The 98,033-nt window shown below is 65.3% G+C and carries 80 protein-coding genes and 6 pseudogenes; 41 read left to right on the top strand and 45 right to left on the bottom strand.

The annotated features are described in order from the left end of the window. Both M7H19_RS03645 and M7H19_RS03640 read left to right on the top strand, forming a co-directional pair. Nucleotides 1–324 (top strand): ring-opening amidohydrolase (locus M7H19_RS03645; RefSeq protein WP_298177076.1); only part of this gene is annotated, 324 nt, incomplete at its 5' end. Between the two features lie 55 nt (nt 325–379). Further along, nucleotides 380–1,819: an amidase gene (locus M7H19_RS03640; protein ID WP_298177074.1), complete on the top strand. Its 1,440-nt coding sequence runs from the start codon at nt 380–382 to the stop codon at nt 1,817–1,819. A gap of 179 nt (nt 1,820–1,998) precedes the next feature. Here the strand turns inward: M7H19_RS03640 and M7H19_RS03635 are convergent, their stop codons facing one another. Continuing rightward, the gene (locus M7H19_RS03635; RefSeq protein ID WP_363321330.1) at nt 1,999–3,873 is read right to left on the bottom strand and encodes a calcineurin-like phosphoesterase family protein; all 1,875 of its coding nucleotides are present in this window, start codon (nt 3,871–3,873) and stop codon (nt 1,999–2,001) included. A 420-nt stretch (nt 3,874–4,293) separates the two neighbouring features. Here M7H19_RS03635 and M7H19_RS03630 point away from each other — a divergent pair, with 420 nt between their 5' ends. From M7H19_RS03630 to M7H19_RS03615, 4 genes are all read left to right on the top strand, one after another. Continuing rightward, complete coding sequence (locus M7H19_RS03630; RefSeq protein WP_298177070.1) at nt 4,294–4,566, top strand: hypothetical protein; 273 nt, start codon at nt 4,294–4,296, stop codon at nt 4,564–4,566. Beyond that, a complete protein-coding gene (locus M7H19_RS03625) occupies nt 4,563–4,841 on the top strand; it encodes a hypothetical protein (protein WP_298177068.1) in 279 nt (92 codons plus the stop codon). The genes M7H19_RS03630 and M7H19_RS03625 overlap by 4 nt, the downstream gene beginning before the upstream one ends. 143 nt (nt 4,842–4,984) lie before the next feature. After that, entirely contained in the window at nt 4,985–5,446 is a 462-nt protein-coding gene (locus tag M7H19_RS03620) for a hypothetical protein (protein ID WP_298177066.1), read from the top strand. 123 nt (nt 5,447–5,569) lie between these two features. After that, a complete protein-coding gene (locus tag M7H19_RS03615) occupies nt 5,570–7,042 on the top strand; it encodes an amidase (RefSeq protein ID WP_298177064.1) in 1,473 nt (490 codons plus the stop codon). 36 nt (nt 7,043–7,078) lie between these two features. Here M7H19_RS03615 and M7H19_RS03610 read toward each other — a convergent pair whose 3' ends face one another. Together M7H19_RS03610 and M7H19_RS03605 are read right to left on the bottom strand one after the other, a co-directional pair. Next, entirely contained in the window at nt 7,079–9,109 is a 2,031-nt protein-coding gene (locus tag M7H19_RS03610; protein ID WP_298177062.1) for an acyltransferase family protein, read from the bottom strand. 430 nt (nt 9,110–9,539) lie between these two features. Beyond that, nucleotides 9,540–10,781 (bottom strand): multidrug effflux MFS transporter, encoded by a 1,242-nt coding sequence (locus M7H19_RS03605; RefSeq protein WP_298177083.1) that lies wholly within the window; start codon nt 10,779–10,781, stop codon nt 9,540–9,542. A gap of 85 nt (nt 10,782–10,866) precedes the next feature. On the opposite strand from M7H19_RS03605, the gene M7H19_RS03600 reads away from it, so the two are divergent. After that, nucleotides 10,867–11,415, top strand: a complete 549-nt coding sequence (locus tag M7H19_RS03600; protein ID WP_298177059.1) for a MarR family transcriptional regulator — start codon at nt 10,867–10,869, stop codon at nt 11,413–11,415. A gap of 193 nt (nt 11,416–11,608) precedes the next feature. Here M7H19_RS03600 and M7H19_RS03595 read toward each other — a convergent pair whose 3' ends face one another. The 7 genes from M7H19_RS03595 to M7H19_RS03565 form a co-directional block, all read right to left on the bottom strand. Next, a complete protein-coding gene (locus M7H19_RS03595) occupies nt 11,609–12,313 on the bottom strand; it encodes a hypothetical protein (protein ID WP_298177057.1) in 705 nt (234 codons plus the stop codon). Between the two features lie 39 nt (nt 12,314–12,352). Beyond that, nucleotides 12,353–12,865 (bottom strand): YbaB/EbfC family nucleoid-associated protein, encoded by a 513-nt coding sequence (locus M7H19_RS03590; RefSeq protein WP_298177055.1) that lies wholly within the window; start codon nt 12,863–12,865, stop codon nt 12,353–12,355. Nucleotides 12,866–12,891: 26 nt separating this feature from the next. Beyond that, nucleotides 12,892–13,377 (bottom strand): hypothetical protein, encoded by a 486-nt coding sequence (locus M7H19_RS03585; RefSeq protein ID WP_298177054.1) that lies wholly within the window; start codon nt 13,375–13,377, stop codon nt 12,892–12,894. Nucleotides 13,378–13,416: 39 nt separating this feature from the next. Then, nucleotides 13,417–14,499 carry a hypothetical protein gene (locus M7H19_RS03580; protein WP_298177052.1) on the bottom strand — a complete coding sequence of 361 codons (1,083 nt, stop codon included), beginning with the start codon at nt 14,497–14,499 and terminating at the stop codon, nt 13,417–13,419. A gap of 270 nt (nt 14,500–14,769) precedes the next feature. After that, nucleotides 14,770–14,919 (bottom strand): hypothetical protein, encoded by a 150-nt coding sequence (locus M7H19_RS03575; protein WP_298177051.1) that lies wholly within the window; start codon nt 14,917–14,919, stop codon nt 14,770–14,772. Between the two features lie 76 nt (nt 14,920–14,995). Continuing rightward, nucleotides 14,996–15,475, bottom strand: coding sequence for a hypothetical protein (locus tag M7H19_RS03570; RefSeq protein ID WP_298177049.1), 480 nt, complete (start codon nt 15,473–15,475; stop codon nt 14,996–14,998). Between the two features lie 518 nt (nt 15,476–15,993). Next, complete coding sequence (locus M7H19_RS03565) at nt 15,994–16,152, bottom strand: hypothetical protein (RefSeq protein ID WP_298177047.1); 159 nt, start codon at nt 16,150–16,152, stop codon at nt 15,994–15,996. 449 nt (nt 16,153–16,601) lie between these two features. On the opposite strand from M7H19_RS03565, the gene M7H19_RS03560 reads away from it, so the two are divergent. Further along, nucleotides 16,602–17,723 carry a tetratricopeptide repeat protein gene (locus tag M7H19_RS03560; RefSeq protein ID WP_298177044.1) on the top strand — a complete coding sequence of 374 codons (1,122 nt, stop codon included), beginning with the start codon at nt 16,602–16,604 and terminating at the stop codon, nt 17,721–17,723. 51 nt (nt 17,724–17,774) lie between these two features. Here M7H19_RS03560 and M7H19_RS03555 read toward each other — a convergent pair whose 3' ends face one another. From M7H19_RS03555 to M7H19_RS03510, 10 genes are all read right to left on the bottom strand, one after another. Further along, nucleotides 17,775–18,938 carry a cysteine desulfurase family protein gene (locus tag M7H19_RS03555; RefSeq protein ID WP_298177042.1) on the bottom strand — a complete coding sequence of 388 codons (1,164 nt, stop codon included), beginning with the start codon at nt 18,936–18,938 and terminating at the stop codon, nt 17,775–17,777. A 142-nt stretch (nt 18,939–19,080) separates the two neighbouring features. Then, nucleotides 19,081–19,467, bottom strand: a complete 387-nt coding sequence (locus M7H19_RS03550) for an ankyrin repeat domain-containing protein (RefSeq protein ID WP_298177040.1) — start codon at nt 19,465–19,467, stop codon at nt 19,081–19,083. Between the two features lie 85 nt (nt 19,468–19,552). Continuing rightward, entirely contained in the window at nt 19,553–21,016 is a 1,464-nt protein-coding gene (locus M7H19_RS03545; RefSeq protein ID WP_298177038.1) for a catalase, read from the bottom strand. A 30-nt stretch (nt 21,017–21,046) separates the two neighbouring features. After that, entirely contained in the window at nt 21,047–21,472 is a 426-nt protein-coding gene (locus M7H19_RS03540; protein WP_298177081.1) for a Fur family transcriptional regulator, read from the bottom strand. Nucleotides 21,473–21,567: 95 nt separating this feature from the next. Then, on the bottom strand, nt 21,568–22,167 hold the full coding sequence (locus tag M7H19_RS03535; protein ID WP_298177036.1) for a tetratricopeptide repeat protein: 600 nt from the start codon (nt 22,165–22,167) through the stop codon (nt 21,568–21,570). A 27-nt stretch (nt 22,168–22,194) separates the two neighbouring features. Further along, nucleotides 22,195–23,025, bottom strand: coding sequence for a hypothetical protein (locus M7H19_RS03530; RefSeq protein WP_298177034.1), 831 nt, complete (start codon nt 23,023–23,025; stop codon nt 22,195–22,197). Nucleotides 23,026–23,566: 541 nt separating this feature from the next. Further along, nucleotides 23,567–23,803 (bottom strand): hypothetical protein, encoded by a 237-nt coding sequence (locus tag M7H19_RS03525; protein ID WP_298177032.1) that lies wholly within the window; start codon nt 23,801–23,803, stop codon nt 23,567–23,569. Nucleotides 23,804–23,818: 15 nt separating this feature from the next. After that, a complete protein-coding gene (locus tag M7H19_RS03520) occupies nt 23,819–24,238 on the bottom strand; it encodes a hypothetical protein (RefSeq protein WP_298177029.1) in 420 nt (139 codons plus the stop codon). 579 nt (nt 24,239–24,817) lie between these two features. Continuing rightward, nucleotides 24,818–25,105: a hypothetical protein gene (locus M7H19_RS03515; RefSeq protein WP_298177027.1), complete on the bottom strand. Its 288-nt coding sequence runs from the start codon at nt 25,103–25,105 to the stop codon at nt 24,818–24,820. Between the two features lie 3 nt (nt 25,106–25,108). Beyond that, complete coding sequence (locus M7H19_RS03510) at nt 25,109–25,360, bottom strand: hypothetical protein (protein ID WP_298177025.1); 252 nt, start codon at nt 25,358–25,360, stop codon at nt 25,109–25,111. Between the two features lie 130 nt (nt 25,361–25,490). On the opposite strand from M7H19_RS03510, the gene M7H19_RS03505 reads away from it, so the two are divergent. The 5 genes from M7H19_RS03505 (at nt 25,491) to M7H19_RS03485 (ending at nt 35,711) form a co-directional block, all read left to right on the top strand. Continuing rightward, complete coding sequence (locus tag M7H19_RS03505; protein ID WP_298177023.1) at nt 25,491–27,014, top strand: CHAT domain-containing protein; 1,524 nt, start codon at nt 25,491–25,493, stop codon at nt 27,012–27,014. 753 nt (nt 27,015–27,767) lie between these two features. After that, nucleotides 27,768–28,775, top strand: a complete 1,008-nt coding sequence (locus M7H19_RS03500; protein WP_298177021.1) for a multicopper oxidase domain-containing protein — start codon at nt 27,768–27,770, stop codon at nt 28,773–28,775. Between the two features lie 959 nt (nt 28,776–29,734). Continuing rightward, complete coding sequence (locus M7H19_RS03495; RefSeq protein ID WP_298177019.1) at nt 29,735–30,742, top strand: multicopper oxidase domain-containing protein; 1,008 nt, start codon at nt 29,735–29,737, stop codon at nt 30,740–30,742. Between the two features lie 27 nt (nt 30,743–30,769). Continuing rightward, a complete protein-coding gene (locus M7H19_RS03490) occupies nt 30,770–34,354 on the top strand; it encodes a ThuA domain-containing protein (RefSeq protein WP_298177017.1) in 3,585 nt (1,194 codons plus the stop codon). Between the two features lie 37 nt (nt 34,355–34,391). Next, nucleotides 34,392–35,711 carry a plastocyanin/azurin family copper-binding protein gene (locus M7H19_RS03485; RefSeq protein WP_298177015.1) on the top strand — a complete coding sequence of 440 codons (1,320 nt, stop codon included), beginning with the start codon at nt 34,392–34,394 and terminating at the stop codon, nt 35,709–35,711. 84 nt (nt 35,712–35,795) lie between these two features. Here M7H19_RS03485 and ahpF read toward each other — a convergent pair whose 3' ends face one another. The 3 genes from ahpF to M7H19_RS03470 form a co-directional block, all read right to left on the bottom strand. Further along, a complete protein-coding gene (gene ahpF, locus M7H19_RS03480; RefSeq protein WP_298177013.1) occupies nt 35,796–37,367 on the bottom strand; it encodes an alkyl hydroperoxide reductase subunit F in 1,572 nt (523 codons plus the stop codon). A 123-nt stretch (nt 37,368–37,490) separates the two neighbouring features. Next, on the bottom strand, nt 37,491–38,054 hold the full coding sequence (gene ahpC / locus M7H19_RS03475) for an alkyl hydroperoxide reductase subunit C (protein ID WP_298177011.1): 564 nt from the start codon (nt 38,052–38,054) through the stop codon (nt 37,491–37,493). 414 nt (nt 38,055–38,468) lie between these two features. Continuing rightward, complete coding sequence (locus M7H19_RS03470) at nt 38,469–39,689, bottom strand: helix-turn-helix domain-containing protein (RefSeq protein ID WP_298177009.1); 1,221 nt, start codon at nt 39,687–39,689, stop codon at nt 38,469–38,471. 150 nt (nt 39,690–39,839) lie between these two features. Here M7H19_RS03470 and M7H19_RS03465 point away from each other — a divergent pair, with 150 nt between their 5' ends. From M7H19_RS03465 to M7H19_RS03445, 4 genes and pseudogenes are all read left to right on the top strand, one after another. Continuing rightward, complete coding sequence (locus M7H19_RS03465) at nt 39,840–41,657, top strand: NAD(P)/FAD-dependent oxidoreductase (RefSeq protein ID WP_298177007.1); 1,818 nt, start codon at nt 39,840–39,842, stop codon at nt 41,655–41,657. Nucleotides 41,658–41,975: 318 nt separating this feature from the next. Then, nucleotides 41,976–43,223, top strand: a pseudogene (locus M7H19_RS03460) (M14 family metallopeptidase). 101 nt (nt 43,224–43,324) lie between these two features. Further along, nucleotides 43,325–44,511 (top strand): annotated as a pseudogene (locus M7H19_RS03455) (iron chelate uptake ABC transporter family permease subunit). A 32-nt stretch (nt 44,512–44,543) separates the two neighbouring features. Next, nucleotides 44,544–46,328, top strand: a complete 1,785-nt coding sequence (locus M7H19_RS03445; RefSeq protein WP_298177000.1) for an ATP-binding cassette domain-containing protein — start codon at nt 44,544–44,546, stop codon at nt 46,326–46,328. A 116-nt stretch (nt 46,329–46,444) separates the two neighbouring features. On the opposite strand, the gene M7H19_RS03440 is transcribed toward M7H19_RS03445, so the two are convergent. Beyond that, complete coding sequence (locus M7H19_RS03440) at nt 46,445–47,038, bottom strand: biotin transporter BioY (protein WP_298176998.1); 594 nt, start codon at nt 47,036–47,038, stop codon at nt 46,445–46,447. A 923-nt stretch (nt 47,039–47,961) separates the two neighbouring features. Here M7H19_RS03440 and M7H19_RS03435 point away from each other — a divergent pair. Further along, nucleotides 47,962–49,107, top strand: coding sequence for an acetamidase/formamidase family protein (locus tag M7H19_RS03435; RefSeq protein ID WP_298177078.1), 1,146 nt, complete (start codon nt 47,962–47,964; stop codon nt 49,105–49,107). A gap of 107 nt (nt 49,108–49,214) precedes the next feature. Here the strand turns inward: M7H19_RS03435 and M7H19_RS03430 are convergent, their stop codons facing one another. Further along, the gene (locus tag M7H19_RS03430; protein ID WP_298176996.1) at nt 49,215–49,958 is read right to left on the bottom strand and encodes a DUF1990 domain-containing protein; all 744 of its coding nucleotides are present in this window, start codon (nt 49,956–49,958) and stop codon (nt 49,215–49,217) included. 102 nt (nt 49,959–50,060) lie between these two features. Here M7H19_RS03430 and M7H19_RS03425 point away from each other — a divergent pair, with 102 nt between their 5' ends. After that, nucleotides 50,061–50,273, top strand: a complete 213-nt coding sequence (locus M7H19_RS03425; RefSeq protein WP_298176994.1) for a hypothetical protein — start codon at nt 50,061–50,063, stop codon at nt 50,271–50,273. A gap of 6 nt (nt 50,274–50,279) precedes the next feature. Further along, a complete protein-coding gene (locus tag M7H19_RS03420; protein ID WP_298176992.1) occupies nt 50,280–51,002 on the top strand; it encodes a DUF1990 family protein in 723 nt (240 codons plus the stop codon). 92 nt (nt 51,003–51,094) lie between these two features. On the opposite strand, the gene M7H19_RS03415 is transcribed toward M7H19_RS03420, so the two are convergent. The 3 genes and pseudogenes from M7H19_RS03415 to M7H19_RS03405 all read right to left on the bottom strand — a co-directional run bounded on the left by M7H19_RS03415 (nt 51,095) and on the right by M7H19_RS03405 (nt 54,408). Beyond that, nucleotides 51,095–52,633 (bottom strand): amino acid permease, encoded by a 1,539-nt coding sequence (locus M7H19_RS03415; RefSeq protein WP_298176990.1) that lies wholly within the window; start codon nt 52,631–52,633, stop codon nt 51,095–51,097. A 376-nt stretch (nt 52,634–53,009) separates the two neighbouring features. Continuing rightward, a complete protein-coding gene (locus tag M7H19_RS03410) occupies nt 53,010–53,645 on the bottom strand; it encodes a CoA transferase subunit B (RefSeq protein ID WP_298176988.1) in 636 nt (211 codons plus the stop codon). Further along, nucleotides 53,642–54,408: pseudogene (locus M7H19_RS03405) on the bottom strand (CoA transferase subunit A). Before M7H19_RS03405 ends, M7H19_RS03410 begins: the two are co-directional and overlap by 4 nt. 152 nt (nt 54,409–54,560) lie before the next feature. Between M7H19_RS03405 and M7H19_RS03400 the strand changes: the two are divergent. From M7H19_RS03400 to M7H19_RS03375, 6 genes and pseudogenes are all read left to right on the top strand, one after another. Continuing rightward, nucleotides 54,561–54,671 (top strand): annotated as a pseudogene (locus M7H19_RS03400) (hypothetical protein); the annotation flags it as partial. A 221-nt stretch (nt 54,672–54,892) separates the two neighbouring features. Further along, on the top strand, nt 54,893–55,330 hold the full coding sequence (locus tag M7H19_RS03395) for an IclR family transcriptional regulator C-terminal domain-containing protein (protein WP_298176986.1): 438 nt from the start codon (nt 54,893–54,895) through the stop codon (nt 55,328–55,330). 123 nt (nt 55,331–55,453) lie between these two features. Next, the gene (locus tag M7H19_RS03390) at nt 55,454–56,995 is read left to right on the top strand and encodes a DUF3375 family protein (protein WP_298176984.1); all 1,542 of its coding nucleotides are present in this window, start codon (nt 55,454–55,456) and stop codon (nt 56,993–56,995) included. After that, nucleotides 56,988–57,746, top strand: a complete 759-nt coding sequence (locus M7H19_RS03385) for a DUF4194 domain-containing protein (RefSeq protein ID WP_298176982.1) — start codon at nt 56,988–56,990, stop codon at nt 57,744–57,746. Before M7H19_RS03390 ends, M7H19_RS03385 begins: the two co-directional genes overlap by 8 nt. Continuing rightward, on the top strand, nt 57,739–61,113 hold the full coding sequence (locus tag M7H19_RS03380; RefSeq protein WP_298176979.1) for an SbcC/MukB-like Walker B domain-containing protein: 3,375 nt from the start codon (nt 57,739–57,741) through the stop codon (nt 61,111–61,113). Before M7H19_RS03385 ends, M7H19_RS03380 begins: the two co-directional genes overlap by 8 nt. Further along, nucleotides 61,100–62,281 carry a DUF3322 domain-containing protein gene (locus M7H19_RS03375; protein ID WP_298176977.1) on the top strand — a complete coding sequence of 394 codons (1,182 nt, stop codon included), beginning with the start codon at nt 61,100–61,102 and terminating at the stop codon, nt 62,279–62,281. The genes M7H19_RS03380 and M7H19_RS03375 overlap by 14 nt, the downstream gene beginning before the upstream one ends. A gap of 147 nt (nt 62,282–62,428) precedes the next feature. Here the strand turns inward: M7H19_RS03375 and M7H19_RS03370 are convergent, their stop codons facing one another. The 5 genes from M7H19_RS03370 to M7H19_RS03350 all read right to left on the bottom strand — a co-directional run bounded on the left by M7H19_RS03370 (nt 62,429) and on the right by M7H19_RS03350 (nt 69,265). Beyond that, entirely contained in the window at nt 62,429–63,190 is a 762-nt protein-coding gene (locus M7H19_RS03370; protein WP_298176975.1) for an EI24 domain-containing protein, read from the bottom strand. Nucleotides 63,191–63,378: 188 nt separating this feature from the next. Further along, nucleotides 63,379–64,263, bottom strand: coding sequence for a 3-keto-5-aminohexanoate cleavage protein (locus M7H19_RS03365; protein WP_298176973.1), 885 nt, complete (start codon nt 64,261–64,263; stop codon nt 63,379–63,381). Nucleotides 64,264–64,296: 33 nt separating this feature from the next. Then, a complete protein-coding gene (locus M7H19_RS03360) occupies nt 64,297–64,794 on the bottom strand; it encodes an acetone carboxylase subunit gamma (protein ID WP_298176971.1) in 498 nt (165 codons plus the stop codon). 88 nt (nt 64,795–64,882) lie between these two features. After that, nucleotides 64,883–67,078, bottom strand: coding sequence for a hydantoinase B/oxoprolinase family protein (locus M7H19_RS03355; RefSeq protein WP_298176969.1), 2,196 nt, complete (start codon nt 67,076–67,078; stop codon nt 64,883–64,885). A gap of 48 nt (nt 67,079–67,126) precedes the next feature. Further along, the gene (locus tag M7H19_RS03350; protein ID WP_298176967.1) at nt 67,127–69,265 is read right to left on the bottom strand and encodes a hydantoinase/oxoprolinase family protein; all 2,139 of its coding nucleotides are present in this window, start codon (nt 69,263–69,265) and stop codon (nt 67,127–67,129) included. A 266-nt stretch (nt 69,266–69,531) separates the two neighbouring features. Here M7H19_RS03350 and M7H19_RS03345 point away from each other — a divergent pair, with 266 nt between their 5' ends. Both M7H19_RS03345 and M7H19_RS03340 read left to right on the top strand, forming a co-directional pair. Further along, nucleotides 69,532–69,741, top strand: coding sequence for a hypothetical protein (locus tag M7H19_RS03345; protein WP_298176964.1), 210 nt, complete (start codon nt 69,532–69,534; stop codon nt 69,739–69,741). A 50-nt stretch (nt 69,742–69,791) separates the two neighbouring features. Beyond that, nucleotides 69,792–71,180 (top strand): cytosine permease, encoded by a 1,389-nt coding sequence (locus M7H19_RS03340; RefSeq protein ID WP_298176960.1) that lies wholly within the window; start codon nt 69,792–69,794, stop codon nt 71,178–71,180. A 38-nt stretch (nt 71,181–71,218) separates the two neighbouring features. On the opposite strand, the gene M7H19_RS03335 is transcribed toward M7H19_RS03340, so the two are convergent. Then, nucleotides 71,219–71,683, bottom strand: a complete 465-nt coding sequence (locus M7H19_RS03335) for an Lrp/AsnC family transcriptional regulator (protein WP_298176958.1) — start codon at nt 71,681–71,683, stop codon at nt 71,219–71,221. Nucleotides 71,684–71,817: 134 nt separating this feature from the next. Between M7H19_RS03335 and M7H19_RS03330 the strand changes: the two genes are divergently transcribed. Both M7H19_RS03330 and M7H19_RS03325 read left to right on the top strand, forming a co-directional pair. Further along, nucleotides 71,818–72,255 carry a thioesterase family protein gene (locus M7H19_RS03330; protein ID WP_298176957.1) on the top strand — a complete coding sequence of 146 codons (438 nt, stop codon included), beginning with the start codon at nt 71,818–71,820 and terminating at the stop codon, nt 72,253–72,255. A 106-nt stretch (nt 72,256–72,361) separates the two neighbouring features. Next, complete coding sequence (locus M7H19_RS03325) at nt 72,362–72,769, top strand: hypothetical protein (RefSeq protein WP_298176955.1); 408 nt, start codon at nt 72,362–72,364, stop codon at nt 72,767–72,769. 197 nt (nt 72,770–72,966) lie between these two features. On the opposite strand, the gene M7H19_RS03320 is transcribed toward M7H19_RS03325, so the two are convergent. After that, nucleotides 72,967–73,347, bottom strand: coding sequence for a DUF4286 family protein (locus M7H19_RS03320; protein ID WP_298176953.1), 381 nt, complete (start codon nt 73,345–73,347; stop codon nt 72,967–72,969). A gap of 1,100 nt (nt 73,348–74,447) precedes the next feature. Between M7H19_RS03320 and M7H19_RS03315 the strand changes: the two genes are divergently transcribed. The 3 genes and pseudogenes from M7H19_RS03315 to eutC all read left to right on the top strand — a co-directional run bounded on the left by M7H19_RS03315 (nt 74,448) and on the right by eutC (nt 78,518). Next, on the top strand, nt 74,448–76,892 hold the full coding sequence (locus M7H19_RS03315) for a penicillin acylase family protein (RefSeq protein ID WP_298176950.1): 2,445 nt from the start codon (nt 74,448–74,450) through the stop codon (nt 76,890–76,892). 202 nt (nt 76,893–77,094) lie between these two features. Continuing rightward, nucleotides 77,095–77,730 (top strand): annotated as a pseudogene (gene eutB / locus M7H19_RS03310) (ethanolamine ammonia-lyase subunit EutB); the annotation flags it as partial. Between the two features lie 71 nt (nt 77,731–77,801). Beyond that, on the top strand, nt 77,802–78,518 hold the full coding sequence (eutC, locus tag M7H19_RS03305) for an ethanolamine ammonia-lyase subunit EutC (RefSeq protein WP_298176948.1): 717 nt from the start codon (nt 77,802–77,804) through the stop codon (nt 78,516–78,518). Nucleotides 78,519–78,528: 10 nt separating this feature from the next. Here eutC and M7H19_RS03300 read toward each other — a convergent pair whose 3' ends face one another. Next, nucleotides 78,529–78,696: a hypothetical protein gene (locus M7H19_RS03300; protein WP_298176946.1), complete on the bottom strand. Its 168-nt coding sequence runs from the start codon at nt 78,694–78,696 to the stop codon at nt 78,529–78,531. A gap of 124 nt (nt 78,697–78,820) precedes the next feature. Further along, nucleotides 78,821–79,492, bottom strand: a complete 672-nt coding sequence (locus M7H19_RS03295; RefSeq protein WP_298176944.1) for a DUF6226 family protein — start codon at nt 79,490–79,492, stop codon at nt 78,821–78,823. A gap of 243 nt (nt 79,493–79,735) precedes the next feature. Here M7H19_RS03295 and M7H19_RS03290 point away from each other — a divergent pair, with 243 nt between their 5' ends. From M7H19_RS03290 to M7H19_RS03280, 3 genes are all read left to right on the top strand, one after another. Beyond that, nucleotides 79,736–81,073, top strand: coding sequence for an amidohydrolase family protein (locus M7H19_RS03290; protein WP_298176942.1), 1,338 nt, complete (start codon nt 79,736–79,738; stop codon nt 81,071–81,073). Between the two features lie 81 nt (nt 81,074–81,154). Then, nucleotides 81,155–82,216, top strand: coding sequence for a hypothetical protein (locus tag M7H19_RS03285; RefSeq protein ID WP_298176940.1), 1,062 nt, complete (start codon nt 81,155–81,157; stop codon nt 82,214–82,216). A 135-nt stretch (nt 82,217–82,351) separates the two neighbouring features. Then, complete coding sequence (locus tag M7H19_RS03280; protein WP_298176938.1) at nt 82,352–83,227, top strand: oxidoreductase; 876 nt, start codon at nt 82,352–82,354, stop codon at nt 83,225–83,227. A gap of 138 nt (nt 83,228–83,365) precedes the next feature. Here the strand turns inward: M7H19_RS03280 and M7H19_RS03275 are convergent. From M7H19_RS03275 to M7H19_RS03260, 4 genes and pseudogenes are all read right to left on the bottom strand, one after another. After that, nucleotides 83,366–84,570: pseudogene (locus M7H19_RS03275) on the bottom strand (aminotransferase class I/II-fold pyridoxal phosphate-dependent enzyme). A 189-nt stretch (nt 84,571–84,759) separates the two neighbouring features. Next, a complete protein-coding gene (locus M7H19_RS03270) occupies nt 84,760–85,218 on the bottom strand; it encodes a hypothetical protein (RefSeq protein ID WP_298176936.1) in 459 nt (152 codons plus the stop codon). Nucleotides 85,219–85,223: 5 nt separating this feature from the next. Continuing rightward, nucleotides 85,224–87,734 carry a nitrate reductase gene (locus tag M7H19_RS03265; protein ID WP_298176934.1) on the bottom strand — a complete coding sequence of 837 codons (2,511 nt, stop codon included), beginning with the start codon at nt 87,732–87,734 and terminating at the stop codon, nt 85,224–85,226. 123 nt (nt 87,735–87,857) lie between these two features. Beyond that, the gene (locus tag M7H19_RS03260; protein WP_298176932.1) at nt 87,858–88,826 is read right to left on the bottom strand and encodes an L-dopachrome tautomerase-related protein; all 969 of its coding nucleotides are present in this window, start codon (nt 88,824–88,826) and stop codon (nt 87,858–87,860) included. 393 nt (nt 88,827–89,219) lie between these two features. On the opposite strand from M7H19_RS03260, the gene M7H19_RS03255 reads away from it, so the two are divergent. Beyond that, nucleotides 89,220–89,642, top strand: a complete 423-nt coding sequence (locus M7H19_RS03255) for a heme-binding protein (RefSeq protein ID WP_298176931.1) — start codon at nt 89,220–89,222, stop codon at nt 89,640–89,642. A 160-nt stretch (nt 89,643–89,802) separates the two neighbouring features. Beyond that, on the top strand, nt 89,803–90,543 hold the full coding sequence (locus M7H19_RS03250; RefSeq protein ID WP_298176929.1) for an MBL fold metallo-hydrolase: 741 nt from the start codon (nt 89,803–89,805) through the stop codon (nt 90,541–90,543). Between the two features lie 109 nt (nt 90,544–90,652). Here M7H19_RS03250 and M7H19_RS03245 read toward each other — a convergent pair whose 3' ends face one another. Together M7H19_RS03245 and M7H19_RS03240 are read right to left on the bottom strand one after the other, a co-directional pair. Further along, entirely contained in the window at nt 90,653–91,216 is a 564-nt protein-coding gene (locus tag M7H19_RS03245) for a TetR family transcriptional regulator (protein WP_298176927.1), read from the bottom strand. A gap of 246 nt (nt 91,217–91,462) precedes the next feature. Further along, nucleotides 91,463–92,659, bottom strand: a complete 1,197-nt coding sequence (locus M7H19_RS03240; protein ID WP_298176925.1) for an MFS transporter — start codon at nt 92,657–92,659, stop codon at nt 91,463–91,465. Nucleotides 92,660–92,804: 145 nt separating this feature from the next. Between M7H19_RS03240 and M7H19_RS03235 the strand changes: the two genes are divergently transcribed. The 3 genes from M7H19_RS03235 to M7H19_RS03225 all read left to right on the top strand — a co-directional run bounded on the left by M7H19_RS03235 (nt 92,805) and on the right by M7H19_RS03225 (nt 95,213). Next, nucleotides 92,805–93,800, top strand: coding sequence for a TIGR03557 family F420-dependent LLM class oxidoreductase (locus tag M7H19_RS03235; RefSeq protein ID WP_298176923.1), 996 nt, complete (start codon nt 92,805–92,807; stop codon nt 93,798–93,800). 460 nt (nt 93,801–94,260) lie between these two features. Continuing rightward, entirely contained in the window at nt 94,261–94,698 is a 438-nt protein-coding gene (locus M7H19_RS03230) for a hypothetical protein (RefSeq protein ID WP_298176921.1), read from the top strand. An 89-nt stretch (nt 94,699–94,787) separates the two neighbouring features. After that, entirely contained in the window at nt 94,788–95,213 is a 426-nt protein-coding gene (locus M7H19_RS03225) for an excalibur calcium-binding domain-containing protein (protein WP_298176919.1), read from the top strand. Nucleotides 95,214–95,574: 361 nt separating this feature from the next. Here the strand turns inward: M7H19_RS03225 and M7H19_RS03220 are convergent, their stop codons facing one another. After that, on the bottom strand, nt 95,575–96,180 hold the full coding sequence (locus M7H19_RS03220; protein WP_298176917.1) for a hypothetical protein: 606 nt from the start codon (nt 96,178–96,180) through the stop codon (nt 95,575–95,577). 235 nt (nt 96,181–96,415) lie between these two features. Next, nucleotides 96,416–97,837: a sodium:alanine symporter family protein gene (locus M7H19_RS03215; protein ID WP_298176915.1), complete on the bottom strand. Its 1,422-nt coding sequence runs from the start codon at nt 97,835–97,837 to the stop codon at nt 96,416–96,418. Between the last annotated feature and the right edge of the window lie 196 nt (nt 97,838–98,033).

Genomic DNA, 98,033 nt, shown 5'->3' with positions numbered 1-98,033 from the left:
ATCTGGCAGGCCATCCGGGACGCCGGACTGAAGCTTCCGGAGAACCCGCACCCGAAGGACATCGACGGACGCCTGGTCAACGTGTTCCTCAAGTGCGAGGCGTCGCCGGACGGCACCGTGCGGGGCCGCCGCAACGCGATGTTGGACGACTCCGACGTGCACTGGCACCGGCAGATCAAGGCCTGTGTGGGTGGGGTCGCGGCCTCCGTCACCGGAGACCCGGCCGTGTTCGTATCGGTCTCGGCCGTGCACCAGGGCCCGGCCGGTGGTGGTCCCGTGGCGGCGATCGTCGACCTGGGTGACAAACCGACCGATTACCACTGAGCTACCGACCCGGTGCCCCTCCCCTGCCAGATCATCGAACAGAGGCGAGAAAGCGATGTCCGACGAGGAACTGTGCTTCCGGTCCGCGACCGAGCTGGTCCGGTTGCTCCACCGCCGTGAGCTGTCAGCCCGTGAACTGCTGGCGGCGCATCTGAAGCGGATCGAATCGATCAATCCGCAGATCAACGCGATCGTGACGTTGGTGCCCGAACACGCGGAACGCGCTGCCGCGGCCGCCGATGAGGCGATCGCGAGCGGCGATCCCTTGGGACCGTTGCACGGCCTTCCGGTCGCCCACAAGGACCTGACCGAGACCAAAGGCATCCGCACCACCTACGGCTCACCGGTTCGGGCGGACCACGTCCCCGAGGTCGACAGCGTCGTGGTGGAGAGCCTGACCAAGGCCGGTGCGGTGACGGTGGGCAAGACCAACACTCCTGAGTGGGGCACCGGCTCACAGACGTTCAACCCCGTCTTCGGCGTCACCCGTAATCCCTACGATCTGTCCAAGACCGTGGGTGGCAGCAGCGGTGGGGCGGCAGCGGCCCTGGCGGCCCGGCTGGTGCCGATCGCCGATGGCACCGACATGGGCGGGTCGCTCCGCAACCCGGCGAGTTTCTGCAATGTGGTGGGCCTGCGGCCCTCGGTGGGGCGGGTACCGGTGTGGCCGAGCGCCGACCCGATGTTCACCTTCTCCGTGGCCGGGCCGATGGCTCGCACCGCCGCCGACGTGGCGTTGCAGATGCGGGTTCTGGGCCGACCGGACCCGCGGTCACCGCTCTCGCACCACGTTCCCGCGGAACGCTTCGCCGACTCGCTGGAACGGGACTTCAGCGGCACCTCGATCGCGTGGAGCGCCGACCTGGGTGGTCTTCCGGTGGATGAGCGGGTGGTCCAGGCGATGGCACCCGGGCGGGAGGTGTTGACCGGTCTGGGCTGCCGGGTCTCCGACCGCGACCCGGACTTGACCGGTGCCGATGAAGCCTTCCGGACCTGGAGGTCCTGGTACTACGTGTTGACGTTGGACGAGCTGTACCGGCAGCAGCCGGACGCGTTCGGCACCAGCGCCGCATGGAACATCGAGGTCGGCCGAAAGGTCACGGGCGAAGACCTCGTCCGCGCGCAGCGTCTCCGCACGGCTCTCTACCACCGGATGCGCGAGTTCCTCGACACCTACGAGTTCCTGGTGACCTTGGTGTCGCCCGTACCGCCTTTCGACGTCGAGATGAAGTATCCCGAAAGCGTGGCCGGGGTCGCCAGCGAAAGCTATCTGGATTGGATGCGCGCCTGCTATTGGATCTCCGCGACCGGGCTGCCCGCGGCCTCCGTGCCGTTCGGATTCACCCCCGAGGGGCTTCCCGTCGGATTGCAGATCGTGGGTCGTCCCGGTGATGACTTCGGAGTGCTGCAACTCGCGCATGCCATCGAAAGCGCCACCGAGACGGGCAAACGTCTGCCGGAGTTCGTCGACTCGAAAGCGGGAAGCAGGCCCTGACGAAAAAGGACGCCCATCGGGCGGGAAGACGAGGGGTACGTGAGGCCGTGGGTGGATTCCCCTCCCCTGACCGATGACCTCACCACGACCCACCGACCGCACCGGTCGTGGACTCGTATCGAGTCCGTGAACAAGGCGGGGGCCGCCACCCACAGGTGACGGCCCCCGATGTCACACCGCTACCGTTGCTCGACGACCTCGAAGGTCAGGACGTCGGTGAACTTGCGCCCGTAGGAGTCGATCGCGGTGACCTCGGCGCGATGCTCGCCCACGGCGAGGTCGGTCGGCAGTTCGAACCGCCACAGGTGCATCGACCGGTCCGCGAGACTGCCGCCGTGGACCAGCTGCTGCGCGACGGCATGTGGGTCCGACCACTCCGCACCGACGTTCTGGTCCTCACCGCGCATCTGCTGCGTGCGAGTGGCCCATCGGGCCGGACCGCCGTCGATGCTCACCTTGACTTGCGAACCGGTGGAGCCCATCCAGAAGTTCGTGGTCAGCCACGTGGTGCCGGCCAGGTCGTCACGACTCACGACGTGCGGGTCGCTGAGCTCGGGAGCAGGGCCTTCGGGGTTCTCGTTCCACTCCTGCCGCGTCACGTACCAATCACGGTAGGTCGGCGTGTTCAGTCCCAGCTGCGTCTGCACCCGGTCGCTCTGCCCGGTTACCGTGTAACGCTCCTTGAACCTGTTGCCCTTGATGTCAAGGGTCACCACGCCCGGTCGGCCTCCGTCGCGCCCGACCGCGATGGGATAGCCGTCCTCGGTCAGCTCACCGGAGTACCAATCGCCGGAGATCGCTCCCGCCGTGATGTGCGGGAACGGCAGTCCTTTCAGCCCGAAGAGGTCACGCCACCCCTTGGCGAGGTCACCGGCCTTCAGGTTCTCGATCGAATGGCTGTGACCGGAGACGGAGACCGCCTTGCGACCCTTCAACAGGTCGTACACCTCCCGAACCTGGTCGACCTGGTGGATGGGGCTCCCCTCGTCGGCGTAGTTCACCAGCCCGATGTGGCCGGCGATCACGACGAGCTTGTTCCGGGGTACCTCGGCGAGGTCCTTTTTCAGCCACTCGAGCTGCTGCTCGTCGAGCCGACCGTTGTAGGTCGGGTTGTTCTCCGGGTCGTCACAGCCCGGCCGTTGCCCGTCCGCGTTGTCGACGTCCGGCGTGCACGGGTACCGCACCGTGTTCAACGCGACGACGTGGACCTTGCCGACGTCGTAGGAGTAGTAGGCCGGGGCGAGCTGCGCCCGGAAGGTATCGAACGAATGTTCTGCGGTCTCGGCATCGAAATCGAGGTCGTGGTTACCGGGCAGGAAACGGACCGGCCCGTTCAGCGAGCTGGTCAGTTCCTTCACGTCGGGGTAGAGCGAAAGGTCGTCGCCCACGACGTCGCCGACGAAGAGGGTGCCGCAGCCCGTGTAGTCGTGGCGTTGCGCGAGGTCGTTGATGGCACCCTTACGCGCGTACTCCACCTCGGTCTTGTCGTAGGTCTGCAGATCGCCCGCGATCACGCAATTCTGGTCCCACGTCTGCGTGGCACGGCTCCGCACCACCGGGAAGTTCACCGCGGCCGGGACCGGGCCGGTCGGCGCGATCCCGCCGTAACGCAGGTCGGGAGACCCCTCCGGCAGGTGGTTGTAGTGGAACTGGGCGACGTTGTGTTCGTCGACCGGCACCTGATATCCGGACGGCTGGGTGATGAACACCGTCATGTTGTCGTACACGGGCAGCTCGTAACGTCCACGAGCGTCGGTGGTGACCACGTCCCGGCCGTTCGACACCGTGACACCGCGAAGGCCCCGTTCCCCCGGGTCGCTCACGCTGTCCCGGTCCCGGTCGACGAACACCCGGCCTTTCAGCACACGGTGGTCCGGCTGACCGTCCTTGGCGGGAACCACCTCGACCTGACCGCGATAGGCGGTCTCGTTCCACTCTCCCGGTTCGAAAGACGCCGCCGCCTCCGGCGTGGTGACGATCGCGGTGCCGGACCCGACGACCGCGAGCGTGGCGAGTGCTGTCACACCGATACGCACTCTGTTCCGTTGTCTCACTGAACACCCCATTTCACTGACCTCCGGTGAGTCAGGGAGGTACCGGCCGAGGTGGCCGGCGGAAAATACCTTTCCGTAACAGATTGAACGCAAGATGTGCCCGATGGGAAACAACGCGTATCCGCGGTGTAGCCGGCGAGTGACCGCACTCGGGCGGTGTCCACGACGCCCTACGACGTCCCACGGCTTCCTACGACGTCCTACGGCCTCTCACGCCGCCTCACGGCACACCGCTTCCCTCCACCGACCTGGGCGCCCTCCGTGACGCCGTCTTCGACCAGCATCCGTGGTCCGTACCACTTCGCAAACATTCTCGATACGCCACGGATTCAGGGCCCGGGAAGACTCGACGGCTTGCCGGGCGGCCGAATGGCTCGCCTTTCCGCGAGTCATCTCCGAGGGCCCGCCGTGAGGCACCACGTGGCCCGTCACGACCTGGCGTTGCAACACGACCGTCGGTATCGCTTTCAAGCCGACCACGCGCAACAGGTCCTGGAAACCCTGTCGTGGTTGTACGATGCGTTTCCCGCCGACCATCCCTTCGCCGAGCACCGCTTGTCGGACACCGTTTCCGAGATCCCCCGGACCTGGTTGCTCGGCTCCAGCCCGAACGGCTCCGACCTGGCCGCCGGACTCGGCATCGGCTACACCTTCACCGGATTCATCGATGCCGCGGTCGCGCCGGGAGTGTGACGGTACCGTCAGCAGCCGACGCCGCTCGGGAACCGACCGACGACCGGAGGAACGAACCCACCGACATCGTGGACGGCCGGTGGCCCAGGTTCGTCGCGGGCGGTCCCGACGACGTTCGTGCCACGTTGGAACGCATGATCGACGAAAGCGGCGCCGACGAGGTGATGGTGCAAGACCTCATCGCCGACCCCGGGCCCCGACGACACTCACACCGCCTTCTCGCGGAAGTATTCGGCCTGTCACCGAGGAATTCCAGCACGAGCGAGCACGTCTGACGGACCGATAACAGCGGAATTTCGGCTTCTTCCGTTTCGTGGAGGCCGCTGTTAGCTTCTCTGCCACGTGAAGGCGAGGCGCCACAGGACTCAACGGTATCCGGTCGGGTGCGCCCGCGCCTGCGTACCGTCCGTCCACTGTGGTGAGGAGAACCTTAAACGAGCCCCGCGAGTTCGAAGACCACGCCGACCGCTCCACACCGGCACCGACTCGCCGTCGGTTGCTGGCCGGCGCTGTCGGTGACGGTGACGCGGACGACACCGCTGCGCTCCAAGCCGCGATGGACAGTGCTTCAAACGGCAGAATCGTCGCTTTGGAGAACGGCAAGTCCGATCGCATCACGAACACCGTCGTCGTCGATGTCGCCAAGGTACGCGGCATCGAAGGCAACAACGCCCGCGTCGTCACCGATCAGGACATCGTCTGTCTCCGGATCCAAGGCACGCACACCGGGTCGGCCAGTCCGAAGCACGACCCCTCCGAACGGGTCAAACTGCCGGAGATGAATCCCTACGTGCGAGGTCTTCGTATCCATACGGTCCCCGCACTACAGGGAACCGGTATCCAGGTGGAGGGCACGTTCGGGCTCACTCTGGCCCAATGACACCTCTTCGATCTCCGGACCGGGATCGAGTTCACCGGCACGAACCGCAACACCGTGTTGAACCGACCTGTACCGGAGACCCAGTTGATGTTCTTTTCGCCTCACCTGATCCACAATCACCGCGTGAGCAATGCAACGAACCCAGCCGATCTCGGTGTGCGTGAAGCGGCCACGTTACTGCGCTCCGGCGCTCTGTCGGCCGTCGAACTGCTCGATGCCTGCGAACAACGGATCGCCGAACGCAACGGCGGGCCGCCGAGCTTCGACGGTGCTCCCGACTCGGTCAACGCCTGGACACAGCTGTATCCGGAGCTGTCCCGGGAACAGGCGCGCGCCGCGGACGAGCGACTCCGTCGCGACGGCGACGAGGCACCGCTGTTGTGCGGTATCCCGCTCGCGCTCAAGGACCTCTACGCCGTCGCCGGGCTACCGCTGACGGCCTCCAGCCGTGTCCTCGACGGTCATGTCCCCGACGAGGACTCGACGGCGTGGGCTCGGTTGCGGGAAGCCGGGATGGTGCTCCTCGGACATACGCACACGCATGAGTTCGCCGCGGGCGGCACCACCGACCAGGTGGGCAACCCACACGCTCTCGAACGATCCGCCGGTGGCTCCAGCGGGGGCTCAGCCGCGGCACTCGCCGCTGGAATGGTCCCAGCGGCGTTGGGGACGGACACCGCGGGATCGTTACGCGTCCCGGCGGCGTTGTCCGGGGTGTCATCGATCAAACCGACCCACGGCCGTATCCCCCGCGACGGAATCATTCCGCTGTCCCCGTCACTCGACCACCCCGGTCCCATGGCTCGCAGTCTCGCCGACTGCGCCGTCCTGTTGGAGGCACTGGCCGCGGGTGGGGCGGAGGTAAGTCCTCTGTTCCCTCCTCCCGCGCCGTTGACCGGGCTGACGGCATCGATCCCGGTGACGGATCGTCCCCTTGCCGGTGTCCGTGTCGCTTTGACCGACCGACCGCACGTGGTCGGCGTCGAACCGGATATCGCCGACGGCCTCGAACGTGCCGCGCAGGCCTGTGTCGAGCTCGGCGCCGAGGTCGTCGAGCTGCCCGCCGCTGCCGAGATGGTGGGCGAGGACTACAGCATTGTGCTGTTCTCCGAGGTCGCGGACTACCACCGACGCTTCGCGGGCCGGGAGGCCGACTATCGGACGAGTATCCGGGAGTTCGTCGAGACCAGCCGACTGTTCACGTCGCTGGAGGCCTATCTTGAGTCGCGGCGAACGTTCGCTCAACTCACCGCCACCTGGGAGGCCTGGTTCGCCGTCAACGGGGTCGACGTCATCCTCGAACCGTCCTCGCCGAGCATCGCGCCCGTCCGGGGCGGCGGCTACGAGTCGGGCCGACTCGGTGGCGACGGCGACCCGTTGATTCGGTTGACCGCGATCTGGAACGCCACCGGCTTCCCCGTCGCGGCGATACCCGCGGAAACCGGGAAACGCAGCGGCCTTCCGGTCGGCCTCTCCCTCATCGCACCGCGCGGCGAGGAGGCACGGGTGGTTCGCATCGGCACCGTTCTCCAGGAGTACGCACTGCACCCACCGGAGCCGGTCTCCCCATACGCCGACCCCACGAACAGGCGGTAGACGGCTTCACAGGACGGACCGAGGACGCGGCATGCCCTACCAGTCGAGGGCCTCGATCAACTCCCGCTCCATCTGCGGCGCGAGGGTCTCCAGGTAGGTCGCGGTGACGTGGTTGTCGTCGAGGTAGACGAGCACGTTGCCGATCACCGGTGGACACACCTCGTCGTCGCAGAAGTAGTCACTGAAGTCCAGGAACGACACGGTCGAAGGGATGTCGGGTATCGAGGCATAGGGCGGTTCAGGGGGATAGTAGTCCTCCTTGCGCCCCATGCACTCGGGCGCGTCGATGCCCTTCTGGTGCGCACATTCCGAGGGGTCGTAGTCGTAGCGGGGGTGGTCCCGCAGCGCCACCACCGGGATGCCCAGCTCGGCAAGCCTGCGCCACTGCTCCACGTAGCCTTCCGGTGTGCGCTCGTGCAGCCCGAACCGCACGTCGCGGCTGGCCATCGTCACCACCGCATCGGGCCGCATCTCAGCCAGTTCGGCGATGACGGCTTCGTTCCACTCCGGGCAGTTGTCCTCCGGCCAGTCCGGGTCCGCGGTCAACGGGCACCCGCCCTTGCCGATCGAGATGATCTGCCAGCCCTGCTTCTCCACGCTGGGGGCCAACGCGGCGATGTGCTGCTGGGAATGCGAGTCACCCACCACCGCGATCCGCTTCACGGGAGTGCCGGGTGGGTCGATGGTGCAGATACGCAGGTCCTCGTTGCGTGGTGAGATCCGGCACTCGTCGTCGGAGAAGGCCACCCATTCGTCCGGCAGAGCCGCGAACGGCGGAACCACCGAGGCCCCCGTTTCCGGCGAGGGGACACCCGCCGCGATCGCCTGGGCACCGGGATAACGCGGATCGTCGAGCACGGGCGCGAAGGACGCGCGGTCGGTGCTCACCACCTGCCACACGACTGCCGCGGCCAGCACGGGGACCAACGCCACGACCCCGAACCGGTACGCGCCCCAGCGGGTCGTCTCGCCCACCCGGGATTTCCGCACCGGCTGTTCGACGAGGTGATAGGTCACCGCCGACAACACCAACGACACCGCGATGACGGCCAGGCCACCCGCGATACCCGGTTCCGTCTGGTCGGTGGCGACCAGGAAGAGCACCAGCAAAGGCCAGTGCCACAGGTACAACGCGTAGCTGATGTTGCCCAGGTACTCCAGCGGCCGGGACGACAACCACCGGTCCGCGCCGATCCTGCTCTCCGTCGCCCCGGCCAGCAGGACACACACCGCGGACATCGTGGGCCACAGCGCCGCGTATCCCGGGAAAACCTCACCGACGGTCAGGACCAGGCCGCACAGCACCAGACCCGCCACGCCGATCCAACCGAGAGCGATGCGGACCAGCCTCGGCAACACCACCCGATCGATGGCCAGCGCCAGCATCCCGCCCAGCGCGAATTCCCACAGCCGTGTCGGCGTCATGAAATACGCCAGCGGCTGGTTCACCGCCGTCAGCCACACCGACAACGCCAGGGATGCCGCGAACACCACGGCCAGCACGACGAAGACCGTCCGGCGTAGGCTCCAACCGGCCCGTCTCACGAGCAGCGCCACCGCCGCGATCAGCAGCGGCCACAGCAGGTAGAACTGGCCCTGGATGGACAGCGACCAGAAATGCTGTACCACGCTCGCCGTGTCGTGATCCGCGAAGTAGTTGGTCGAGGACGCGACCAGGACCCAGTTCTCGAAGAACAGCGCCGAGGCCACCACCTCGCGGATGGTGTCGAACCAGCGCTGTTCGGGCAGGAACACGACCGACAGCGCCATCGTCACCAGCAGCACGACCACGGACGCCGGTAACAGCCGCTTGATCATGCGGCCCCACATCGGTCGGAACTCGATGCCACCACGCAGACTCGCCCGGAACAGCTGGCCCGTGATCAAGAAGCCGGAGACGAGGAAGAACACGTCCACGCCACCGGAGACCCGCCCCAACCACACGTGGTACACGACGACCAGCAACACGGCCAGCGCCCGCATTCCCTGCAGTTCCGGGCGGTACCGACGCCCCGAACTCGGTGGAGAGGGATTCTGCTCGGCGGGGCGAGTTTGCGTGATCGTCATGCGGATGTTCCTTCACGAGTGTCAGCTGGGCGGCTCAGACGTCCCACACCGGTGAACCGGCGTGTTCCACGCGGGGCCGGTTCCGGCAGCCCCTCCGTTAGCCCGGCATCACCGACGGTACGGGGCAGGAGTCACCCTGGCGTGGTCCGCCCCGTGCGCTGTCTTTGATTCGGTCCGGCGCCCACCGGTGAGAAACAGCTGCGACCGCGTGCGTGACCGGCCCGCGTCGCCGGACGTGAACGGACCGGGACTCGTCGTGTGCCGGGCATGCTCGCGCCGGCAACGCGGTACAGCGCTGCGCTGGGCGAATCGACCACACCTTCCTGAAGCTCATCGGCCGTGAGCGTAGACGAGGCGGTAATCACCGCGATCACGACCCGTTTACCTTCGAGCGGCCAGGCAGGGGTGGACACGATTCGGAAGGCGTCCTCTATGCCGGCATTCCACCTATATCGAGGCGAAGAGCCCGTTTTCCGACATCTTGTGACGGCCCGACGCGACCTGTCGAGAAATTCGCCACCGAGCCGCGTGAGCAGCGCCACGCCTCCGCCCGGGCACCGCCTACCCATCCCCGGGCGATCCGGAGTTCGCCATCGGTAACACGAGGCGCTCGGGACACCACTGTTTCAGGCAAGCGTCGCCGAGCGCCCCGCGTCTCATCGAACAGTCGGTCTCGATCTCCTCTGTCGATAGGCCGTTTCCGTGACCGTACGGAGACGGCCGAGCTCAGGCCGTGGTGACCGTCGCGTCCTCGGCGTCGACGCCACTGTCCGACGAAATCGGCTTCTTCCGAGTCAGGACGACGAAGGAGAGCACCGCGAGAACGATCACGACGGCCATGGCCACCCCCATTGGCACGGCGGTTTCCTCCCCCTGCAGGCCCACGAGCGGCGACACCACAGCGGCGAGGGTGAACTGCAGAAAGCCCCATCACGTTCTGCATCACGAACGGCGACGCGGCGATGTAGGCGAACAACGCGGCGAACGTGAAGCAGAAGGTAAGCAAGTAACCGACGTAGTTCCGGTTGCCCAGCGTCTTCCGGACACCGACGAGCGTGGCCTTGAAGCCGCCTCGGATCCGCTTCGACGGCGGCAACGACTCCTTGGCCCACAACATCGTGCCGAGGAGCATGAGCAGCGTCAGCCCGGCCAGGACCCAGAACACCGCACGCCACCCCAGGGTCGCGATGATCGCACCACCGGACAGCGGAGCCACCACCGGCGCGATGACGTTGATGATCATCAGAACGCCCAACAGCTTCGCGGCGACCGCACCACGGGCCGTGTCGGAGATGATGGCCCTGGCCAGCACGACTCCGGCCGCGCCACTCAGGCCCTGCACGAACCGGCCCACCGCGAGGACTTCGACGTTGGGTGCCAGGGCGCACACGACGCTGGCGACCAAGCACACCGCGGAACCGATCAGCAGGGGCCGCCGCCGTCCGACGGCGTCGGAGAGCGGCCCGATGAACAACTGTCCGAACCCGAGTCCGACCAGACACGCGGTCAGCGTCAGCTGGATACCGGAAGCACTGGCGCCCAGGTCGCCGGCCATCTCCGGGAAAGCCGGAAGGTACATGTCGATCGCCAGTGGGGCGACCGCGGTGAGCAGACACAGCAGCGCGACGACCGTCGCGGCGAGGCGCGGCGCGGGCTGGGACGCACCAGGGATTCAGGCATCGAATTCTTTCCTAGGAACCATCGGCGAAAAGATATCTTTCAATATATATTGAATGATATGGGGTAAACTCGCAGGTATGGCAACAGCCCATGGTGAGGCGATGGCAGACCGGCGGGAACTGGCGACCGTGCTACGCAATCTCGCGTGGACGATCCATCGGATGGTCCCCGAGGTGGCCGGTCTCGATCCCCTGCCCACGACGGAGCTTGCCGTGATCAAACAGGTCCTGGAAGCACCCGGGATCACGGTCACCGAACTGGCCAGACAGCTGGGAATGCAGCAGAGCAACGTCAGCACAGCCGTCCGCGCACTGGTCGGACGCGGCCTCGTCGCGCGACAACGCTGCCCGGAGGATCGACGGGTGACCCGACTGTCCCCCACAGAGAAGTCACTGGCCGCGCGCGAATCGATCGACACGGTGTGGTCGGGCACGATCTGGACGGCGATGACGCGACTCAGCGACGAACACGTCGTGGCCCTCGAGTCCGCCTCCGAAGCCCTGCAAGCCCTCGATCAGGCTCTACACTCCGAACAGTCTCCCCCCGCACACGCTCATGACACGGATACCACTTCCGTGCGTGTGGGTCCCCGCCATACGCGGACCCGTCGCATCGGACGACGGTGAAGGAACGGACGCTGCCGACTCGGGCGGCACAGGAACGGTACAGGCGGGGTACAGGCGGATACGCCGAACAGCGTCGGCAACGCGAATCCCCGCACTTCGCCAAGGCGTCCCCGCGCGAGGGCTCGCGGCGAGTCTCACACGGCGCGCCGGTTCCTCACGGACGTGGACATGTCCGTGAGGAACCGGACTGCGATCAGGACCACGCGGGTATGCGATCCAAGATGTCGCAGCGCAGGTCCAACGCGGCCACGAGTTCGTTCGGATTGCGGTGATCCTGCACAGGGTCGAGCACGTCCAGGTACTCGCCCCGCAGATACACGCCCCGAAACGAACGTGGATCAGTGAGCAGGAACTCCAGCAGCTGAGAACTCAGCACGGCGTGAGCGAACCGCTCGTCCTCGCTGAGCACCTCGAACTGCCGGTCGAACTCCACGTTCCCGGTCTGCACACCTCCCAGACCGATCCTGCGATTGATCGCGTTCTGCACCGCCACCATCCGCTGAATGCTCAGCATCGGATGCGGCGCGGGAGCGGCCACCCAGATCGCACGTTCGGGTTGGTGCCGACCTTGGTAGACGGTGTCGAAGGTAGCCGCGATAAAAGGACGGCCGCGATGCGTCCCGGTGATCACGTCTCGGGCGGCTTTCGCGCGCGGCGGATGAGTCAACGGTTCCCACCGGCTACGCCGGTTGTACTGCCGGTCGTAGAGCGCGACCTGGGTATCGTCGCGCTCGGCGTACGTCCAGCCGCGCCGAGCGGCTTCCTCGCGGAGCGCGTCCAGCGACACCTCCGCTCTACCCACGAACGATCGTTTGATCCAGAACACGAATGCCGCGACCGCCCCCAACAGGAGCACGGTGCCGCCGATCACGATCGTGAGAACGACCCCGGTACTCATGAACCCCTCTCTTCGCCACGCCGTCGATTCCGGAAGATGTCACGGCCGACGGAGGATCTGGAAATCCTCGAAACTATCGCCGTCACCCGACACCCGGCGGGCAGCGGACTGTGAACGGGACCAATCGACCGGGGCACCGATCGTGGTCGCCACCGGTGGCGGGCCGGGATCGACCGGCCGCTGATCCCCGAACATCCGGGCGTCCTCGGCCAACACCTGGTCCAGCAGATGGGTGTCGTCGAGGTTGCGGCGCATCACCTCCGCTTGTCCCCGAGTCGCTTCCACCCGGGCTTGCGCGATGGTGTGCACCACGATGGCGGACAACGCCGCGGGATCCACCTTGCGCACCTGCTCGGAGAAAGTGATTTCCTTGACCGGGCCGTCCGGACCGGCGACCACGGTCACCACCCCGTCCGGCGAGCTGGCGGTGCCCGTGACGTCGGCCAGCTCCTCGGTCATGCGCCGATAGTTCTCCGCACGCGCGCGGTTCTCCGCCGCGGCCGTGTCGATCGCCTCCACACGTCGCAGAAGCCGCTTGATCGTCTCACTCATGCCAGATCTCCGAGAACTTTCCTTGCCTATTCCGGACGAATGGAGTCGATGAATGCCTGAAAATCATCGATGACCTGCGGGAACTGATCCAATTTGGAGGTCAGCACGACCTGCAGCACCGCCCTCCTGTCGGGTTCGGCGGTATCGACGAACACCATGAACACCTGGTACTGCACCAGGTACTGTGGTTGGCCGCCCAGGTCCACCTGCACCCGGACCGCCTGGGTGTAGACCGGGTTCTCCGCCGTGCCGCCCTCGGTGGTGCGACCGAGCTTCACCTCGTGCGCGCCCCGGCGAAGCCGGTCGACCGACTCCGCCGCGATCTGGTTCAGGGGAACCTCGGCGTCCCTCAGTTCGCCGGTGATCGTGATATTGGGTGTGAACCCACCGCCTCTGGAACCCGGGTGCAACGCGACGAACGCGGCTTCCGGGGTGTTGATCTCGTCCGGGTTGACCGATACCCACCCTTCCGGCAGGGAGAATTGGATCGGCACCGGGATTGTCGTGGCCATCTCTTCGCCTCTCTCGTCAATCTCGGGCAGCCGTGTCGACTAGAAGCCGAAGAAGTCGCCCACGGCTTCGGCCGCGTTGCGGGTGGTGTTCCCCATCGCGTTGCCGACCTCTCCAACCGCATTGGCCGCATCGCCGACGGCGTCCACGACCCCGCCCGGATCGACGGACACGTCGAAGCCGACCTTGCCGCCGACACCGAGGCCGACACCGACCGACGCGCCCACGTGGAACTTGCCATCGTCGCCCATGCCGAACTGAGCGTTGCCCTCTACCCCGGCACCGGTCCAGACCTCACCGTTCACACCGGCGCCGACACCGGCCACCTCGGCACCGACATCGCCACCGGCTCGCGCCCCGGCGAAGGCCTCACCGCCGACATTCACGCCGGTCAAGCCGACACTGCCTTCTGCCGACACCGTGGCTCCCGCCATCGCGTCACCATTGGCCGACACGCTGGCGTGGTCGCCGAAGTTCATCTCGCCGGAAGCGTCGGCACGAGCGCCGATGAAAGCCTCCGCATTGCCCTTGGTATCGAAAGCGTCCACGCTGCCCGTGGCCTCCGCGGAGGCACCGACCATTCCCTCGGCCTTGCCACTCGCGTTGACTCCGTGGCCCAGGCCCACCTCGCCCTGCACACCGCCCTTGGCCAGATACGCCTCGGCATCGGCCCCGGCGGTGATCCCGTCGGCGGTGACCTCCCGGTAAGCACCGGCACCAGCCCCGAGCAGCGAACCTTCCGCGCTGCCCTTGCCGGACATCGGTCCGAACTCGAAATCACCGGAGGCGTCGCCGCCCATCCAGTCGATGGAATTGCGGGACTCGGTCCGCCCTTCCTCCAGGCCGAACGTCTCGGCGAACGGGATCTCGATGCCGAAGCCACCGAGTAGGTCGCGAAGCTTGTCGTGCATCAGGCCGTCGGCCTGGCTGCCCCACTCGTTCTTGTAGCTGCTGCCATGCCGATTGTGTTGCCAACCACCGGGGTCCTCGTCGACCCACTTGCCTGTCTCCGGGTCCCAGCGGCGCTGTGTCGTCCGCTGCTCGGCGCCCCACTCGCTCTCGCCGAACGAATGTTTGTATCCGCCCTCACCGTCCGGGGAGAAGCCGAGCGCCATGGCGACCATGCCGCCGGCCTCCTCGACCCGTTGCCGCGCGGCGTCCAGGATGGCCTGTGCCGCGGCCGCGCGGCTGGCGGCCTGCGCCTGGTGGTACAGCTCGATCGCGCGCTGCGCCTCGCACTGCCCCTAGTGCTGCGCCTCGCACTGCCCCTAGTTCAGCACGTCGGCGAAGTCACAGAGCAACTCCCCACCGTCGCCGGCTCGCTCCACCGCCTGAGCCCATCTCGGCACCTCGTCGCCGAAGGCGGAGCGGAAAGCGTTGCTCGCCTCTCCGACTCACTGCACCGGGTCGATTCGGCCGAGACTGCCACCGATCTCGTCCAGCGAGGTGAGCGTGCCGATCAATTCCCGCAGGTCATCGGAGATCGCCTCCGGCTCCCCCGGGACGAGGTCTCTGGGATTATCGGTCTGTCCCAGCTCAGCCATCACCACACCGATCCTTTGCTGCCGTACCCCGGCTCTCGCCTGTGACTGTTGTTCTGAAAATTCCAGAAGCGAACCCTCAGGAGCGCGCCCTCACCGTCCTCCCGCGGCACCGGCCCTTCACCCTCCAGAACGCTTCCGATGCTCTCCCCCGCGGCGCTGCCCGCGGCCGCTCCCGACGCGGCACCGAGGGCACCACCGGCGATTCCCCTGCGACTCCTCCGGCGGCTCCTCCTGCGATCCCCCCCCCGATCGCACCGCCATGGCTTTCCACCAGGTCGCCGAAGGCTTTCAGGGTGCCACCGCTCTCGGCCTCGGTCTCCCGGTACTTGCCGGCCGCCTCGTTGAGCTTCCCGCCGAACTCCTCCACGGTGTCTCGTAGCGCTTCGACGTGAGCTTTCAACTGCTCGACGAACTGGTCCCAACCTGCCTGCACACCGGGATGCCCGTAGTCGCCGCTCGGTCTGCGCCAGACCATGTTCGCGACACCACTCACGACCTCACCGATTCGGCCCGCCGTCTCCTGCAGCTCTTCGGGAACCGCATCGAAACCGGCCATCTGTTCAACCCCCTTGCTCGACGGCTGTGGACACTGTGGACACCGCCCACGTTCAACTCGTGTGCTTGATCACTGATGCCACGACAGACGTACGAAGTGTGCCATCAGTTCCCTCCGGTCCGAACCGATTTCGTGACGACCGGTCCCCGCCGAGTGGTCGACACCACTGTGGAGGCACACCGGTCTCGGTCCGTCACGGGCTCCTCACCCGGGACATATGTCGACGATGTCGGAAAACACCGGGGACACACTGCCGCTTCGAGCGGAGCTCGGGGATACTAAGGACGACCGGTCAGGCAGGCTCTCGCCATGGTGCGATGCCGCGAATCCCGGTGATCACGAAATTCGACCGAGCGGAGCGTTCTTCGAGGCGGCCGCAGCCGAGGAAGCCCGAGAAAGCCGACGTGGCCTGAGCCGTCGAAGACCACATCAGCCCTTCAGCATGCTACGGACCCGAAAGGAACGACCTTTCGGCCTCGGCCGAGTCCTCGAACCAGGCAACCGGGTCTCGTCCGCCCTCATCGGTCGCGGTGCACTCCCGCGCGGTGGAGGTCGAGCAGGTCCACATAGTGCTGCGCGCCGTCGATGATCTGATCCCGCTCCCTCGGGCCCACCCAGCGCACCACCCGCGCCGGCAAGCCGAGAACCAGCGACCCCGGCTCGACGTTGCCGACCACTGTGGCACCGGGCGCGTTCCAGGCGGTGGGGTGGACGCGAGGCTCATCCGACTGTTTGCTTGGAGAACGACGTTTCGAACCGCTTCCCCACCCTGACCGACACGACACAGCACCGGCACAACACCTCGCGGGAATGGAGGACGAACGGCTGACCCACTGCGGAACCCTGCCGAGTACTCGAATATCTCTACGGACAGCGAAGCCGATGTGCACCACCGGTTGAGGAAAGAAAGGCTTTCCCGGAAAGCCGAAGCGTGCTTTCACCGACCCGGTGACCGGCTGATCGGAAATAGTGCCTCTCCTGAAAGACACGACGACGGCATCGAGCCACTCACGACACCTGTGCCCTGAGTGGCCGAATCGAGACGGTCGAGGCAATGGCACCTTTCGCCAGGTACCGTGATCGGCCACAATCTAATGACCGACTACACGGCCAAGGGGGTCATCTGGTGGGAATCCGCGAATGGTTTCGCCGTGGCCGTGGACTGGGACAGCAGTGGCGTCGCTCGACCGAGGAGCCGTTCACGGTCAGCACCTCTACCAAAGCGGACGGTACGCTCGTCGTCGACGTACTACTCGGCTCGGTGATGTCTCTCGGTTTGCAGTACCAACACTGCGTCCAGAAATACGGGGTCTCCGACCCGCTCACACTCGCTGCGGGCAAGGAATACGCCGAATCACTCATGGACGAGCACGAACTGGAACTCGCCGTCACCGCTTATCGCGAGCTCGCCGCAGCCACCCGAGCGTCGCTCGGCCCCACTGCTCCCGAAACGCTCGCCAACCAACACAGCCTCGCCTTCGCACTGTATTCACGGGGTTCGTTCACCGAGGCCGAGCGGATACAACGGGTCGTGTACAAGGCACGCCGCCGGGCGCTGGGCCTTACGCACCCGGACACGCTCAGCAGCGGCAACAATCTCGGTGAGCTACTGATCCAGTTGGGTAGGTACGAGGAAGCGAGAAGCCTGCTGCGGACTGTGTCCGCCGGCCTGATGCGCGCGTTCGGAGCCGACGCCGCCGACACACTGGTGTGCCGGATGAAACTGGCGAACGTCGAGCACCTGATGGGGAATTCGGCCGAGGCCGAGCGGCGATACCGCACGCTCATCGAAGGACTCACGCACACTCGGGGCCGCACCTCTCCGGCAACGCTGCAGGCCCGAAGCAATCACCTGGCACTCCTCCTCGACATGGAGCGGACGCAGGAGGTGCTGGGTGAGTCCGAGCGGCTGGTAACGGAGGCCACGCGGGCGCTCGGTGCGACCGACCCGGTGACTTTGCATGCACGGCACGGGCTGGCACGTGCTCTGGTCCAAACGCAAAACCACAAGAAGGCCATCCGATCCTTGAGAAAGATCGTCGCGGACAACGAACGCGTCCACGGCGCGGAACACCCGTCGACCCTCGACGCTCGCACCTTCCTGGCAGAAGTGCTCGCCGAACACGGGGACCCTCGTGCCGAGCAGGAGGCTCTGGCCTGCCTGTCGAAGTGGAAGCAACTGTACGGGTCCGAACATCCGCAGACCGAACGCGCACGAACCGTGTTCTGGCGCATGCGCGGTTCCTGATCCCGGGTGCGCCTATGCGGAACCGGAGGTCTTTCGGCCCGGGAACGGGCTTCATCGAATCGGCGTGGGTCCTGCCGCGCCGATTCGGCTTACACGGAGCGCCGACGCGCTGATCGCCTCGACGGCGCGGTCGATGTCCTCTCGGGTCGTCCACCGTCCCAGTGACAGCCGCAACGCAGACAAACCCCGATCGATAGAAAGCCCCATCGCCACCAGCACCGGAGACGGGCGGCGCTGTCCGCTGTGGCAAGCCGAACCTGTCGATGCCGCCAGGCCGGGTGTGTCGGTCAGCAGGTCTTTTCCACGTACACCGTCGATGCTGATGTTCAGCGTGTTCGGTAGCCTCGACCAGCTCGGTCCGTTGAGCATCACCCGGTCACCGAGGACCTCACGAAGCCGGTTATGGAGCCGGTCACGCAGTCCGCGGATACGTTCCGGTTCCCCCGCAGCGAGGTCGTCGGCGACGATCCGCGCGGCGGTACCGAGCGCCACGGCGAAAGCCACGTTCTCGGTCCCCGCCCTCAGTCCGTACTCCTGCCCACCACCGCGCACCAGCGGTTCCAACGACACATCGGGATGCACATACAGCGCTCCGATACCTTTCGGCGCATACACCTTGTGTCCCGTCACCGACAGCAGGTCCACGCCGAGCGCGGGCACGTCGATCGGCAGCTTCCCCACCGCCTGCGCGGCGTCGGAGTGGAACAACGCGCCGTGCTCGTGAGTGACCCGTGCCAGTTCCGAGATCGGCTGCAGCGCGCCGGTCTCGTTGTTCGCCATCATGATCGAAACCAATACGGTGCGCGGGGTGAACGCGGCGGCCAGCTCGGCCGGGTCGACCATGCCACTACCGTCCACGGGCAGGTAGGTCACGTCCACCCCGTGCCGAAGCCGCAATGCCCGGCAGGTCTCCAGCACAGCGGGATGCTCGGTGCACTGAGTGATGATGTGGGGACGTTCCACCGCAGTGGCCCGGACGACACCGCATATCGCGAGGGCGTTCGCCTCGGAACCCGAGCCGGTGAACACCACCCGGGCATCCGAGCGCCCGAGCAGATTCGCCACCTGGTCCCGAGCATGATTCAGTGCCATGCGTGGCTTGCTGCCGTAGTGGTGCTCGCTGGAGGGATTACCGAACTCCTCGGACACATAGTTCAGCAAAGCCTCGGTGACAGCAGGGGCGACCGGGGTCGTGGCATTGTAATCCAGGTACACCGGACCCTTACTAAGTCCTTTAGGGACAGACACGTCATACCTTTCCTCCGTGCTGTCACCTTGTTATACCGCGACCGGGGCGGATACGCGCGTTGACGAATCACCTCTTCCGTGGAAAGCGGACCCTCGATCGAGGATGCCATCAGTCGGACAACAGGTGCTGCCGACCGAACATGACGGCAGCGGCTCGCGCCGACGGCGTTCCCGCGTCCAGGTCCGCGCCCGCGTGCCGAAGTACGGCCACGACCTCGTCCGCGCCTTTGAACAACGCGCCGGCGATCGGCGCCTGATCACGTGCGTTGCGTGCATCCGGGTCCGCCCCACGAGCGAGCAGATCGCGCACGGTCCCGGCATGTCCGTGATAGGCAGCGAGCATGAGCAACGTGTTACCGGCCGGGTCGGCCACATCGACGGGAAGTCCGTGGTCGATGAACTCCCCGAGTCGCTCCGTGTCGCCCTCGCGAGCCAAGTCCATGGCTATCGCCACGACACGCCTCACCTGCTCCGGTGTCAGCGCACCAGCACTCATGGGACCACTCCCGGTGGTGTCGACATCAGGTGAGGCCGCCCCGTGGGGCGGCCTCGATGCCCGAACCCGAAAGGTCAGCGGCGTTTCAGAGTCGGCCGGCGGCCAACGCCTCGATCGCCTTACGGACCCCCTCGCCGTAGGCGGGGTCGGCCTCGGTGCAGTTGGCGATGTGGCGTTCGATGGTGGCCTCCGAAGCACCGTTGATCGCCCGTGCGGTGTTGTCGAACAGCGCCTGCTGCTGCTCCGGCGTCATGTTGCGGAACAGGATGCCCGGCTGCTCGAAGTAGTTGTCGTCGTCCTCGCGGTAGTCGAACCGGTCGGCGACGGCACCCACCGCCTGGCTCGGCTCCCGGTAGGCGGGTTGCTCCTGCCAGCGGCCGTAGGAGTTCGGCTCGATGCCAGGAGTGGCACCCTGGTTGCCGTCGACCCGCATCGCGCCGTCCCGGTGGTAGGAGTTGACCGGGCACCGCGGCTGGTTGACCGGGATTTGATGATGGTTCACACCCAGGCGGTACCGCTGGGCATCACCGTAGGAGAACAGCCGGCCCTGCAGCATCTTGTCGGGCGAGAAGCCGATACCCGGCACGACGTTGGCCGGGGTGAAGGCCGCCTGCTCCACCTCGGCGAAGTAGTTGTCCGGGTTGCGATTCAATTCCCACTCGCCGACCTCGATCAATGGGTAGTCCTTCTTGGACCACACCTTGGTGAGGTCGAACGGGTGGTAACGGTAGGTCTCGGCCTCATGCTCGGGCATCACCTGGATGTAGAGCTTCCACTTAGGGAAGTCGCCGCGCTCGATGGCCTCAAAGAGGTCCCGCTGATGCGACTCGCGATCCTTGCCGATCAGCGCCTCCGCCTCGGCATCGGTGAAGTTTTTGATGCCCTGTTGAGTTCGGTGGTGGAACTTCACCCAGAATCGCTCCCCCTGCGCATTGATCATGCTGTAAGTGTGGGAGCCGAACCCGTGCATGTGCCGGTACGACGCCGGAATACCGCGGTCCGACATGATGATCGTCACCTGATGCAGTGACTCGGGCAGGTTGGTCCAGAAGTCCCAGTTGTTCTCGGGGTCGCGCATGTTGGTGCGCGGGTCGCGCTTCACCGCGTGGTTGAGGTCCGGGAACTTCAGCGGGTCTCGAAAGAAGAACACCGGCGTGTTGTTACCGACGAGGTCCCAGTTGCCCTCCTCGGTGTAGAACTTGACGGCGAAGCCACGGATGTCACGTTCCGCATCGGCGGCCCCTCGTTCACCGGCCACAGTGGAGAAACGGACGAACATGTCCGTCTTCTTCCCGATCTCGGAGAACAGCTTCGCACAGGTGTACCGGGTGATGTCGTTGGTCACCGTGAAGGTGCCGTAGGCGCCGGAGCCTTTCGCGTGCATCCGGCGCTCCGGGATGACCTCTCGGTCGAAATGGGCGAGCTTCTCCAAGAACCAGACGTCCTGCAGCAGCATCGGACCACGAGGGCCTGCCGTGAGGGAGTTCTGGTTGTCGGGAACCGGCGCACCGGCGACAGTGGTCAACGGTTTCTGGTTTTTCTCGGGCAAAGCTCACTCCTTTACGAACTCTTAGGACGGTCATTCTTCGGGTACAAGGCAACCAGGACAGAGCCCCCAGAAAGTCACCTCGGCCTCATCGACCATGAACCCTTCCGGATCCGAGCCATGGAGACACGGAGCCTCGCCCACCACGCAGTTGACATCGGTGATGACACCGCATCCGCGGCACACCAGATGGTGATGGTTGTCGCCCACACGGGTCTCGAACCGAGCCGGCGAACCAGCCGGTTCGATACGACGAACCAGACCCGCATCGGTGAGTGCGCGAAGGACGTCGTAGACAGTCTGGGTGGACACCGAACCCAACTCACGACGGACTGCCGTGGCGATGGTGTCGGTGTCCGAGTGTGGGTTGTCCGCGACCATCGACAGCACAGCGACCCGCGGTCGGGTCACCCGCAGTGCCGCCTCCCGCAGCATCGCGGGAGCATCGATGATCGCCACGGCGACAGCCAAGCAGCCATTCTGGAATAAGTCAACTTTACGCTGAGAATCCGTGGCCCCTCCCCTGGTGGATTCGACTGAACCGAGCGTTTCGATCAGATTCGGCGTGAATTGCGCAGAACGATGCCGAGGTTGTTACCGATGTCCTGGACCAACGGCGTATCGAGACCGAATGTCCGAGTCGCCGTCCGGTAGGCCGTTTGCAGGATCTCTGTCGCCGCTTCGGTGTCTCCGGACAGAAACAGCGACACCCCGAGTGTCTTGGCGGTGTCGAGAGTATCGGCGTGCGTGGCACCGAGCACCCGCCGTCGGCGCTTCACGATTTCCCGCAGTATCGGAAGCCCTTCGTCCCAATGGCCAGCCATGGCCAGTGCGCAACCGAGATTGTGCGCGTACTGCAGCGTGTCCGGGTGCTTCGGGCCCAACACGGCCACCGCTCGACGATGCGCCTCGCGGTGCCGGTCCGCCGATTCGTCGAGCCTGCGTTGCCGGAACAGCGCCGACCCGAGACGGTCCAGAATGGCGATCGTCTCTGGATGTTCGGCACCGAGTGTGCGTTCGCACTCCAGGAGAAGGGATGTCCACGTCCGCTCCGCGGCGAAGTACTGCCCTGCGTCGAACAGCGACATCGCGCTGCGGGCACGGCGATCGAGCTCGGGTGGCAACGGCGCGGGCTTGGGCGACAGAAAACGCATCGGGGACCTCCTTCGCACGACCGGCTGCTACGACGGTTCAGCCTTGCCCAATCGGTCGTCGAATGCACGTCCCTCGACCGGGCTGATCTCGGTTCCCCCGAATGGAGTGCCGAGTGCTTCACCCAGGTCACGCAGGCGAAGGTCGATGACCGACTCGACCAGCTCCGCCAGTTCCGCCACGGTCGCACGCAGGCGGTTCCATGCGGTGATCAGCACCATGCCCCCGATGAGCGCCGACGGCCACCACACCATGCCCGGCACCAGGTACAAAAGTCCCCATCCCGCGAGCGAGACGGCGTCGGCATAGCGGGCGTGCGCATCGCTGATAGGGCGCCGGGTGTCCTCGTCGAGCAACAACCACAGCCTCGGCCACAGTAATCGAGCCCTGACGTGGTACTGCGCTCTCACTCGGGTTTCGACCAGCCGAATCCGGTCACCCAGCCACGTCGGCCGCTGCGGCAGATAGGCAGCGACCGGGGCGATTCCGGCATGCCGCGCGGAAGCCAACGCCCGTGACCGTCGCGACCACCGTGACTTCGTGATCAGTTTTCCCGTCAGGAACCGTTGCCTCAAGAACCAGCGTTGCGCCAGCCGTCCCGGCCCCGTCGCCAGCGTTCCGGCCAGTCCGGCACCGGCGACGACCATACCGGCGGCGACGATCGCGCGTCCCGGGTTCTGTGTGAACTGCCCGGCGAGCCTGTCCACCTCGACAGCGAGGAGATCGACGGCGAACGGGCTTCCGTGACCGAGTACGACAGCGACGCCACCGACGGCCACCACCAGTGACCCCGGCAGCAAGACCGCCGTCACCCAACGAGTGCTGACCCGCTTACCGAATTCGGTGAGGATCCCGATCATGCCGGTCGCATCGGCTCATCGAAGGCCGCGCACCAGGGCAGGTGCCCATGCTCGTCACGGGGCGCAGCACGGCCACACCGGTCACGGGGACACCCGTACGCACCGGCCCAGGGCCGGTTGGCGGTTCATGCCGGGAAGTCCGATAGTCCCGAAGAAAGGACGGTCGGACCAACTTCGATAAGTGCCGTCGGAATCGGGTGGCATCCATTTACGCAACACCTGCCGCACGGCCGTACCCGCCCGAACACGTGCGATGTCACGGTCGAGTCGGTCGAGAACACCGTTGTCACGGGCCTGGACACGCAATTCGGGCAGCATCGCGCACCACAAGGCCAGCAAGTCGACTTCGGACTCTACCAAATCGACCTCCCGATCTTCGTTGAATCGACGTCTCAGACTAGCGATTCACACCTACGATGAGGAGTGATTCGACGACTTGGGGGCCACCATGTTCAGGCGACGCAAACAACGCGCGGGTTCCGGTGATCGGATAGGTGAAGCACTGCGGGAAGCCAGGAACCGGTTGGCGGATCACCGACAGTCAGGCCGAAGCACCGACCTCGACCGAGCGGTCGTCGCGGGAACACGAGCGCTGGAACTGTGCCCGGCCGGAAAACCGGAACGACTCGCGGCCCTTCTCGTGCTCGGCGAGGCCCTGACGTTGCGACACGAGACCACGGATTCGCCCGAAGACCTCAGAGCCGCCGTCAAGATCCATCGGGAGCTCGTGGAGCTGACTTCGACAGAGCAACCCGACCTTCTCGGGGTCGTCCTGCACGACTTCGCGCTCCTGTCACTCCGGCTCGGTCTTCTCACGGGTGTACAACGGCACGTCGAAGATTCCGTTCTCGCGGCCAAGGAGCTCAACGAGCTGGCCACGGAGACGAATACCGCCCAATTTCACTCCTTCGCCGCCGACCTGTTGGAAAAGGCGGTCCTGTTGTTGCCGCCGGATCACTCCGATCGTGCCGCTCTGGCCGCGCTGCGCGCCTCCGCGCTCCTCGGCTGGATGCAACGAACGGCGGATCTGTACCGCCTGGAGGAGGCGCATGAGGAAGCCGAACGAGCATTGCGCTTGTGCCCACCCGACGACTCCAACCTCGCCCCTTTCTTGGTGGTCCACGCCGAAACGAGAGGGCTCCGGTATCAAAGGGACGAAACTCTCGAATCGCTCGATGCGTATGCCGAAGCCCAACGGCTTGTGCTCGACCACTATCCGACCGGCCATGAAGTGTCCACACGCATACTGCACAACCTCGGCCGACTCTGCTGTGATCGCTACGGGTTGACCGACGACCCGGCCGACCTGGACAACGCCACACACTTCCTCCGACTGGCCCTCGACCACGCCACCGACCCCACGTTGTGGGCCATGATCAGTGAGGCCCTGGACGAAGTGTCCGAGCTCCGAGGCACACAAGCCCCGCTCACCCTTCCTTCCGACGCCGAGCTGATCGGCGGCCCCGGGATGAGCCCACGAAGGCCGCCGGCTGAGATCGGTGACGACATCGAGGAAGCCGCACGCCACATCACCGAGCTGGATGTCCTTCTCGAACGGTACGAACGTTTCGGAGAACCGGAACTGTTGGAACGAATCTGCGCCGATGGCAGAGCACTGCTGAAAGCGCCCGTCTTCCGCTCCCAGCGCTGGCTGGTGGGTCACACGCTCGGTCCCGCGCTGATGCGCCGATTCGAGATCCGTGGCGAGGGCGAGGACTTGGACGAGGCCGTCGAACTTCTTCGGGAAGTGATCGAACGTCCCGTGCTGCATCTCTCGCACGTCGCCGGCGACCTAACGAACCTGGCCGCAGCGTTGATCAACCGGTTTCTCCGCGACCGGGACGGAGACGACCTGGACCGGGCGATCGCTCATTGCCGTCGCAGTATCGAGCTGGCAGCGGACCAAGGTGGTGAGGACGTCACCCGCCGATTGCATACCCTCGGTACCGCGCTGATCTACCGGTTCCAGCACCACGGACGGCGGTTCGACCTCGACGAAGCGATCGAGACCGGCAAAGCTGCCCTGGCCCGGTCCCACCCAGCCGCCGAGGACACTCTTGCCCGCGGCAACCTGGGCCACCGGCTACTCGAACGCTACCGCCTGGAGCGTGATCCAGCCGATATCGACGCAGCCGTGGATCATCTCCGAGCGGCGTTGGACAGCCACGACGACCCCCACTACCGGCTGAACCTGGCGCTCGCTCTCCAAGAACGCGGTGCCGACAGCGATGATCGAAAGGATCTGAAAGAGGCACTCGATCACTTTCACGCGCTGCTTGCCTCGGCGTCCGACCGGCCACTTTTCCATCGGACGGCACGGCTGGGCGCGGCTCACGTGCTCTCAGCCCTCGGTGACACCGAGGAGGCCCTGGCCGTGTTGGAGGAGTTCGAACGACAGGAGCAGCACGGCCAGGGCCTCTCCTTCGAACGGATGGACGCACTGATGCTAACGGATGGACGCACTGATGCTTCTAGCCACGCTGCGGGCACGACGCGCGGCCGAAGGTCTCACCGACTGGAACTCAGCCGCTCAAGCCTTCGCGGAGGCACAACGACAACTGCACCTGACTGTGTGGCGAGGTCTTCGTGCACCCGACCGGCGCGGATTGCTCGTCCGCTGGCCCGATATCGCCAACGACGGTGCCGCGGCGGCGCTGGCGGCGGGCGAGCCGGAGTGGGCCGTCGAAATGCTCGACCATGGCCGATTCCTTTGGTGGGGACAGGTTCTGGATATCCGTACCGACCTCAGCGCGCTGCGGTCGGTGCATCCCGATCTCGCCGAACGACTCTCCGCGTTGCGCCTCCAGACCGACGGCGACGTGTCCGCCGACCAACGGCGCCGACTGGCCACGGCCTGGGACGACACCGTCGCGGCCGTGCGCACTCGCCCCGGCTTCGAACGCTTCCTGCTACCGACGTCGTTCGACGAGTTGGCGGAGGCCGCCGCGGACGGCCCGGTGGTGCTCGTGAACGTCAGCCGACACCGATGCGACTCCCTCGTCGTGACCACCGACGGCGTTCGTGTCGTGCCGCTGCCCGAGCTCACCGCCGACGAGGCCGCCCGACGCACCCGGGAATACCTCGCAGCCGTCGCCGGGACGGGAATCGGCGGCACTTCCGCCGGGGCACGGGAACAGGTTCTGCTGTCCTACCTGGAGTGGTTGTGGGATGTGGTGGCCGAGCCTGTGCTGACGGCATTTCCCGTGCCCCTGGGAGGACGGCTGTGGTGGTGTGCCAGCGGACCGCTGGCCCTCGCTCCTCTGCACGCGGCCGGTTATCACGATCCGGACGACGCCCCTTCGGGCCGTACCGTGCTCGACCGGGTGGTGTCTTCGATGACCCCGACGCTGCGGGCGCTGCGGCACGCCCGTCGCCCCGCACAGGCGAAGCCCAGCGGCATGCTCGTGGTGGCGTGCCAGCGTCGACCGGACTATGTCACCGGGCTTCCCGATCTCCCGTCCGCGACGCGGGAGGCGGCACTGTTGCGTTCACGGTTCTCCGACACCACTGTACTGACCGAGTCCGAGGCGACCACCTCGCGGGCGACGGAGCTGTTGGCGGAACACGCGTTCGCGCACTTCGCGTGCCACGGAGGTACCACGTCGACGGGCGAGGCGGCGTTGTTCCTCGCCGACGCACCACTGACTCTTGTGGATCTCGCTCGACTCGACCTCGACGACGCGTACCTCGCGGTGCTTTCCGCCTGTCACACCGCGATAGGTGACACCGACCTTCCGGATGAGGCACACCATGTCGCCGCCGCGCTCCAGGTCGCCGGATTTCGGCACGTCGTCTCCGCACTGTGGGCCATCGGTGACGACACCGCGACAGCCGTCACCGACGACTTGTACCGGGAAATCATCACGGACGAGGGCACGCTCGACCCTTCACGTACCGCACACGCTCTGCACACCGTTACCCACGAACTGCGACGGCAAAACCCCTACCAGCCGAGTAGGTGGGCTCCTTTCATCCATTTCGGGATATGAAGCACCTCGGCAGAATGGGGAGCACATCGCAGCACACAGCGGCCCGTTCGACCTCTTGCGGACCATACGCCCTTGTCACTTCCTTCCGTGTCTTTCGCTCATTTGAACGGTACTTGCCGAACATGGTGCACATTCAGGCGACACTGTAGCGTCCGCGATATTGGCGCGTTGCCTATCGAGCGCACGAGGCAACATTTCAGCGACCGACCAGGACGAACCCAACGATCCGCCAGTTAGTCCACTTCAGACTCCATCCGACCGGGTGATCGGTCCACCAGAACTGAGACCCCTCTCACACGGACTCGAGCCATGTGCCCGGCACCGAAAGAACGGACACGGTTCCACTCCTTTTCGCGTTTTCTTCCGGTGCCATCCTTCCCTGGCTTGCGACACCCCGATTCCTTCTGTACTGCTCTGAAGGGAATTACGCGCATGCGGACAGCGGGAGAACACCCGAGCCCTCGGCGTGGAATTCGACTGAAGGGTACCGACCGTTCCCCCGTTCAGTTCATGCGCTTTTGGCTCAACGACACAGAAGTTAGGCTTATTCGACCATAGACGTTATGACAGGACCAAAATCAATCACCTTCCGTGCGGAACAGCCTCAGCGCTGGAGGCGGGCAGAGTGAGTCGGACGTCGTCGCGAACAGAGCGCGTATATGCGCTGGTTACCGCGCGTCCACGCCATTCGTCGATCCTGCGTTGCGCCATCGCGCCCTCCGTGGTTGTCCTGATCACAGCAAATGGAGAGTCATGATCAAGAAATACGCTCGAACCAGTACGTTCGGGCGGCAGGTTTCCCGCCGCTCAATGTTGACCGGCGCCGCGGCGGGCGTGGCCGTTCCGATCGTCGCCTCGACCGTCGGAGGAATACCGGCGCTGTCGGCCTCACCCGGCGCCGGCAGCGGCCGCGGCGAGACGCGGCGCATCACCATGTACGCCGAGGAACTGCCCGACGGCATGGTCGGCTACGGCGCGGGGCCCGGCGAAGCCACCGTCCCCGGCCCCGTTCTGGAAATGTGGGAGGGCGAGACTCTCGAGATCGAGCTGGTGAACCGTACCGATCAGCGGTTGTCCATCCACCCGCACGGAGTGGCGTACGGCTCGGACTCCGACGGCAGCCCGCTCAACGACTCCTTCAACGAGCCCGGTGAGTGTCGAACCTATGTCTGGCACAGCCGAACTCCGCACCAGAGCGAGGACGGAACGTGGCTACCGGGAAGTGCGGGCTATTGGCACTACCACGACCACGCCATGGGCACCCCGCATGGCACGGAAGGACTGGCCAGCGGACTGTACGGCGCGCTGGTCATCCGCCGCCAAGGAGACGCCCTGCCGGACCGGCAGTACACGATCGTGTTCAACGGCACCACCATCAACAACAGGACGGCTCCGGACGCGCCGATCTTCGAGGCGCGACTCGGCGAACGAGTCGAGTTCATCGCCATCGGACACGGCAACAACTCTCATACGTTCCACTTGCACGGGCACCGTTGGGCGGACAACCGAACCGGGTTACTCTCCGGCCCGGACGACCCGACTCCCGTCGTCGACAACAAAGACCTCAACCCAGGCTCCTCGTTCGGATTCCAAACCATCGCCGGTGCGGGCGCCGGGCCGGGCGCGTGGATGTACCACTGCCACATGCAGACCCACTCCGACGACGGCATGACCGGACTCTTCCTCGTCCTCGATGAGGACGGAAACCTGCCGCCGCGCGCAGCGGAGGCATTGGAGCGCTACCGCAACCACCTCGGCTAGGCGGTCGACGACCGACCGGCGACGACGGCGATGCGGGAGCTCACTTCGTCACGGACGACGGCGTCCGGCGGCGAAGGCCGATTCGAGCGTGGGCACAGCCGACAGTGACTTTCAGCCGTGCCCACCATTCATCGGCCGACACACCGCCTCGCCCCCTTTGGAATGGTCGCTTGATTCACGACCGTGACGCACCTGTGCTGCCTGATTTCGTGACATTCCCGGTCCTGAACCGATGAACATCGGAGTGGGTCGGGACGGGCTTTGAACAGGTGGAGCTCAGTGCCTTCGGATCGGCCAGGGCGTGTCACGGCTTTTCGGTCCTGCCCGTCCGACACCGACCGGGCGGAACTCTCGGGGTCTAACGAGAACCGAGCACGAGCTCACGGCATGCCTTTCGAAGTGACCCCATCCCTTCTTAGGCTGGGAGCACAGGCCGACTACGCCATCGGCGCCTCGACCACCCTTCGGGTCTCTACCGACCGGACCAAAAGGCATCTTTCCTCTATTTCAGATAATAGTTCCGAACCGCCCGAAACACGGGCGCCCTCACCTCGGCACCCCCTTCCGCCTGCACCGCGATCGCCTCCACGCGCGCGACCGCGTAGGGGAAATCCGCCCAGCGGAACGAGGGAACACTCACGCGGCCACCGCGGGGCATTCGACTGAACGGCCCCCCATGCTGCCCCTCTCAGCTCATCCACTTTTGTCTTAATGACGCAGAAGTTCGACTTACCCGATCGTAAATATTTACGCCACGCCCGAAAGTAATTACCTTCCGTACAGAACACCCTCGGCGCTGGAGGCGAGGAGAGTGAGTCGAACGTCGTCGCGAGCAAAGCACGCGCGGGCGCGGTGGTTGCCACGTGCCCTCGCCCCTTGCCGATCCTGCGCTCCACCATCGCGTCCTCCGTGGCTGCCCTGGCAACCGTGGCTGCCCTGGCTACAGCGAATGGAGACCCATGACTGAGAAACACGCTCGAACCAGTGCGTTCGGGCGGCAGGTTTCCCGCCGCTCGATGTTGGCGGGCGCCGCGGCGGGCGTGGCCGCTCCGGTCGTCGCCTCGACCGTCGGCGGGATACCGGCACTTGCCGCTCCGACCGGAACCGCCGGCCCTCAAGGTGAGACCCGACGCATCACCATGTACGCCGAGGAACTGCCCGACGGCATGGTCGGCTATGGGCTCGAACCCGGCAAAGCCACCGTCCCCGGCCCCATCCTGGAAATCTGGGAGGGCGACACTCTCGAGATCGAGCTGGTGAACAACACCGACCACCGACTGTCCATCCACCCGCACGGCGTGGAATACGACACCGAGTCCGACGGCAGTCCGCTCAACGACTCCTTCAACAATCCCGGCGAGCGGCGAACCTACATCTGGCGCAGCCGAACCCCGTATCAGGCCAAAGACGGCACATGGATGCCCGGCAGCGCGGGTTATTGGCACTACCACGACCACGCCATGGGTACGGACCACGGAACGGGAGGGTTGGTCAGAGGGCTCTACGGCGCACTGATCGTCCGCCGCCAAGGGGACGTCCTGCCGGACCGGCAGTACACGATCGTGTTCAACGGTATGACGATCAACAACAAGGTGGCGCCGGAGGCACCGATCTTCGAGGCGCGACTCGGCGAACGAGTCGAGTTCATCGCCATCGGACACGGCGACTACTTCCACACGTTCCATCTCCACGCACACCGTTGGGCGGACAACCGAACCGGGTTGCTCTCCGGCCCGGACGACCCGACTCCCGTCGTCGACAACAAAGACCTCAACCCAGGCTCCTCGTTCGGATTCCAGGTCATCGCCGGCGAGGGTGTCGGGCCGGGCGCGTGGATGTACCACTGCCACGTGCAGTTCCACTCCGACGACGGCATGGGCGGGATCTTCCTCGTCCTCAACGAGGACGGAAGCCTACCGCCGGGCGCGGAGGAAGCGCTGGATCGCTACCGCAACCACCACGGCTAGTTCGTGAATCAGGAATAAGGAGCAGTCATGGGACGACGAAGTCTGGGGCGCTCACCGAACGGACGTGCACGGCCGAGCCTGTTGCGGCGCACCACGGTGCTGGCGACGAGTGCGGTCCTGGCCACCAGCCTGTCCACAATACCGGCGTCAGGGCAAACCGAAGCCACCCAGCGGTCCGCTTCCGAAGCCGGACCGACGGCGCTGGATTCGGTGAAAGTACTGGTCTACCACGGCGAAGCCGCTGAACAGGACGATCCGGTCCAGGCAGCGGCCGACACCATTCAACAGCTGGGCACACAAGCGGGCTACACCGTCGACACCTCGAGCGACCCCACGGTGTTCACCACCGAGAATCTCGACCAGTACCGCGGAGTCGTCTTCCTCTCCGCAGAGGGCGGTGAGCTCACCGCGGCACAGGAAGGGGCTCTTCGAAACCATCTGCGAAGCGGCGGAGGTTTCCTCGGGATCAGGGACGCGGCGAAGGCCCAGCCCGAGTCGGACTGGTACACCGAACTCATCGGCGCTCGCCCGGCCGACGGTTCGCAGAACGCCGAAGCCCAGGAAGCCACGGTCAGTGTCGTCGACAGACAGCATCCCGCGAACAAAGGCTTGCCCCTGGCCTGGACCCGAACCGATCGCTGGCTCAATTGGGAGACCAACCCGATCGGCGAGGTCCACACCGTCGCGCAGGTACAGGAACACACCTACGATCCCGGCGAGAACGCCAACGGGCCGTTCCACCCCATCTCCTGGTGCCATGACTTCGACGGCGGCCGGTCGTTCTACACCGCCATGGGCGGAACCACGGACAGCTACGGTGAAAAGAATTTCCGTGGCCACTTGCTCGGCGCGTTGGAATGGACCACGGGCGTCGTCCGTGGTGACTGCCAGGCGACGATCGCGGCCAACTACGAGATCGAGCGACTGACCGGGGAGAACCTGCCCGGCAGACTCGACCAGATCGGTGAACCGCACGGCCTTTCCATCGCCGACGACGGCACCGTCTTCTATATCGGCCGAGCAGCCTGTGCCAGCGGACCGATTCCCGACTGGGACGACGAGAACGTGGGTCTTGGCTGCGGCACCATCCACACGTGGAACCCGGAAACCGAGCAGGTCAAGCTGGCGACCACGCTGGAGGTGTTCGGTAACCGGGGCAGCGGCGACGAGCTGATCAAAAGTGAGGAAGGCCTGCTCGGACTCACGCTCGACCCGGACTTCGCCGACAACGGATGGGTCTACGTCTACTGGATGCCGTACGAGTCCATCGACACGGACAACCGGGTCGGGAAACGAACGGTATCGCGGTTCACCTACGACCACGACACGGCCTCGATCGACCAGAGCACCCGCAAAGACCTGTTGTCCTGGGACACCCAGATCCACAGCTGCTGCCACGCCGGCGGTGGAATGGACTTCGACGACGACGGCAATCTCTACATCGCCACGGGCGACAGCAACTCGTCCCAGGGCTCGGACGGCTACTCCGGTAACAACTGGACTGAGGAGTACAAGGGGATCTCGTTCCAGGACGCCCGCCGCACGTCGGGCAACACCAACGACCTCAACGGCAAGATCCTGCGGATCCACCCCGAGGACGACGGTACCTACACGATTCCCGAGGGGAACCTGTTCCCCGAGGCCGACGACCCCGGTGACAAGACCCGGCCGGAGATCTACGTGATGGGTGTTCGCAACCCGTCGCGTTTGCACTACGACCCGGTCAACGACTGGGTGACCACGGCCTGGGTCGGGCCGGACGCCGGGGAACCCAGCCCCGAGCTCGGTCCGGCGAAGTACGAGACGGCCACCATCATCACCTCCGCCGGCAACCAGGGTTGGCCCTACTGCATGGGCAACCGGCAGCCCTATCGGGATCGCAGTAACGAGGACGCCAGTGTGCTCACCGGCTGGTACGACTGCGACAACCCGAAGAACACTTCACCACGCAACACCGGATTGGAAGACCTACCGCCGGTACGGGACAACATGATCTGGTACTCCCCGCAAGGCGGTGGTCCCGTTTTCCCGGAACGCGACGACGGCAGCGGCCTGCCGACCTACCAGCAGGGTGACCAGAGTTTCACCCAGCCCTACCTCAAGGGTGGCGGCCAGGCGGTGATGGACGGGCCGACCTACCACCGCTCTGAAGTGGACACCTCCAGTGGAGTAGCCTGGCCTGAATACTGGGAGAACAAGTGGTTCATCGGCGACCAGTCCAATGCGAACAACCGTGTCGCGGTGACCGTCGACCCGAACACGGTGAAGGACGCGGCACCACCCGTCTTCGCCGAGGACCTGCGCCACATCATCCCGGGTGGCGGTGAAGACAACCAGCTGCAGAGCTGGATGGATGCCGAGTTCGGCCCGGACGGGGCACTGTACCTGCTCGACTACGCCAACGGATTCTTCACCCTGGAAGACAATCAGAAACTGATCCGCGTGACTTACCAGGGTGGTCCGGCCACACCGGCGCCGACCGCGCAGGCCCATTCGGTACAGAACAAGCCGCTGACGATCAGCTTCACCGGTGAACGATCGGGCGGCGTATCCTATCGGTGGGACTTCGGTGACGGCACCACATCGACGGAGCCCAACCCGAGGCACACCTACGCCGAGGTCGGTGACTACACCGCGACACTGACCGTGGACTACGCCGATGGCGAAACCGCCACCGTCGAAACCGAAGTCACGGTGGAGTGCGCGGTACCGGACTCCAACCGCACGGTCCACTTCCGCGATGACGACACGGAAGTGACCAACCGGGAAGCCGCGGGTGGCTGCACGATCGACGATCTGATCGACGACGAGAGCGGCTGGCCCAGCAACGGTGACTTCGTCGCCCACGTCGAAGACGTCACGCAGAAGCTGCTGGACGACGGCGTCGTCGACGGCGACGAGCGTGCCACGCTGATCGACGCGGCCGAGCGGTCCGGGATCGGCGGGGAACGCGACAACGGCTACGAGGCGATCTTCGACGGGACCCCGCAGTCTCTCCAAGGCTGGCAGCAGGCGCCGGACGGGAAATTCGAGCTACAACCGGACGGCTCGCTCCGCTCGGACGGTGGTCTTGGAATGCTGTGGTACTCGGCCAAGGCCTACGGCGATTTCTCGCTCAAGCTGCAGTTCCGGGACATCGCGCCCGACGGGCACCGAGCGAACAGCGGTGTCCTCGTGCGATTCCCCGACCCGCGAGTCCCGGTCGACGACCGCCCGGCGAGCAGCTGCGGGACGAAGGGATCGGCCCAGGACTCCCAGGCCTGGGTGGCTATCTACTGTGGACAAGAGATTCAGATCTACGACGGCGAGTCCGGGGAACCGCAGAAGACCGGATCGGTCTACAACTTCGATCAGGTGTACTACGGCCAGGCGGGCGTGACACCCAAACACCAGTGGAACGACTACGAGATCCGGGTGGAAGGACAGCACTACACCATCATCCGTAATGGGCGTGTGATCAACGAGTTCGACAACACGCCCGGCAAGCAGTCGTCTCGGGACGGCGATCCGCCGACCGATCTGCGCCAATTCGTCGACGGGTACATCGGTCTGCAGAACCACGGCGACGACGACCTGATCGAATTCCGCAACATCCGAGTGCGGGAGCTGTGACAACGATGCGCCCGACACCCGAGAAGTGGAGTTTCCGATGATCCGACGATTACTGTCGAACGTGCGGATTCGACCTCCGAAAGGGGCGCGAGGCGTTGCGGTGGCCGGCCTCTGTGCCGCTCTTGTCTCCCTGTGGCTGGTTCCGGCAGGAGCCAGCCCGGGCACAGGTGGTTCCACGTCCGCCCAAGGACAACAGCCGGCACAACAGCAGGTGCTGACCTGGACCGCCGATGACCGCATGGACGAATACGCCTCCGCTCCCACGACCGCGAAGCCGGGCCCGGCGACGATCGTCTTCGAGAACAGCGAGGACACCGGCAACACCACCGGTATGTCGCACACGCTGACGTTCGACACCTCCTCGCCGGAGTACAACAACGATGTCGATCTGAACATCGTCGCCAGCCCGTTCGACTCGAACGGGGGCAGGTACGAGGCCGAGGTGACCTTGTCACCCGGGGAGTATCGGTACTACTGCACCATTCCCGGCCATGGAGAGATGCAGGGAGTTCTCGTGGTCACCGAAGACGGTGGAGACGAGGACACGACCCCACCCGAGGTGAACGCGGAGGTGGCAGGCGACCAAGACGAAGACGGCAACTACATCGGCTCCGCCACCGTGACCATCACGGCACAAGACTCCGGATCCGGCGTCGACACCATCGAATACGACCTCGACGACACCGGCTTCCAGCCCTACACCGAACCACTCACCATCAACACACCCGGCGACCACACCATCCAATACCAAGCAACCGACAACGCAGGAAACACCTCCGAAACCGGCTCCACCACCCTCACCGTGCTCGAAGGCGACCCCGAAGACACCACCCCACCCGAGGTGAACGCACAACTCACGGGTTCGCAGGATGCACAGTGGAACTACGTGGACTCCGCCACCGTGGCCTTGTCCGCCAACGATCCGGATTCAGGGGTGCGCTTCCTGCGTTACTCGCTCGACGGCGGATCGTACACCGCCTACAGCGAACCGATCATGGTGAACGAGCCGGGTAAGCACACGGTGCGCTACCACGCCACCGACCATGCCGGGAACAGGTCCGACGACGGCGAATTGACGTTCACCGTCGTCGCGGCCGAGGGTGACGCCTGCCCCGGCTCGGACATCCGGGATACGATGGTCGTCAACGGGCACGACAGTACCGTTGCCAATGTCGACACCGGCAACGGCTGCACCATCAACGACCTGATCGCCGCACACGCCGAGTACCGGGATCACGGAGCTTTCCTGAACCACGTCACCAAGGTGGCCGATGACCTGCTGGCCGACAACGTCATCTCCGCTTCGGAGAAGAGGCGAATGGTGCGTGCGGCCGAGAACTCCGGGATCGGCGAGTAGCCGCCCGCTCCCTTAGGGAGTGCCGGATAGGAAAGGAGAAGGCTTGTCCCTTCCGGGACAGGCCTTCTCCTTTCGCTGTGCCGTTCAGTCGGCGTCCGGGGCCGAGGTACGGACCAGGTGGTCGAACGCGCTCAGGGCCGCGGTCGAACCGGACCCCATCGCCGTCACGATCTGCTTGTAGGGCTCGGTCGTGCAGTCGCCCGCGGCGAACACTCCCGGCACGGAGGTCGCGCCTCGCTCGTCGACCACGATCTCCTTGTGCTTGGTCAGCTCGACGGCACCTTCGAGCCATTCGGTGTTCGGCAAAAGACCGATCTGCACGAACACGCCCTCGACGTCGAGCTTCCGGTCCTCGCCTGTTTCGACAGCGGTGTAGGAAAGTCCCGTCACCGTGTTGCCGTCACCGAGGACCTCGGTGGTACGCGCGTTGAGGACGATGTCCACATTGCTCAGGCTGCGCAGCTTGCGCTGCAACACCTCGTCGGCGCGCAACTCGCCGCCGAGCTCCAGCAGCGTCACGTGCGAGACGATACCCGCCAGGTCGATCGCGGCCTCGACTCCGGAGTTACCGCCACCGATCACCGCCACCCGCTTGCCTCGGAACAACGGTCCGTCGCAGTGCGGGCAGTAGGTCACGCCCTTGTTGCGGTACTCCTGCTCGCCCGGCACGCCCATGGGACGCCAGCGGGCGCCGGTGGCGAGGACCACGGTCCGGCCCTTCAGGGTGGCGTCGTTGTCCAGCACGACCGTGTGGAGGTCGCCGGGACGCTCCGCCGGCTCCAGTCGCACGGCCTGCTGCGAGTCCATGATGTCGATGTCGTAGTCCGAGGCGTGCTGCTCGAGTGCCGCGGCGAACTTCGGCCCTTCGGTGTAGGACACGGAGATGAAGTTCTCGATCGCCATGGTGTCCAGCACCTGACCACCGATCCGGCCGGCGGCGACTCCGGTGCGGACGCTCTTGCGGGCGGCGTAGATCGCGGAGGAGATACCGGCGGGGCCGGCGCCGACGACGAGCACGTCGAAGGGCTCCTTCTCCCCGATCTCCTTGGCGGCCCGCTGGGCGGCTCCACTGTCGAGTTTGCTCAGAATTTGCTCAAGCGTCATCCGGCCCTGCTCGAAGGGTTCCCCGTTGAGGAACACGGCGGGCACCGCGAGCACGCCACGGTCCTCGACCTCGTCCTTGAACAGGGCGCCGTCGACGGCCACGTGCTTGATCCGCGGGTTGACCACGCTCATGAGGTTGAGCGCCTGGACGACCTCGGGGCAGTTCTGGCAGGACAGAGACAGGTAGGTGACGAACTCGTAGTCGCCGTCCAGCTGCCGGATCTGCTCGATGACCTCTTCGGACACAGCAGGGGGGTGCCCACCGACCTGGAGCAGGGCGAGCACGAAGGAGGTCAACTCATGCCCGAGAGGAATGCAGGCGAACCGCACCGATATGTCGGTCCCCGGCCGGACGATGGCGAACGACGGGCGTCGCTCATCGTCGTCACGGCGCACCACCGTGATTTTCTCCGAGAGTGCGGCAACCTCGGTCAGTAGCTCCATCAACTGGGCGGACTTGGCGCTGTCGTCCAGCGACGCGACTAGTTCGACCGGCTGCCGAAGAAGCTCGAGATGTGTGGCGAGCTGCTTGGATAGTGCCGGGTCAAGCACGAACGACCTCCGGGAATCGGTCGGTGGAATGGGTGGAATGGGGCGGGGAGAGAGGTCCGCGCTACCCGGACCGGGCCGAAGCACTCATATCCGGATAGCGCGGACGCGAAATGAGGTGGTCGGTCAGATCTTGCCGACGAGGTCCAGCGACGGGGCGAGGGTCTCCTCGCCCTCTTCCCACTTGGCCGGGCAGACCTCGTTGGGGTGCTCACGGACGTACTGCGCGGCCTTCACCTTGCGCAGCAACTCGGCGGCGTTGCGGCCCACGCCCTCAGGAGTGATCTCCATGATCTGGATCACGCCGTCCGGGTCGATGACGAACGTGGCACGGTCGGCGAGCCCCTGGCCCTCACGCATCACGTCGAAGTTCCGCGTGATCACACCGGCGGGGTCACCGAGCATCGGGAACTGGATCTTGCGGATGGTGTCCGAAGTCTCGTGCCACGCCTTGTGGGTGAAGTGCGTGTCGGTCGACACCGAGTAGATCTCCACGCCGAGCTTGGTGAACTCCTCGTAAAGGTCCGCGAGGTCGCCCAGCTCGGTGGGGCATACGAAGGTGAAGTCAGCCGGGTAGAAGAACACGATCGACCACTTGCCGCGCAGGTCGCTGTCGCTGACCTCCACGAACGAACCATTGTGGAACGCAGTGGTCGTGAACGGCTTCACTTCCGTATTGATCAGTGCCATGTATTCAAGGCCTCCCATGCAGGTTTTCTGGAATCATACCAATCTAGCCGCCGAGACTATCGTGGAGTTGACCAAGCTCACGTCACCCCTCCCTGCCGCGACCTGAACCTGTCCACAGCCAACCTGAAAGAGGTCGACAACCAGCGGGAACAGGCCCCGGCAAGATCGGCTCGAGTATCCATAGTGGACCGTCGGCGGCCGGTTGCCCCGCCCGGGGCGGAGCACATGAGCCATACTGGCCTGTCGCGAACCGGCGGCGTCAACCGGGTCCATCACACCAACGAGCTACACCGTCGGGTGGCCCACTCACGAGGAAGCGCACCGTAGACCACGGAGCCGGCAGACCACACCACGCCGCACATCACGCTGTCGGGTGGCGCGGACGCGAGGCGGAGCGCGATCACCGGCAACCGCTCAACGAGCAGGGTTTCGGAACGCGTTTCGGCGGTCTGCCCCGGAGGGATGGACCGACATCAGTACCTGATCGGCCAAGCGGTACGGCCGAGTACTCACCAGCGCACCGAGCAACCGGCGCAGGCGGGACACCTCCGCCCGAACCGTGACCACGTGCTCAGCGTCCCCGTACAACGCTCGACTCAACGCCTCGGCCGACAACCCCGCCCGCCCGGCACGGTGCAGGAGAACCAGGATCTCGGCGTGTCGCTTCGTCAGCGGCCGTTGCCAGCCGAGGTCACCGCCCCGCAGACTGAGCACCGGCGCACAGGCGAGGTCCAGGTCGAGCCGCACGGTTCGATCAGGCCCGGACGGCCGGACGAGCCAGCCCTCCCCCAGCCGTTCGGGACGACACACACCCAACCCGGGCACCACCATCGGCTCACCGTCCGTCGGCACCGCGATCCGACTCCCCACCCATACCCCCGCGCTCGCGGCGACCCAGCCTTCGTCATCGACCACCAGCGAGGGCCCGGCGGCCAACAGCGGCTCCCCCACCCGGCGAAGGCGGTCCAAGTGTTCGCGATGTCGGTGCCGGAGGCGCGATTCGACCAGTCGCCGCCCTGTCTCAACCAGCGCGCCGATCGCCGGGTGCAGAGTCAGCGCAGGCCCGCTGACGTCGATCACGCCGAGCAGCTCGCCCGTCCTCGGGTCGTGGACGGGAGCAGCGGTGCAGTACCAGGAATGCTGCCCCTGCTCGAAGTGTTCCCCGGCGAGCAGTTCGACCGGAGCCGCCTCGACGAGCGCGGTCCCGATGGCGTTCGTGCCGACCCGCTTCTCACTCCATTCCGACCCCTCGCGGAATCCGAGGTCGTCGGCTCGGTGCCGAACGGCGGACGTCCCCTCTCTCCAGAGAATGACACCGTCGCGGTCGGCGATGACCAACAGGATGTGGGAGGAGTCGGACATGACACCGGCCACCTGCGTCAGGTCGGCCACGACGTCACGCAGCGGTGAGGTCTCCCGGCGGTGGGCCAGCTCTTCCCCACCCAGCCGACCTCGGGCGTTGAGCGTGTCGGCCCTCAGTCCGAGACGGAGCACGCGGGACCACGACCGGGAGACGACCCCACGAGGACGCACCGGTGGACGACTTCCCGAGATGACGGCGTCGTGCATGCGGATGAGATCACGGGCATGGGCGGGAAGACTTCGCCCCGGAGGGACAGCACTGGGAACGCTCACGGTCCACCTCCCGCACCGCCGCGCCGAGGATCGAGGATAGGTTCCCTCCCGGCGCCGGCCAAGGCATGCAATTCACTGCAACGGTTGCCCTCCCCCTCACCGGTGGATGTGATCTACATTACACCGATGTCGACGAGGGCAGGAGTGGCAATGGCACAGATGATCGGCCGAGAGGCAGGAGAGGCTTCCCCACAGACACGTGTCGACGCCTGGCTGGAACGATTCGAGGCCGCACTCGTGGCACGTGACGTCGAGGCCGCCTCCGGGATGTTCGCGGCGGACAGCTACTGGCGCGACCTCGTGGCGTTCACCTGGAACCTCAAGACAGTGGAAGGCAGGGAGGGCATCGCGGATCTGCTCCGTGCCTGCCTGGAGCACACCGCCCCCTCGGGCTTTCGCACCACCGAGCCCCCGACCGAGACCGACGGCGTCATCGAGGCATGGCTGGCGTTCGACACCGCCACCGGCCGCGGCCAGGGACATCTCCGGCTGACCGACGAAGGCGCCTGGACGTTGCTCACCACGCTGCGGGAACTCAAGGGGTTCGAGGAACCGCAACGCACACGCCGGCCGAAAGGCGTCGAGCACGGTGTGGTCAGAGGACGCCGCTCCTGGGCCGAGAAACGTGAACAGCAGCAGCGGGAACTCGGCTATCGCCGTCAGCCCTATGTCGTCGTGATCGGCGGTGGACAGGGCGGCATCGCCCTCGGCGCGCGACTACGCCAACTGGACGTTCCCGCATTGGTGGTGGAACGTCATGACCGTCCGGGCGATTCCTGGCGTACGCGATACAAGAGCCTGTGCCTGCACGACCCGGTCTGGTACGACCACCTGCCCTATCTTCCGTTCCCGGACAACTGGCCGGTGTTCACGCCCAAGGACAAGATCGCCGATTGGCTGGAGATGTACGTCCGGGTGATGGAAGTGCCGTACTGGACGCGGTCGGAAGTCACGTCGGCTTCTTGGGACGAGGACGCGAAACAGTGGACGGTGACGGTCGACCGCGGAGAGGAGACGGCGGTCCTGACCCCACGGCACCTGGCCTTCGCCACCGGAATGTCAGGCAAACCGAACATTCCCTCGTTTCCGGGCATGTCCGTCTTCGAGGGAGATCAGCACCATTCGTCCCAACATCCGGGCCCCGACGCCTACGCCGGCAAGAAAGCGGTCGTCATCGGTTCCAACAATTCGGCCCACGATATCTGTGCGGCCCTGTGGGAACACGGCGCCGACGTGACCATGGTGCAGCGGTCGTCCACACATGTCGTCAAGTCGGAATCACTCATGGAATTCGGTCTCGGCGACCTCTACTCCGAACGCGCGGTGGACGCCGGAATCACGACGGAGAAGGCCGACCTGTCCTTCGCATCACTGCCCTACCGAATCATGCACCGGTTCCAGATCCCGATCTACGAGAAGATCAGGGAACATGACGCGGAATTCTACGCGCGACTGGAAAGAGCCGGATTCCAGCACGACTGGGGAGACGACGGGTCCGGCCTGTTCATGAAGTACCTCCGCCGCGGCTCGGGCTACTACATCGACGTCGGAGCGTCGGAACTCGTCGCCGACGGGGAGATCAAACTGGCGCACGGCCAGGTCGACCACCTGACACGCAGCAGCGTGGTGTTGACCGACGGCACCGAACTGGAGGCCGACCTCGTCGTCTACGCCACGGGATACGGATCGATGAACGGATGGGTGGCCGACATCGCGGGCCGGGAAATGGCTGATCGGGTCGGGAAATGCTGGGGCCTCGGTTCGGGGACGACCAAGGACCCGGGCCCCTGGGAGGGCGAGCAACGCAACATGTGGAAGCCCACGCAACAACCGGGTCTGTGGTTCCACGGCGGGAACCTGCATCAGTCACGCCACTATTCGCTGTATCTGGCGCTGCAGCTCAAGGCACGCTACGAGGACATCCCCACACCGGTGTACGGACTTCAAAAAGTGCATCACCGGTCGTGACCCGTAGGTAAGCCGGGGTGCCGCGCCCTCACACCGCAGCACCCCGGCATCACCCGGTCGGCAGTCCACTACGGATGAATCGAGAAAGCGTGTCGCCCATTCGGTGACGCGGATCGGACCGCGGATTCATGCGCGCCCTTGTCGGGCTTTCAGGTGAGTCCTGAAACCGGAAGGCTGAACAGTGGACCGGTGGATTCGTCCCGCCATACGCATTTGTCTGTCTCGGCGGAGCTCGAAACCAGCCCCTACAGGTCACTACCATCCGTCACAGACTTTTGACGGGTTGTTGTCTTCGTGGTCCTCGGTCAGCCTGAGCTCATGGGCATAAGACGTCGGGGAATCGCCACCGTCACAGGGCTGTTCATGATCGCCGGCCTCGCCGCACCGGCCGGCGCGCAACAACTCGATGACCGTGGCTTATTCGAAGTACACGACACGGATACCGCGCAACGCACCGCCATCGCCCACTCGGGCGCCGATGTATGGGGCGTACGTGACGGCACAGTGACGTTCGCCGCGCAAGCCTCGCAGGCGGAGGAACTGCGCGCCGAAGGCCTGGACCTCGTAAGACTCGACGATCTCGATCGGATGCTCGCCGAACGCAGCCCAGGCGTACGTGCGGCGGCGGACGAGTTTCCCCCGGGCGACGAGGCGTACCACACCTACACCGAACTCACCGAGGAACTTCAGCAAACCGTGTCCGACCACGGTGATATCGCAAAGTTGTCGAGTGTCGGACAATCCCACGAAGGCCGTGACCTGCACCTGATCACGATCAGCGGCAACGTCGAGGTCGACGAGGACGAACCCGAGGTGTTGTTCACGTGCAACCAGCACGCCCGGGAGCACCTGACCACCGAGATGTGCCTCCGCATCATCCAGCGTTTCACCGATGAGTACGGCCAAGACCCGACGGTCACGGAGCTCGTGGACACACGCGAGATCCATGTGATCCCGACCGTGAACCCGGACGGCGCCGAATACGACATCGAGGGTGGCCAGTACCGGGGATGGCGGAAGAACCGCCAGGGCAGCGGTACCGACCTCAACCGCAACTGGGGTTACCAGTGAGGTTGCTGCGGCGGTTCGAGTGGTTCGCCCTCCAGCGAGACCTACCGGGGTCCCTCAGCGTTCTCCGCTCCCGAAACCGCGGCCGTGGCCGAGTTCGTCGGCTCCCGCGTGGTCTCCGGGACCCAGCAGATCACGGCACACATCGACTTCCACAGCTACTCGGAGCTGGTGCTGTGGCCCTACGGCTACACCTACGACGACACCGCCGAGAACATGACCCCTGAGCAGGCCAAGCGGTTCCAGGAGGTCGGGGCTCGACTCGCCGACAGCAACGGCTACACCCCGCAACAGTCGAGCGACCTCTACATCACCGACGGCGGGATCAACGATTGGTTGTGGGGCGAGCACGGCATCCTGAGTTTCACCTTCGAGATGTATCCGGCGACAGGAGGCGGGCTGGACGGCTTCTACCCGCCCGGTGACCGCATCGAACCGGAGACCCAGCGCAACGACGAAGCGGTGGAGATCCTGCTCACCGAGGCCGGCGCGGCGTAATAACTCCAATAGTGAAGAAGTACCGAACGCCTGTTCCCCGCTGTCGGGGAACAGGCGTTCGACTCTGGTCGAAAACCACGGACAAAGGCGAGACTGGGCGGATGACTGCCGACGCTCACACATCCGGGATGCGGCCGGAGGAAGCCGTCGAGATTGCGCTCGAGTCGTTGCGTGCCAGCGGCCAGCGGATCACCGGTGCGCGCAGTGCCGTCATCGAGGCACTCTCCCAACTCGACGACCACCCGAGCGCGGAGCGAGTGTACGACCGGGTGCGCACGCTGCACCCCACGATTCACCGGGCCACCGTCTATCGCACATTGGACACTCTGACGGCATTCGGCGTGGTGACGCACGTGCACACCGGCGGTGGGGCGACCGCCTACCATCTCGCGCCGAGCGTGGCGTCTCCCGGACACCTCCACGCGAAGTGCCATCCCGGGCGGACGGCTCGGCGTCGCCACAGCTCTCTCTGGATCAGCGGCCTCGGTCTCGGTTTGGCCGCCACGATCGTGCTCGCGGTCGGCATCGGCGCGATAGGGGTGCCACCGGCGACCGTGTCGAAGATCATCGGTCACCATCTCTTCGGCACACCCGCCGAGATGAGCTGGACACTCGCCCAGGACTCCATCAGCTGGCAGGTACGCCTACCCCAGGTACTCCTCGGCGCCTCCGTCGCGGTCTTCGTCATCGCCAGGGCGGGAGGACGGATCACCTCGCTGCGGCTGCTGATAGCCGGAGTCGCCGTCGGCTACGCACTCTATGCGGCCACCAGCTTCCTGATCTTCGCTTCCGACTCGGCCCAGGGCTTGCGTTCCGTGCTGTTCTGGCTGCTCGGTTCCCTCGGCCTCGCTCGCTGGGGCCTGCCGCTGACCTCCGTGCTGGTGATCGTCTGCCTCACCGTGGCGGTACTCGCCGTGTGGAGCCGCCGTCTCGACGCTCTCGCCGTCGGTGACGAGACCGCGCACGCACTCGGAATCTCACCGACCGGCTTTCGGGTGCGACTGCTCGTGGTGGTCTCACTCTGTGTCGGGCCGTGGTGGCCGCCTCCGGCGGCATCGGTTTCGTGGGTTTGGTGATCCCGCACGTCGCGCGGCGCTTCGTGGGAGCGGCTCACGGCCGGTCGATTCCGGTGGCCGCGCTGCTCGGCGCCATCTTCCTCGTCTGGGCCGATGTCGTGGCGCGCGTGCTGTTGGAACCTCGCGAGCTGCCCATCGGCATCATCACCGCCCTCGTGGGCGCTCCGTTCCTGCTCCTGCTCGTTCGACGTTTCCATCCGGCGAGCACCTGATGCGACCGCGACGACAGCGAAGGAAACACCCCATGCGCCTCGGCCACCACCGCCTCACCGTCCTCCCGGCCACACTGGCCCTCCTGCTGATCGGCATCGCGTGCGGAGCACCCACGGCGGCTGGGGGAAGCTCGGCGTCGACATCCGGCGACTACCCCCTGACCATCACCAACTGCGGAGTCGATGTCACCTTCGAAGAACCTCCCGAACGGGTCATCCTGCTGGAGAGTGCGCCGGTGGCGTCGCTGAAGGCGCTGGGGGCTTTGGATTCCGTCGTGCTCCGAGCGGGCGCGTTCCCGCCCGACTACTACGACGCCGAGACCAACGCGGCCATCCAAGCCATCCCGTCTCTCGGCGAAGAGCTGGACTCAAGAGGTCATCTACAGATCTCCGAGGAAGTGATCATCTCCCGGCAACCGGACCTGGTGCTGGGCCTGCCCGACGGGATCACCCGCGAAGGACTCGATTCGGTGGGGATCAAGGCATTGGTGCAACCCACGATGTGTCCGGCGGGCGTGGAGGCCACCACGTTCGACGATGTCTACGAGCAGATCAACACCTACGGTCGGCTCTTCGACCGCCGAGCCCGAGCAGCGGATTTGGTGGCCTCGCTGAAGGAACGGGTCGCCGCCATCGAGAAGGCAGCGGACGACCAGCCGGAGCGGACAGCCGCCGTGCTGTACCCCACGGTCGGCGGAGGCGTCGGCTACGCCTATGGCAACGAGAGCATGGCGCACCCACAGCTGGAGGCCGCTGGGTTCACCAACGTCTACGCCGACGGCGACGAGCGCGTGTTCGAGGTGACGTGGGAAGACGTCCTCGACAAAGACCCGGACGTACTGGTGCTGCTCCACGTCGACGGTGACCCGGAGACGGTCAAGAAAGCTGTGGTGGGACTGCCCGGGGCCGGGGCGCTCCAGGCCGTGCGAAACGACGACATCCTGGTTCAGCTGTTCAACTTCACCGAGCCGCCGACACCGCTGTCGGTGGACGGGTTGGAAACGGCTCCACGAGACATTCGGTCCCACCTCGTGATCACCGCGGAGAACATCTCGTTCGCTTACGGTGACACCGTCGTGCTCGACGGCGTACGCTTGTCGGCCGCTCCCGGCCGAGTGGTGGGGCTGATCAGTCCCAACGGCAGCGGCAAGACCACGCTGCTCCGCACGCTCTACCCCGCGCTTGCCCCACGCGCGGGACTCGTCAGTCTCGACGACACTCCTTTGGAAGCGCTGCCCCGACGAGAGGTCGCCAGACGACTCGCCGTCGTGGTGCAGGAAGGAACCACCGAGCTCCCCCTGACGGTGGCCGAGACCGTCCTTCTGGGACGGTCGCCGCATCTGACGACGTTCCAACGGTACTCCGCGCAGGACTACCGGATCGCCGCGGCGGCACTCGCCGAAGTCGGCGCCCGCCACCTGGCCGACCGCGTCTTCGCCGGCCTGTCGGGCGGTGAGAAACAACGGGTGCTCATCGGCCGCGCGCTGGCGCAACAAGCCGATCACCTGTTACTGGACGAACCGACCAACCATCTCGATATCCGGTACCAGCACGAGGTGTTGCAACTGGTGCGCGCGCTTGAGGTGACCACGATCGTCGTGTTGCACGACCTCAATCTCGCCGCCCGCTACTGCGACCAAGTGGTGTTGTTGGAGCGCGGAAGGGTCAAAGCGGCCGGGACCCCTGACGAGGTACTCCGGCCGGAGATCCTCGAACCGGTCTACCACATCGGTGTGCAACGCGTGCTCTCCGACGGCGAACTGCAGCTGCTGTTCCGACCGCTGGCTCCGCCTTCGCCCACTTGCGACGGGAAGTGACATGCTCCGCCCGGCGAGTCACCGATCCCCTCGTTCGCCGCGGACAACGCGAAAGCCGGTGACGAGCGACGACGAGTCGCCTGTCACCGGCTTTCCTGAACAGCTGCCGGAGTCGGTCACTTCCGACCGGGCAGCCCCTTGATCTTCCTCACTGCCCACCATGCGCTGGGCAGCGTTCCGGTCGCCAGAGCGATCTTGATGGCGTCACCGATGAGGAACGGCACCACGCCCATCACCAGCGTTTCGGCCAGTCCCGCACCGAGCGAGAGCCCGAGCCAGGTCAGACCGAAGGCGTAGATCACCAGGTTGCCGGCGACCATCGTCAGAGCCGTGCGGGGCACGGTGCGATCCCAGCCACGCTCGGACGCCACACCCACGAGAGCGGCCGCCGCCACCATGCCGACGAGGTATCCCGCGCTCGGTGCCGTGAGTATCCCGAACCCGGAGTTCCCCTCGGCGAAAACCGGGAGCCCGGCGAACCCGACAGCCAGGTACGCCAGAAGGGTCATGGTGCCGCGCAGCGCCCCGAAGGAGGCACCCACCAGCAGCACGGCGAAGGTCTGCCCTGTGAGAGGGACCGGGGTGATCGGAAGAGGAATCACGATCTGCGCGGCCACGGCGATCATGGCAACGCCGCTGGCGACGATCGCGAGTTCAGCGAGCTTCCCACGGGCTGGGACCAGTGTGGGAACGAGAGGGATCGAGGTCATGAATCACTGCTCCATCGAGCTTCGGAGGTGTGGAGACGGAACGGGGCCACGAAGAGCATCCGGTACTTCACGGACCTCACCACCGTTCCTTCTGCGATGCCCGGTGCCGCAGACACCGGCTACACCGTGTTCGGAGTTGAGAGCGTACCGACCTCTCCCGGAATCCTCACCTGCCGAGCAGGTGTCCCCGCTGTGATCTACCTCTTAGAACGCGCTCCGCCAGCCCCTGGGAAGAAGCACTTCGGTACTCGCGGTGACGAGTCAACGCTCCCGCAGTATGAGAACAGGCAGCCTTACCGAAATCTACCGGCCGGTACTTTCCGGGTCGTCACCCGGCCATCGCCAGAGCCCCTCCGCTCAGCAAGGAGACTCCCGCGAAATCGGGACAGGGCACCGTTCGAGAACGAGACCCTCGCCCCGTCGCCCATTTTCGGTCAGGTCGCCACAAACGATTGAGGAGCATACATATTTCCAGCCGGACCCACGACCTTCATCGCGAAATCGCGACACTGAAATCGGATCGACCCACGAGGAAGGCACCGAAAGGAACCCACTCGCCGACAGAACAACAGGAAATTAGCACTTTTCACCCGAAAAGCAAGGGTTTCACGATATCCCCTTTCTTCACCTTCGGAGAATACCCACCGTTACCGGCATTCGAGCCCAAAAGAAGTCATGGATCCAGCCCGTTCACCCACTCGGCTCACCGGAACAGGCTCTTCCTTGACTTACCCCCGAACGAAAGTGAATATCGATCGGCATGCGGTCTCCGCTGTGTGACCCCGATACAGAAGTCGTCCGATTTTTCGCCCTGAATCGGGTCAGCTAGCTCCCCCGGGAGCCCGGTACGCTCAGGAGGCACATTGACCGGCCGAAACAACGATTTCACGAAGTCCGGGGTATCACGATTTCCGGACCGAGATCTGGGGGTACCTCGGTTCAAGTGCGAGGTAGGAGTACCACTCGCCGAGCAAAAGGAGTTGGGGCACAACCGGTTTCACCCGGATATCCCGCCGCTGTTCGAGTGCGACCCCGGCGACGAGGTGATATTGGAAACCCCCGGCTACGACGACTACCAGCTCCGTGATCGGGACGACGACAGCGACATACATTTCGATCTCACCCGCACTCACCCGCTCGCCGGTCCGATCCGTATACGGGGCGCCGAACCCGGTGACCTGCTCGTCGTCGAATTGCTGGACATCCAGCCGCTGAGCGGTATCGGATACTCCAACATCCTTCCGGGGATGGGAGGGCCGCTCAAAGAACGGTTCCCAGACGGGTTCAAGACGGTGTGGGATCTGCACGGCCTCTACGCGACGTCACGGCAGGTCCCCGGGGTACGCATCCCCGCTATCAGCCATCCGGGCATCATCGCCGTCGCACCGTCGCACGAGTTGCTGGCGCAGTGGAACCGTCGTGAAGACCCTTTGATCGCAAGCGGCCAGGCAGGCCCACGGGCCGAAGCCACCGACACCGCGGTGCTGCGAACACTCGAAGGGAAGGAATGGGAGCGTGTGGCGGCGGAGGCGGCTCGCACCATTCCCCCGAGGGAGAACGGCGGGAACATGGACATCAAGAACATGTCCCGCGGCTCCAAGGTCTATTTCCCCGTGTTCGTCGAGGGCGCCCTCTTCTCCTGTGGCGATCTGCACTTCGCCGAGGGCGACGGGGAGATCACGTGGAACGCGATTGAGATGGACGGCTCAGCGTGGCTGAAGTTCGATCTGATCAAGGGCGGCATGGCCAAGTACGGCATCCGCAACCCCGCGTTCCGCCCATCCCCGGTCGACCCGAACTTCGGCAATCGGTATATCAGCTTCGTCGGCTACAGCGCCCGCGGCGAGGAGCAGCGATACCTCGACACGACGATGGCGGCGGTCGACGCCGTCGAGCAGGGGATCGACTACCTCACCAAGTTCGGTTACACCCCGGAACAGGCCTACACCATCATCAGTGTGGCGCCCTGTGAGATGCACGTCGGTGGAGTCGTGGACATTCCCAACGCCGCGGTCACGTTGAGCATCCCGGTGGACATCTTCGACCAAGACATCCTGCCGACCGCTTAAGTTCCCCTTCAAGGCCGCAGAAGCCCCGGCCCGTCACTTCCGGGGCTTCTTGCGTCCTCAGCCCGCGTGAACACATCGGCGAACGCCCATCGGCCGGTTCGACGGCGTCAGGCCTTCCCGGTCGCGGACATGACGGGTACGGCGACATCGCCGCTCGTGTCGATTCGGCGGGTGGAGACATGGACACCGTCCACCAGCCGACCACCTGATGTCGCGACAGCGGCCAGGCAGAAGCGAACCCACATGTTGAGCTGTACCTCCTTGGCGAATCGCAGACGTGTGTACAGCAGGTGCACCAGACGGCTGCTGCATCTGGCCCAGAGCTCGATCTCGAACACCAGCACCGCTCCGTCCTGGCGCGCACGGAACTGCACCTGGCCGGCTTCCAGATGTCCCCGCAGGGTCACCAGGCGTAGCAACGTGTTCTCGCGGTGTACCACTCTGACGGGACCGTTCCACGGTCCCGGCATCTCCACCAGCATCTCGTCGCCCACCTCCAGTCCCTGGGCACCGGCCTCATCGGAGCGGACATCGACCACCTCCGAGGGGACGAAATGTTTGAAGTCATGGATGACGCGGTCGATGAGCTGGTCGGCGCCGAGTTCGGCCGCTGCTATGCACACGTGGAAACGCCGGTGGAACACAGGACCGCAGCCGTCCGAGATCAGCTGCACTCGGTCGTCGATCGCTTCGGGGGGTACCTGCGGGGGGCGGTCCCATTCGTCGCCCGGACATTCGGTTCGATGCAGGGGTGTCGTCTCCCACAGGTAGCGCCAGGTGACCAGCGCGGTACCCAGGAGCCATCGCGTGACTACGGTGAGCGCCCTGGGAGGTCGCGACAGTCGCAACATCGGCGCCCCTCCAAATCGATGAACCGGGGGTAATTCGGGTACAGACTCTGCTGTACCCCGTACAGCGGGTGTGACACGAAGTCGACGAATGCGGAGGCGCACATGGTGGTCGGGTTACTGCATCGGGTCGGGGTGCGCAGCACCCATCTGTACCTCACCTCATTGGCCACGATCGGTCTCTGCCTGGGCTTGTGGATACGTGCCAAGACGGTGGATCAGGCTCAGCGGGGAAACGCCGAGCGGCGCGCACTCTTCGTGGGGCTGTGGCCGCCGACGATGTGGCTGATCGGCGACTCGCTGCAGGAACACGAGTGACCCCGGATGCGAGACTGGATCTTCGGGCGGCTCGACTCCGCTCGAGTCTGGAGCGACCTCGCCGACGCCCGCATCAACTATTCGATCGATGAGGTACGTCGACCCGCTTGGAACATCGACACGCACCGTAGGATTCTCGCCACAGAACGCCCCGGGCCGCCGGAGCCGGAGGGCCCTTGGGAGCACGCCTGCCGGTTGGTGCGTGACTACGAGTTCTCTCCCCCGGAGATCGTTCGCGCGCTCTACGATCCGACCACACCGCTACTCGGACGCGACATGCTGCTCGAGGCTCGGTTCCCGGGGATTCACTTCTATTGCGGAGTCCGTATCACCGAGGTGGTGGACAAGACGCTGGAGAACGGTGACAGGACCTGGGGATGGGCATACGAAACCCTCGAAGGCCACCTCGAGCGCGGCAAGGTGACCTATGAGGTGGTGAAACACCGGGGCACCGGCCAGGTGGAGTTCGTGGCCTCGAGTCATTCGCAGGGCGCTCCCACCCTGGGCCCTGTGACGTTTCTGGGCTGGCGGGTCTTCGGCCGACACATCCAGCTGAGCTTCTACCGCCGATGCGGTGAGCGGCTGCAAGCCTTCGTCGAGGCGGGTCTGCGCGGTGAGGACGCGCTGCCCGACGTCCGGGCTCATGTCGATCACCTGGTGCTCGCCCCCTCCGACACCAAGATCCATCGCCTGGACGCGTTGGCGATCCACCGGATCTTCCCCGGCTGAGCGAACAGAAGACGGCTCGGTCGGAGCGAGCCGACGAACCCCTCGACGTGCCGGTGGGCCGGTCCGCACCGGACCGGCCCACCGAGTTCACTTCACTCCTGGCCGGAGTTGGCCACCGGCTTCTCGTCCACCTTCTGTTGTCCCCGTTCGCATTTTCCGAGCAGCGAATGCCGCTTGCCGTAGAGGAAGTACACGACCACGCCGATCGCCATCCACACGAGGAAACGCAACCAGGTCAGCACGGTCAGGTTCAACATCAACCACACGCAGGCGGCGATCGCCAGGATCGGCACCAGGGGGACCAGCGGCACGCGGAAACCACGGGGCAGGTCGGGGCGCTTCTTGCGCAACACCAACACACCAGCCGACACCAGGATGAACGCGAACAGCGTTCCGACGTTGACCATTTCCTCGAGCTTGCCCGCATCGAAGAAGGTGGCGGCCACGGCGACCGCGATGCCGACAAGGAGGTTCACCCGCACCGGGGTGCCTCGCGAGCCGGTCTTCGCGAGTTTGCGCGGCAACAGCCCGTCGCGCGACATCGCGAACAGCACACGCTGTTGGCCGAGCAACAGAACCATGACCACCGTGGTCAGGCCGGCGAGGGCGCCGATGGAGATGATGTTCGCCGCCCAGTCGACGCCGTGCAGCGAGAACGCCGTCGCCAGCGTCTTACGGCCTTCCGGTTCGGCGTCGGTGGCCAGCTCGGTGTAGGGCGCCATGCCGACAACCACGAGCGAGGTCGCCACGTAGAGCACGGTGACGATCGCCAGCGAGCCGAGGATGCCACGCGGCACGTTGCGTTGCGGGTTACGGGTCTCCTCGGCGGTGGTGGCCACAACGTCGAAACCGAGGAAGGCGAAGAACACCAGCGAAGCACCGGCCAGAAGTCCGAACGCGCCGTAGACGCTGCCGGATCCGCCGACGAGTACGGAGAACAGGGACTGTTCGAGACCGGCCCCCGATTCGCCACCCTCGGCAGCGGGCGGGATGAACGGCGTGTAGTTGTCCGGGCTGATGTAGGCCAGCCCCATGATGATCACGAAGAGGATGATCGCGACCTTGAGCGCCGTGACCACGATGCTGAACCGCGACGACAGCTTGGTACCGAGTGTCAACAATGTGGCCAGGATGGTGACCAGCAGCAGCGAGCCCCAGTCGACGCTGACGGCGCCGAGCTGCACGGTGGTGGCGACGCCCTCACCGAAGGCCATCACCAACACTTCCTGCAGATAGACCGACCAACCCTTGGCCACCGCGGCGGCGGCCACCGAGAACTCCAGGATGAGATCCCAGCCGATGATCCACGCGAGGAACTCACCGAACGTGGCGTAGGAGTACGTATAGGCGCTACCGGCGACGGGGACCGCGGAGGCGAACTCGGCGTAGCACAATCCCGCGAGCGCGCACGCGATTCCCGCGAACACGAACGCGAGCGCCACCGACGGGCCCGAGATGTCACCGGCGGTGCGCGCGGTGAGCGTGAAGATGCCGGCACCGATCATCACCGCGACACCGAAGACCATCAGATCCCATGCGCCGAGGTTCCTGCGCAGTCGGGTGTCTGGCTCGTCAGTATCCGCGATCGACTGCTCGACCGACTTCGTTCGCCAAATACCGCTGGCCGGCACGGTGTCCTCCTTGGCTGCCAAGATCGCGAAACAGGCAGCAAACCTTAACCGGTCCCGTGGGCTCGCGCTAGGATCCAATTCCAGCCGGTCCCCGGGACCAACTCCGCAGTAACCATTCGAGGCTACGAGCACCGGCCACAGGGATTTCAAAAGGCCGTACCGTTCATCGGTTTCGTCACAGTCACCACGCCGGGCGGATGTCCAGCTTTTCCGATTGCTTGCCCGTGGAGCCGTCGATGACCGCGGCCTACGCGTTGGGAACGTCGACTCTTCGGGCTGAGGAGATGCGCGGCAGCCGAGGTAAGAGCCGATCCTCTCAGGGCGCGAGGTGCAACGCCCGCACGCTCGCTGCTGAAAGGATCGGCTCGTCTCCCGCTCAGACGCGAACCAAAAGATCGGGTTCGGTCTTGGCCCGGACCTCGTCTTCGGTGACGCCCGGTGCAAGTTCGACCAGCACGAGCCTGTCCGGAGTGACGTCGATGACCGCGAGGTCGGTGATGATGCGTTCGATGACGCGCTTGCCCGTGTAGGGCAGAGAGCACTCGTTGACGATCTTGTAGGAGCCGTCCTTGGCGACGTGCTCCATCACGACGATGACCCGCTTGGCGCCGTGGACGAGGTCCATCGCCCCGCCCATGCCCTTGACCATCTTGCCGGGGATCATCCAGTTCGCGATGTCGCCGTGCCGGGAGACCTGCATCGCGCCCAGGATGGCCGTGTCGATCTTGCCGGCGCGGATCATGCCGAAGCTCGTGGCGGAGTCGAAGAAGCTCGTCCCTCGACGGAGCGTGACGGTCTCCTTACCCGCGTTGATCAGGTCGGGGTCCACGTCCTCCTCCGCCGGATACGCGCCCACGCCGAGGACGCCGTTCTCGCTCTGCAAGACGATCTCCACGTCGTCGGGCACGTAGTTGGGCACGAGCGTCGGCAACCCGATGCCCAGGTTGACGTAGTCACCGTCGTGGAGCTCAGCCGCGGCACGAGCCGCCATCTGCTCACGGGTCCAGCTCATGCCCGCACCGTCCTTTTCTCGATCCTCTTGTCCACGGCCTGCTCGGGGGTCAATGCGACGACCCGCTGCACGAACACCCCGGGGTATGGATCTCGTCGGGGTGCAGTTCCCCGGGTTCGACGAGCTGTTCCACCTCGGCGATGGTGACCCTCCCGCACATCGCGGCGAGTGGGTTGAAATTGCGCGCTGAGTGGCGGAAGACAAGGTTGCCGTGCCGATCACCCTTCCACGCGCGGACCAACGCGTAGTCGGCGGCGATCGCGTGCTCCAGCACGAACTCCTTGTCGCCTTCGGGGGTGGGGAACGTGCGCACTTCCTTGGTGGGCGAGGCGATCGCCACCGAACCGTCGGCCGCGTACTTCCACGGCAGTCCGCCGTCCGCTACCTGCGTGCCCACGCCTGTCTGCGTGAAGAACGCCGCGACTCCCGAGCCGCCCGCACGCATCCGCTCGGCGAGCGTGCCCTGCGAAGTCAACTCCACTTCGAGCTCACCGGCGAGGTACTGCCGGGCGAACTCCTTGTTCTCACCTACGTACGAGGCGACGATCCGCCGCAACCGGCCGGCCGCGAGCAACAGCCCGATACCGGCGTCGTCCACACCCGCGTTGTTCGAGAAGACCTCGAGGTCGTCAACATCGGTGCCGGACAAGGCTTCGATGAGCACCGACGGGATCCCGCACAGACCGAAACCACCCACGGCGAGGCTCGATCCCGACGTGATGTCGGCAATCGCCTCGTCCGCTGATGTCCAAGTTTTGTCCATGAGCCCCTCCACGATGAGCAGGTCGAGCCCCATGACAACCGGACGTCCATTCCACGATCAATGATCTTTCGCTCAAACCTGCTGGAATGGTCGCTCAGTGAAACCGCCCTGCGAGGTTGCGTTCACTCAGTGAACACACCACACTCCTCCTCGTGGAGACACGGGGGCTGGTGGAGCGGACGACAAAGATACTGCGGACGCTCTCGCGGTTTCGTACCGGCGGTGCCTCGACGAGCCAGGTGGCGACCGCGTCCGGGCTGCCTCGCCCGACGGTGCACCGGTTGCTGACCGCGCTGCACCGGGAAGGCTTCGTCGACCGGGACAACACCACGGGGGCGTGGTATCTCGGACCGGAGCTGTTCCTGCTCGGCTCCACCGCGGCGGCGCGCTACGACCTCACCGACGTGGCTCGCCCCCACCTCAAGGCACTCGCCTCCACGACGGGGGAAAGCGCTTCTTCTCCGCCCGCCGAGGCGATGAAACCGTGTGCCTGCTCCGGAAGGACGGTGACTTCCCCATCCGGTCGTTCGTCCTGTTCGAAGGCGCTCGGTTCCCCCTGGGTGTGGTCTCCGCGGGACTCGTCGTCCTGGCGCACCTTCCCGATCGGGAGATCGACGAGTACCTGAGCCGAGCCGACCTCACCACCGACTTCGGAGACTCACACAGCGCCACCGCGGTGCGCGAACGCATCCGACAGACACGCGCCGACGGGTACTCCACCAATCCCGGCCTGGTGGTCGAAGGGAGCTGGGGTATGGCCGCCGCGGTGTTCGACGAGCTGCACCGTCCCGAATGGGCGCTCACCCTGACCGGGATCGAACCTCGCTTCCACCCCGAGCGACGCCGTGAGCTCGGCGCATTACTCCTCAGGCACGCCCACGCGCTGGGCAAAGCCATTCGAGCCCGATACGCCACCAGATGAAGTCGGTAGGACGAGCTCACCGATCCGCCAGGATGGCACGACCCGCACTCCGATTCTTGTCGGTGGCTACCTCTATCCTCCGTAGCGGGGATGCACCACCGCGCACTGGGGAGGCCGTCACACATGGGAGGCAAGACCGCTGAGCAACTGTTCCACGAGTTCACCACCAACGCCGCCGCTGACGTCACGCTCTCCCTGTTGCGTTCCAAGGACGCACTGCTGAACCTCGCGCTCATGGCAGCGCATCTCGGTGACGGGCAGATCGTCGACGGGCAGACGTTGACGGCGGTCATCGACGCGGACCTCCCTCGGTTACTGCGCTCCGCACCGTCTACTGAAGACGAACTCACGCCCCTCGCGACCGACGCTGACACGTTGCTCACCCGGTGGACCAAACGCGGGTGGGTGCATCGCAGCGTCGATCCGGCCACCCGGGTCGAGCGCTATCAGCTCACCTCCGGCGCCGCGCAAGCGGTGCGTCAGATGCGTAACCTGCGTCGGCACACCTCGGTCGCCACCGAGTCCGCGCTGTCGATGGTGATGGCTGAGATGCATCAGATCGCCGCCGAGGCCAACCCCGATCCAACGGCACGACGGGCCGCTCTCGACGAGCAGATCGCCATACTCACCGAACAGCGGCGCGCGATCGAAGGGGGCCAAGAGCACGCTGTGGATCACCGGGAACTGGTCGACCGGGTTTCCGCGCTCGCCCACCTCATCGAACGGATTCCGTCGGACATCGCCCGCTATGGAGAGCGGATGCAGGCCAACACAACCGCTCTCGTGCGGCAAAGCCTCGCCGACGATCCCGAGGAGTTCGCCGAGTCACTGCAACGGATGTTCGACGGACACGACGTCATCGCCGAATCTCCCGAAGGACTCGCGTTCCGGGCATTCGCCACTCTCATCGCGACACCGTCCCAGCGGTCACAACTCGAGTCCGACATCGCCGAGGTACTCGCCCACCTCGATGACCTTCCCGACGAAGTGACCGAAGCTCTCTCCGGATTCATCGGAACCACGTGGGAGCGTGTGCAGGAGGTCGAGGAGACGCGAGCCGTGGCGTTTCGCCGGGTGAGCAGCTTCGTGCGGGGTGGTGACGCTTCCTACTACCGCAGCATGCGTACTCGTGTCGCCGAGGCGCAGGCCGCGGCGACCGAGGCGTTCCGGCACAGTCACGGAGGCCGCGATATCGGGTTCACCATCCCGATCAGTGGTGTCTCCACCACCTCGGTCGGGCGGCTGCGGCTGCACGACGGCACCAGCGACACGCCCGACCCGCTCGACGACACGGCGGACTTCCCGATCGATCCCGCCGCGGTCGTCGGACAGGAGTCCCTAGACTGGGTCGCGCTGCACTCGACGGTGAACACTGCCGTGGACGCCCACGGTGGTACCGCCACACTCCCGGACGTGCTCGCCCGACTCCCCGAGCCGCGCACCGGCGACATCATCGCGTTGTGGTCGCTTGCCACCCGCTTCGGCGAGACCGACACGGCACAACCGGTCACCGTCTCAGCCAACACCTCGGCGGGCATCCGCGAGATCACGCTTCCTCAGCTGTTGTTCACCAGACGATTACCCGACCTCGCCGCACCCACCGCCGGTGCTGTCACGTTCCTCCAATCCCAAACCGCTCTGCTGGAAGACACACTCGATGCCTGACACCCCCGTGTTCGCCGACATCTTCGGTGACGCACTGTTCGACGACACACCGTCCACGCACCGGGAACTCGATCCCGCGGAAGTCTTCGACCACACCGACCATGCGACCGTGGGCTCGCAGGTCCCCGCCGACCGGAAACCCCGGTTCCCCGGTGACACGAGCCAACTGCCTCCGGAAGCCTGTTGGGCGCTCCAGGAGCTGGTCGCCGCACCGCACATCACCGATAAGTCCAAAAAGCATTGGCCGGTCGTCGTACAGTACGAAACCGAACTTCGCAGCAGGCTTTCCGAGCTCGGGCTCGTGCTCGAACTCAACCACGAGCATCGTTTCGCGTTCACCCGGCAAGCCGAGGACCCCAGTCCCCACAGCCGGAACATCCTCCGGACGAAGACGCTCAGCCTGGGGGCGAGCGCATTGGCGCTCTACCTCTACCAGCGCTACCTCGCCGCTCCGGACAACCCGGTGGTCGAGACCGACGACATGATCGACCACATGCTCGCCTACAAGCGGCCGGACGACACCGACGAAGCGACCTTCCACAAAAGGATCCTCTCCGCCATCAAATCGCTCGACGACGCCGCGATCATCAAACCGATCAAGGGCACCGACCGGTATCTGATCCACAGCGTCATCACCTCGATCCTCACCGCCGACCGAGTCGAGGCTCTCCACGACCGCTACCGGGCTCTCGCGCGCGGTGAGAACAGTCGTGACGCACTCGCCGACACCGAGGAGCCCGCCGATGAGTGACTCGCGGGACCGGAGGCGATACCTCGGCCAGTTCCGGCTCGTCCGGCTCCAAGTGGTCAACTGGGGCACGTTCACCGGCTACAAGGACCTCCCGATCGACGAACGCGGCGTGCTGTTCACCGGGCCGTCCGGCTCGGGCAAGTCATCGCTGATGGATGCCCACTCGGTGGTGTTGCTGCCCACATCCGACCAGCGCTTCAACGCCTCCGCCGATCTGAGCGCACGCGGCGCGAAACAAGCCACCCGAAGCATCGCCGACTACGTGAGGGGCGCGTGGTCCGAGACCAACGACGAGCACGAACAGTCCCGGGTGCGGTACCTACGTGGTGGCAAGCCCACATGGTCGGCGATCGGTGCGGCCTACTCCGACGGACTCGGTTCCACCACCACGGCAGTGGTCGTGAAGTGGTTCACCGGGACGGAGAACGACACGTCCTCGCTGAAGACGCTGTACCGTCTACACGAGGGCCACTTCGACCTCACCGCGTTGGAAGAGTGGGCCAGGCGTGGATTCGACACCCGCTGGCTCAACGCGACACACCCGGCCGACACCCCTGACACCCAGAAGTCCTACCTCGATGCCCTCGCCAAACGCATCGGCCTCGGCATCTCGAAAACAGCGCGTTCGCTGCTGGGCAAGGCGAAGGCGATGAAGAACGTGGGCGATCTCAACTACTTCATCCGGCATGACATGCTGGATGAGCCCGATACGTTCGCGGCGGCACAGAAAATGCTCGACGCGTTCACCCCGCTCAACGAGGCCTACGAGATCGCGCGCCGTGCGAACGCCCAGGCGAAAGTATTGGCAAACGTTCCCGAGAACTGGGCGATCTATCAGGAATCGCAGCGCACTCGCGTACTCGCCGAAGCCCTCACGGGAGAACCGATGGAGCGATACCTGCGCGAACGTCACCTGAGGGTCGTCGAAGCGGAGATCGACCGGCTTGACCGCGCGATCACTGCAGGCGCCCGGGACCTCGAACAACACGAACATCAGGCGGAGCAAGCCGAAGCCGAATACCTTTCACTGGCCAGGCAGTTCGAAGACAGCAACCGGCTGATACGCGAACTCGACGCCGACTTAAGACAACGCCGCTCCGAACTCGCCTTCCGCGAACGCGCACACCAGGACTACAGCGCCTTGGTCGGCGCGCTCGGCAGGCAATGCCCGGAAGACGAGGCCGGGTTCACCTCTCTCCGCGACAAGCTGGCCGACATCGAAAGGGAAGCGCGGGCGCAGCAGAAGGAGATCGACGCGCGGAGACGTCCGGCGGCAGCGGCAGCGGAGCAAACACAGCGGCTCCACGACGACAGAGCAGCCGAACTGCAGGCCCTGCGGTCCTCACGGACCCTGATTCCCACCACGCAACTGCGCTCCAGGCAGCGCATCGCGGACGGCGCCGGGGTCCCGGTCACCGATCTACCGTATGCGGCGGAGCTGATCGACGTGATCGACGGTGAACAGCGATGGCGGCCTGCGGCGGAGAAGGTCCTCCGCAACTTCGGTCTGCGGCTGCTGGTTCCCGAACGTCACCACCGTGCCGTGCAGTCCTTCATCGACACCAACGACATGCGCGGCGTCGTCGAATACAGCATCGTTCCCGCACGATCGCATCGCCCCGCCCCGGCGGATCCGACCACGTTGGCGGGAAAACTCGACGTCGACACCGATCACCCCTGTGGGGCGTGGCTTCTGAGGCAGCTCACCTCACGGTTCGCCCACGTGTGCGTCGAAAGCGCCGACGAGCTCGGCAACCACTCCCTCGCGGTCACCGTGCGGGGCACGGTGAAGCGCCCCGGCAACCACTACCGCAAGGATGATCGGCCCGAACTCACCAATCCCGCCTCCTACATCCTCGGTGCGAACACGGAGGCCAAACTGGCCGCGCTGGAGGCCGAGGTCGCCGAACTCGCCGCCGCAGCACGTCGTGCCGCCGAGTTGGCCGACGAGCTGGACGCCCGCTATCTCGCGGTGTCGAAGACGATAGAGGCCGTCACGAAGCTCACCGGGTACCACAGCTGGGCGGAACTCGACCGCTCAAGCGCCTCGGAAGCCATCCGCCGGCTGGAACAGCGCATCACCGACCTCAAGAACGCCGACACCGACCTCCGCAGCCTGGAGCAGCAGCGGGATGAGGCGAAAAAACACTGGCAGGAATGCTCCGACACCTGCTCGACGCTGAGGACCGTGATCGCCGACGACCGGCGTCGCCGAGAGCGCCTCACCGAGGTCCTGGAGCGAGAGCGGTCCTGCCCACACTCGGTCGATGTCGATACCGACCGCGAATACCTGGACGCCGTGTTCGGCGACGTCGAGGTCGAGCTGACCCCCGACACTCTCCCCCAGGTACGCAGCGCGTTCCGGAAGGAACTCGAACGACGCCGCGATGCGGCGAATGCCCATCGCGACCTCGCCCATTCGCAACTGAAGACGGCCATCGACCAGTTCCTGGAACGGTGGGAGTCCTCGGCACCGGACAACAGCGGCGACGTGGACCGTTCCGGAGCGGACTTCGTCGCCCTGTACTCCGACATCACGCAACGACGTCTCCCCGACGCGATGACCCACTTCGAGCGGATGATCAGCCAGGACATGGTGCCGTCGATCAGCGTGCTCTACCACGCCGTGCAAGCGGCGACCACCGAGATCGAACGGCGCATCGCGATGGTCAACTCCGGGCTGCGCCGGGTGGAGTTCAACCCGGGGACCCACCTGCAAATCGCCTACAAGGCCAACCCCTCCCCCGATGTCCACGACTTCCGGCGCAGGGTGGACGCCCTGTTGCGGGGCGCGTCCCAAGCACTGCGCGACCCGACGAAGCTGCTCGCCCAGTTCCGCCAGATCCGCGACCTGATGAAACGTTTCACCGGAACCGGCGCCGAGGACATCAGGTGGCGCGCCAATGTGCTCGACGTCCGCACCGGCTACCAGTTCTATGGGCGTGAAGTGGACGCCGAGGGGGTGACCACGACGACGTACCGCAACACCGCGTCCAATTCGGGCGGGGAGCAGGAAAAACTCGTGGCCTTCTGCCTCGCCGCGGCACTCAGCTACAATCTCGCCGAATCGGGCTCCGACGGCAGGCCGCTGTTCGCACCGCTGATGTTGGACGAAGCGTTCAGCAAGTCCGACGAGACGTTCTCCCAGCAAGCGCTCGGGGCGTTCGACGAGTTCGGGTTCCAACTGATCATCGCGGCTCCGATCCGTATGTCCGGCATCCTGGAACCCTTCATCGGACAGGCGGTGCTGGTGGACAAGCGGGTGACCGACGACGGAGCCTTCTCCCACGCCGCGACGGCCACTTTCGGAGAGCTGTCGGCTCGGGGTGGTAATGCATCGTGGAGAAGCTCCCATGCTCCGGCCTGAGGACGTCATCGCCACATTGCGACGCCGGTTCGAAAACGGCTATCCGGACTGGGCGCGTGGCCGAGGCACATGGCCGATACGCCTCGGCCTGCGTCCCCCGACCACACAGCAACGGGCAGCGGATCCGGTGGCGTGTCACGCCTGGGCCGAGGAATGGCGCGCGTTCCCGGGGCCGGGTGTGGTCGAATACGTCGCGTTGCGGTTCCCCACCGGCACGCATTCCATGCCCAAGACACTGGTCGTGGACTCTCCCCACGCCGTGGCCACCGCGAACACGACCACCGAGGCAACCTGGCGACGGTGCGGACGGCGGCTCACGGCACTGCAACGGGAGTTTCCGCAGGCACGCTTCGACCGCATCATCCGCCGGATCACGGAGCTTTCCGAGGTCGAGTACGGAAGGCTCGTCGCGACGGTGCGCTGGTTGAGTGCCCATCCCGCATCGGGGATGTTGCTGCGCCAGTTGCCGATCGAGGGCATCGACACCAAATGGCTTGAACGGCACGCGGGTCTGGTGCTGCCCCTGCTCGGCGCACGTGAGATCGGTGCCGAGGACTCGCGGCGTTTGGGCCTGCACGAGCGGCTGGGCCTGCGCAGACCACCGGAGTTGGTGCAGGCCGCCGTGCTCGACCCTGTGCTACGTGACCGTGTGGGCGGCATGCGGCACTTCGCCGCCTCGGTCGACGACTTGAACCGGTGGACTCATCGACCCGATGTCGTGCTGATTTTGGAGAACACCGCGACCGCCTATGCGCTCACCGATGATCGACCTGGCGTGGTGGTGCTGCACGGCCAGGGATTCAGCGTCGCGCGATATTCCCGTATCGACTGGGTGCACACCGCTTCGAAAGTGTTCTACTGGGGTGACATCGACCTGCCGGGCCTGTACTTTCTCAACGATCTCCGCGCCGCTGGGGTGAGGGTCGACTCGCTTCTCATGGACGTCGCCACGCTGGAGGAGTTCCGGCATCTCGCTGTCGAAGGTTCCGCACCGCCCCGAACCGCACTGCCACATCTGACCGATACCGAGCGGCGACTCCACACGCTGCTCACCGACCACGCGGCCACCCACGGCGTCGGATTGCTGTTGGAGCAGGAACGCATTCCGTGGCCGCACGCCGATACGGTGCTGCGCTCCCGGATCAGGAACTCGCCGAACGCCACGTGACGGTCTCCGCCTCCGTTACATGGGCCTACCTCGCCGCACCAGCGTGAGAATCGCCGAAGCAGGACTGATCGGCGGGCGGATGTGGGGAACGGAAAAAAGGTCGAGGACCGGCGAAGCCCCATCTCGAAGCTCGTGACGCCGCTTGAGCTAGTGGCCCACCGGAGCGGTGTCGTTGTCGCGGAGGGTTTCGAAGGTGACCAGGACAGCGCCGACGAAGGCGATCGGCATGACGACGATGGCGGCGAGCGGAATCGCGCACAGCAAAGAAGCGGGTAGTCCCAGGCCGAGCGCCAGAGAACGCCGTTTGCTCAGCAGCGCGCGTCGTTGTTTGAGGTCCATCCCACGGCGGTAGAACGACACCGCGACCAGTTCGAGCGCGAGGAACCACGCGGTCACCAGCGCCATGAGCACCGGCACGACAGTCTGTCCGACCACGGGAATGAATCCCGCGATCAGCAGCGGCAACGTGAACAGCAGCGACCGCAGCATGAGCAGGACACCGTCTCGAAGCCCCACCCACAGCAACCACCACCACGACAACTCCACCTCGCTTGATGGACCGCCGAGATCGTCTTCCACCTTCTCCGCGATGTGCTCGTAGAACGGGCCGCCCACGGCCAACGTCAGCGCTGTGAAACCGGTGAGTCCGACCACCAACGCCGTACCGATCAGCGCGACACCCGCCGCGATCCGGATCGCCGTGCGCCAGCCTTCCGCCCAGTCGTCCGCGAACGGCGTGATCCACGCCGCGAGGTCGCCGCTCCAGTAGACCAGCGCGACCATTCCACCGGCCAACAGCAAAGTGGTCAGTAACGCCGGCAACATGCCGAGGAGCAACAATCGCGGCGACCGGAGCAGAATGCCCAGTCCACGCCCGAACAGCCGAACACCTCTGAAGAAGTCACGCACGGGTTACTTCTATCAGCGGACGTGATCAACTCCTCCGGCGGCCCGGGTTCGATGATCGATTCGGTGCGAGAAACACCGGAAGGCAGGGACAAGCGCTCACAAGTCCGACCGCACATGGGCGAAGGCCGAGCGCATCGAAGTGGTACCGACCTCTATACGCTCGGCCTTCCCGTATGTCGACGTGCGGTTCAGCGGGACTTGAGGTCCAGTATCTCCCGGGCCTCGTCGGGCGTCGCCACCCGCGACCCCAGATTGTGGATCAAGTCGACCGCGCGTGTGACCAGCTGTTCGTTGGTGGCCTTGACGCCTTTGGAGAGATAGAGGTTGTCCTCCAGGCCGACTCGGACGTGGCCGCCCAACAGCACCGACTGCGCCACCCACGGCATCTGCATCCTGCCGAGCGCAAACGCCGCCCACTGCGCCCCTTCGGGAAGCCGGTTGACCATCGCCTGCAGATGCAACGGGTCGGCCGGCGCGCCGTAGGGGATGTCCATGCACAGCTGGAACAACGGCGGCGGGTCGACGAGCCCTTCTTCGACGAGTTTGCTGGCGAACCACAGCTGCCCGGTGTCGAAGATCTCCATCTCGGGTTTGACGCCGAGTTCCTGGATCCGTCGCGCGCCCTTACGCAGCATGTCGGGGGTGCTGACGTAGATTTGGTTGCCCTCGCCGAAGTTCAGCGTGCCGCAGTCCAGCGTGCAGATGTCGGGGTCCAGCTCCTCGACGTGCGGCAGGCGCTCGTAGGCATTCACCAGGTCGGTGCCCTCGACCGGCTTCAGCGGATCCTCGTCGTCGATCACCAGGTCGCCGCCCATGCCCGCGGTCAGGTTGAGTACGACGTCGACGTCCGACGCGCGGATGCGCTCCACGGTCTCGCGGTACAGGTTCACGTCACGTGATCCCTGGCCGGTGTCCGGGTCGCGAACGTGGATGTGCACGACGGCGGCCCCTGCCCGCGCGGCGGCGATCGCCGAGTCGGCGATCTGCTCGGGCGTCACCGGGACGTGCTCGCTTTTGCCCACGGTGTCGCCCGCACCGGTGACGGCACACGTGATGATCACGTTCTCGTTCACGGTAACTCCTCTGTCGAAACGAAAGCCCGGTGCCTACGCCTGCTCGGGCAGTGGGCGCTTGAGCCAATCCCGGTAGAACGCCTCCAAATCGGGCAGGAAGTCGAACACGACCGGGAACCCCGGTGGAGCGGCCTCGACCTCCAACAACGTGTAGCAGCCGGGGCACATGAACTCGCGGAGCTCCATCCATTCCGGATCGCAGGCATAACGGCCCGGGTAGATCTCCTCGATGCTCTCCCGGTCACCGCGAACCCGTACCAGGGCGTTCAGCTTCCAGTTCTCTCGGTAGTCGCCGAACTCGTGCCCGCAGTCGCACTTGACGACCCGCCCGTGCGCGGCCTGCACGATGTAGAGGTGTTCCCCGATGGGAAGCAGGATCTGCTCGGACCACGGGACGCGTTCCTGCAGGATCTGCAGGTAGGTCTCGAACCGGTCGTCGTCCTTATACGAACTCATGATCGACTTGGTGGCCGGCCAGGGCAGTGTCCCGTCGATCAGATCCTGGATCGTTTTCTTGTCGTAGCTTGTCACCTGCTGGTCCAATCTGTGGGAAGGAACAGGGAGCCGGGGTGGTGTGCGGGAGTCGGCGTGCTCGCCGCACACCACCCGGATCAGCGGTTCAGCGCCCCTTCGGCGGTGTGAACTCGAAGTCGGAAGGCAAGTTCCAGAATTCACGGAATTCCTGGGTGAACCGGGCCGAGTTGGCCATGCTGTCGCGGTACATCTCCTGGACCTCGGGAGCGAAGTCCTGGGCGAGTACCCGCTCGCGGTCCTGTTCGACCCACTGCCGCACAGGCACCGCGTGTGTCCTGCGGTCCCGCTGGATCCGCTCGCGCCTGGCGATGGTGGCTTCCCGGTCGACGCGGCAGCCGTCGGAGTCCGACTCCACCACGACGCCGTACACGGCCTTGGCCGAGTCGGCGGTGACATAGCCGTTGGCGACATCACGAGCCACCGAATCCGGGTCACGCTCCAGCGGGTCACCGTAGCCGCCGCCACCGTTGTAGGAGTGGGCGAACAGGTCGCCTTCACGCAACGGTTCGGCGAGGTAGGGACCTTCGATGACCTTGACATCGCCGCCCGCGTACTTCTCGATGTCCGTCTCGTAGGGGTCCGTGCCGAGCGAGTGCGGCAGCCGGGCGCTCTTGCTCGTCAGCTCCTTCAGGTCGGTGTCGTGTGCCGCGTAGTGCAGCTGCACGGTCGGGGCGGGGTAGCCACCGCACATTCCGGCGTTGTCGAAAACGCGGCTGGAGTGTTCCGAGGTGGCGATGATCAGCTGCGGGGTCTTGTTCACCAGCCACAGCGACTCGAATCCCGCACCGCCACGGTACTTACCGAAGCCACCGGAGTTGGCGCTGATGGTGCGACCGAGGTAGAGCATGGGCATGTCCTGTTCCCAGATCTCCATGTTGCCCATGTCGGATTCCGGGTTCCAGCCCACGTAGGCGGTGTCCAGCCCGTCCTTGATACCCATCGCACCACTTCCGGCCGCGGCACATTCGAACAGCGCGATACCGAACCGGGTGCCGTACTGGCTCTGCCCGCCCATCTCGATCATCGGACTGTTCACCTGTCCGACGAACACTTCCTCCTTGTATCCGCGGCCGAGGAAACCTCGGCTCAGGAGTCGCTGGAAGACCCCGAAGGCGGGCAGAAGCAGCGCCCACGACGTAGCGGTGGCCAAGGACTCGTCCGTCGGATTCGTCCAGGTCCCCTCCGGCAGGTTCATGTCCGTAGCGAGCCACGCACCGTCGTTGACCTTGCCGTCGTAGTTCATGCTCTGCGTCAACGTGACGAAGAAGCCACCGTCCATTCCGGCCGGTGTGCAGTTCATCGAGTGGTAGCCCGAGGAGTTGGTGCCGTCGAAGTCCAGGTGGATCTTCCCTTCGGCGGAGATCTCCATCTCCATCGGGATCGCGTACAGCCAGTTCTTGTTGCCCATGGGCAACACACCCTGCTTGCCCTCGGTCACGTGCCCGAAGAACGTGTGCCCCCGATAGCGTCCCGGAACGGTCAACTGGCGCACACGTGCGAGCTGGGCCCGCCGTCCCTCCTCGATGAACTCCTTGGTCGCCCTCTTGTAGTAGTCCAGCCCGACCTGGTCGATCAGCTCCAGAAGCTGGTCTCGGACCTCGAGGCACGCCGCGACCTTGGCCTTCTCGTCGAGCACCCAGTAGATGGGCATGCGCAGGTTGCGTTCGAGGCGGATGAGGTAGTCACGACGCAGCTCGTCGTTCTCACCGACCTTCTCGGCGCAGACCATCAACCCCTCGGTGTAGCGCTCCTGAGCCAGCGCGACGTCGCCGCCGGGAGTGATCCCACCGACCTCCAGTTCGTGGCACACGGCGGCGGCCCAGCCGATCAACTCGTCGTCGTAGAAGATCGGGATCACGTCGATGACGTCGGGGGCTTGCACCGTGCCGATGAAGGCGTCGTTGTTGGCGAAGATGTCCCCCGGGCGGATTCCCGGCGCCTTCTCGTAGTCGTTCTGGATCATCCACTTGATGAACCGGCTCGCAGTGTGGACGTGCACCATGATGCCGGTGGACAAGGCGATCGCGTCGCCTTCCGGCGTGTAGAGCGCGACCACGCTCTCGCCCACCTCGCGGACACCGGGCGATGCGGAGATCCGTTTGGCCATCTCGCGAGCGGAGACGACCATCGACCGGAGCTTGATGTGCAAGCTCTCGTACTTCAGCGGGTCCTCGTCACGAAGATCCAATTTGTCCAGTCCGGCATAGTGGCCGGTCTCCTGGAACAGCCGGTCGCTGGCGAGAAGCTGGTCTTTCAGTGGGGTCGCGGTGGTCTCTGTCATCTGACTAGCGGACATGGAGCCATCCTTGTTCTGTCGAAAAGTCGGTACTCACGCGTGCTCGTAGTGCAGGATCGTCCACTCGTCGACCCACACCCGGTCGCCGGCGGGAATGACGAGAGTGGTCGCCGGATGCTCGATGACGGCGGGACCCTCGATCTCGTTCCCGGGGCGCAACAGGTCCATCTCCCACAGACGCGCCTCGTGCCATTCGCGGTTGTAGTACATGTTGCGGGTGCCCTTGAACGCCTCGCGGGACGCCTTCTTGCCTTCCAACGGCTGCCGCACCAACTTCGGCTTGATCTTGTCCACTTTGGCTATCAAGCCCAGCTCGGTGACGCTGTGTCCCGCTTCGCGGTAGTGCGCGACAGCGCGGTTGATGGAGGTGTAGAGCCGCTCGAACTCGCCGACGAGCATGTCCAGACCGGAGTCCGTGGACAGCTGCTGCAGAGGGATCGGCACCTCCACGTCCTCCAGCTGCCCGGTGTAACGCATCATGGCGAACATCTCCAGCTGCACGTCGGCGGGGTCATGGCCTTCCTCGGCCATTTCCCGACGCGCGGCGTCGGCGAGCGCTGCCCACACCGCGTCGATCTCCTCGATCACCTGCTTGCGGTGTTCGGCCGAGGCCTCCGGCGGGACTGTCAGCTGCACCGAGCGGCTGTAGCGGCGCAGGTAGTCGGCCGTGGTGCAGCCGAACGCCGAGAAGGCCGCCGCGAAGGGGAACGTGAGAATGTTCTTGAAGCCCAGTCCCCTGCTGTACTCGGCCATGTGCAGCGGGCCCGAGCCACCGTAGGCCATCAGCGAGTACTCGGACGGGTCGACGGCGCGGGCGGAGACCATCTGCCGGATGGCTTCCTTGGCGTCCATCTCCAGCAGGTTGGCCATGCCCTCAGCGGCTTCGTAGACGTCGATGTCGAGCGGGTCGGCCACCTTCTCCTGGAGCACGCGCTTGGCGCCCTCGATGTCGAGCTTCACCTTCCCGCCGAGGAAGTAGTCGGGGTTGAGCCGACCCATGATCGCGTCGCAGTCGCAGACCGTCGGCTCGGTGCCCCCCATCCCGAACGCCACCGGCCCCGGCGACGATCCCGCGCTTTCCGGGCCGAGGCTGATCTTCTTGGTGAGCGGGTCGACCTTGATGATGGTTCCCGCACCGGCCCCGATGGTGTCCATCGCGATGGTCGGCAGGTTCAGCTTGAACCGCGCGAGGGTGGGCTCGTTCTCGATCGGCACATTGCCGCGTGTGATGGCGCTGATGTCGAAACTGGTGCCACCCATGTCGGTGACGACCACCGAGTCCGCGCCGATCACGTCACCGATGTACTTGGCACCGAGGATCCCGCCGACGGGGCCGGAGATCATCGTTTCGTGCAGGCGCGGGTACCGCACGCCCGCCAGCCCTCCGTAGGACAGGACGGTCTGCACTCCGTAGCGGAAACCCTGCCCTTGCGCGGCTTCTTCCACACCGACGAGTTGCTCACGACTTTTGTCGGCAGCGTAGGCCTCGATGATGACGCTGTTCAATCGGGACTGCTCACGCACCACGGGACGTACCGCGGATGAGAGGTAAACGGGAATCTCGACACCGCGGTCGGCCAGCACCTTCTGCGCCACGTCCGCGATCTGGCGTTCGTGCTTGTCGTCCACATAGGAGAAGATGCAGCACACGCACAGAGCCTCGACATCCTGTTCGAGAAGCTCTTCGACCGCCTGCACAACCTCGTGCTCATAAACCGGGATGGTTTCGTTACCGAATTGGTCGATACGTTCGGTGATCCCGCGAATACGGTTGCGAGGAACGAGCGGCTCGGGGTGAGCGTGCGTCACAGCGTGCAGCCGGTCCGGGTACGAGTACTCCGCCCAGGCCTGCAACCCCCGGCCCATCAGTACGGCGTCCTCCATGCCGCGGGTCACCAGGAGCCCTACGCGGCGGCCAGTACGGGACAGCAGGGTGTTGAGCATTCCCGTCCCGGAGTACAGCACCACCGACAACTTCTCAAAAGTGTCCTCTGAGGACAGACCCCACTGCCGAGCCGCGTCGGCTGCGGACTCCAGAAAACCCTCCGACTCGTTACGCGGAGTCGTCGAGGCCTTGCCCACAGCAAAGCGTCCGTGCTCATCGACGAGGAGCGTGTCGGTCATCGTTCCGCCCGCGTCGATGCCGAGTACGAGAGGTTGAAACTCGTTCACCAGGCTTCCTTCCCTGCGTTCGCGCCACACCAGCGACCGCTACGCGTTGCGTAGCCAGGTGCGAGTGAAACTATGGAACGCGTACGACACTGCCGGATGTTCTACGCACAGTCAAGGCAAGTCGTGGTGTTTGACGGCTCACGTTATGCGTACGTAACAACGAAAAAGTCGCCGCAAAAGCGAAAGAGATCACCTTGCAGTTGACGGTTCGCGTAATTTTTGACAGGTTCGCTAACCATTGCGCAGGCAGAATCCCTGTTTGCCGTGTGCGCACAGTCGCGTACAGCGCGATGGCCATCCTCGGTGCTCAACTCAAGGATGTGATGCTTGTGAGTCAAGACGAGACAGTGTTGGCCGAACTCTCCGCGCTCGATACCGCACCCGTCGGCAAGGAGTTCAACCGAGCCGACTACGTACTTCTCCTTGTCCTCGGTGTCGTGATCCCTGCGGTTCTCTTGGCTTGGGGTTGGTTGTGACTTCTTCACAAACCAGAATTAAGATTCCGAAATCCAGCCTGCCGCTGCCGTTGAAGGAGCGGAACTGGAACGGGTTCGTCCTCGGCGCGGTCTGTACGACTGCGGGGATCGCCACCTGGTCCTTCGTCGTCGGTGGAACGTCCGCCAGCTACCTCGACGCCAAGATGGGTGTGGCGGCGATGTTGGCGGGAGGACTGATCGGACAGTTCCTTATCAGCCTCGCCACGATTCCCCCGAGCACGAAGTTCGGCATCGAGACGGTGATCTCCACCAAACCGCAGCTCGGCTCGCGCGGCAGTTATCTCGCGCTGTTCATGCAGTACTGCACCGCACTCGGCTGGAACTGCGTACTCATGCTCTTCTTCGGCCGGTCGGCTGCCTCCATTTTGGAGATTCTCGGGCTCATCAGCGCAGAAGCCAAAGCCGGATGGGCTACCGGAATCTCCGCCGCCGGTGTGGTATTAGTCTGGCTGATGGTGAGCCGCGGCGCGAACTCACTACAGAAAGTGGGTCCCGTCGTCGCTATCTCGATCTCGTTGATGGCCGTGTGGCTCCTGGTGCTGCTACTCCAGGACTACGGCATCTCCGAGATCTCGGCGGCAGAACCCCTCGCTCCGACGTCCGACGAGCTACTCAACTACACCTCGGTCGTCGAGTTGCTCATCGTGAGCACCTGGGGCTGGTGGTCCTACATGGGCGGAATGGTGCGCATGGTCGACAGCGCCCGCAAAGCCATACTTCCGTCCATGCTCGGCCTGGGTGTCGCCTGGGTCCTGGTCGCCGCTATCAGTCTGTATTCCACTTTGGTCACAGGAGAACCGGATCCGGCAGTGTGGGCTCCCATGATCGCCGGCGAGGTGGGTGGCATCGCCGTACTGCTCTTCATCGCGTTCGCCAACTTGGGCTCGACGCTGGTGGGAGCGTTCGTCGCATCGTTGGGTGTCTCTCAGATTCCCAAGGTGGGTGGCACACTGTCCTGGCGGGTCATCAGCGGGCTGGTGCTGTTGCCCATGCTGCTGGTCAGCCTGTTCTTCGCGGAGCCGTTCTCCAACAACGTCGACCAGTTCATGGCCTTCATCGGCCTGATGATCGCGCCGATGGTGGGCATCCAGATCGCCGACTGGCATGTGTTGCGGCGCGGCAAAACCCTTCGGGTTTCAGGGCTGTACCAGCAGAGTCAGGCGTCGTGCTATTGGTATCTCGGTGGCTTCAACCCCGCCGGGATCATCGCTTTGGCGCTGGGCAGCGTCACCTACCAGTTGCTGCTGGACCCGGTCACCTACGAGCCCCGATCGTCCCTGTTCAAGTACGTGACCGCGTCGCTGCCCGCGCTGGTCGTAGCGGCGGTGGTGTACTCGCTGCTGTCGATGCTGTGGCGAGGAAGACTGAACCCTGCGAGAGCGGACACCCAGCTGGACGAGACTCCGCGGTCCGGCTGATCAGCGATCGGTGAACCGAGTGGGCCTGCGGGCTGGGATCAAGCCTGCAGGCCCACCGTCCCGCCGCCGTTGAACGTCGGATAGACGTAGGAGACCTTGTGCATCTTGATTTCCTGGAACGTCTCGGCGTCGGTGATTCCGTCGACGGCCGGCAGCCGATCGGTCAGGATCTGCCACAAGTGGTCGTGATCACGGCACACCAGCTGAACGTAGAGATCCGCACGCCCGGTGCAGGAGGAAATATAGGTGATCTCTTCCCAGGGGGTCAGTTCGTCGATGACCGACTGCCGCTTGCCCACCTGCACTTTGATCAGGATGAACACCATCACGCTGTAGCCCAATTTAAATGGGTCGGCGATAGCGGCGATGGTCAGAATGCCCTCGCGTTGAAGACGGTTCGCGCGGCTACGCACCGTGCCTTCGGACACACCCAGCTCGCGGGCGATCTCCCGATACGAGGCGCGGCCGTTGAGCTGTAACATATTCAGGATCTTGTTATCCATCGCGTCCAATAGCGGCCGGGACGCCTGTAAACGACTCGCACTGGTCCGTCTCACAAACGGCATTTTACCTACCACCCTCGCTTGGGCGCGTCGGGGGACCCAGGCTCGTTCATCGGAAGAGGTGCCTGCATTCCATGCCTGAACTGCTCCGTTATCACGAGAAAGTCCGCGACGAATGGATCGACTACAACGGCCATCTCAGCGAGCCGTTCTACGTCATGGTTTTCGGATTCGCCACGACGAACTTGATGGACGAAGTAGGTCTCGACGAGCGGTATCGCGCCGAAACGAACGCTTCGCTGTACACCGTCGAAGCGCACGTGCGCTATTTGAAGGAAGTCGGCCCGAACGCCGACCTCCTGGTCACCACTTCGGTCGTGTCCATCGGCACGAAGAAACTGCGGCTCTGCCACGAGATGTACGTCGATGACGAACTGGTCGCCACCGAAGAACTTCTCGCGTTACACGTGAAAGACGGGGCCTCGTATCCGTTTCCCGAGGAGGTCGCGAAGCGGCTGCAGCAGTACGTGACTGCCGCACCCGACTACGCCGGGCGCTCCATCAGCGGCTGATACCGTCCTCGCCACGAAGCGGAGGGGAACACCACATCGGATATTCCCTCGGCTCACCCGGAACCCCGGTTACCGAGATGAGATCTTCGTGCGATCAGTCGCGTTGATGGTCGTTTTGCTCTCCGCGCTCACCGGATGCGGCTCGGTCGGGGAAAGCGGGTCGATGGAGTACGACGAGGAGTTCGCCGCACACCTGCGTGAGCTGTGCGACGGCAGGCAGAGCAGACCGCTGAAGGATCTGGTGCCAGGGGACTGGACCACCGTGCACATCATTCTCGGCCCGCACACCGAGGAGTGGGTCGAGCGCGAGATCGGCGCACCGCTACCGGAACCGAAGTACGGGTTCGACACCGAGGGCAACGTCCTCGTGTTCATGCGCGGCCAGGACGTCGTTCGGATGAAGGGCACCACCGGCCGACTACTGGGAGAGGACTACTTCTCGTCGGAAATCGTGCTGCGAGGCACGAGCACCACCATCGAGATCGACGATCCGACACCACCGCAGCCGGACTGAATCCCCCTTACAGAATGTGCTACCTCGATCGACGACGAGTACGACGAGAGCCCCCGGATGGCTGACGCCCGGGGGCTTCTCCACATCGACGCTCGAAAGGCCCCGCACCCCGGAAGCATCTGGTTGCCGGTGTCCCTTGGTCGAAGCTCTGTCAGAGGTCGATTTCGGCCGCCCTCCGATGTCTTCAGCCGCGACGACTACGACGCGGGCTGGGACGAATCACCATCGTCTGCCGGGCGAACGACATCATCGCGAGTGATGCGCTTTGTGATCGGGATGAAGGTGTGGGAGATCCGGTCGGGGTCCATCGCCGGACTCACGAACATCCCCACGGCTCGGGCCTCGTCGAGTGCTGAGAGCGCCTCCTCCAGCGGGCCCTCGATCTCGTAGAGGGCGATGTACCGGTAAGCCGGTTCCGGATTACCTTCGCGCTGGTAGTCGGCCAGCCGGAAACGCTGCGCCGAAACAAAGCCGGGAACGGCCACGACATCGTGCAGGTGCTGGTTCGTGTACCAGTCGTTGTATTCGTCCTCTCGCCCCGGGAGCGGGTCGGACTGCACGAGGAACAAGTAGTTCATGCCAATCAACTCCTACCGGAATGTCAGGCCAATGGAATCATTGTGGATGAAAACGATGAAAGCCGATTCCGCGAGGAGGCCTTTCAGTCCCATGAGGGTTCGATCGGTCTACACCGACTAGCCTGAGGCGGATACATCGAGTGCGAATTCCTCAGTGATCCGATACCTGAACTCCATTCAGGAATCGGGGCCGCCGACACAACGGTGTGAGGTCAGAACGAGCCCACCGAATTCGCCGACACGCCCCCACATCGAAAAGGGCTCCCCTGAGCGAGACCCCTTCGCCGGAAACCGAGCATCAGCGCAGAGGCTCGACCCATGCCCTCCCACCAGCCCCCTTCGGCACAACCTACCGAACGATCGTTCTGTCCACTGTCGCGCAAGCTTCTCTCGTGCGCATCGAGTTGTCAAGGTCACATGGCGGCTTTCTTCTCGACACCCGTCGGACGAGCCGCGCCCGGAGGGTGGGATAAGCGCATTCACCGGGAATCCGCTGGTGGCAGCAGTGACAGCAAGGCGCTGACCTTCGGCGGCCTGCCGCATCCCACCCGGCGACAGGGCCCCGCGCCCACAGGCACCCATCGCCGAAGTCCGGCGCGAGGCACATCGGAACGAAGGCGGCGCGGAGCCCCCTCCATCGCCGATGGTGGGACGTTTCGCGACCCTCGGCAGGCTCACCTCAGGTCCGGCCCGCTCCACATCCCCGCGCAGGTCCGTTCCGGCGAGGCCGTCTCCACGGAAAAAACGATGTCGGGCCATGTTCCCACCTCGACATGCGGGACACCGTCATCGGTGATTCCATAGAGCACCGAAACCGAATCGGCCCCACGGGCCAGCATCTACTCAACGAAGATCCCGCTCGGACCCGGCCGCCGCAGCGATTCATCCCATTCGTGAGCCACGCACGTTCTCACCCACCGCCCGGCGGGTAAATGCGCTCTTTCGCACGCTGCGTCGAGACAGAGTCACGAATAAACTCCGAAAACACTCGACTTATGACTCGACAACGAACCGGGTAAGGAATGAACGCAGCCAACCGAAGAATGAAACGTTCCGCTGTTGCGTTACTCGCAACGGCCACCATGGTCCTGACTCTGGGAATGACCGGCACCACGTCCGCGACAGCCGATCAGCCGCTCGACTGGACATATCAGGTGACCGGCCTCGACGAACCGGTCGACATCATCGTGGACGAGTGGGGCGTACCGCACATCTACGCCGGTGAACATTACGACACCTTCTTCGCGCAGGGGTTCAACGCCGCCCGCGACCGACTGTGGCAGATCGACCTGTGGCGTAAGCGAGGACTCGGTCGGCTCTCCGAGGCACTCGGTCCGGAGTACGTCGAACAGGACCGCGCGAACCGCATGTTCTCCTACCGGGGAGACATGGAACAGGAATGGTCTTCCTACGGTGACGACGCGAAACATATCGCGGAGTCCTACACCTCCGGCATCAACGCCTACGTCGAGCTCGCTCGGGACAACCGGGATCTCCTGCCGTGGGAATTCGAGTTCCTGGGATACGAGCCGGACCTGTGGAAACCCGAGGACGTTGTACGGCTACGGACCCATGCGATCGCCGGAAACCTCACCAGTGAGGTGGAGCGCGCGTACTTCGTAAAGGACTTCGGCTTTCAGTACGAGGACATTCGCAGCCCACTCGACGCGGGATGGCGGACCGAAGTACCGGAAGGGCTCGATCTGAGTGTGCTCCCGGACACCCCCGACGACCTGCTACGGGTCTACGACTTGGCGACCGGCCCGGTCGAGTTCGACGCGGACACGCTGTCCGTCGAGTTTGGGGAGGCCGAGATCGACGGACGTCCGGTCACCGCTGCGACAGTCCACGAGGCAACCGAGAACGCGGCTGGTCGACTGCCCGACGACACGGAGGACGACCGAAAGGAAGGGTCCAACACGTTCGTGGTCTCACCGGGGCGGACCGCCACCGAAGGGCCGCTGATCGCCAGCGATCCGCACCGAGACCAGGGCGTCCCTTCGCTGCGGTACATCACACACCTCAACGGACCGGGCATCGATGTGATCGGTGCGGGAGAGCCGGGCCTGCCCGGGGTCTCGCTCGGCCACAACGAGAGCATCGCCTTCGGACTGACGATCTACGACATCGACCAAGAGGACCTCTACGTCTACGAGACCAACCCGAAGAACCCGAACGAGTACCGCTACCGGGGTCGCTGGGTACCGATGGACGTGGAGACCGCTGAGATCCCGGTACGGGGCAGTGCTTCCGAAACGGTCGAGATGAAGTTCACCGAACACGGCCCCGTCATCTACGAGGACGAGGAGAACAACGTCGCATTCGGTGTCCGAACGGTATGGAGCGAACCGGGTACCAGTGCCTATTTCGGAAGCGTGGAATACATGCGCGCCCAGGACTGGGACGGGTTCCTCGGGGCGATGGACCGTTGGGGCACCCCCGGGGAGAATCAACAGTACGCCGACGCCGAGGGAAACATCGGTTGGAAGCCGGCCGGTCGAACGCCGGTTCGCCCCAACTGGGACGGTCTGCTGCCCGTTCCCGGAGACGGTAGCTACGAGTGGGACGGCTTCTACGACATGGACGAACTGCCGGTCAGCTACAACCCGGAACGAGGCTGGTCACAGACCAACAACGAGACGCGGCTGTTCGACGAGCACGAAACCGGGCCGCTCCCGGAGTACGTCGAGCGCAAGATCGGTTTCGAGGCAGCGGAACCTTGGCGTGCGATACGCACCAGAGAGGTCCTGGCCGAGATGGACGACGCGACCATCGACAGCATGCTCGCTTTGCAGACCGACCACCTGTCCGTCCCGGGAAGGCTGATCACGGCGGAGCTCGACGACATCACCTCTGCCGACCCGGCCGTCGACCGTGCGCTTGAACTGCTGCGGGACTGGGACCATGTGATGGACCTCGATTCGGCGGGCGCCGCCCTGTTCGACGTCTGGACCGACATCCACGGAGCCCCCGGCACCGGAGACGGCTTCCTCGGCCGAGCCCTGTTGGAAGCCGCGGTCGAGGACCCGGCCGCGGTCGAACGGATCGGTGAGCCGGACCAAAGAGCGTTGGTCGACATGATCGAGAATCCGGAGGACTGGTTCACCGGCGACGCCATCTCGGTGCGCGACGAGGCGATCACGTCGAGTCTCGCGGCGGCGGTCGCGAAGTTGACCGCGGACCAGGGCGCGGACCCGCAAGGGTGGCGCTACGGCTTCTACAACAAACAGGAACTCATCCACCCGCTCTCCGAACTGGTGGATCCGCACACTCGTCGGGCTATCGACATCGAAGCCGAGGAACGGGAACCGGTGAACAACACGGTCGGAGACCTCGGCGCTTCCTGGCGGTACATCGCCGAGCCGGGTGACTGGGATACCGCGGTGGCGATGAACAACCCGGGCCAGTCGGGTGATCCGGAAAGCCCCTTCTACGAGAACCTGTTCGTTCCGTGGACGAAGGGTGAGACGTTCCCGTTGCTGTTCGACAGGGCGGACGTGATCGAGAACGCCGCGTTGAGCATCCGTCTCGAACCGGCCGGCTGAGACGTTCGCACAAGCTGCGCTGCCGTGGGTACTTTCGGTGAGTCCACCGCCGAAAGCACCCACGGCGACCTCCACGCCGAAGACGAAGTTCGTCCAAGGAGGCGGGCTGCCGACCACGGACCCATAATCGAAGTCCGCGCACGACTTTCGATTATCGAAATCACCACAGTCGAAGTATGATTCGAGATTTCCGCACCCGTCCGTGACCCGAAAGCGAGATGGCGTGTACAGCCAACAGATTCGAGGAGTGAACCACACATTTCCCACCCTGATCGAAGTGCTGGCGAAGGCCTCGCCTCCACGGTCGGGTGATGAACTCGCCGGGTGTGCCGCGGAATCGGATCGCGAGCGTGCTGCCGCGCAATGGGTGCTCGCCGACATCCCGTTGACCGATTTCCTAAACGACGTCCCGATCCCCTACGAAGAGGACGAGATCACCCGACCGATCATCGACGGTCACGATGCGGCGGCGTTCGAGCCCGTGTCACACCTGACCGTCGGAGGGTTGCGGGACTGGCTGCTCGACACCGCGGCACGCGACGACGGAGACACGGAACTGTCGGCACTCGCACCCGGCCTGACACCGGAGATGGTGGCCGCGGTCTCCAAGCTGATGCGCAACCAAGACCTCATCGCAGTCTCCCACGCCGTCGCCCACACGTCGGCTTTCCGCACCACCATCGGCCTGCCCGGCCGACTGAGCACCCGGCTGCAACCCAACCACCCGACCGACGACCCACGCGGTGTCGCCGCCGCCGTCCTCGACGGTCTGCTCTTGGGCTGCGGTGATGCCGTCATCGGCGTCAACCCGGTCAGTGACTCCCCCCCCCGACACACGGCCGACCTACTGCACCTACTCGACGAGATCCGTGAGCGGTACCGGATCCCGACGCGGTCCCGCTGCGCAGAGTGCTCGAGTTCCGAGCCGACCACGCCGATGCGCGAGACGCCATCCACCAGACCGTCGACCTCTCCGCGCTGTGCGCCGACGTGGCCGCGACAGGTGTGGGAACGCCGACCGTGTTGCACAGCCGGGTATGGGATAGGCAGGAGTACCTGCGTCGTCCCGACCTGGGACGTCTTCCCTCCTCACTCGATTCACTGACCCCCAGCGGGGCCGATGTGGGGATCGTGCTCGCCGACGGACTGTCCCCACGGGCATTGGCGGTCCACGGAGCGCTGTTGCTGTCCGCCCTGGTGAACGAACTGGGTTCGAGGTACTCGATCGCCGCTCCTGTCATCGCCACGCAGGCCAGGGTGGCGATCGGCGACCACATCGGCGCTGCACTCGAGGTGGGGACAGTACTCGTCGTGATCGGCGAGCGGCCCGGTTTGTCCGTCGCCGACAGCCTCGGCATCTACCTGACCCACCGCCCACGCCCGGGCCGAACCGACGGGGAACGCAACTGCGTGTCGAACATTCACCCTCCGGACGGCCTCGGCTACGAGCAAGCCGCCGCAACCGTCCTGCGGCTGGTCACCGGTGCCCGTGAACTCGGCCGTTCCGGAGTGGCGTTGAAGGACACCGGTACCGACCGCACGCTCCCCGAAGACCCCACGAGCACGCGGCCACTGTGGGAAACCATCGAAGCGTCACCGGACGGCGACACACCGACCGACGAGTGAGCGACATCGCTCACTCATGCCTGTTCATCGCCGCTGATCCGAGTGCGAGCACGCCGCACACGCCGAAGATCACGGTAAGCATGACGGGGCCATCGTTGAACACGTTCCACACCACGACAGCGATGGCGATGAAGGCCATCACGAAGTTACGAATCTGTAGGGCATTCGGCTTCGCCATGCCACCAGCCTCCCATGCCACCTCGGACGCTCGGCCAGCAGCAGTGGCTCTGGAAGCCGACGAACAGGGGGTTTTCCGTCGTAACCCCCTACCTCTCCTCGAGTCTCTTCGGAGCCCTCTTCCTTCAGGTCAGCCACGAGTGGCCCACGAAGCTCTCGGTACCGCGCGGCAGGCGAACGTCCTCACCGTCGACGAGTCGGCGACACAGTTCCCGCAGCTCGACGTGGTTGAAAGGTAGGCTCCTTCCGCTCATAGCCGAGCCCTCCGGGTACCAATGGGCGTTCCAACCCTTCCCTCGCAGCATGACGAACGGACCACCGACAACGGCGCCGATCGTCTCGTCGATCGATTCGAGGAAGTTGGCCGAACCGAAATCGCAGGCGTCGCAGCCACAGTCTGGCACTCTCTCCACCTCGAAGTCGGGTCGCACGACACTGATCCGCAGGGACGGCACGGTCGGCTCGTCGTCGCTCGCGTTCTGTTCGAGCAACAGCAGCGGCAGCGTTCCGGGTGTGCTCGAGGTGATTCGGAAGCCACGGTCGAAGCGATCCCTGTCCTGCCGTCCAGCGGCCGTGGGCGTGAAACGCTCCAGCTCCACGCCTGGGACCTCGCTCAGCTTCTCGGCCCAGACACGGGCTCGAGCGTGCACGATGTCGTACCGACCTGGTTCGGTGACACGGGAATACTCCTCGTCTCGTGGCGAGGCCATGTCCGGGTGGGGGTCGGGCCACGAAGGCATCCTCAGGCGTTCGTAGCTGTGCTCCACCCGTGTCCGAAGCTCGTCGATCGTCGGCATGCCCGCGACCCTAGGTTTCGACGCCCGAGCACGGCATCCGAATAACGACGGACAGTGACCGCTCCCGCTCGACGTTACGCCCCGGTAGGCCCTTGGCGACCGCCACGCCGTCCTGCGGTGTCACCACGGTCTTCCCGGGTATTCGCCTGACAAACCCACGTAGCGAAGCACACGTCCGAGGCTCCGACGGCCCGTCCTCGGCTTCGGCGTGCGTTCTTCCGATCGAAAAAGGGAGCGGTCATAGTGGGGGCGGGTGAGGCAGGACAGCGCGCTGACACGGGGATTCTCGTCCGGAACGCGCGGATCTTCGACGGGCTCAGCGACGAGGTCCGCCCTGGGCACGTGCGGATCGACGGCCGGAAGATCGCGCACGTCGGCGCCGACGAACCACCTTCGTCCACCGATTCCGGCCACATCGTGATCGACGCCGACGGTCGCACACTGATTCCCGGCCTCAGTGATGCCCATGCCCATGTCATGCTGACCGGCGCCTCCCCCACCACGCTGCTGGCCAGCGGTGCCGGGTTGAGTTATCTCACCGGCGCGGCCGAGGCCGAGGCGATGCTGCTGCGCGGGTTCACCACCATCCGAGACATGGCCGGTGACACCGGCGACCTCAAACGGCTGATCGACGCCGGCCTCCTACCGGGCCCTCGGATCTATCCCAGCCAGGCGGGGATCTCCCAGACCGCCGGGCACGGGGACTTCGGCATGATCTACGAATCGCCCACCGCGCTCGGTGGAACTCCCTCCCGCGCCGAGGAACTGGGGGTCATGCGGGTCGCGAACGGACGTCCACAAGTCCTGGCCGCGGTGCGGGAACAGCTCAAAAAAGGAGCTTCCCAGATCAAACTGATGGCGGGCGGCGGTGCGGCCTCGGCCTACGACCCATTGGACGTATTGCAGTTCACCGCCGACGAGATGCGCGCTGCGGTGGAGGCGGCCACCGACTGGGGAACCTACGTGACCGTGCACGTCTACACCGGCCCCGGCATCCGCCGGGCGGTCGAAGCCGGTGTCGCGGTGATCGAACACGGGCAATTGGCCGACGAGGACGACATCAAACGCATGGCCGACAACGGTGTCTGGTTGAGCACCCAGCCGTTCGTCGAAAACGACCACACGTATGCCAACCCGGTCTCGGCCGAGAAGAACCGTCGGATCTGCACCGGCGTGGAACGAACCTTCGCGTGGGCGCTCGAACACGGGGTCGACATCGCCTTCGGCACGGACCTGCTGCTGGACCCGGGCAAGAGCGGTAAACAAAGTGAGATGCTGACCCGGCTGGCCTCGCTCTGCGGCAGTTCACTGGCCGGACTGAAGATCGCCACCTCCGGCAACGCCGAACTGTTCCGCCTGTCCGGGAACCGCGACCCCTACCAATCCCCCACCGCGGCGGAGAGCGACGGTGCCGCCCGCACCCCGCACCACAACCACCTGGGAGTCATCGCGGAAGGAGCCTGGGCGGACATGTTGCTGATCGACGGCGACCCCACGCGGGATCTCAGCCTCCTCGGCGATCCCGACACCAACCTGCGACTGATCATCAAGGACGGCCGGATCCACAAGAACACACTGTGACCGCCCGAGTCGGTCGCAGTGCATGGCCCCCGAGACGACGGGTGAAGAAAGCGCCGAGAAAGGCCCACCGAAAAGACAATGATGAAGCGCTTCAGATTCTCCGGCGGTGATGCCTCCACCGCGATACGCGTGGTCACCATCGTGGTCATCGTGCTCGGCGCCATCGTGACCGGATCGGTGTCCCTCATCCTCGAGGACATTCTGCCGAAGTCGGACCCGCAAGAGGCGATCGTCGCGTCGCGGTGGGTCTTCCTCGGCAGTTCCGTGTTGCTGGTCGCGTTCGCGGTCTGGCTACGTTACGAGGTTCGGAGCTTTTCCGGGACTCTGTTCAGCCTGCAGGTCCTCGATGAGGGCGTGACGGACCGGCTGAACGAAGGGGGGATGGATTTCCGTCTGGCCGCCGATCGCCGGTACATGTATCTCCGCAGCATTCACCGCTGGGTGGACTACGAGTACTCGGTCCATCACGGTGTCCTCGACCTCCACGAACTCTCCCACGAGATCGGCGTAGCGTTGGAGGAGTTGCTGAACACGGCACCGGACGAAGGCAAGAAGACGGTCGCCCCCAACATGCCCTGGCCGATGTCGATGGCCGTCGGCGCATATCTGCCGGCCAGGCATTCCGATATCCACATACTCGAACTGCCCCGACAGGAAGACGACAAGGAACACGAGTTCCCGCTCCGTCCCGCCGCTCCGGGGAACACCGTGCCGAGTGCCAGAAAGATCCATCGACTCCCTCAGCCGACCGGGCATCGCGTCGGTGCGCTGGTGACACTCGACACCGAAGCCGGCCGGGACGACATAGAACGACTCCGGAGTTTCGGCGCCTCCACGGTGTACACCGTGAACATCCCGTTGAACACCGTCCGGGAAGGACCGCCTTCCCGCTACGAGGAACCCGAGCTGGAGTCCTGTGGGCACAGGATCGCCGAGGAACTGACCTCGATCAGAAGAGAACACCCGGACGACGAACTCGTCGTCGCGGCCGAGCTCTCCTCGGCGGTGGCCCTGTCCGTCGGGTGGCACCTGACCCAGCACACGTGCCACCTGTACCGGAACACATACCTGTTGTATTTCGACGGTGAGAGGTTCGTTCCGATGCGGGTGCGTCCCTCACAGCCACGGCACTTCGACTCATGAGCGGGTGAGGACGGTATTCACCCGGTACGCCGGTTGGGGACGAGTGTTGATCGGCGGCGTTGGATAATGCCGTGTCAGCGGATCTTCCATGTCCGCGCTGTGCGACGGGCCGGTCGGCGAAGAAGGGGACGAATCATGGCGGGTAACACTCTCGGCGGCACGTTCACGATGGCCGAAGGGCTCACCGTCAACAGGATGGGATACGGCGCGATGCAATTGGCCGGGCCGGGGGTGTTCGGACCGCCGAAGGACCGCGACGAGGCGATCGCCGTACTGCGCACCGCTGTCGAGCTCGGGGTCGACCACATCGACACGGCCGACTTCTACGGGCCACACGTGACCAACGAACTGATCCGAGAAGCGTTGTCGCCCTACGGCGAGGACGTGCACATCGTCACCAAGGTCGGTGCGGTACGGGACGAGCACGGCGGATGGCCGCACGCGCGTTCGCCCGAGCAGTTGCGGCAGCAGGTGGAGTCGAACCTGCGTACGCTCGGCGTGGACGTACTCGACGTCGTCAACCTGCGGGTCGGTGGTGGTCCCGACGGGCATTCGCCGGTGCCCGGTTCGCTCGCCGAACCGTTCGGCGCTCTCGCCGAGATGCGCGAACAGGGGTTGATCAAGCACCTCGGCGTCAGTGTGGTCGACGAGGAGCAGGTGCGCGAGGCGCAGTCGATCGCGCCGGTGGTGACCGTGCAGAACTGGTACAACATCGCGCATCGTGGTGACGAACCGCTCATCGCCTGGCTTGCGGAGCAAGGTATCTCCTATGTGCCGTTCTGGCCGTTGGGTGGGTTCAACCCGATCCAGTCCGACACTTTGGACACCGTGGCGAAGGAACTGGGCACGTTGCCGCAGGCGGTGGCTCTGGCGTGGCTGTTGCGGCAGTCGCCGAACATCCTGCTGATCCCCGGCACCTCGTCGGTGGCGCACCTGCGGGAGAACGTCGCGGCGGCCTCGCTGGAACTGCCCGAGGACGCGCTCGCGACGCTGGACGGCATCGGCGCCTGAACGCGCCGGCAAGGTAGGCCCAGCCCGCGTCGACGTACGGGCCGGGCTCTACCGTCCTACCGTCCTACCACTGCCGCCGCTCGTCGGCCCCTATCCGGTGGGAAGGAACCGGCGAGCTCCGGCTCCCCCGGGCGGTCCTCAGTCGAAAGTCTCGTCAAGAGCATGGATCAGATCGGCGAGAAGGTCGTCGGTGTCCTCGATACCGACCGAGAACCGCAGGTGTCCCCACTTCCGGAACGGCTCCGGATAGTGCACGACCCGAGGTCCTTGCGTGCCGACGTGCACGATGAGGGATTCGTCATGCCCCAGCGACACCGCCGAGGTGATGACCCGTAGGTTGGCGACGAAACGGTTCTGCGTGTCGGGGTCACCGTTGACGGCGAAGGCCATCATCGCCCCGTATCCCCGGCCGCCGAACTGCCGAGTGGCCAACTCGTGCTGCGGGTGGCTGGACAGGCCCGGATAGGCCACATAGGCGATGCGGGGGTCCTGTTCCAACCGCTCGGCGATCCGCGCGGCCGAGGTGATCTGCTGACGCAACCGGAGCGGCAGCGTCACCGAACCACGTGTGATCAACCAGGCGTTGAACGGCGAGATCACCCCGCCCACATCGACCATCGCCTCACTTTTGACCGGTTCGAGCAGCTCGGCCGAGCCGATCACCGCGCCCCCATCGCGTCACCGTGCCCGTTGATGTACTTCGTCAACGAGTGCACGACCAGGTCCGCGCCGTCCTCGAGCGGCCGATACAGCGGCGGTGGCGTGAACGTGGAGTCGACGACCAAAAGCGCTCCCGCGTCGTGTGCGATCGAAGCCACCGCGGCGATGTCGGTGACCTTGGTGGTCGGGTTGGCGATGGTCTCGACGTGCACGATCCGCGTGTTGGGTCGGATCGCCGCTCGCACGGCGTCGAGGTCCATCATGTCGACGAAGGTGGCCTCGATGCCGTAGCGGTCGGGCAGCAATTCGGCGAACAACCGCCAGGTCGCTTCGTAGGTGACGTCGGCGACGACCACGTGAGCGCCGGTGCGCAGGTGGCTGAAGAACACCGCGTGTAGTGCCGCGACCCCGGACGCCAGCACGACGGCGTCCTCGCCACCCTCCAGCGCCGCCAGCTTGCGTTGCAGACCGAGCTGGTTGGCTCCCGAGTTCCGGTTGTAGAGCGGCACGTCGGTCCCCGACCAGCTCAGCTGGGACGGGTCCTCGGGCAACGCGTAGGAGTTGGCCATGATGATCGGGGTGCGGATCGCCCCCGAACCGGCGTCGATCTCGTTGCCCGCGTGGACGGCGTTGGTCGGAAACGACAGTGTGTCGGGCAGACTTTTGTCCGGGCGGGTTGTCATGGGTCCGATTCTCCGACCGGAACGCCACCGGCAGCAGGTCGTACCACTCTCTGGAACGCCGATCGCGCAGCGTGCAGCGGCGCGGGCCGTCAGGGGCGGTCGAGCCATGTGGCGGACGACGGCGGTAGTGCTCGTCGCGGGCTCGGCCTGGGAGAACAGTGTGTCGGGCGGACATGGTGCTTCTCACGCTCATCTCGCCGCGATGAGGGCTTGCGGAGCGGCTTGCTTGATGCGGGTACGCAGCCAAGACAGTTGGCGCGCGGTTTCGGGTTCGCAGGAGCGGACGATGTCGAGCAGTTCGCGATCGCGTAACCCCAGGGCGGCCTGTCCCACGACGGTCCAGGTGACGTCGGTGAGGCTGGCCAACGTGTAAAGATCCTGCAGATCGCGCAACAATCCGACGGGTCCGCTGCGCGTGGAGTCCAAGCCGGCGGCGTGCAGGCGTTCGGGTTCGGGTTCGCAGTGCTCGCCGTAACGTGCCACCACCGGGGCCAGGGCATCGGCCTGTCGGTCGACCCGTCCGGCGAGGAACTGGCAGGTACTCCGCACGTCGGGCTCATGGCCGTGCCCGTGCCCGACCTGGCGGAAGGCGTCGGCGAGGGACGTCAAAGACGTGTGCAACAGTCCCAGGTAAGTGGCCAGATGCATGTTCCCTACCCCTTCGCCTCCGACGCGGTGTGCGGCACGTTCGCCGTCCTCTCCGGTGTCGGAGGCGGTGCGGGCGGCTCCGTGGGAGCGAGGGCTTCCCGCACGTCGTCGTCGCCCGCTGTCGTGGGGACACCCTCGGGGTCGTGCGGTGCCGACGCCGTGGTGGTGGGCGCGGGAGCAGGCCGTTCCCCGGCGGCGAGCTTGGTCACGCGCACAGCGCCGACCTTGTACAGCGGCTGCTTGGACACCGGGTCCCACGCGGTGAGGGTCAGTTCGTTGGCCGCACGTTCATGCCCGTCGGCTCCGCTGTCCCAGTAGCCGTAGTGGAACGGCACGAACACCACGCCGTCCCGGCCACGGCCGACGCGCACCGGCGCCTCGACACGGCCGCGGGGCGACTCGACACGAACCAGGTCCCCCTCGGAGACCTCCAACATGGCGGCGTCGTGCGCGGACAACTCCACCCAGGGCTCGGGCGCCGCGCGCCGCAGCTGTCGGGACCGGCCGGTCTTGGTGCGGGTGTGGAAGTGGTAGACGGTGCGCCCGGTGGTGCAGACGAACGGGAACTCCTCGTCGGGCTCTTCCGGAGGAGCCACGTACTCGGCCGCTTTGAGCAACGCTCGGCCGTCGGGACGCATCGCCTCGTACTGCTCCGGCGAGACGAAGCCACCGGTGAGCAGGTCCCGGCCGTAGCTTTCGCACACATCGGGATGGGTGGGGAAAACCCCGTCGGCGTAGAGCCGGTCGCATCCGTCGGGATGCTCATCGTCACACGGCCACGGGATGCCGCTGTGGCCGCGCAGCTTGTCGTAGGAGAGGGCGGTGTAGTCGCACAACCGGCCGCGACTGCACTCCTTCCACGCCTCGAAGACCTCTTCGGGGTCCCGCCACGGGATCAACGGTGCTCCGTCCCGGTCGCGGAAGTCCATGCGGCGGGCGTAGTCCAAAAAGATCTCCAGGTCGGAACGGGCCTCACCGGGTGGCTCCACCGCCTTGTCCGACAGGTGCACGGTGCGGTTGGCGTTGGTGAACGTGCCCTGCTTCTCCCCCCACAGCGCGGCGGGCAGCACCACATCGGCGTACTGCGCGGTCTCGGTTCGGAATCCGTCCTGCACGACGACGAACAGGTCCTCCTTGGCGAGGATGTCGCGGATGCGTGGGAGTTCGGGCAGCGACACCGCGGGATTGGTCGCGGATATCCACAGGAACCGGATCGAGCCCTGCTCGGCGTAACGCCAGATCTGCATGGCATGAGTGGGCGGTGACCAGTGCGGGATGGCCAACGAGTCCACGTTCCACAGCTCGGCGAGCTGCTGGACGTGTTCGGGATTGTCCCAGTTACGGAACCCGGGAAGGTCGCCGTCAGCGCCGGTCTCACGGGTGTTCTGAGCGGTGGGCTGCCCGTTCATCTGCAGGACGCCGCAGCCCGGTTTCCCGATCAGCCCGCGCAACAGGTGCAGGTTGTTGACCTGACAGGACGCCGCGGTGGCCTGGTGTGATTGGTAGAAACCCTGCAACACGGTGGACGACACCCGATCGGACGTGCCGAACACCTCGGCCGCACGCCGCAGCTCGTCCGGGTCGATCCGGCAGATCGCGGCCACCCGCTCCGGGGTATACGGCTCCACGGTGGCAGCCAGCTCGTCGAAGCCGAGAGTATGCGCGGTGACGTAGTCGTGATCGACCCACCCGCGAGTGATCAGTTCGCGGAGCAAGCCGTTCATCAGCGCGAGGTTCGTGCCGGGCAAAGGGGCCAGATGCACTCCCCCGGACTCCACCGCCGCCTCGGTCACCTTCGTGCGCCGAGGGTCGACTGCCACGATCACGGGACGGTCGGGCCCGTGCAACCGGTCCAGTACCCGCGTCCACAACACGGTCTGGGTCTCGGCCATGTTGTGGCCGAACAAGAACAGCGCGTCACACGAGTCGATGTCGGTGTAGCTGCCGGGCTGACCGTCCGAACCGAAACTCTCCTTCATCGCCGCAGCGGCCGTGGCGGTGCACAGCCGGGTGTTGCCGTCCATGTGCGGTGTCCCCAGGCCCGCCTTGCCGATCATCGCGAGGGTGTAGTACTCCTCCAAGAACAGCTGTCCGCTGGTGTAGAAGCTGTGTGACAGCGGCCCGACCTCGTCCAACAATTCCCGCGACCGCCGCACGATCAGGTTCATGGCGGTGTCCCAATCACTCTCCACCAGCTCGCCCCCACGTCGCACCAAGGGCCTGCGTAGCCGGTCCGTGTGGCTCCACTGCCAAGAACCGTAGAGGCCTTTGGGGCCCAGTCTCCCGTGGTTGACCACGTCACCCGCTCGCCCGCGGATTCCGACCATGCGATCGTCCTTGACCGCGATGTCGCAGGCACAGCCGTTGCTGCACAACACACACGCCGACTGCACCCAGCGGTCCACGTCCGACTCGGCCAGGCCGTCCTCCAGATGTAGATCGACCCGCACCGGCCAAGGCGAGTCTTTCGCATGTGGCGTGCGTGTACCCCAGATATCCGATACCCGGTCGGCCATACAGCTCCTTCGTCGTAGTCAGCGCGTGGATACCCATGGCGGCGACCACCGACGCACCGTGAGCGCGATCACGACGCTTGCAGACACCCGTGCGTAATGCGCAGAGAGCTCGGTGCGTTGCCCCTACTCGGTAGCCGCTGAACTATGTAGCCGGATCGGCCCGGCGTCGATCCGGACGCGGAACAACGAATACGGATAGCGGCGTAGGTCCTGACCGTTCTGATACTGCGCCTGGCGATGAAGTTGATTCGCCGTGAGGTACAGATAGCCGCCGGCGACCGACAAAGTGTCGGGCCAGAGTAGTCTGGCGTCGTGCACGACGGTCTCGGTGGTGCCATCCGGATTGCGTGCCATAACAGCGTTGTGTTCACCGTCGGTGTAGTAGATTCGCCCAGTGTCGTCGGTTTCCAAACCGTCGCCGCAACTTCCCTTGTCACCTTCATCGAGCACGGTCGCGGCTGCCTCTTCGTCCGTCAACGAACGATCCACCAACGCCTCGACCGACACACTCCACCATCGCCGGGATGCGAGTGGACAGTAGAAAAGACGAGATCCATCGGCGGAGATCGCTATTCCATCCGATCCCATCAGGACCGGTTTCGGCGGCCCGTCCGGCGGTCGTTCCAGGAAAAAACGGCCTTCGACGACCGGAACGAAGTGTGGTGGCCGCTCAGCCTTGGTGCTCGGATGGTCATGCAGTCGTCGGAATGCCTTGCCCGTAGCGAGGTCCACCACGATGAGACCGTTGGGGCCCTGGTCCGAAGAGTCGGTGATGAACGCATACCCGGCTTCACCACGGCGCAGGTCGAACCGGACATCGTTGAGGTAAGTGGTGTCCAAAGCGACGTCGGGATCAAAAACGATCTTTCGCACGACAGAGTCGCTGCTCAGATCGACACAGACCAGCTTGGGGCCGCCCGGTGCGGTCTTTTGCATCATCGGCGCACCGGTGTCGAGGATCCAGAGCCTGTCGTCCGGGTCGACGACGATGCTCTGCACGGATACCAGCGCGTTCGAGTCATCATCTCCCGATGGCGTGTTCCATGCCTCGTCCGGGAACGCAACGGGACGGCCGTCACGCAACTCGACCACGGTGGCCGGTACCTCGTCTCCCCATTTCGGGAAGTTGACGAAGATCCGTCCGGAGCGGGAGACACTGACTCCCGTGGGCATCGGCCCGTCGTCGAACGCGTGCACTGTCTCCAAGTGGCCGACCGCCTGATCGACAGGCTGAGTGGCCGCAGCATTCATCGAAAAAGCTCCTGACTGTGCGTGCGCCTTCAGCAGGACACATACCCGACCGAATCGCCGGAAAACGAAATATGGCGGCCGGCCCCGTACCGGCCCTGTCCTTAGTCCACAGTTGGACGGCCGGCGGCCCGTCCGGAGCGGCATAGCCGATGGCACGCACGTTTCGGCCCGTTTCCCACGGGTAGGTGGCCGGTGTGGCCGCCGAACGGACGGCCGAAAGCGGAGGTGACGACTATGCAGAACCTGCCATCCGTGTCGCTGGAGGAAGCGCGCGGGATCATCGCTGGAGGGGAACGCAAGGCACAGGAGATCGGACAGCCGGTCAACATCGCGGTGGTCGACGCGGGCGGCAATCTGGTCGCACATGCGCGGATGGACGGCGCCTGGGTCGGCAGTGTGGACATCTCCATCAACAAGGCCTTCACCGCCCGCGCCTTCGACATCTCGACCAGGGATCTCGCCGACAACGCGCAACCCGGTTCGCAGTTCTTCGGTATCCACGCCTCCAACAAGGGGCGAGTGATGATCTTTGCGGGTGGGATCCCCCTCCAGCACGATGGTCGGGTCGTCGGTGCCGTCGGTGTCAGCGGGGGAACCGGTGAACAGGATCAGGCCATCGCCGAGTCCGCTGTGGCCGCATTCCAGCCCGCCGAATGAACCGGGACTGCCACAGCCTTCGTCGCCCTCGACCGAGCTGGCGAACGGTTCACAGGCGATCCCCACACACCACCCTGCTCTGCGTCCGGTGCCCGTGGCCGGCGACATGGAAAGTCGTCGGCGGGGGTAGCCGTGTCCAGACCCGAGCGAGGAGGTGGCGATGCTGAAGAGGAATGTCGCTGACGGCATCCACTGTGTGGAGGACTCCTACGTCAACTGGTTCATCGTCGAGGGCGAGGACGGACTCACCATCGTCGACGCGGGATTGCCGACGTCGTGGGATTCGCTGCTACAGGCGCTGAGCGAACTGGGTAAACGACTCCTGGATATCAAGGCGTTGGTGCTGACGCACGGCCACTTCGACCATCTCGGGTTCGCGGAACGGTTGCGGTCCCAAGTGGGTGTGCCGGTCTACATCCACGACAACGATGTTCCCTTGACACGGCACCCACGCCAGTACGGCCGTGACCGTCCACTCACGTGGTACTTGTTGACCCAGTTCAAGGCGATGCCGATGGTCGCCGGGTTCGTGAAGAACCGCGCATGGTGGCCCAAGCCGATCAAGGAGGTGCGCCGCATCCGTGACGCCACGTTGCCGGTTCCGGGCTCCCCGCGGGTGCTGTTCACCCCCGGACACACATTGGGGCACTGTGCGTTCCATTTCCCGGAGCGGGACACGGTCATCTCCGGTGATGCCGTGGTGACGCTCAACCCCTACCGCGGCTCGTGGAAACCCCAGATCGTCTCAGGAGCGGCCACTGTGGACCCGGAACGTGCCTTGGAGTCGTTGGACGCGATCGCCGAAACAGGAGCGCGGACGGTGCTCACCGGCCACGGCGACGCCTGGACCGACGGCGCCGAACGGCTGGTCGAGCTGGCCCGTCGACGCGGCTCCTCCTGACTCGGGTTTGCAAAGGACGCCGAACCCGGCCTTTCAGTGCGGTTCGACGGCGGGAGCTCCACCGCGCCCTCGCCCCGCTCGGTGGCCGAGATCTCGGGGCCGACCTCGGTCACGACTCGTCGTTGCGCCGTTCCGTTGTGGTGATGCGAGTGACGGACTCAAGGGTCAGCTCGCGGCTATGGGGGCGACGGGCCAGCGCTCGATGCAGCGTCAATCCCTCGATGAGGGCGTCGAGCTGGCGGGCGGTGTCCGGATCGAAATGCTTCTCCAGGTGTCTGCGGCTGCGGCGCATCCATTCTTGGGTGAGTTCCCGGTATTCCGGCCGACGTGCGGCAAGGGTGTACAGCTCCTGGGTGAGCACGAGGTCACGCTGACGCCCCTCGGACAGAGCGTGCACGAGGTCGACCACGGCCGTTCGAGCTTGCTCACAGTCGGCCGCGGCGGAGAGGTATGTGTCGAAGACATCGACGATGTGGTCGGTGAAGCGGCGAAACGCCTCCCGCAGCAGCGCCTCGATACCACTGAAGTGGTAGGTCATCGACCCCAGAGGGACACCGGCGCGCGCGGCGATCTTCCGGTGGGAGACGCGTGCGAGGCCCTCCTCGGCGATGAGGTCGAGGGTGGCGGCGAGGATACGTTCGCGACGCTGCGGATCGGTTCGCCCCGTTGCCATGGCGACGAGCTCACAGATTCCCAACCGGCCGGACGGCACCGACACGACATCGAGCGGTCGACAGCACGGCCCGGTTCCCGCGGGCGAGATCGATTCGGCCGTCTTCGGTGAATACCACCGGTACACGGGCGAGGCTTGTCAGCGAAGCCTCCATGAGGTCGTCCGTCGACACGCATATGACCATACCCCCATAACGTACGGTCGTACGCTTCCGCGCGGCGGAGTCCGGGACCCCCGGCACGTCATTCACCACCGCCGTGGTCGCAGCGCCCCAGCGAACACCAACACCAGCAGCCCGGCGAAGGGTATTACCAACAGACCCACGCGAAGACTCGTCGCGTCGGCGATCAACCCCACGATCGGCGGGGAGAGCAGGAAACCCAGGCGCATGAGCCAGGAGACGATGGTCAACCCCAAACCGGGCTTGAGGCCGGGCAGTTCGTCGGCCTCGTGCATCGCGGCGGGCACCAATGTCGCCACCCCCAGCCCCGCCGCGGCGAAACCGAGGATCGTCCCGGGCACCGTGGTCACCGCGAGTGCCAGTCCCATACCCGTCGCGGCGATCAGGCCCCCGGCGCGGGCCACCGCGCGCTGACCGAAACGGTCGACGAGCCGGTCGCCGACCAGCCGCCCGACGAACTGGGCCCCCACCAAGGCGATGTAGCCGGAAGCCGCCACCGCCGCCGACGCGTGCAGCGAGCCGGAGAGATACAGGGCGGCCCAGGAGTTGCCCGCGTCCTCGACGAGAGTGCCGGCTGTGGCGATGAGGACCAACGCGAGCAACAGGTAGGCGGTGCGCAGGCCCGTGCGCTGCGGCGACTCGCGCCCCTCGGCGTCGGCTCTCGAATTCGGCTCCGTCTCGGGTCCGGGCAGGCAGAACCGCAAGGCGATGCATGCGGCGACCCCGAACACCACAGCGGAGATCGATAAGTGTTGTCCTCGGGGGAGGCCGAGCGCGATCGCCCCGGCCGCCATGGACCCGCCGGTGACGGCTCCGACAGACCAGATGGCGTGGAACGAGTTGATGATGGAACGTCCGTAACGACGTTGAACACGCAGACCGTGGGCGTTCTGCGCGACATCGGTGATCGCGTCCATCGCCCCGGCGAACAACAGCGCCCCGGCGAACAGCAACACCGAATCGGCCACCGCCGCCGCGATGATCGCTGCCCCGGTCAGCACGGTCCCGGCGACCGCCACCCGGGCCGAACCCGCCCGACGGACGAGCACCCCGGCCAGCAATCCGGCCGCGATGGCGCCCGTCGGAAACGCTGCGACGGCCAACCCGTAGACGGCGTTGTCGATGCCGAGATCCGCCTTGATCTCCGGGTACCTCGGCAACAGATTGGCGAACAGGGCGCCGTTGGTGAAAAACAGTACGGCGACGGCAACGCGCGCCCGCCGGTCAGCGAGAGCGGGCCGACGCGGTACATCAACAGTCATACGCGGAACCCTACAGACGGGAACGTACGAACGTACGCTCGCGCGTAACGCGGGACTCATCGCTGGCAGCCGATTCTTTCCGCGCCATGTTCAAGTCGTCGACACGGGGTAGTCACCAAGAAGACTCTTGCCCCGATCAGGGCCGATGGAACGGGAGGACCTGATGCGCATCGGATACAAGCTGGCCGCGGAAGCCTTCGGTCCGAACGAGCTGATTCGCCAGGCGGTCCTCGCCGAACAGGCGGGATTCGACTTCGTGGAGATGAGCGACCACTACCACCCGTGGCTCGACGTGCAGGGACACTCGTGCTTCGCATGGACGGCGCTCGGAGCCATCGCCGCGAGGACCGAACAGATAGACCTGGTGGTGGGTGTCACGTGCCCCACCGTTCGGTACCACCCCGCCATCATCGCTCAGGCCGCCGCCACGCTGGCTCTCGTGTCCGGCAACCGGTTCACCCTCGGTGTCGGCTCCGGCGAACGTCTGAACGAACACATCGTCGGCCCCGGTTTCCCCGAGACCGTGCGGGGACGCCACGAGCGGCTGCGCGAGGCGTTGGAGATCATCCGCCTGCTGTGGCGAGGGGGATACCGCTCCTACGAAGGCAGACACTTCACACTCGCCGACGCGCAGGTGTTCGACCTTCCCGAACAGCTCCCGGTGATCGCTGTGGCCGCTGCCGGGCCGAAAGCAGCGCGTATCGCCGCCGAACTCGGCGACGGACTGTTCGCCACGGAACCCAAATCCGAGATCACCAGCACCTACCACGAATCCGGCGGAACAGGGCCGAAGTACGGCGAGGTGCCGATGTCGTGGGCGACCGACGAACAGAGCGCGGCACGCGCGGCGCTGGCGACCTCCCGCTGGGCACTGACCGGCTGGAAGGTGATGAGTGAATTGCCCAACCCGGCGAACTTCGAGGCCGCGACCACCATGGTGCGGGAGGAGGACATCACCGCAGCCATGCCGTGCGGTCCCGAGCCCGACCGCTACATCGAGTCGGCACGTACCTATCTCGACGCCGGTTTCGACCACCTCGTCCTGCAGAACAACGGTCCGGACCCGGACGGATTCATCGACTTCTTCCGACGGGAACTCGCCCAACCGTTGCGTGACCTCGCGCCGGCCATGGCGGGGTAGTCGACCGCCATGGCCGACTCACCGGCCCACTCGGCTCAAGGCCCGTCTTATCGAGGACGATACGGATTACACAGCCGTCTTTCACCCCGCTCGATGGCACTGCAGCGGTACGTTCGGTACGTCCGCGACGGCGACCTGTGAACACACTCTGCGTGGCCGATTGTTCCGAGCTCACAGCGGCCGCTGTGGCCAGCTCAATCGTGGCCATCGCAGCAGCGCCGTGTTCGTGACCACTCCACACATTTCGCCCTCCCTCCAGTGCGAAGCGGTCATTACTCGACGAGCTGAGCGGCGAGCGAGGAGAACGACAGTGGCCCCCTGGCGAAGTTGGTCGAACGCTAGGCTCTTGATCACGAGCGAAAGCGGTCGTCAGCGATGTCACGGACCGCCCTCGGTCGAAGCGCTCTTCACCACGGCAACGGAGGCCGGTCCGGTCCGCGCCGTCGTGCATACCGCCGGAGTGAGCCCTCAGATGGGCTCGGCCGAGTCCATCGTGCGGATCAACGCACTCGGTACAGTCCACCTCACCGAGACATTCCTCGCATTCGCCGGTCAGGGCGCTGCCCTCGTCAACGTCGCGTCGATCGCGGGCCACCTGTTCCCTCGACTCCTCGTCCCCACTCGGAGCTCCCGGCTCGCACTGACCGATCCGGCGACGTTTCTCGGCAAACTGACGTGGTCCACACGCCTAGCTCCGCAAGCGATGAGGCCGGGACTGGCCTACTCGCTCAGTAAGAACTTCGTCATCTGGTACTCCCAGCGGAGGGCGACTGCATTCGGTGCGAAGGGAGCGCGGATCCTGTCCGTTTCGCCGGGGTCCTTCGACACCGAGATGGGCAGACTCGAAGAGAAGAGCGGGTCGGGACGGTTGCTCGACCACGCAGCTCTCCACCCGTGACTCCCCCCACCGTCGGGTCGTCACCGGCGCCTGCGCACGGTCAGCAGAACACAGCTTCGTGGAAGCTGCCCGTAGCAATCGCCGCAGCAGTGACCTTCCTGTTGATCGGCGCGCTGAGCGGCAATGACGACTCTACTCCGAACACCGAGGCCGCCGACGACTACACCCTGAACACGGCGGCCAGCACGACGACCACTACAGAGCCGACAACGACAACGACAACATCAACGACCACCGCGACTACGACGGAAGAAACCTCGGAATCAGCCGGCACAACGCGGCCGTCCGAACCGGAATCGACGGAAAGGTACATCCCGCCGCCTCCTCCAGAACCCGAGCCCGAACCACACCCGGACTGCGACCCCAACTACAGCGGCTGCGTTCCCGTCGCAAGCGACGTCGACTGCGCAGGCGGCAGTGGCGACGGCCCCGCATATGTCAGCGGACCGATCAGAGTGATCGGCAGTGACATCTACAGACTCGACCATGACAACGATGGCATCGCCTGTGAATAGCGACCGCTGCTGAACTCCCTCTTCCTTCGCACGGAGCCCGGCATCGTACGAGGTACTGGAGAAAGTCGGATACGGCACCGTCTCCTGTTCGTGCCTGTGTCCTAGTCTGTTCGGACGGGCCCGGTGGGGACTCAAGTCCGTTCGAGTCCGGTCACGCCCGGGACGTCGACACGTCCGTGCGAAAGCCCCCACACTGCCACCGACAGTGCCGCGCTCACCGGCGTGAATCCGATTCTCAGCAAACTGGCGTTCCGGTAATCGAAAGGCGTGCCGACGCCGCGTGGCTCGGTTCCGCCCTACTCGAAAGTGTGCTCGCGTGGCGGCTGCCTCGCAGAACTCGCCGAGCGCACAGTGCGTTCGTTCACCGGTACGCCGGTTGCTCGGCGTTGGGGTCGGCCGGCACCACATCGAGCCGGGGGTCGGCGACGAGCCGGTCGATGGCGTCGGCGTCAGCACCGATTCCCGCCCAATGCGGGTCGACGTCGTTGGCCACGCACCACGCGTGGTCTGCGGTCCATGCGAACGCGGTGTGGGTGATGTCGAGCCGCGGCTGGTCAGGCCATCCTTCGGGGACGCTCCACATTCCGGCGTCCGACAACGGCCCTTGAAAGAGGTAGTACGAACGGTGCGGCACGCTCACCAGCGGTCCGGGCAGCCGGGACCGCACAGCGTGCTTCGGCAAACGTGTCGGTTGAGCTCGTGGATCCGGATTCGCGGCGGCGGCCATGTCTTCGACGGGACCGGGAGAATCAGGCATGACGATGTCGCCGGTGCCGTCCCAGAGGCAGAAGTAGCACTCCTGCGGGGTGCGGGTGTGCTCCGCCAGCACATCGAACAACGTTCGCAGTTGCTCGGACTCGTCGTTGACCACGTTGGCGTCGAACTCCTGCTGGCCCTCGTGCGTGGGATCGGAAACGAATCGCAACCTCGCGTATGCGGCGAAACCGGAGGGTCCGAAGGAAACCAACCGCGGCCACGGAACCTCGCTTTGCGCGATCCATCGAAAGGGCGAGGCGCCATCGCACATAGTCAAAGCCACACGAACACGGTACCGCGATACCTCTGAAGGCATCCCCTTCCAGCCTTGCGATTCAAGGGGGAAACCCCATTCGTCGAGTGTGTTCTCCCCACCGGCACGGTGTCGCCCGGAACGCCGGGCGCACCGGAAGGTGCGCCCGGGTTCGACGATCTCAGCCCGCCGGTCAGTCCACGGGGTCGCGGGGAGGACCGGACAGAACGTCCGTGCCGTGCAGGGTCGATTCGGCCGGCGGGTTCAGCAGATCGGAGTCCGCCTCGAGGTACTGCCTGGTTTCACGGGCGATCAGTCCGGCGCACAACACCAGCCCGATCAGGTTGGGCAGTGCCATCAGACCGTTCATCACATCGGAGAAGGCCCAGACCAAGCTTAGTTCGGTCGTCGCGCCCACCAGGATCATCACGGTGAACACCACCCGGTACGGCATGACCCCCTTGATGCCGACGAGCCGTTCCATACAACGCTCGCCGTAGTACGCCCACCCCAGAATGGTCGAGAAAGCGAAGAACACCACGCCCGCGGTCACGACGTAGTGGCCCCAATCGCCGGGCAACCCGCGAGTGAAGCCTTCCGCCGTCATCTCCGCACCCTCGATACCGGATTCCCAGGCGCCCGTCATGACGATCACCAGGCCGGTCATCGAAACGACGATGATCGTGTCGATGAAGGTCTGCGTCATCGACACCATGCCCTGCCGAACCGGGTGCCGCGTCTGTGCCGCAGCGGCCGCGATGGCCGCCGAACCCAGGCCGGACTCATTGGAGAAGATCCCGCGGGCGACACCGTATTGCAAGGCGATGATGAACGTCGAACCGAGGAAACCACCCGTGGCCGCGGTCCCCGTGAAGGCGTCACTGACGACCAGCGCCAACGCCGCCGGAACATCGTTGATGTTGAGCAGCAGCACAGCCATGCCGCCCAGAACATAAACGATGATCATGATGGGCACGAACGCGGCGGTCACCTTACCGATCGACTTGATCCCCCCGAGGAGGACAGCGCCGGCGGCGATGGTGATGACGACGCCCGTCACCCAGGACGGGATACCGAAAGAACCCTCCACCGAGGCGGCGACGGTGTTGGACTGCGTCATGTTGCCGATGCCGAAGCTCGCCACGACCGCGAACACCGCGAACACGATGCTGAGCACGAGTCCGAACCGATTCGGAATGGCCTTCGCCAGGTAGTACTGCGGCCCTCCGGACATCTCTCCACGCGCGTCCTTGGTGCGGAACCGCACCGCTAGGAAAGCTTCCGAGTACTTCGACGCCATGCCCACCAACGCGGTGACCCACATCCAGAACAACGCGCCGGGACCGCCCAGGTAGATCGCGGTCGCCACACCGGCGATGTTCCCGACACCGACGGTGGCGGCGAGCGCGGTGGTCAGCGCCTGGTAATGGGAGACGTCACCGTCCGCATCCGCGTCCCGGCGTTTGATGAGCGCAAGCTTCAGCGCCGGAGCGAGCTTGCGGAACTGGACCCCGCCCAACCGGATCGTCAGATACAGGCCCGTGCCCAGCAGCAACGGGATGAGGAGGAACGGCCCCCACACCACACTGCTGACCTCGTCGAGGAACTCCTCCATATCGACTCCCTTGTCAGCTCGTCATGAGCAAGGCCGACAGAATAAAACGACGAGTCCCTCCATCGGGTGAAGGGCATCACTTTGTGCACGGAGAGTCGTCAATGCCACTCGCCGCCGTGATGTCGTGGAAGCCTCCGCGCGTCGAACTCGCCGGACCTCTCCCCCGCCTCCCGAGAACGCCCGCAGCCCGGATGCG

Origin of the sequence: Saccharomonospora sp. (assembly GCF_027317685.1) — a bacterium.
Taxonomy (GTDB): Bacteria; Actinomycetota; Actinomycetes; order Mycobacteriales; family Pseudonocardiaceae; genus Saccharomonospora.
Note: the sequence above shows the minus strand (reverse complement) of the source record. Positions and strands in the feature narration are given on the sequence as shown.

Coding starts and splice junctions, on each gene's coding strand:
- M7H19_RS03380 (WP_298176979.1), top strand. CDS start 57,739: ATGAGTGACTCGCGGGACCGGAGGCGATACCTCGGCCAGTTCCGGCTC.
- M7H19_RS03240 (WP_298176925.1), bottom strand. CDS start 92,659: ATGACTGTTGATGTACCGCGTCGGCCCGCTCTCGCTGACCGGCGGGCG.
- M7H19_RS03325 (WP_298176955.1), top strand. CDS start 72,362: ATGGTCGTTTTGCTCTCCGCGCTCACCGGATGCGGCTCGGTCGGGGAA.
- M7H19_RS03575 (WP_298177051.1), bottom strand. CDS start 14,919: ATGGCTGAGCTGGGACAGACCGATAATCCCAGAGACCTCGTCCCGGGG.
- M7H19_RS03295 (WP_298176944.1), bottom strand. CDS start 79,492: ATGCCGACGATCGACGAGCTTCGGACACGGGTGGAGCACAGCTACGAA.
- M7H19_RS03375 (WP_298176977.1), top strand. CDS start 61,100: ATGCTCCGGCCTGAGGACGTCATCGCCACATTGCGACGCCGGTTCGAA.
- M7H19_RS03535 (WP_298177036.1), bottom strand. CDS start 22,167: ATGCGTTTTCTGTCGCCCAAGCCCGCGCCGTTGCCACCCGAGCTCGAT.
- M7H19_RS03270 (WP_298176936.1), bottom strand. CDS start 85,218: ATGCATCTGGCCACTTACCTGGGACTGTTGCACACGTCTTTGACGTCC.
- M7H19_RS03495 (WP_298177019.1), top strand. CDS start 29,735: ATGACTGAGAAACACGCTCGAACCAGTGCGTTCGGGCGGCAGGTTTCC.
- M7H19_RS03505 (WP_298177023.1), top strand. CDS start 25,491: ATGCTTCTAGCCACGCTGCGGGCACGACGCGCGGCCGAAGGTCTCACC.
- M7H19_RS03445 (WP_298177000.1), top strand. CDS start 44,544: ATGCGCCTCGGCCACCACCGCCTCACCGTCCTCCCGGCCACACTGGCC.
- M7H19_RS03485 (WP_298177015.1), top strand. CDS start 34,392: ATGATCCGACGATTACTGTCGAACGTGCGGATTCGACCTCCGAAAGGG.
- M7H19_RS03600 (WP_298177059.1), top strand. CDS start 10,867: ATGGCAACAGCCCATGGTGAGGCGATGGCAGACCGGCGGGAACTGGCG.
- M7H19_RS03425 (WP_298176994.1), top strand. CDS start 50,061: ATGGTGGTCGGGTTACTGCATCGGGTCGGGGTGCGCAGCACCCATCTG.
- M7H19_RS03215 (WP_298176915.1), bottom strand. CDS start 97,837: ATGGAGGAGTTCCTCGACGAGGTCAGCAGTGTGGTGTGGGGGCCGTTC.
- M7H19_RS03330 (WP_298176957.1), top strand. CDS start 71,818: ATGCCTGAACTGCTCCGTTATCACGAGAAAGTCCGCGACGAATGGATC.
- M7H19_RS03300 (WP_298176946.1), bottom strand. CDS start 78,696: ATGGCGAAGCCGAATGCCCTACAGATTCGTAACTTCGTGATGGCCTTC.
- M7H19_RS03335 (WP_298176958.1), bottom strand. CDS start 71,683: ATGGATAACAAGATCCTGAATATGTTACAGCTCAACGGCCGCGCCTCG.
- M7H19_RS03595 (WP_298177057.1), bottom strand. CDS start 12,313: ATGAGTACCGGGGTCGTTCTCACGATCGTGATCGGCGGCACCGTGCTC.
- M7H19_RS03410 (WP_298176988.1), bottom strand. CDS start 53,645: ATGAGCTGGACCCGTGAGCAGATGGCGGCTCGTGCCGCGGCTGAGCTC.
- M7H19_RS03285 (WP_298176940.1), top strand. CDS start 81,155: ATGAAGCGCTTCAGATTCTCCGGCGGTGATGCCTCCACCGCGATACGC.
- ahpC (WP_298177011.1), bottom strand. CDS start 38,054: ATGGCACTGATCAATACGGAAGTGAAGCCGTTCACGACCACTGCGTTC.
- M7H19_RS03255 (WP_298176931.1), top strand. CDS start 89,220: ATGCAGAACCTGCCATCCGTGTCGCTGGAGGAAGCGCGCGGGATCATC.
- M7H19_RS03245 (WP_298176927.1), bottom strand. CDS start 91,216: ATGGCAACGGGGCGAACCGATCCGCAGCGTCGCGAACGTATCCTCGCC.
- M7H19_RS03280 (WP_298176938.1), top strand. CDS start 82,352: ATGGCGGGTAACACTCTCGGCGGCACGTTCACGATGGCCGAAGGGCTC.
- M7H19_RS03440 (WP_298176998.1), bottom strand. CDS start 47,038: ATGACCTCGATCCCTCTCGTTCCCACACTGGTCCCAGCCCGTGGGAAG.
- M7H19_RS03610 (WP_298177062.1), bottom strand. CDS start 9,109: ATGACGATCACGCAAACTCGCCCCGCCGAGCAGAATCCCTCTCCACCG.
- M7H19_RS03430 (WP_298176996.1), bottom strand. CDS start 49,958: ATGTTGCGACTGTCGCGACCTCCCAGGGCGCTCACCGTAGTCACGCGA.
- M7H19_RS03580 (WP_298177052.1), bottom strand. CDS start 14,499: ATGGTCGCCATGGCGCTCGGCTTCTCCCCGGACGGTGAGGGCGGATAC.
- M7H19_RS03590 (WP_298177055.1), bottom strand. CDS start 12,865: ATGAGTGAGACGATCAAGCGGCTTCTGCGACGTGTGGAGGCGATCGAC.
- M7H19_RS03550 (WP_298177040.1), bottom strand. CDS start 19,467: ATGAGTGCTGGTGCGCTGACACCGGAGCAGGTGAGGCGTGTCGTGGCG.
- M7H19_RS03465 (WP_298177007.1), top strand. CDS start 39,840: ATGGCACAGATGATCGGCCGAGAGGCAGGAGAGGCTTCCCCACAGACA.
- M7H19_RS03500 (WP_298177021.1), top strand. CDS start 27,768: ATGATCAAGAAATACGCTCGAACCAGTACGTTCGGGCGGCAGGTTTCC.
- M7H19_RS03490 (WP_298177017.1), top strand. CDS start 30,770: ATGGGACGACGAAGTCTGGGGCGCTCACCGAACGGACGTGCACGGCCG.
- M7H19_RS03585 (WP_298177054.1), bottom strand. CDS start 13,377: ATGGCCACGACAATCCCGGTGCCGATCCAATTCTCCCTGCCGGAAGGG.
- M7H19_RS03390 (WP_298176984.1), top strand. CDS start 55,454: ATGGGAGGCAAGACCGCTGAGCAACTGTTCCACGAGTTCACCACCAAC.
- M7H19_RS03420 (WP_298176992.1), top strand. CDS start 50,280: ATGCGAGACTGGATCTTCGGGCGGCTCGACTCCGCTCGAGTCTGGAGC.
- M7H19_RS03235 (WP_298176923.1), top strand. CDS start 92,805: ATGGAACGGGAGGACCTGATGCGCATCGGATACAAGCTGGCCGCGGAA.
- M7H19_RS03570 (WP_298177049.1), bottom strand. CDS start 15,475: ATGGCCGGTTTCGATGCGGTTCCCGAAGAGCTGCAGGAGACGGCGGGC.
- M7H19_RS03530 (WP_298177034.1), bottom strand. CDS start 23,025: ATGATCGGGATCCTCACCGAATTCGGTAAGCGGGTCAGCACTCGTTGG.
- M7H19_RS03315 (WP_298176950.1), top strand. CDS start 74,448: ATGACCGGCACCACGTCCGCGACAGCCGATCAGCCGCTCGACTGGACA.
- M7H19_RS03640 (WP_298177074.1), top strand. CDS start 380: ATGTCCGACGAGGAACTGTGCTTCCGGTCCGCGACCGAGCTGGTCCGG.
- M7H19_RS03355 (WP_298176969.1), bottom strand. CDS start 67,078: ATGACAGAGACCACCGCGACCCCACTGAAAGACCAGCTTCTCGCCAGC.
- M7H19_RS03265 (WP_298176934.1), bottom strand. CDS start 87,734: ATGGCCGACCGGGTATCGGATATCTGGGGTACACGCACGCCACATGCG.
- M7H19_RS03250 (WP_298176929.1), top strand. CDS start 89,803: ATGCTGAAGAGGAATGTCGCTGACGGCATCCACTGTGTGGAGGACTCC.
- M7H19_RS03320 (WP_298176953.1), bottom strand. CDS start 73,347: ATGAACTACTTGTTCCTCGTGCAGTCCGACCCGCTCCCGGGGCGAGAG.
- M7H19_RS03385 (WP_298176982.1), top strand. CDS start 56,988: ATGCCTGACACCCCCGTGTTCGCCGACATCTTCGGTGACGCACTGTTC.